The 115,343-nt window shown below is 59.4% G+C and carries 101 protein-coding genes, 4 tRNA genes and 1 riboswitch (2 of these 106 cut by a window edge); of the genes, 61 read left to right on the top strand and 44 right to left on the bottom strand.

The features are described from left to right. Positions 1-116, top strand: partial view of a DUF6124 family protein gene (locus AC3ITY_RS26095; protein WP_489305865.1) — the 3' end only. 133 nt of this gene lie to the left of the window's left edge; 116 of the gene's 249 nt are visible here — the last part of the coding sequence; its start codon lies off the left edge, out of view; its stop codon occupies positions 114-116. A 195-nt stretch (positions 117-311) separates the two neighbouring features. On the opposite strand, the gene AC3ITY_RS26090 is transcribed toward AC3ITY_RS26095, so the two are convergent. After that, on the bottom strand, positions 312-1,199 hold the full coding sequence (locus AC3ITY_RS26090; RefSeq protein ID WP_489305863.1) for a LysR family transcriptional regulator: 888 nt from the start codon (positions 1,197-1,199) through the stop codon (positions 312-314). 64 nt (positions 1,200-1,263) lie between these two features. On the opposite strand from AC3ITY_RS26090, the gene AC3ITY_RS26085 reads away from it, so the two are divergent. Next, complete coding sequence (locus AC3ITY_RS26085; protein ID WP_489305861.1) at positions 1,264-2,190, top strand: isocitrate lyase/PEP mutase family protein; 927 nt, start codon at positions 1,264-1,266, stop codon at positions 2,188-2,190. A gap of 77 nt (positions 2,191-2,267) precedes the next feature. Then, positions 2,268-3,563, top strand: a complete 1,296-nt coding sequence (locus AC3ITY_RS26080) for an SLC13 family permease (RefSeq protein WP_489305859.1) — start codon at positions 2,268-2,270, stop codon at positions 3,561-3,563. A 92-nt stretch (positions 3,564-3,655) separates the two neighbouring features. On the opposite strand, the gene gntR is transcribed toward AC3ITY_RS26080, so the two are convergent. Next, positions 3,656-4,687, bottom strand: coding sequence for an HTH-type transcriptional regulator GntR (gene gntR / locus AC3ITY_RS26075; RefSeq protein WP_223445746.1), 1,032 nt, complete (start codon positions 4,685-4,687; stop codon positions 3,656-3,658). Between the two features lie 215 nt (positions 4,688-4,902). Between gntR and AC3ITY_RS26070 the strand changes: the two genes are divergently transcribed. Further along, entirely contained in the window at positions 4,903-5,436 is a 534-nt protein-coding gene (locus AC3ITY_RS26070; protein WP_489305857.1) for a gluconokinase, read from the top strand. An 81-nt stretch (positions 5,437-5,517) separates the two neighbouring features. Beyond that, the gene (locus AC3ITY_RS26065) at positions 5,518-6,870 is read left to right on the top strand and encodes a GntP family permease (protein ID WP_489305855.1); all 1,353 of its coding nucleotides are present in this window, start codon (positions 5,518-5,520) and stop codon (positions 6,868-6,870) included. 232 nt (positions 6,871-7,102) lie between these two features. Here AC3ITY_RS26065 and alaC read toward each other — a convergent pair whose 3' ends face one another. Then, on the bottom strand, positions 7,103-8,320 hold the full coding sequence (gene alaC / locus AC3ITY_RS26060) for an alanine transaminase (RefSeq protein WP_489305853.1): 1,218 nt from the start codon (positions 8,318-8,320) through the stop codon (positions 7,103-7,105). 137 nt (positions 8,321-8,457) lie between these two features. On the opposite strand from alaC, the gene AC3ITY_RS26055 reads away from it, so the two are divergent. The 3 genes from AC3ITY_RS26055 to AC3ITY_RS26045 all read left to right on the top strand — a co-directional run bounded on the left by AC3ITY_RS26055 (position 8,458) and on the right by AC3ITY_RS26045 (position 10,260). Then, a complete protein-coding gene (locus AC3ITY_RS26055; RefSeq protein ID WP_046042279.1) occupies positions 8,458-9,120 on the top strand; it encodes a LysE family translocator in 663 nt (220 codons plus the stop codon). Positions 9,121-9,187: 67 nt separating this feature from the next. Next, positions 9,188-9,673 (top strand): GyrI-like domain-containing protein, encoded by a 486-nt coding sequence (locus tag AC3ITY_RS26050; protein WP_489305851.1) that lies wholly within the window; start codon positions 9,188-9,190, stop codon positions 9,671-9,673. A gap of 98 nt (positions 9,674-9,771) precedes the next feature. Further along, positions 9,772-10,260, top strand: coding sequence for a GNAT family N-acetyltransferase (locus tag AC3ITY_RS26045; RefSeq protein WP_489305849.1), 489 nt, complete (start codon positions 9,772-9,774; stop codon positions 10,258-10,260). Between the two features lie 145 nt (positions 10,261-10,405). Here the strand turns inward: AC3ITY_RS26045 and AC3ITY_RS26040 are convergent, their stop codons facing one another. Beyond that, entirely contained in the window at positions 10,406-10,891 is a 486-nt protein-coding gene (locus AC3ITY_RS26040; protein WP_489305847.1) for a GNAT family N-acetyltransferase, read from the bottom strand. Between the two features lie 142 nt (positions 10,892-11,033). Here AC3ITY_RS26040 and AC3ITY_RS26035 point away from each other — a divergent pair, with 142 nt between their 5' ends. From AC3ITY_RS26035 to AC3ITY_RS26025, 3 genes are all read left to right on the top strand, one after another. Then, positions 11,034-11,459 carry a YybH family protein gene (locus AC3ITY_RS26035; protein ID WP_223533692.1) on the top strand — a complete coding sequence of 142 codons (426 nt, stop codon included), beginning with the start codon at positions 11,034-11,036 and terminating at the stop codon, positions 11,457-11,459. Between the two features lie 78 nt (positions 11,460-11,537). Next, complete coding sequence (locus tag AC3ITY_RS26030) at positions 11,538-11,882, top strand: YciI family protein (protein ID WP_007985194.1); 345 nt, start codon at positions 11,538-11,540, stop codon at positions 11,880-11,882. Between the two features lies 1 nt (position 11,883). Continuing rightward, on the top strand, positions 11,884-13,119 hold the full coding sequence (locus AC3ITY_RS26025; RefSeq protein WP_489305844.1) for an RNA polymerase sigma factor: 1,236 nt from the start codon (positions 11,884-11,886) through the stop codon (positions 13,117-13,119). Between the two features lie 105 nt (positions 13,120-13,224). Here AC3ITY_RS26025 and AC3ITY_RS26020 read toward each other — a convergent pair whose 3' ends face one another. Next, on the bottom strand, positions 13,225-14,079 hold the full coding sequence (locus AC3ITY_RS26020) for a LysR family transcriptional regulator (RefSeq protein ID WP_489305842.1): 855 nt from the start codon (positions 14,077-14,079) through the stop codon (positions 13,225-13,227). A gap of 90 nt (positions 14,080-14,169) precedes the next feature. Here AC3ITY_RS26020 and AC3ITY_RS26015 point away from each other — a divergent pair, with 90 nt between their 5' ends. Continuing rightward, positions 14,170-14,604 (top strand): multidrug/biocide efflux PACE transporter, encoded by a 435-nt coding sequence (locus tag AC3ITY_RS26015; RefSeq protein WP_489305840.1) that lies wholly within the window; start codon positions 14,170-14,172, stop codon positions 14,602-14,604. A 139-nt stretch (positions 14,605-14,743) separates the two neighbouring features. Here the strand turns inward: AC3ITY_RS26015 and AC3ITY_RS26010 are convergent, their stop codons facing one another. From AC3ITY_RS26010 to AC3ITY_RS25995, 4 genes are all read right to left on the bottom strand, one after another. Next, a complete protein-coding gene (locus AC3ITY_RS26010; RefSeq protein ID WP_056725897.1) occupies positions 14,744-15,466 on the bottom strand; it encodes a TylF/MycF/NovP-related O-methyltransferase in 723 nt (240 codons plus the stop codon). After that, entirely contained in the window at positions 15,463-16,329 is an 867-nt protein-coding gene (locus AC3ITY_RS26005) for a hypothetical protein (protein ID WP_489305838.1), read from the bottom strand. The genes AC3ITY_RS26010 and AC3ITY_RS26005 overlap by 4 nt, the downstream gene beginning before the upstream one ends. 186 nt (positions 16,330-16,515) lie before the next feature. Beyond that, positions 16,516-18,123 carry an inorganic phosphate transporter gene (locus tag AC3ITY_RS26000; RefSeq protein WP_489305836.1) on the bottom strand — a complete coding sequence of 536 codons (1,608 nt, stop codon included), beginning with the start codon at positions 18,121-18,123 and terminating at the stop codon, positions 16,516-16,518. 200 nt (positions 18,124-18,323) lie between these two features. Next, complete coding sequence (locus AC3ITY_RS25995) at positions 18,324-19,346, bottom strand: transporter (RefSeq protein WP_223455764.1); 1,023 nt, start codon at positions 19,344-19,346, stop codon at positions 18,324-18,326. 273 nt (positions 19,347-19,619) lie between these two features. On the opposite strand from AC3ITY_RS25995, the gene AC3ITY_RS25990 reads away from it, so the two are divergent. Next, the gene (locus AC3ITY_RS25990; protein WP_489305834.1) at positions 19,620-21,245 is read left to right on the top strand and encodes a methyl-accepting chemotaxis protein; all 1,626 of its coding nucleotides are present in this window, start codon (positions 19,620-19,622) and stop codon (positions 21,243-21,245) included. Positions 21,246-21,305: 60 nt separating this feature from the next. Here AC3ITY_RS25990 and AC3ITY_RS25985 read toward each other — a convergent pair whose 3' ends face one another. After that, on the bottom strand, positions 21,306-21,611 hold the full coding sequence (locus tag AC3ITY_RS25985; protein ID WP_489305832.1) for a PepSY domain-containing protein: 306 nt from the start codon (positions 21,609-21,611) through the stop codon (positions 21,306-21,308). Positions 21,612-21,764: 153 nt separating this feature from the next. Next, complete coding sequence (locus AC3ITY_RS25980; protein WP_489305830.1) at positions 21,765-22,889, bottom strand: glycerophosphodiester phosphodiesterase; 1,125 nt, start codon at positions 22,887-22,889, stop codon at positions 21,765-21,767. 211 nt (positions 22,890-23,100) lie between these two features. On the opposite strand from AC3ITY_RS25980, the gene AC3ITY_RS25975 reads away from it, so the two are divergent. After that, positions 23,101-23,427: a DUF2025 family protein gene (locus AC3ITY_RS25975; RefSeq protein ID WP_489305828.1), complete on the top strand. Its 327-nt coding sequence runs from the start codon at positions 23,101-23,103 to the stop codon at positions 23,425-23,427. A gap of 142 nt (positions 23,428-23,569) precedes the next feature. On the opposite strand, the gene AC3ITY_RS25970 is transcribed toward AC3ITY_RS25975, so the two are convergent. Beyond that, on the bottom strand, positions 23,570-23,893 hold the full coding sequence (locus tag AC3ITY_RS25970; protein ID WP_489305826.1) for an antibiotic biosynthesis monooxygenase family protein: 324 nt from the start codon (positions 23,891-23,893) through the stop codon (positions 23,570-23,572). Then, entirely contained in the window at positions 23,890-24,597 is a 708-nt protein-coding gene (locus tag AC3ITY_RS25965) for a CTP synthase C-terminal region-related (seleno)protein (protein WP_489305824.1), read from the bottom strand. The genes AC3ITY_RS25970 and AC3ITY_RS25965 overlap by 4 nt, the downstream gene beginning before the upstream one ends. 15 nt (positions 24,598-24,612) lie before the next feature. Here AC3ITY_RS25965 and AC3ITY_RS25960 point away from each other — a divergent pair, with 15 nt between their 5' ends. Next, positions 24,613-25,554 carry a LysR family transcriptional regulator gene (locus AC3ITY_RS25960; protein WP_489305822.1) on the top strand — a complete coding sequence of 314 codons (942 nt, stop codon included), beginning with the start codon at positions 24,613-24,615 and terminating at the stop codon, positions 25,552-25,554. Between the two features lie 6 nt (positions 25,555-25,560). On the opposite strand, the gene AC3ITY_RS25955 is transcribed toward AC3ITY_RS25960, so the two are convergent. Further along, positions 25,561-26,094, bottom strand: coding sequence for a DUF1003 domain-containing protein (locus tag AC3ITY_RS25955; RefSeq protein WP_489305820.1), 534 nt, complete (start codon positions 26,092-26,094; stop codon positions 25,561-25,563). Between the two features lie 124 nt (positions 26,095-26,218). Next, positions 26,219-26,830: a TetR/AcrR family transcriptional regulator gene (locus tag AC3ITY_RS25950; protein ID WP_489305818.1), complete on the bottom strand. Its 612-nt coding sequence runs from the start codon at positions 26,828-26,830 to the stop codon at positions 26,219-26,221. A 215-nt stretch (positions 26,831-27,045) separates the two neighbouring features. Between AC3ITY_RS25950 and AC3ITY_RS25945 the strand changes: the two genes are divergently transcribed. Then, a complete protein-coding gene (locus AC3ITY_RS25945; protein WP_489305816.1) occupies positions 27,046-28,104 on the top strand; it encodes an MBL fold metallo-hydrolase in 1,059 nt (352 codons plus the stop codon). 61 nt (positions 28,105-28,165) lie between these two features. Here AC3ITY_RS25945 and AC3ITY_RS25940 read toward each other — a convergent pair whose 3' ends face one another. From AC3ITY_RS25940 to AC3ITY_RS25930, 3 genes are all read right to left on the bottom strand, one after another. Next, positions 28,166-28,417: an XRE family transcriptional regulator gene (locus tag AC3ITY_RS25940; protein ID WP_489305814.1), complete on the bottom strand. Its 252-nt coding sequence runs from the start codon at positions 28,415-28,417 to the stop codon at positions 28,166-28,168. A 10-nt stretch (positions 28,418-28,427) separates the two neighbouring features. Further along, entirely contained in the window at positions 28,428-28,745 is a 318-nt protein-coding gene (locus AC3ITY_RS25935) for a helix-turn-helix domain-containing protein (protein WP_046042301.1), read from the bottom strand. A 119-nt stretch (positions 28,746-28,864) separates the two neighbouring features. Further along, positions 28,865-29,830: a hypothetical protein gene (locus AC3ITY_RS25930; RefSeq protein WP_489305812.1), complete on the bottom strand. Its 966-nt coding sequence runs from the start codon at positions 29,828-29,830 to the stop codon at positions 28,865-28,867. Between the two features lie 118 nt (positions 29,831-29,948). On the opposite strand from AC3ITY_RS25930, the gene AC3ITY_RS25925 reads away from it, so the two are divergent. Together AC3ITY_RS25925 and AC3ITY_RS25920 are read left to right on the top strand one after the other, a co-directional pair. Beyond that, positions 29,949-31,715, top strand: a complete 1,767-nt coding sequence (locus tag AC3ITY_RS25925; RefSeq protein WP_489305810.1) for a SulP family inorganic anion transporter — start codon at positions 29,949-29,951, stop codon at positions 31,713-31,715. A 173-nt stretch (positions 31,716-31,888) separates the two neighbouring features. Next, positions 31,889-35,392, top strand: a complete 3,504-nt coding sequence (locus AC3ITY_RS25920; RefSeq protein ID WP_489305808.1) for an alkaline phosphatase family protein — start codon at positions 31,889-31,891, stop codon at positions 35,390-35,392. 307 nt (positions 35,393-35,699) lie between these two features. Here AC3ITY_RS25920 and AC3ITY_RS25915 read toward each other — a convergent pair whose 3' ends face one another. From AC3ITY_RS25915 to AC3ITY_RS25890, 6 genes are all read right to left on the bottom strand, one after another. After that, positions 35,700-36,413: an HNH endonuclease gene (locus AC3ITY_RS25915; protein WP_489305806.1), complete on the bottom strand. Its 714-nt coding sequence runs from the start codon at positions 36,411-36,413 to the stop codon at positions 35,700-35,702. Positions 36,414-36,529: 116 nt separating this feature from the next. Further along, positions 36,530-37,063 carry a BRO-N domain-containing protein gene (locus AC3ITY_RS25910; protein ID WP_489305804.1) on the bottom strand — a complete coding sequence of 178 codons (534 nt, stop codon included), beginning with the start codon at positions 37,061-37,063 and terminating at the stop codon, positions 36,530-36,532. 592 nt (positions 37,064-37,655) lie between these two features. Next, positions 37,656-38,681 carry an IS110 family RNA-guided transposase gene (locus AC3ITY_RS25905; RefSeq protein ID WP_477788767.1) on the bottom strand — a complete coding sequence of 342 codons (1,026 nt, stop codon included), beginning with the start codon at positions 38,679-38,681 and terminating at the stop codon, positions 37,656-37,658. A gap of 148 nt (positions 38,682-38,829) precedes the next feature. Continuing rightward, on the bottom strand, positions 38,830-40,077 hold the full coding sequence (locus AC3ITY_RS25900) for a ribonucleotide-diphosphate reductase subunit beta (protein WP_489305802.1): 1,248 nt from the start codon (positions 40,075-40,077) through the stop codon (positions 38,830-38,832). Between the two features lie 527 nt (positions 40,078-40,604). After that, positions 40,605-40,880: a hypothetical protein gene (locus AC3ITY_RS25895; protein ID WP_489305800.1), complete on the bottom strand. Its 276-nt coding sequence runs from the start codon at positions 40,878-40,880 to the stop codon at positions 40,605-40,607. A 190-nt stretch (positions 40,881-41,070) separates the two neighbouring features. Further along, positions 41,071-41,334, bottom strand: coding sequence for a DUF2790 domain-containing protein (locus tag AC3ITY_RS25890; RefSeq protein WP_223533448.1), 264 nt, complete (start codon positions 41,332-41,334; stop codon positions 41,071-41,073). Positions 41,335-41,815: 481 nt separating this feature from the next. Between AC3ITY_RS25890 and acs the strand changes: the two genes are divergently transcribed. The 6 genes from acs to argR all read left to right on the top strand — a co-directional run bounded on the left by acs (position 41,816) and on the right by argR (position 48,619). Next, positions 41,816-43,771, top strand: coding sequence for an acetate--CoA ligase (gene acs, locus AC3ITY_RS25885; RefSeq protein WP_046042313.1), 1,956 nt, complete (start codon positions 41,816-41,818; stop codon positions 43,769-43,771). Positions 43,772-44,471: 700 nt separating this feature from the next. After that, a complete protein-coding gene (locus AC3ITY_RS25880; RefSeq protein WP_489305797.1) occupies positions 44,472-45,248 on the top strand; it encodes an ABC transporter substrate-binding protein in 777 nt (258 codons plus the stop codon). A 90-nt stretch (positions 45,249-45,338) separates the two neighbouring features. Beyond that, on the top strand, positions 45,339-46,028 hold the full coding sequence (locus AC3ITY_RS25875; protein WP_015096506.1) for an ABC transporter permease: 690 nt from the start codon (positions 45,339-45,341) through the stop codon (positions 46,026-46,028). Next, the gene (locus tag AC3ITY_RS25870; protein ID WP_223446648.1) at positions 46,025-46,723 is read left to right on the top strand and encodes an ABC transporter permease; all 699 of its coding nucleotides are present in this window, start codon (positions 46,025-46,027) and stop codon (positions 46,721-46,723) included. The genes AC3ITY_RS25875 and AC3ITY_RS25870 overlap by 4 nt, the downstream gene beginning before the upstream one ends. Positions 46,724-46,760: 37 nt before the next feature. Further along, entirely contained in the window at positions 46,761-47,525 is a 765-nt protein-coding gene (locus AC3ITY_RS25865; protein WP_223455786.1) for an ABC transporter ATP-binding protein, read from the top strand. Between the two features lie 113 nt (positions 47,526-47,638). Then, positions 47,639-48,619, top strand: coding sequence for a transcriptional regulator ArgR (gene argR / locus AC3ITY_RS25860; RefSeq protein ID WP_046042318.1), 981 nt, complete (start codon positions 47,639-47,641; stop codon positions 48,617-48,619). Between the two features lie 17 nt (positions 48,620-48,636). Here argR and AC3ITY_RS25855 read toward each other — a convergent pair whose 3' ends face one another. Next, positions 48,637-53,667, bottom strand: a complete 5,031-nt coding sequence (locus AC3ITY_RS25855; protein WP_489305794.1) for a dermonecrotic toxin domain-containing protein — start codon at positions 53,665-53,667, stop codon at positions 48,637-48,639. A gap of 308 nt (positions 53,668-53,975) precedes the next feature. Here AC3ITY_RS25855 and AC3ITY_RS25850 point away from each other — a divergent pair, with 308 nt between their 5' ends. From AC3ITY_RS25850 to astE, 7 genes are all read left to right on the top strand, one after another. Further along, the gene (locus AC3ITY_RS25850; RefSeq protein ID WP_489305792.1) at positions 53,976-55,196 is read left to right on the top strand and encodes an aspartate aminotransferase family protein; all 1,221 of its coding nucleotides are present in this window, start codon (positions 53,976-53,978) and stop codon (positions 55,194-55,196) included. 196 nt (positions 55,197-55,392) lie between these two features. Beyond that, positions 55,393-56,412 carry an arginine/ornithine succinyltransferase subunit alpha gene (gene aruF, locus AC3ITY_RS25845; RefSeq protein ID WP_046042322.1) on the top strand — a complete coding sequence of 340 codons (1,020 nt, stop codon included), beginning with the start codon at positions 55,393-55,395 and terminating at the stop codon, positions 56,410-56,412. A 79-nt stretch (positions 56,413-56,491) separates the two neighbouring features. Continuing rightward, positions 56,492-57,517: an arginine N-succinyltransferase gene (gene astA, locus AC3ITY_RS25840; protein ID WP_223455788.1), complete on the top strand. Its 1,026-nt coding sequence runs from the start codon at positions 56,492-56,494 to the stop codon at positions 57,515-57,517. Next, positions 57,514-58,983, top strand: a complete 1,470-nt coding sequence (gene astD / locus AC3ITY_RS25835) for a succinylglutamate-semialdehyde dehydrogenase (RefSeq protein ID WP_489311001.1) — start codon at positions 57,514-57,516, stop codon at positions 58,981-58,983. Before astA ends, astD begins: the two co-directional genes overlap by 4 nt. Positions 58,984-59,146: 163 nt before the next feature. Beyond that, positions 59,147-60,493 (top strand): N-succinylarginine dihydrolase, encoded by a 1,347-nt coding sequence (gene astB / locus AC3ITY_RS25830; protein WP_489305789.1) that lies wholly within the window; start codon positions 59,147-59,149, stop codon positions 60,491-60,493. 61 nt (positions 60,494-60,554) lie between these two features. After that, a complete protein-coding gene (locus tag AC3ITY_RS25825; RefSeq protein WP_489305788.1) occupies positions 60,555-60,845 on the top strand; it encodes a topoisomerase II in 291 nt (96 codons plus the stop codon). A 12-nt stretch (positions 60,846-60,857) separates the two neighbouring features. Then, the gene (gene astE / locus AC3ITY_RS25820; protein WP_489305786.1) at positions 60,858-61,868 is read left to right on the top strand and encodes a succinylglutamate desuccinylase; all 1,011 of its coding nucleotides are present in this window, start codon (positions 60,858-60,860) and stop codon (positions 61,866-61,868) included. Between the two features lie 136 nt (positions 61,869-62,004). Here the strand turns inward: astE and AC3ITY_RS25815 are convergent, their stop codons facing one another. Continuing rightward, positions 62,005-62,514 carry a 6,7-dimethyl-8-ribityllumazine synthase gene (locus AC3ITY_RS25815; protein ID WP_489305784.1) on the bottom strand — a complete coding sequence of 170 codons (510 nt, stop codon included), beginning with the start codon at positions 62,512-62,514 and terminating at the stop codon, positions 62,005-62,007. A 103-nt stretch (positions 62,515-62,617) separates the two neighbouring features. Further along, positions 62,618-62,788, bottom strand: a riboswitch (FMN riboswitch). 197 nt (positions 62,789-62,985) lie between these two features. On the opposite strand from AC3ITY_RS25815, the gene ltaE reads away from it, so the two are divergent. From ltaE to AC3ITY_RS25780, 7 genes are all read left to right on the top strand, one after another. Continuing rightward, the gene (gene ltaE / locus AC3ITY_RS25810; RefSeq protein WP_489305783.1) at positions 62,986-63,990 is read left to right on the top strand and encodes a low-specificity L-threonine aldolase; all 1,005 of its coding nucleotides are present in this window, start codon (positions 62,986-62,988) and stop codon (positions 63,988-63,990) included. 146 nt (positions 63,991-64,136) lie between these two features. Next, positions 64,137-66,758 (top strand): alanine--tRNA ligase, encoded by a 2,622-nt coding sequence (gene alaS, locus AC3ITY_RS25805; RefSeq protein ID WP_489305781.1) that lies wholly within the window; start codon positions 64,137-64,139, stop codon positions 66,756-66,758. 91 nt (positions 66,759-66,849) lie between these two features. Continuing rightward, positions 66,850-68,091 carry an aspartate kinase gene (locus AC3ITY_RS25800; protein ID WP_007971040.1) on the top strand — a complete coding sequence of 414 codons (1,242 nt, stop codon included), beginning with the start codon at positions 66,850-66,852 and terminating at the stop codon, positions 68,089-68,091. 188 nt (positions 68,092-68,279) lie between these two features. Then, a complete protein-coding gene (gene csrA / locus AC3ITY_RS25795) occupies positions 68,280-68,468 on the top strand; it encodes a carbon storage regulator CsrA (RefSeq protein WP_002554426.1) in 189 nt (62 codons plus the stop codon). Between the two features lie 62 nt (positions 68,469-68,530). Further along, a tRNA-Ser gene (locus tag AC3ITY_RS25790) sits at positions 68,531-68,621 on the top strand. 107 nt (positions 68,622-68,728) lie between these two features. Next, positions 68,729-68,805 (top strand) — tRNA-Arg (locus AC3ITY_RS25785). Positions 68,806-68,877: 72 nt separating this feature from the next. Continuing rightward, positions 68,878-68,954: transfer RNA gene (locus AC3ITY_RS25780), tRNA-Arg, on the top strand. A gap of 19 nt (positions 68,955-68,973) precedes the next feature. Here AC3ITY_RS25780 and AC3ITY_RS25775 read toward each other — a convergent pair. Then, a complete protein-coding gene (locus AC3ITY_RS25775) occupies positions 68,974-69,492 on the bottom strand; it encodes a cell envelope protein SmpA (protein WP_489310999.1) in 519 nt (172 codons plus the stop codon). A 321-nt stretch (positions 69,493-69,813) separates the two neighbouring features. Here AC3ITY_RS25775 and mgtE point away from each other — a divergent pair, with 321 nt between their 5' ends. Further along, a complete protein-coding gene (gene mgtE, locus AC3ITY_RS25770) occupies positions 69,814-71,256 on the top strand; it encodes a magnesium transporter (RefSeq protein WP_103397747.1) in 1,443 nt (480 codons plus the stop codon). Between the two features lie 124 nt (positions 71,257-71,380). Here mgtE and AC3ITY_RS25765 read toward each other — a convergent pair whose 3' ends face one another. The 4 genes from AC3ITY_RS25765 to AC3ITY_RS25750 all read right to left on the bottom strand — a co-directional run bounded on the left by AC3ITY_RS25765 (position 71,381) and on the right by AC3ITY_RS25750 (position 74,127). Beyond that, positions 71,381-72,805: an IS1182 family transposase gene (locus tag AC3ITY_RS25765; protein WP_489305654.1), complete on the bottom strand. Its 1,425-nt coding sequence runs from the start codon at positions 72,803-72,805 to the stop codon at positions 71,381-71,383. 157 nt (positions 72,806-72,962) lie between these two features. Continuing rightward, positions 72,963-73,289, bottom strand: coding sequence for an Arc family DNA-binding protein (locus tag AC3ITY_RS25760; RefSeq protein WP_008066583.1), 327 nt, complete (start codon positions 73,287-73,289; stop codon positions 72,963-72,965). A gap of 413 nt (positions 73,290-73,702) precedes the next feature. After that, positions 73,703-73,882 (bottom strand): PA3371 family protein, encoded by a 180-nt coding sequence (locus AC3ITY_RS25755; protein ID WP_489305778.1) that lies wholly within the window; start codon positions 73,880-73,882, stop codon positions 73,703-73,705. A 23-nt stretch (positions 73,883-73,905) separates the two neighbouring features. Continuing rightward, entirely contained in the window at positions 73,906-74,127 is a 222-nt protein-coding gene (locus AC3ITY_RS25750) for a hypothetical protein (protein WP_489305777.1), read from the bottom strand. A 290-nt stretch (positions 74,128-74,417) separates the two neighbouring features. On the opposite strand from AC3ITY_RS25750, the gene AC3ITY_RS25745 reads away from it, so the two are divergent. Next, positions 74,418-74,494 (top strand) — tRNA-Arg (locus tag AC3ITY_RS25745). 268 nt (positions 74,495-74,762) lie between these two features. Next, entirely contained in the window at positions 74,763-81,203 is a 6,441-nt protein-coding gene (locus AC3ITY_RS25740; RefSeq protein WP_489305775.1) for a DUF5801 repeats-in-toxin domain-containing protein, read from the top strand. Between the two features lie 271 nt (positions 81,204-81,474). On the opposite strand, the gene AC3ITY_RS25735 is transcribed toward AC3ITY_RS25740, so the two are convergent. Continuing rightward, positions 81,475-82,191: a response regulator transcription factor gene (locus AC3ITY_RS25735; protein WP_489305773.1), complete on the bottom strand. Its 717-nt coding sequence runs from the start codon at positions 82,189-82,191 to the stop codon at positions 81,475-81,477. Next, complete coding sequence (locus AC3ITY_RS25730) at positions 82,188-82,361, bottom strand: hypothetical protein (RefSeq protein ID WP_489305771.1); 174 nt, start codon at positions 82,359-82,361, stop codon at positions 82,188-82,190. Before AC3ITY_RS25730 ends, AC3ITY_RS25735 begins: the two co-directional genes overlap by 4 nt. Before the next feature lie 613 nt (positions 82,362-82,974). Here AC3ITY_RS25730 and AC3ITY_RS25725 point away from each other — a divergent pair. The 4 genes from AC3ITY_RS25725 to AC3ITY_RS25710 all read left to right on the top strand — a co-directional run bounded on the left by AC3ITY_RS25725 (position 82,975) and on the right by AC3ITY_RS25710 (position 88,155). Next, a complete protein-coding gene (locus tag AC3ITY_RS25725) occupies positions 82,975-84,579 on the top strand; it encodes a response regulator (protein ID WP_489305769.1) in 1,605 nt (534 codons plus the stop codon). Then, entirely contained in the window at positions 84,576-85,268 is a 693-nt protein-coding gene (locus AC3ITY_RS25720) for a sensor histidine kinase (RefSeq protein WP_489305767.1), read from the top strand. Before AC3ITY_RS25725 ends, AC3ITY_RS25720 begins: the two co-directional genes overlap by 4 nt. A 201-nt stretch (positions 85,269-85,469) precedes the next feature. Continuing rightward, positions 85,470-86,714 (top strand): glutamine synthetase family protein, encoded by a 1,245-nt coding sequence (locus tag AC3ITY_RS25715; RefSeq protein ID WP_489310997.1) that lies wholly within the window; start codon positions 85,470-85,472, stop codon positions 86,712-86,714. Between the two features lie 70 nt (positions 86,715-86,784). After that, on the top strand, positions 86,785-88,155 hold the full coding sequence (locus AC3ITY_RS25710; protein WP_489305765.1) for an MFS transporter: 1,371 nt from the start codon (positions 86,785-86,787) through the stop codon (positions 88,153-88,155). Positions 88,156-88,218: 63 nt separating this feature from the next. Here the strand turns inward: AC3ITY_RS25710 and AC3ITY_RS25705 are convergent, their stop codons facing one another. The 4 genes from AC3ITY_RS25705 to flgA all read right to left on the bottom strand — a co-directional run bounded on the left by AC3ITY_RS25705 (position 88,219) and on the right by flgA (position 90,825). After that, entirely contained in the window at positions 88,219-88,965 is a 747-nt protein-coding gene (locus AC3ITY_RS25705) for a flagellar brake protein (RefSeq protein WP_489305763.1), read from the bottom strand. Between the two features lie 92 nt (positions 88,966-89,057). Continuing rightward, a complete protein-coding gene (locus AC3ITY_RS25700) occupies positions 89,058-89,525 on the bottom strand; it encodes a flagella synthesis protein FlgN (RefSeq protein ID WP_150726097.1) in 468 nt (155 codons plus the stop codon). A gap of 48 nt (positions 89,526-89,573) precedes the next feature. Beyond that, entirely contained in the window at positions 89,574-89,900 is a 327-nt protein-coding gene (gene flgM / locus AC3ITY_RS25695; protein WP_056728065.1) for a flagellar biosynthesis anti-sigma factor FlgM, read from the bottom strand. 166 nt (positions 89,901-90,066) lie between these two features. Next, positions 90,067-90,825: a flagellar basal body P-ring formation chaperone FlgA gene (gene flgA / locus AC3ITY_RS25690; RefSeq protein ID WP_489305760.1), complete on the bottom strand. Its 759-nt coding sequence runs from the start codon at positions 90,823-90,825 to the stop codon at positions 90,067-90,069. Between the two features lie 83 nt (positions 90,826-90,908). Here flgA and AC3ITY_RS25685 point away from each other — a divergent pair, with 83 nt between their 5' ends. The 6 genes from AC3ITY_RS25685 (at position 90,909) to flgE (ending at position 95,949) form a co-directional block, all read left to right on the top strand. Continuing rightward, entirely contained in the window at positions 90,909-91,841 is a 933-nt protein-coding gene (locus AC3ITY_RS25685; protein WP_008051531.1) for a chemotaxis protein CheV, read from the top strand. Positions 91,842-91,886: 45 nt separating this feature from the next. Further along, on the top strand, positions 91,887-92,714 hold the full coding sequence (gene cheR / locus AC3ITY_RS25680) for a protein-glutamate O-methyltransferase CheR (protein WP_151214022.1): 828 nt from the start codon (positions 91,887-91,889) through the stop codon (positions 92,712-92,714). A gap of 279 nt (positions 92,715-92,993) precedes the next feature. Beyond that, on the top strand, positions 92,994-93,401 hold the full coding sequence (gene flgB, locus AC3ITY_RS25675; protein WP_007988729.1) for a flagellar basal body rod protein FlgB: 408 nt from the start codon (positions 92,994-92,996) through the stop codon (positions 93,399-93,401). A gap of 3 nt (positions 93,402-93,404) precedes the next feature. Further along, on the top strand, positions 93,405-93,848 hold the full coding sequence (gene flgC / locus AC3ITY_RS25670) for a flagellar basal body rod protein FlgC (protein ID WP_123432836.1): 444 nt from the start codon (positions 93,405-93,407) through the stop codon (positions 93,846-93,848). Between the two features lie 15 nt (positions 93,849-93,863). Continuing rightward, entirely contained in the window at positions 93,864-94,586 is a 723-nt protein-coding gene (gene flgD, locus AC3ITY_RS25665) for a flagellar hook assembly protein FlgD (protein WP_489305757.1), read from the top strand. Between the two features lie 31 nt (positions 94,587-94,617). After that, positions 94,618-95,949 (top strand): flagellar hook protein FlgE, encoded by a 1,332-nt coding sequence (flgE, locus tag AC3ITY_RS25660; RefSeq protein ID WP_150726105.1) that lies wholly within the window; start codon positions 94,618-94,620, stop codon positions 95,947-95,949. Between the two features lie 250 nt (positions 95,950-96,199). Here the strand turns inward: flgE and AC3ITY_RS25655 are convergent, their stop codons facing one another. Next, positions 96,200-99,094 (bottom strand): ribonucleoside-diphosphate reductase subunit alpha, encoded by a 2,895-nt coding sequence (locus AC3ITY_RS25655; RefSeq protein WP_489305755.1) that lies wholly within the window; start codon positions 99,092-99,094, stop codon positions 96,200-96,202. Between the two features lie 739 nt (positions 99,095-99,833). Here AC3ITY_RS25655 and AC3ITY_RS25650 point away from each other — a divergent pair. Both AC3ITY_RS25650 and AC3ITY_RS25645 read left to right on the top strand, forming a co-directional pair. Beyond that, a complete protein-coding gene (locus tag AC3ITY_RS25650) occupies positions 99,834-100,556 on the top strand; it encodes a response regulator (protein ID WP_007980115.1) in 723 nt (240 codons plus the stop codon). Beyond that, entirely contained in the window at positions 100,553-102,163 is a 1,611-nt protein-coding gene (locus tag AC3ITY_RS25645) for an ATP-binding protein (RefSeq protein WP_489305753.1), read from the top strand. Before AC3ITY_RS25650 ends, AC3ITY_RS25645 begins: the two co-directional genes overlap by 4 nt. A 112-nt stretch (positions 102,164-102,275) precedes the next feature. On the opposite strand, the gene AC3ITY_RS25640 is transcribed toward AC3ITY_RS25645, so the two are convergent. Next, the gene (locus AC3ITY_RS25640; protein ID WP_489305751.1) at positions 102,276-103,001 is read right to left on the bottom strand and encodes a 4'-phosphopantetheinyl transferase family protein; all 726 of its coding nucleotides are present in this window, start codon (positions 102,999-103,001) and stop codon (positions 102,276-102,278) included. Positions 103,002-103,217: 216 nt separating this feature from the next. Beyond that, positions 103,218-104,009 carry a dienelactone hydrolase family protein gene (locus AC3ITY_RS25635; protein WP_489305749.1) on the bottom strand — a complete coding sequence of 264 codons (792 nt, stop codon included), beginning with the start codon at positions 104,007-104,009 and terminating at the stop codon, positions 103,218-103,220. A gap of 146 nt (positions 104,010-104,155) precedes the next feature. Here AC3ITY_RS25635 and AC3ITY_RS25630 point away from each other — a divergent pair, with 146 nt between their 5' ends. The 4 genes from AC3ITY_RS25630 (at position 104,156) to AC3ITY_RS25615 (ending at position 107,921) form a co-directional block, all read left to right on the top strand. Continuing rightward, positions 104,156-104,758 carry a porin family protein gene (locus AC3ITY_RS25630; RefSeq protein WP_223456094.1) on the top strand — a complete coding sequence of 201 codons (603 nt, stop codon included), beginning with the start codon at positions 104,156-104,158 and terminating at the stop codon, positions 104,756-104,758. A gap of 189 nt (positions 104,759-104,947) precedes the next feature. Further along, positions 104,948-105,625 (top strand): response regulator, encoded by a 678-nt coding sequence (locus tag AC3ITY_RS25625; RefSeq protein WP_489305747.1) that lies wholly within the window; start codon positions 104,948-104,950, stop codon positions 105,623-105,625. Then, a complete protein-coding gene (locus tag AC3ITY_RS25620) occupies positions 105,622-106,968 on the top strand; it encodes an ATP-binding protein (RefSeq protein WP_489305745.1) in 1,347 nt (448 codons plus the stop codon). The genes AC3ITY_RS25625 and AC3ITY_RS25620 overlap by 4 nt, the downstream gene beginning before the upstream one ends. A gap of 197 nt (positions 106,969-107,165) precedes the next feature. Continuing rightward, on the top strand, positions 107,166-107,921 hold the full coding sequence (locus AC3ITY_RS25615; protein ID WP_489305743.1) for a polysaccharide deacetylase family protein: 756 nt from the start codon (positions 107,166-107,168) through the stop codon (positions 107,919-107,921). 82 nt (positions 107,922-108,003) lie between these two features. On the opposite strand, the gene AC3ITY_RS25610 is transcribed toward AC3ITY_RS25615, so the two are convergent. Then, a complete protein-coding gene (locus tag AC3ITY_RS25610) occupies positions 108,004-109,002 on the bottom strand; it encodes an AraC family transcriptional regulator (RefSeq protein WP_223456098.1) in 999 nt (332 codons plus the stop codon). 338 nt (positions 109,003-109,340) lie between these two features. On the opposite strand from AC3ITY_RS25610, the gene AC3ITY_RS25605 reads away from it, so the two are divergent. Continuing rightward, a complete protein-coding gene (locus AC3ITY_RS25605; protein ID WP_489305741.1) occupies positions 109,341-110,675 on the top strand; it encodes a dicarboxylate/amino acid:cation symporter in 1,335 nt (444 codons plus the stop codon). A 144-nt stretch (positions 110,676-110,819) separates the two neighbouring features. Continuing rightward, entirely contained in the window at positions 110,820-112,001 is a 1,182-nt protein-coding gene (locus tag AC3ITY_RS25600) for a CaiB/BaiF CoA transferase family protein (protein WP_489305740.1), read from the top strand. 51 nt (positions 112,002-112,052) lie between these two features. On the opposite strand, the gene AC3ITY_RS25595 is transcribed toward AC3ITY_RS25600, so the two are convergent. Next, positions 112,053-112,547, bottom strand: coding sequence for a SprT family zinc-dependent metalloprotease (locus AC3ITY_RS25595; protein ID WP_046043022.1), 495 nt, complete (start codon positions 112,545-112,547; stop codon positions 112,053-112,055). Between the two features lie 157 nt (positions 112,548-112,704). Further along, positions 112,705-113,307 (bottom strand): Yip1 family protein, encoded by a 603-nt coding sequence (locus tag AC3ITY_RS25590; protein WP_489305738.1) that lies wholly within the window; start codon positions 113,305-113,307, stop codon positions 112,705-112,707. 281 nt (positions 113,308-113,588) lie between these two features. Here AC3ITY_RS25590 and ttcA point away from each other — a divergent pair, with 281 nt between their 5' ends. Together ttcA and AC3ITY_RS25580 are read left to right on the top strand one after the other, a co-directional pair. Then, on the top strand, positions 113,589-114,413 hold the full coding sequence (gene ttcA, locus AC3ITY_RS25585; protein WP_007988752.1) for a tRNA 2-thiocytidine(32) synthetase TtcA: 825 nt from the start codon (positions 113,589-113,591) through the stop codon (positions 114,411-114,413). A gap of 193 nt (positions 114,414-114,606) precedes the next feature. Further along, on the top strand, positions 114,607-115,281 hold the full coding sequence (locus AC3ITY_RS25580) for a DNA-3-methyladenine glycosylase I (RefSeq protein ID WP_489305736.1): 675 nt from the start codon (positions 114,607-114,609) through the stop codon (positions 115,279-115,281). Between the two features lie 44 nt (positions 115,282-115,325). On the opposite strand, the gene AC3ITY_RS25575 is transcribed toward AC3ITY_RS25580, so the two are convergent. Next, positions 115,326-115,343, bottom strand: the 3' end of a protein-coding gene (locus AC3ITY_RS25575; protein ID WP_056728024.1) for a DUF2069 domain-containing protein. The gene runs 408 nt beyond the window's last position; 18 of the gene's 426 nt are visible here — the last part of the coding sequence; its start codon lies off the right edge, out of view — the gene reads right to left on this strand; it ends in the stop codon at positions 115,326-115,328.

The following is a 115,343-nucleotide window of genomic DNA, read 5'->3' as shown; positions in this document are numbered from 1 at the left end:
TTGCTGCATTCCTGGAAGGTAGCCAGCGCAATACGGCATTGGCGATTGCACAGATCATCATGCTGGCTGAACTGGCGGTGAACCGGGTACTGGATAACCTCGATCCGCAGGAATAGTCGCGGAACCTGTGGCGAGGGGGCTTGTCGGAACGCCGCACCGCCCCGTTCGGCTGCGGAGCAGTCGTAATCCGGTTCATGGGGTTTAAGTGTATGGCCGCAGTGTCTGTTTTGGGGTCGCTTCGCAACCCAACGGGGCGGTGCGGCGTTCCGACAAGCCCCCTCGCCACAGTATGGTCTGTATCGGAGGATCAATTACGGAGTTTCGATTCTCGTCGAACTGATCAGGTCTTTGACTACGGTTGACTGATTCGCTTTTCGCGTAGCCAATCCAAGTATCGCCTTCGGCCAATCAAGCCGAAGTGCTCGGTAGTGCAAGTCAGCGCGTTGAATTCGCTGCATCGATGCGGGTACCACCGCAATACCCATCCCGGCAGATACCAGGTTTACAGCGGAAGATAGTTGGGGGGCCTGCTGACGGATGGTCGGATTGAACCCGGATTGCCGGCAAGCGGCCACGATATCCGCACTCAGCCCATAACCGGATTTGCGTGAATACAGGATGAAGTTCTCCTGCCGTAAATCAGCAAGCGACAGACGCTTGCGTGACGTTAATGGGTGGCCGTCAGGCAGGACAACAATAAGTGGTTCTTCGGATAAGGTGATGAAGTCAATGTCGCCGCCCATAGCAAACGGAGGCCTGACAAACGCGGCGTCAATTTCTCCACGGCCGAGCCTGGAAATAAGCGATTCGCTATCGTTCTCCTCAAGGTTTACCTCCACCTTGGGGTGTTGTCGCTGGTAACGGCTGATCAATCCGGTAACGGTATCGTTGAACGAAGCGGATTCGGTGAACCCCAGGTTCAACGAGCCGATCTCTCCTCGTGCGGCGCGCCGCGCATTTTTTTGGGCGTCCTCGGCACGTGCAAGAATATCTTGTGCCGATACCAGGAATACCCTGCCAGCATCACTGAGTATGACGCCGCGTCCTACCCGGTGAAAAAGCGGCGTACCAATTTCATCCTCCAAATCACGTATTTGCTGTCCAAGCGGGGGTTGGGCGATCCCAAGTTGTTCGGCGGCTCGTGTGAAGTTCTCCGCCTGGGCCGTAACGACGAAATAACGTAGATGCCTGAGTTCCAATTAGGACTCCAAAGATACCAATTGTGTATGTTCTAAATATTAGACATTTTGTTTGTGTGGCGCCATGCTTCTTCTGAACCAAGATACCGCCAGTGGTTTGGTCATAACGTTGACGGTCCGAGAATTAGGAGCATTTCATATGAAACCAACTCGACAATTGCGTGAAAAACTATCCTTGGGTTCTTCCGTGATAGCACCAGGCGCCTATGACGGTATATCCGCTCGGCTAGTTGCCATGGCGGGTTTCGACGCGGTCTATGCCAGCGGTGGTGCGATTGCGCGTGCTGCTGGATACCCGGACATCGGTCTACTGAGCTTCAGCGAAGTATTAGAACGGATCGAGAAAATTGTTGAAGCAAGTGGCTTGCCAGTGATTGCAGACGCCGATACGGGATTTGGGGGATCAGCCAATGTTCAGCGCACGGTTCGAGCTCTTGAGTGTGCCGGTGTCGCCGCCTTCCACCTTGAGGATCAATCGTTTCCCAAGCGCTGCGGCCATCTGGATGACAAAAAGTTAATAGACGTAAGCGAGATGTGCCGGAAAATTCGAATTGCACGCCATACCCTGATCGATCAGGACTGCATGATTATTGCCCGTACCGATGCAATTGCGTCAGAAGGTTTTGAGTCTGCGTTAAGCCGAGCCGAGCAGTATGTGAAGGCAGGTGCAGACATGATTTTCGTAGAAGCCCCGGAGACACTGGATCAAATTCGCACGATTGCCCGACGCATCCCTGGGCCAAAACTGATGAATATGTTCTACGGTGGCAAGACTCCCTTAATGCCCATTGAAGAGCTGTCCTCTCTTGGCTACCAGCTCGTCATCATTCCTTCGGATATGCAGCGTGCTGCAATACACGCGATGCAAATCGTTTTGGCTGAAATCAAACGCTCAGGGGATAGCAGCGTCATGGCAGCTCAATTGACGAGTTTCGAGGAGCGCGAAAAAATCGTTCAGACCAGCCGGTATCTTGCCTTGGACTTGTTATAAACCCAGCTATGAAGTCGGACCTCAGGAATTGAGAAAACTCAAGATGTAACCAAGTCCGCGGAACATAGGGAAGTGATATGGATATTCAACTCATAACAGTGGCCGGTTTGGTAACTGTGACAATCGCGCTATGGGCAACACGCAGACTTCCGGAGTACTTGACTGCACTTATGTTCTTCGCGTCTGCGATGATCCTCCATGTTGCTCCCGCTTCCTTGATCTTTTCTGGGTTTACCTCCGCCGCATTCTGGCTCGTTATCAGTGGCTATGTCATTGGAATCGCTATCCGCAAGACAGGATTGGCCGCTCGAAGTGCGAGGGTGCTCGCTACCCATCTTTCCAGATCATATCCACAAATGGTCTTTGGAATTGTCGGCCTCACTTACGCGCTCGCTTTTGTTATGCCTTCCAATATGGGGCGTATTGCTCTACTGATGCCGATTGTCCTGGCGCTTGCTGATCGAGTGGGTTTCAGGGAGAAAAGTCCAGGGCGTATTGGTCTTTCACTTGCTGTCGGCTTTGGAACCTTCCAGCTTTCGGCATCCATTCTGCCGGCGAATGTTCCAAATCTTGTCATGGCGGGGGCCATCGATACCACGTACGGGTTGCAGTTATCCTATCTGCCTTATCTGATATTGCATGCACCCGTACTTGGCATTCTGAAGGGACTTGCACTATGTGCATGTATTGTCTGGTTGTTTCCAGATAAAGCGGGAAAAAGCATAGAGGTGGAACCTGCTCGCCCATTGAGTCCTAAGGAAAAGAGGTTGGGTATCCTTCTTTTGATGACTCTGGGGCTCTGGCTTACCGACTCCTTACACGGTATTTCCCCTGCATGGGTCGGTCTCGTGGCAGCTTGCGTATGCCTCCTTCCACGAGTCGGCTTTGTATCCAGTGAAGAGTTTGGACAAGAGGTAAACCATCGGACGGCAGTCTATGTCGCAGCAATCCTCGGACTCGCCGCACTTGTAGGACAAAGCGGACTCGGAACATTAATTGGTAATGAAGTACTTACCCTTGCACCGTTGGATCCGGCTTCACCGTTCGGCAGCTACACCTCAATCGTAGGTCTTTCCACGCTGCTAAATTTTGTGGTTACAGCGAACGGAGTACCAGCTTTATTTACTCCCTTGGCACAGTCGTTAGCCACCGCATCCGGACTGCCGTTACTGAGTGTTCTGATGATTCAGGTCATCGGGTTTTCAACACCGCTTCTGCCTTACCAAGCCTCTCCGATTGTTCTCGCTATTGAAATGGGAAAAATCCCTTTCATGGCAGCGTTACGATTGAGTCTTGCGCTTGCATTCATTACGTATGTTGTATTGGTTCCCATCAATTACGGATGGTTCGTCTTTCTGGGTTGGTTGCCATGATCCTGAAGCCAAAACTGTGACCCGTTCTTATGGGAACTGATCCTGACACGGCAGACACGGCAAACTCCTGAACCGTGTCGCCGAACGTGTCTTTAAGTACTCTCCCGAACCTTCAACTCAAACCCCATGTCCTGCACCGGTTTGGCCACGGTATTGCCGGCCATCAGCGTCAGCATCTGTTCCGCCGCGCGGCGGCCGATGGCTTCGCGCGGGGTGTTGATGCTGCTCAGGCGCGGGACCATGTGTTCGGACATGGGCAAGTCGTTGAAGCCGAGGATCGCCACTTGCTCGGGGATCTTGATCCCATTGCGCATGGCTTCGAGCAAGGCGCCCTGGGCCAGGTCGTCGTTACCGAAGAAGATCGCATCGACATCCGGATGACTGGCCAGCAGTTGCAGGAACAGTTCGCCGCCGAGGCCGACGGAGGATGAGCGGGGCGTCAGCACTTCCAGGTCCGGGTCATACAAACCGGCCTTTTGCAGGGCTTTGCGGAAGCCTTCGCCGCGCAGCAAGGTGCGCTGGTCCAGTTGCGCGCCGATGTAGGCCAGGCGCTTGCGGCCGCGGGACAGCAAGTGTTCGGCCGCCGTTTCTCCGGCGGCCAGTTGCGAAAAGCCAACGCAATTGAGCCCGGCCGCGCTGTCCAGTTCCATCATGTACACGCAAGGAATGTTGCTGGCTTCGATCATCCGCCGCGAACTTTCGGTGCGGTCGAAACCGGTCAGCAACAAGCCGCGCGGCTGATAGGCCATGTAGTTGCGCAGCAGGTTTTCTTCTTCATCACGGGAGTAATGGAAGTTGCCGATCAGCACTTCGAAGCCCTTGGGGCGCAAAACCTGATGAATGGCTTCCAGGGTGTCGATGAACAAAAGGTTGGACAACGACGGCACCAACACCACCACCGATTGGCTCTGGGCCGAGGCCAGGGCGCGGGCGGCAGGGTTGACCACATAGTTGAGTTCCAGCGCCGCTTTCTGCACTTTTTCCACAAGTTCAGTGGCCACGGTGCTGACGCCACGCAAGGCGCGGGAGGCGGTGATCGGGCTGACGCCGGCCAGCCGGGCAACTTCGTTCAGGGTAGGGCGGCCAGTGGTGCGGGTATTTTTATCGTTTTTAGTTGGATTCATCGACGGCTTGCCAAACAAAATTCAAGGCACTAAGGTAGCGCTGTCTCGATGCAGCTGCAAATGCGTGAGCGAGGGTTCGCCTGATCCTCGCTTTTTGGCATTGAGACCTAACCTGCTGCAACCCACAAAATGACAAGAAAGGCGTCGGCAACTTCTGCTTTTGAACTAGTGTCATAACTGGCAAAGGTAGCGCTGTCTGCGCGCTGAGGTGTTACATGAATCATCCCATCACCGCCCTGGTCATCATGGGCGTTGCCGGTTGCGGCAAGACGTGCGTCAGCGAGGCCCTGTGCCATTTGAGCGGCGCCACGGCCATTGAAGGCGACTCTTTCCACCCTGCCGCCAATATCGAAAAGATGAGCGCGGGGATCCCCCTGAACGACGAAGACCGCGCCGGCTGGCTCGACAGCCTGTGCGATGAACTGCGCCGTGTCGACGCCATGGGCCAGCGCCCGGTGCTGACCTGTTCGGCGCTCAAACACATCTATCGCGAACGTCTGCGCAGTGCCTTGCCGGGCCTGGGCTTCGTGTTCCTTGAGTTGACCCCCGAAGTGGCCGCCGACCGTGTGTCCCATCGGCCAGGCCATTTCATGCCGTCGACCCTGATTAACAGCCAGTTCGCCACCCTCGAATCGCCCGTCGGCGAGCCGTTGACCCTGGCGCTGGATGCTTCGACCCATAGCGTCGAGCAACTGGCTGCACAGGCTCATGTCTGGTGGCAGGCGAACGGCCTGAAGCAGGCGGTATGACTGTGTTTGCAAAGACAGCGCTGTCCTCACGACTTCTGATCAACCCGCTTTAATAACAACAACAACCAGGAGACACCCCTAATGTTTGGCATGTCCCACGAGACGTTCCTGCTGCTCGATGCAGTGGTCACGGTGATCGGGCTTATTGTCCTGATCACCAAGTTCAAGTTGCACCCATTCCTCGCACTGATCATCGCCGCAGCCTTCCTCGGTCTGACGTCCGGCATGCCGATCGGCACCATCATCAAGGCGTTCCAGGACGGCTTCGGTGGCGTGCTTGGTTTTGTCGGCATCATCCTCGCGCTGGGCACCATGCTCGGCAAAATGATGGCCGAATCGGGCGGTGCGGATCAGATTGCGCAGACGTTGATCCGCGCCTTCGGCAAGGACAAGGTGCAGTGGGCGATGATGTTCGCCGCGTTCCTGGTCGGCATTCCGCTGTTCTTCGAAATCGGCTTCGTGTTGCTGATTCCGTTGGTGTTCATCGTGGCCCGCCGTACCGGTGTTTCGATCATCAAGATCGGTATCCCGCTGCTGGCCGGTCTGTCCGCGGTACACGGCCTGGTGCCGCCGCACCCGGGGCCGCTGCTGGCCATCGGTGTGTTCGGTGCCGACATCGGCAAGACCATTCTTTATGGTCTGATCGTTGCGCTGCCAACCGCCATCATCGCTGGCCCGATCTTCGGTACCTTCATCGCCAAGCACATTCCTGGTCATCCGAATCAGGAACTGGTGGATCAACTGGTGCGCGATGAGAATGCAGGCGATCTGCCTAGCTTCGGCATTACCCTGATCACTGTGCTGTCACCCGTGTTCCTGATGTTGCTCAAGACCTTTGCCGATGTGGTGCTGCCAGACGGCAACTTCTTCCGCACCTTCATGGACCTGATCGGTCACCCGATCTCGGCTCTCCTGCTGGCGTTGCTGCTGTCGCTATACACCTTCGGCTACAAGCAGGGCATCGGTTCGCAACAGATGCTCAAATGGCTGGATGCGAGCCTTGCGCCGACCGCCGCGATCATCCTGATCATCGGTGCCGGTGGTGGCTTCAAGCAGATGCTGGTAACCAGCGGTGTAGGTGATGTGATCGGTCACATGGCGGTGGCTGCACAGATCTCGCCGATCCTGCTGGCCTGGCTGGTGGCAGCGGTGATTCGTATCGCGACCGGTTCGGCGACCGTGGCGACCATTACCGGTGCCGGTATCGTAGTGCCGGTGGTGGGGATGATTCCGGGCGTGAACCGCGAGCTGCTGGTGCTGGCCACTGGTGCCGGTTCGTTGATCCTGTCCCACGTTAACGACGCCGGTTTCTGGCTGGTCAAGCAGTACTTCAACATGACCGTGGCCGAAACCTTCAAGACCTGGACTGCGATGGAAACCATCCTTTCGGTGGTGGGCCTGGGCTTTATCCTGTTGTTGTCGCTGTTCGTCTAAGCGAATCGACAGACACAAAAAAACCGCAGCGATGCGGTTTTTTTGTGGGTGAAGATTTGTGGCTACGCACTCTTTGTGGCGAGGGAGCTTGCTCCCGCTCGTCTGCGAAGCAGACGTAAATCCAGTCAATGCGTACTATCTGAAAATCTGCGGTGACTGGTTTTGGGGCCGCTTCGCGGCCCAACGGGAGCAAGCTCCCTCGCCACAGTAGTGGTTCCCCACAGGTTTCTGGTTAACCGTTGGTTTTTGGTGCCAGCCCATCCGCTCGAAACATCCCGCGAATCCCGCGCACGGCCTGACGAATCCGGTCCTGGTTTTCGATCAGGGCAAAGCGCACGTGATCATCGCCGTACTCGCCAAACCCGACGCCCGGCGAGACACACACCTTGGCCTCGGACAGCAGTTTCTTGGCGAATTCCAGTGAGCCCAGGTGCGCATAAGCCTCGGGAATCTTCGCCCAGACGTACATCGACGCTTTCGGGTTTTCCACCATCCAGCCCAGTTCGTGCAGGCCCTTGACCAGCACGTTGCGCCGCTGCCGATACTGCTCGGCGATGTCGCGCACGCATTGTTGATCGCCTTCCAGTGCGGCAATCGCCGCCACTTGCAGCGGGGTGAAGGTGCCGTAGTCGTGGTAGCTCTTGATCCGCGCCAGGGCGTTGACCAGTTCCGGGTTGCCGACCATGAAGCCAATGCGCCAGCCGGCCATGTTGTAGCTCTTGGACAGGGTGAAAAACTCCACCGCAATGTCCTTGGCCCCCGGCACTTGCATGATCGACGGGGCTTTCCAGCCGTCGTAGACGATGTCGGCGTACGCCAGGTCGTGCACCACCAGCACGTCGTACTGCTTGGCGAGGGCAATGACACGCTCGAAGAAATCCAGCTCCACGCACTGCGCGGTGGGGTTGGACGGGAAACCGAGGATCATCATCTTCGGCTTCGGGATCGAGCCGCGAATGGCCCGCTCCAGTTCAGCGAAGAAATCCACGCCCGGCACCAGCGGCACCGAGCGCACCTGGGCGCCTGCAATCACCGCGCCGTAGATGTGAATCGGGTAGCTCGGGTTCGGCACCAGCACGGTGTCGCCCTGATCCAGGGTCGCCAGCATCAGGTGCGCCAGGCCTTCCTTGGAGCCAATGGTGACGATGGCTTCGCTTTCCGGGTCGATGTCGACCGCGTAGCGATCCTTGTACCAGTTGGAAATCGCCCGGCGCAGGCGCGGAATACCCTTGGAGGTGGAGTAGCCGTGGGTGTCTTCGCGCTGGGCCACCGTGACGAGTTTTTCGACGATGTGCGGCGGTGTGGCGCCGTCGGGGTTGCCCATGCTCAAGTCGATGATGTCTTCGCCACGACGACGGGCGGCCATCTTCAGCTCGGCGGTGATGTTGAAAACGTAAGGGGGGAGTCGATCTATGCGCGCAAAGCGGCGCGGCGAACCTTGTTCGGCCATTGTTGCCTCGGATAACGTAAGCGCCCGGAACCGTCCGAGCGACGCAGGTCAGCGGTGACCTGTGGCGGAATGTAAGGGCAGCTGTGGCAGACTGTCCAGCCTCAATGTAAACAAATTTGTCCGAAGGATAGGGTTCGATGGAATTTACCAGCGGCTTCTTGCTGAGCCTCTCGCTGTGCCTGGACATCGGCGTGGCCAATATCGCGATGATCACCCTGGCCATGCAACGCGGCTATTTCCAGGGTTTTGCGCTGGGGCTCGGGACCTGTGTCGGCGACCTGATCTACGCGGTACTGGCGCTGGCCGGCATGACCGTGTTGCTGCAGTACGAAAGCGTGCGCTGGGTGTTGTGGATCGGTGGCTCGGCGCTGCTGGTGTACTTCGCGGCGAAGATGATCTATTCGGCGATTCACCACGAGGCGCTGCTGGCCGAGACAGCGGAGGTCGGGAACAACTCCCACCGCAAGGAGTTTTTCCGCGGGATTTTTCTCGCCATGTCTTCGCCCAGCGCGATCCTCTGGTTCGCCGCAGTGGGCGGCACCCTGATCGCCCGTTCCGGTGGTGGTGGCCCACTCAGTTCGGCACTGTTTCTCGGCGGTTTCCTCTGTGCCGGGCTGCTCTGGTCGGCAGGCTTGTGCTTCGCCGCGAGCCATGGCGGCAAGTTGCTGGGCGACAAATTGCTGCGTTATTCCTATATGGCATCGGCGGCGATCTTCTGCTATTTCGCGGTCTACGTGATCCTATCGGGTTACAACGAGTTCGTTGGCGCCGCTGCCGTCGAGCAATTGCACGCACTGTAATTGGGCGAATCGGGTTTGGCTTCTATACTCCCAGCCGAACCCATTTTTATGCGTCAGGAGTCGAGTCATGGATGAGTTAGCACGCGTCGAACTGACGCAACCACGCTTCGAACACGGGCACTTCCTGCTGATTGCAGGACTGGGCGGAACATTTACCCAACAAACCGTTCAAGGCATTCCCGAACTCTGGGAGAAGTTCAACCCGCATCTGGGCCAAATCCCGGGTCAAAAAGGCGAAGTCACTTACGGCGTCTGCTGCAATTTCGACGGCAAGGGCGGCTTCGATTACATCGCAGGGGTCGAGATCAGCAAACTCGACGATTTGCCGGAAACCTATCGCTGGGTTGAAGTGCAGCCGCAGTATTATGCGGTGTTCGAGCACAAGGGGGCGCTGGATACCTTGCCGCAGACCTTTCGCTACATCTTCGACACCTGGCTGCCACAGTCCGGACACCAGGCGCTTGACGCCCCGGAGTTCGAACGCTACAGCGAAGACTTCAACCCCAAGCTCAACACCGGCAAGCTGGAAATCTGGCTGCCGATCAAGGCGTGACACGTGTATCGAGAGGCGGATCAGCCGATTCGTCTCTCGATGTCCCACGGCGGCTGATTTATCATCCCCAGCCTTTCCCACGCTGATTCCGAGCTGCCATGAACACCGTCATCCGCAACGTCACCCCCGCCGATCTGGACCGCTGCTATGCCATCGAAACTGTTGCCTACGAAGGTGACGAAGCCGCGACCCGCGAGAAGATCGCCACCCGCATCGCCACCTGGCCCGAGGGGTTTATCGTCGCGCAAGTGGACGGGGTTGTAGCCGGATTCATCAATTCCGGTGCGGCGTTCCAGGTGGAAATGTCGGACGAGGCGTTCAAGGAACTGATCGGCCACGACCCGGCCGGACCGCACGTGGTGATCATGTCAGTGGTGGTGCATCCGGATTATCAGGGGCAAGGCCTGGCAAAGCGCCTGATGGGCGAGTTCATCGAGCGCATGCGTGTGATGGGCAAGGTCACCATCAACCTGATGTGCAAGGAACGGCATATTCCGTTGTATGCCGGTTTTGGCTTTGCCTACATCAAGCCTTCGGCGTCCGACCATGGCGGCATGGCGTGGCATGAGATGGTGCTCGAACTCTGATCCGACGTAGATCCCCTGTAGGAGCGAGCTTGCTCGCGAAGGTGTGTCAGCATAAGTGGTGTCGACTGACACTCCATCACGAGCAGGCTCGCTCCTACAGGGGGCGGTGTTGTGCCAGTAATGTCTGCAAAAAACTAACGCGCAGTCAAAACACCAACCCCATCCGCCGCTCATAACCGATCCGGCCCTTGTACGCCTCGCCACTGTCGACAAAGCCAAACCTGGCGTACAGGGCGATGGCGGCTTCGTTGTCGGCATCCACCGACAGCTCCAGCCCCCTGATTTCCGGCCAGGCCAGGCGCGCCGCTTCGGGCAGCGCTTGCAGGCAGGCCTTGCCGTAGCCCTTGCCCTGGGCGCGCAGATCGACCTGTAGCGCATGCAGCGTGGCGCTGTGTTCATCGGCCCAGGCCGGCAACACCGGCGGGCGCTTGAGCAGCAGGAACGCGACGGGCACATCCTCGGCCAGCAGGGCGAATCCCTTGACGCCGGGTCCGGGCTTGGACAACAACGTGTGCAAGGCGCCGTGGATGTCACCCGAGAACCTGATTTGCTCCGAATGTACTTCGATGGCCTCGACCTGTTGGCGCTGCAGCGCATTCAGGCTTTCATAAGGCACGAGTCGGGCTGTCACTGGAGTGTCCTGCTTCCAACTGAAAATGAACCTCGGATTCTAGCGAGTTTGGCTTTATGGTTTATTTTTATTTCGTCTGTCGATTTGCCGGATCGCTGGACGACTAAGGGTGTCTTCTTAGTAAAAACCACGGAGAACCACCATGAATGCACAAACCCAGATCCAGAACCTCATCGAAACCTATCGCCAGGCCGTGATGGCCAAGGACGTGGATAAGGTCATGACCCTGTACGCCGACGACATCGTCTCGTTCGACGCGGTCAAGGCCCTGCAATTCAAGGGCAAGGAGGCGTACCGCGCGCATTGGGAGGATTGCATGAAAATGTGCCCCGGCCCGCACATTTTCGAATTCCAGGACATCCGCATCGAGGCGTCCCAGGAGATCGCTTTCGCCCACTGGCTGGCCCATTGCGGTGGCACCAACGATAAGGGCGAGACCCAGTCCTGCTGGATGCGCGGCAGTGCGTGCTATCGCCAGGAAGACGGGTTGTGGCAGATCGTCCATGAGCACTGGTCGGCGCCGTTCGACATGATGAGCGGCACCGTCCTGTTCGATCTGAAACCCTGATCGATGTTATTTGTCGGGGCGCCGCACCAAATGGCCAATCCACGGCCATAGTTGATCCGTTCGAATCAGGAGACGTTCATGAAGTATTTATGCCTGGTGTACAGCGATGAGCGCCTGCTGCATTCGCTGCCGGAAAGCCCGAAGGACGAAGAGTGCATGGCCTATGCCGAGTCGATCCAGGGCAGCGGCCGGATGGTCGCCGCTGAAGCGCTGGAATCGGTGCAGACCGCCACCACGGTGCGCATGCGCAACGGCAAGATGTCGATCACCGATGGCCCGTTCGCCGAAACCAAGGAGCAGTTGGCCGGCTTCTACCTGATCGATGCCAGGGACCTCAACGAAGCCATCCAGGTCGCCGGGAACATTCCGGCGGCCCGGGTCGGCAGTGTCGAAGTGCGCCCCGTTCGGCAGTTGAATCCTTAAGATGCCGGGGCTGCCGGTTCAGGCGCAGGTCGAGCGGGTTTATCGCGAAGAGTCGCGGCGGATTCTTGCGACCCTGATTCGCTTGCTGGGGGATTTCGACCTCGCCGAAGAGGCCTTGCACGAGGCGTTTTTCATCGCGGTCGAACGCTGGCAGCGTGACGGCGTGCCGGACAATCCGCGGGCCTGGCTGGTGTCCACCGGGCGCTTCAAGGCCATCGATGCCTTGCGCCGGCGCGCGCGTTTTGCCGCGTCGCAGCCTTTGCTGATCGCGCAACTGGAGGAACTGGAGCAGGCCGACTGGAGTGATGAGGACGTGGAAGACGATCGCCTGCGGCTGATCTTCACTTGCTGCCACCCGGCCCTGGCGGCCGACGCACAAGTGCCGCTGACGCTGCGGGAAGTCTGCGACCTGACCACGGAAGAAATCGCCCGGGCCTTTCTCTCGGCCCCTGCCACCATCGCCCAGCGCATCGTGCGGGCCAAGGCGAAGATCCGCGATGCGAAAATCCCCTATCAAGTGCCGACATTCGCTGAGTTACCCGAGCGACTGGACAGCGTATTGCGGGTGATTTACCTGGTGTTCAACGAGGGGTACTCGGCGTCCATCGGGGCCGAACTGATCCGCGAGGATTTGACCCGCGAAGCGATCCGTCTCGGCCGGTTGCTGGTGGAGCTTTTGCCGGAACCGGAGGTGATGGGCTTGCTGGCGTTGATGCTGCTGCACGAGTCGCGCCGCCCGGCCAGGACCTCGGCGAGCGGCGAGCTGATTGTGCTGGACGAACAGGACCGTTCGCTGTGGGACGCCGGGTTGATCAGCGAAGGCAGCACGCTGATCGAACAGGCGCTGACCATGGGACGATTCGGACCCTATTGCCTGCAGGCGGCGATCGCGGCGGTGCACGCCGAAGCCCCGACGGCGGGGGAAACCGATTGGCCGCAGATTGTCGGTCTGTATGACGTCCTGCTGCGGGCGGTGCCGTCACCGGTGATCGAGTTGAATCGCGCGGCGGCGATTTCGCAACGGGATGGTCCGCTGGCGGGACTGACGTTGGTCGACGCCATTCTGGAGCGGGGAGAATTGCTCGACTACCACCTGGCGCATTCGGCGCGGGCGCAATTCTGTCAGCAACTGGGCCGCAAGCAAGAGGCGCGGGCGGCTTGGGAACGGGCGCTGGCGTTGACCCGGCAAGAGCCGGAGCGGCGGTTTATCGAAGAGCGGCTCAAGGCGTTGGAGTGATGCGGCAGTTCTGGCTTCATCGCGAGCAGGCTCGCTCCCACAGGGATTGATGGCGTACTCGAAACTGTGGGAGCGAGCCTGCTCGCGATAAGGGACGAAGGACCTTCACTCCAGCATCTTGCCCAGCAACCAGCTCCCCGCCGGCCCCGGCGGATTCAGCCGCGACCACAACGCATCCACCGACACCGTTTTCGGCCAGCCGCGCACCACCAGTTCCTGCAACGAACCGGGCCCGAACCGCTCGACCAGCCAGCGGGGCAACGGCGCCCAGCCGAATCCGCCCTGGGCCATTTCCAGCAGCATCAGATAACTCGGCGCCGACCAGACGCGGCCCTTCGCCCGACTTTCATAGGGATTGATGATGGTGGCCAGACGCAGCTCGCGGTGCTGTTGCAGTACGTCCCGGTCGACGTAGTCCAACGTCGCCAACGGGTGTGTCGGGGACACGAACAAGGCGATTTCCGTGCGTTCGTCCACCGTCGAGCTGACCAGGTCCGGCGGGTAGCTGTCCTGCATTTCGGCGAAGGCAATCTGTGCCCGGCCGCTTTGCACCAGCGACACCAGGTCATCGCATTCGGCGATCAGGCATTCGAGCTCCAGGTCCGGGTAACGCTGCTCGAAGGCACTCAGGGCGGTTTCGAAGCGGTCCGACTGATAGGTGTCGGAAAGCGCCACCGTCAGCTTCGCTTCCACCCCTTGAGACAGTTGGCTGGCGGTCATTTCCAGGCGACTGGTGGCGGCCAGGATGTCTTCGGCCCGTTGCAGCATGACGTGCCCGGCCGGGGTCAGCCCGGGCTTGCGGCTGCTGCGGTCGAACAGCGTCAGGTTCAGGTCGATTTCCAGGCTGGCCACCGCTGCGCTGATAGTCGACTGACTGCGGCCGAGCTTGCGCGCCGCGGCGGAAAACGAGCCTTGAGTCGCGGCTTCGACAAACGCCAGCAACACTTCGTGAGAGGCCATGAACTATCGCCTTGATCGATGGTTATTGGTTATGAAGTATCGGTGTGATGACAGATCATGGCAACCACAGTCACTCAAGGGAGTTCGGCCATGAGCGCCAACAAATCCATTACTGAACGTATTTTTCAAGCCATCGGCTTCGAACTGCTGGCCATCCTGATCTGTACCCCGTTGCTGGCCTGGATCATGAAGAAACCGATGCTGGAAATGGGCATGGTCACCGTCCTCATCGCCGCCCTGGCCCTGGCCTGGAACGTGGTCTTCAACGGTATGTTCGATCGGCTGCTCAAGCGCTTCGCCATCGCCCACAACGCCTGGGTTCGTGTGGTGCATGCACTGTTGTTCGAAGGCGGACTGGTCGCCCTCGGCGTACCGCTGATCGCCTGGTGGCTGAATGTCAGCCTGTGGCAGGCGTTCCTGCTGGATATCGGCGTGTTGCTGTTCTTCCTGCCGTACACCTACGTCTACCACTGGGTGTATGACGTGGTTCGGGAGCGGATGCTGGTGACTCGCGAGGTTTGCTGAGTCGTGTTTGAACCGGTCCTTGTAGGAGCGAGCCTGCTCGCGATGGCGGCATGACAGTCAATATCAATGTTGAATGTCAGACCGCTTTCGCGAGCAGGCTCGCTCCTACAGGTTTTGCGCCCGTTTCCAGGTCTTTGGATCAGACGTGGAAGTAACCCACGCACGAATCGAACGGCAGGCGCTTGAGTTCGATCTTGTTCAGGTCGAGCACTTCACGCAGGGCCTTGGTTTCGCCCGGGAAGTTGCGGTAGGCGACTTCGTCGAGCACCACGATCGCGCCTTTGGGCATGTACGGCAGGAAGGTTTCCAGCGCGACTTTGGTCGACTCGTACAGGTCGGTGTCGAGGATCAGCATGGCCACGACCAGGTCCGGACGGGTCTTGACCCACTCCGGTACGGTCTTGACGATATCGCCCTTGACCAGCTCGCAACGCGGAATGCGGTTGACCGGGCGCAACAGGTCGTTGGCGTCGATCATGTCCTGGATCAGCGACTGGTCGGTGTCGGCGAACATGGTCTCGTTGACGTCGGCCGGGTCTTCTTTCTTGTCGATGCTCTGGAAGCCTTCGAAGGTGTCGAAACCCACGATCGAGCGGTTGATCGCATACGGCTCGAGAATCATCGACAGGTGCATGTAGAGCATCAACGAGTTGCCCTTGTACACGCCGCACTCAATGATCGCGCCCGGCACTTCGGCGACCTTCTTGAACAGCTCCATGCGCGACAGCGCGGCGGTCACGCCAATGCGGTTGGCGAAGACGAACGGCGCGTCGGCCACGTATTCGGCATCGACCCGTTTCAGGACGTTGGTGCGGGTTTCGTTGTACTGGGCCTCGGCGGGCGTGATGCGACGCTTGGTCATTGTGGGATTCCTCGGAAATTCGAAAAGTCGTGGACGTGGAAGTAGTCTTTGAAACCGGCGCCGACATCCGGGCAGGCGCTGTCGACGTTGATCGCGCCGCGCTGCTGCTTGAGGTCGTCGAGGTGCATCAGGCGAAAATCCACGCTGAAGCGGGTTTGTTGCGTGTAATTGGGCACGGTGCCGTGCAGGTGCGAACCCGAGAACACCAGCATCTCGGCGGTGTTGCCGGCGATGCGCAGTTCAGAGGTGCTGTTGATCGCTTCGGTGGGCACCGGGTGCTGGCGCGCCTCTTCCTTGACGTTGTCCTTGGCGCGCTGGCGTTGCACGTCGATCCAGTCAGACAGGCTCCACTGCGCCGAGGTGTTTTTCACCGGGACGTCGAAGTAAGCCGGGTTGATCATCATGGTCTGCTCAGGCTGGATCGTGTAGACCGGCATCCAGGTATTGATCTGGCAGTCGACACCGCCGTACCAGGTATCGCGATGGGGCTTGTAGGCGTAGCTGACGCCAGCGTGCAGGTAGTCGTAGTTGGGCACGACGCGGATGCGCGGTACGTCAAAAATGAACGCCTCGGGAGCGGCACCGATTTCGTCGATGAAGCTGCGGATCAGCTCCTTGGCACGCAGGCTGTTGGTGAACTGGCCCTTGAGGCGAGTCACCAGCACCACGAACTCTTCCACCGGCATCAGCGTGTGCAGCGCCTGGTGGTTGGTCTCGCCATCGAAGGCGGCGGTGATGCTTTCCTGAGCAAAGGCACAGAGTTCCTTTGCTGCTTTCAGTTCGGTGTTGAGGAAGATGTCGCCAGCGTAGATCGCACTTCTGAAATCAGCGTGCTTGTGCAACTGATTGATGAATAAGTTCACGGTTCTCACCCAGGAATACTTTGGCTCTCATAAGAGTCGGCAACAGGCTGGCAAACTGAAGCGCCATCCTCGAACGAAACGATCAATACCTTGAGTTGGCGATGAAATGCGCGGCTTTGCGCCGGGCTGAAAGCAAACATCCCGCAGCGATTGCTCGCCGCGGGATGTGAGTACCGGCGGGAATGATCAGAACAGTTGGGTGAACAACCAGTACAGGCTACCCGACAGCAGGATCGCCGCCGGCAACGTCAGCACCCAGGCCATCAGCAAGTTGCGGATGGTCTTCATCTGCAAGCCGCCGCCGTTGGCGACCATGGTCCCGGCCACGCCGGAGGACAATACGTGAGTGGTCGACACCGGCAGGCCGAACATGTCGGCGGCACCGATGGTCAGCATCGCCACGGTTTCTGCCGAGGCGCCCTGGGCGTAGGTCAGGTGGGTCTTGCCGATTTTCTCGCCGACGGTCACCACGATGCGCTTCCAGCCGACCATGGTGCCCAGGCCCAGGGCGATGGCCACGGCGATCTTTACCCACAACGGAATGAACCGCGTGGAGTTGTCGATCTGCTGCTTGAACAGTTGCAGCTTGCCGTTGGTGTCGGCGTCGAAATTACCGACCTTGTTCTTGTCCATCAGGCGAATGGTTTCGCTGCTCAAGTACATGTCGTTACGCACGTTGCCCACGGCCTCGGCCGGGACTTTCGACAACGAGCCATAACCCTTGACCTGGGCACCGATGCTGCCGGTCAGCGCAGCCAGCGCCGGCACCAGTTGCGGGGTGGCTTCCTTGCTGCGCACGTATTCGGACAGCACCGCACGTGGGTCGGCGGGGGCCGGTTGCGGGGCCGCCTTGACCAGCGCTTGCTGGGTCACTTCGGCGACCGCCGCGAACTGCAACGCTTGATCGGCCGGCATGGTGCGGTTCAATGCGTAAGCCATTGGCAGCGTGCCCACCAGAATCAGCATGATCAGGCCCATGCCTTTCTGGCCGTCGTTCGAGCCGTGGGCAAACGACACGCCGGTGCAGGTCACGATCAATAGGCCGCGAATCCACCACGGCGGCGGGGTCTCGCCCTTTGGTTCTTTGTACAGCGCACGATTCTTGACGAATGCGCGCAGGGCCAGCAACAGCAGCGCGGCGCAGCCGAAGCCGACCAGTGGCGAGAGCAGCAGCGCATAACCGATCTTGGTGGCCTGGGCCCAGTCCACACCGCTGGTGCCGTCGCGGCCGTGCATCAGGGCGTTGGCCACGCCGACCCCGATGATCGAACCGATCAGGGTGTGCGAAGACGACGCCGGCAGCCCCAGCCACCAGGTGCCGAGGTTCCACAGGATCGCGGCGATCAGCAGGGCGAAGATCATCGCGAAGCCGGCGGACGAGCCGACTTGCAAGATCAGCTCCACCGGCAGCAGGGCGATAATGCCGAATGCCACCGCGCCGCTGGACAGCAGCACCCCGAGGAAGTTGAAGAAACCGGACCAGACCACGGCAACGTTCGGCGGCAGCGAGTTGGTGTAAATCACCGTGGCCACTGCGTTGGCGGTGTCATGGAAGCCGTTGACGAACTCAAAGCCCAGGGCAATCAACAGCGCCACGCCCAACAGCAGGAACGGCGTCCAGGTGGTCACCACCGTGCCGAGTTCGTTCATGTCGTGCATCAGGCTGTAAGCGGTAAACAACAAACCGATGGCCAGCACGGCAAAAAAAACCACGATGGTGAGCAGGCCGGGTTTTTTGTCGAGTTGCGGTTTGGCGCTACTGGCGGGGGTGGCGGTGAAGGAGGGCGTAGCCATCACTGACATTCCTGAGGAGGGAGGTGTACCAGTGATAATCGTTGCCAATTGTTACAGGGAGGCTGCTCTGGGTCAGTGTTTGGGGTTTTTGCAGGGCCGCTGATCTGAGTTTCCACACATTGCCTGATGCCATGCAAAACCCTGTGGAGAGGGGGCTTGCCCCCTCTCCACAGATGATCAGTGTCAGGTGAGGACGGGGCTCAATAATCCTGCTGCTTGCGAAACGCCCAGCGCCCGGCGATCACGGTAAAGGTCGCGACCAGAGCCACCAGGATCCAGAAACCCTCCGGATCGCCGGCCAGCGGAATGCCGCCGACGTTCATGCCGAAGAAACCGGCGATGATGTTGATCGGCAGCGCCAGCACCGTCACCACTGTCAGGGTGAACAGCGTGCGGTTGGTCTGTTCGTTGATGTTGGCGGCGATCTCTTCCTGCAACAGCTTGATCCGCTCACCCAGCGCCGTGAGGTCGTTGATGATCAGCGCAAACTCCTCGGTGGATTTGCGCAACTCCTTCACGTCTTCCTTTTGCAGCCATTGCGGCGGCCGGTTGAGCAGGCGCAGCAATGAGCCAGGCTCCAGCGCCAGCAGCCGTTGCAAGCGCACCAGCACTCGGCGGTTGGCGCCCAGTTCAGCGCGGTTGGTCGACAGCCGCGAAGAGAGCAATTCGTCTTCGATCTGATCCACGCTCTGGCTGGTCTTGCGCACGATCTGGGTCAGCACTTCACCCTGGTCGCGCAGCAAATGCACCAGTAATTCCAGAGGGGAGCGAAAGCATTCCCGGGCCTTCACCGACGAGCGCAATTTGTCCACCGAGTGCAGCGGTTGCAGGCGTGCGCTGATGATCAATTGGCTGCGGGCGCACACCCACAGCGTCGAGACATCCGACGAGACCATGTTGCTGAGGTTGAACACCACGTCGTTGACCACCGCCAGCAACGCGGAGTCGACATGTTCGATGCGCGTCGAGCGCGAGCCTTCGTGCAGCGCTTCGAAAAACTCCTCGGGCAACTCCAGATGACTTTTCATCCAGCGTTCACACGCGGCGTGGGCGAGGTTCAGGTGCAGCCAGAGAAACTGCTCGTCGCTTTCTGGTTGTTGCAGGTACTGCAAGGCCTCGGCGGAATTGATTTCCCGGCCGGCCTCACCGGGGCGAAAGCTGAAACCGTAAAGCAGGCCGAACAGATCCGTGTCGCGATGACTGTGATCGATGCTGTGGTTCATGAGGGCTCGCAAGGGGAGACGCCTGTCGCAGGTTTCGCAGGTTCACTTGAGCGGCATCATCGCAAGGCGGGATGACGTTTTTGTGACGGGAAAATAACGCAAACGATTGCTCTACCGGCGGTCGGGATGTTCTCAAGAAACGCTCTGGCTAGCCGATCACGCTTGGGTTGAGTTGCGCGCCGCAGGCCATCGGCCGGGACCGCAGACAGGGATGTCCGGACACCTTTCACGCCTTACCGGGGCGTGCCTCATTCCTGTCATGAGTACCATCCGATGCTTTTGCAAAAGTCCCTGAGAGCACAAATTCTCGCCCTGCTGAGCGGCAGCCTGCTGGCGATGCTGTTGATCGCCCTGGCGTGCTTTCACTTCCTGTCCAGCGGCGTGCAGAACTACGCCAACCTGATTGAAGGCCCGCTGCATACCTCGCAATTGATCGATGAAGCCAACCTGCAATTCAAGGTGCAGGTGCAGGAGTGGAAAAACGTCCTGTTACGCGGCAAGCAACCGGCGGACCTGAGCAAGTACTGGGGGCAGTTCGAGGAACGTCAGCGCGATGTGCAAAACATCCTCGGTGAGCTGGCCGCGCAGAAGGGTATCGAGCCGCAACTCAAGAGCCGCATCGAGCGCTTGCGTGACGAACATCGCCAGTTGGGCGCGGCCTATCAGAAGGGCCGGGATGCGTTCGTGGCCGCCGGTGGTGACCCGACGGCGGGCGACACGGCAGTCAAGGGCGTGGACCGCGCGGCCAGCGATCAGATGAGTGAACTGGTCAGCGAGCTACGCAAGCAGGGTGCCGAGCAATCGACCCTGATCAGCGCCGGCGCCGATCGCACGGTGATGCTGGGGATTATGGTGATGCTGGTTTCGGGGCTGCTGATCGGCTTGCTGAGCCTGTGGCTGGTCAACCGCAACCTGGTCGAGCCGATCCGCAAACTGATCGAATACGTGGCGCAACTCAGCCAGGGTCGTATTGCCGAGCGCGTGGCCAGCACCCGTCAGGACGAGTTGGGCAAACTGGCGATGGCCGCCAACACCCTGCGCGATTTCCTCGCTGAAACCTTCAGCCGTTTGCAGCGCAGCGCGTCGGACCTGGACAGCGCCAGCGGTGAGTTGAACTCGATCGCCACCGTGATGGCCGGCGGCACCAACGAGCAGTTCAACCGCACCGATCAGGTGGCCACGGCAATGAACGAAATGTCCGCTACCGCACAGGAAGTCGCCCGTCATGCCGCCGAAGCGGCGCGGGCCGCCGACGATGCCGACCAGTCCGCCCAGCAGGGCGAGAAAGTCATGCAGGGCACCATCCATACGATCACCCAGATGCGCGGTGAAATCGCCAATACCGCCACAGTCATCCGCCAACTGGAAACCGACAGCGGGCGCATCGGCAAGGTCCTGGAAGTGATTCGCGGCATCGCCGAACAGACCAACCTGCTGGCACTCAACGCGGCCATCGAAGCGGCCCGCGCCGGTGAGGCCGGGCGCGGTTTCGCGGTGGTGGCCGATGAAGTGCGCAGCCTGGCCCAGCGCACGGCGGCGTCGATCATAGAGATCAACCAGATCATCCAGACCGTGCAGACCGGTGCAATCGAAGCGGCCCAGGCGATTGAAAGCGGTCAGTCGCGCAGCGAACAAAGTGTGCAGCAAGTGACGGAGGCCGGCGCCATGCTCGAACGCATCACCCTGGCCGTGGAAGCCATCCGCGACATGAACCGCCAGATCGCCACTGCCGCCGAAGAACAGACCTCGGTGGCCGAAGACATCTCGCGCAACCTCACCGAGATCACCAGCATCGCCAGCACCAACCTGGACAACGTGCAGCGCACTGAAGCGGCCAGCAACAACCTGCACGGTTTGTCGGGGCAGTTGAACGAGGTGACGGCGCGCCTGAGCGCTTGAGTCCAGGATGCACAAAAGCCGCACGACTTCTCAATCGTGCGGCTTTTGTGCGTTTCGGGATCAGGTGTCCTGTTTGTTCTTCAGGACCTTGCCGTTGGAGGCATCGATGTCCACATCCCACTCGACGTTCTTGGCGTCACGCAGCTCGATCTCGTACTCGTAACCGTTGAAGTGGTTGTCCAGTTCGGTTTTGGTAATCGTTGCACCCGGGTGCAGGTCCAGCGCGATCTTGTTCAGGTCTTCCAGCGGCTTGATCTTGCCGTCCTTGACCAGTTGCGGGATCTCATCGACCCGCACATCGGCCTGGGCCAGGCCCGCGGTGAGGGTCAAGGTTGCAGCGGTCAACAAAGCAGTCAGGGTCTTCATGGGCTTCTTTCCTTGGGTGATCCGTTCAAGTGAGATCAGGTTAGCCTGTGTAACTTAATCCACCCTTAAAACCCTCGACATGTCCTGCATCAACTCCCTGTAGGAGCGAGCCTGCTCGCGATGCAGGCACCTCGGTGTCATGCCAGGCACGGCTCAATAGCCGTTGTTCTTCAACACTTGATCGACACTCGCCGCCGGGCGTTTATAAAACTTCAGCAACTCACTGGCGCGATTGGTGAAGATGCCGTCGACACCGGCGTCCATGACCTTCTGGTAGTCCACTGCATCGTCGATGGTGTAGACGTGCACCAGCAGTCCCTGATCGTGGGTGTACCGGTTCATCCACGGTTGCACCAGATCGGAGTAACTCTGGTCGCCACCCTGGGTCAGTGCTGCGGACGGGCCGGTGCCGATGGCGCCCTGGGCTTTGGCGTAGTCGACCCAGTGCTGGAATTCGGCGTTGTCCTTCGGTTGCTGTTTGGCGTAGTAAGCGGCTTTGTCCTTTTCGCCGGACTCGGCAAATGTCACCTTGGACTTGGGCTCGATACTGCCTTCACCGACCCACAACAGCAGGATCTTCGGCACCTTCGGCATCTCCTTTTGCAGCAGTTCGAGGCTGTTCTTCTCGAAGGTCTGCAGGACCACCTTGCCTTTGCCCTGGCCGACCGCCAGCTCGCTTTTTGCCAGTTTCGAAGCGGTCGGGCTCAGCCAGCCCCGGTCCTGAAGTTTTTCCTTGAGGTCGTGTTCGATGCCGGGAAACTGCTTGGGCTCCTTGGTCTCGATGTACAGGCCGGGCTTGTGCAGGCTGTTGCCCTCGGCGATGTCGATGATTTCATCGAGGGTCAGAATCTTCAGGCCCGCGAAGGCCGGACGTGCGCGATCCGGGTACGCGGCATTGAACCAGCTGCCCGCGTCCAGGGTTTTCAGTTCGGCCATGGTGAACGCATTGGCGGGGCTGTCCTTGCGCTCGGGGAATTTGCTGGCGACGTCGGTGGTGCGTTGCAGATTGTTGTCGTGCAGGGCAAACAGCACGCCATCCTTGCTGCGCTGCAGGTCCATTTCCAGATAGTCGGCGCCCAGGTCGCGGGCAGTCTTGTAGGCGGCGGCGGTGGATTCCGGCGCATCGAACGATGCGCCACGGTGGGCGATCACCGCTGGATGCGGTATGCCCAAACGGGTCGCCAGTGCCGAGGGGGCGGGTTCGCTGGCGGCCTGTGCGTGGCCGAGGCCGAGCAACAGGCTCAGTAACAAGGCGCTTTTAGTAAAGGTTGCTGGCATGGTCGAGATCCTTTCGCAATAAGTGAGCGGTTCCTTTTAACAACTCATCGTTGCAGGCGCTATCGCCAGACCGACACAAACCTGTCTAAAGCTGATTTTCGTCAGCACTTGTGTGCGCCCGTTTGCAGTACGCTGGGGCCCTGCAATTTCCCCGGCAGAGGGAAACGCAGGCCCTGCGTGCAAACCAACGATCACCATTGCGGGGTTTACCATGCGCATCACTTCCCAGCTCATCTGCCAGGCTGCCGACCAACTCAAAGGCTTCGTCGGCCTCAACCGCAAGACCGGGTACTACATCGTGCGCTTCAGCGAAGACTCGTTTGGCATGGACGTGGCGGACGACGGCATCATCCCGACCAGCGAATTCGTCTGGGCAGTTGGTCCCGAGCAGACCATGACGCTCAAGCGTGAGTTGATTCAGTTGCTGCTGGACCAGAACATCGATGACCGGATCAACATCACCGAGCCGTTGCGGGTGTACATGAACCGGCGGGAAGTGCCAGAGATTTCGGCGGTTCGCAGCCTGGTTCGGGGCTGAGTTTTTGCGGTGAATTGACAGGCCCCATCGCGAGCAAGCTCGCTCCCACAGGGTGTGTGGGTGTACGCAAGTCATGTACCCGACACAAAACACTGTGGGAGCGAGCTTGCTCGCGATGGCGGCCAGAAGAACTCTAAATCAGTTACTGATTGAACCCGTAGGCCCGCTCAACCCTGCACACCCGCGTATGACACCGCGCATACCAGGTCGAGCGCCCACGCTCGCGAATGGCCGCATGCTCAGGATGATGCTTCCACGCCAGAATCGCCGCTTCACTGGCCCAGTACGACACCGTAATCCCAAGCCCATCCTCGCCCCGCGCCGACTCCACACCAAGAAACCCTGGCTGTTCACGGGCCAGTTCCAGCATCCGTGCGGCCGCTTCGGCGTAACCCTGGTCACCCTCGGTGCGCATTGAGGTAAAAAACACCGCGTAATAAGGCGCAGCTGGCGTATCGGCGATCATGACGAGCGCCCCGCACAGGCTGCGACAAAGGCTCCAACCAACGGCGGCAAGACGCCCTTGAGCGCCGTCCGCTCGGGCTGGAACAAGGTCGCGACAAAGAACGGATGACCGATGAGTTCGACCGCCCGCAGCCCTTGTTCCGAATCGTGGCCGACCGCATGAAGTCCGCGCCTGAGCAGCTCCCCCTCGAATTGCGGGTTCACACCATAACGACAGCGATAGCCTTCACGTATCTCGGCGCTTTCGTACGCTTGGGCGAGCAACGAACCCTCAAGCAATTCAATCGTATCGACCGCTTCCACCAGCGCGCACGACAGCGGTGTCAGCAGCGCCCGCGCGGCATCGGGATTTGTCTCGCCGTGTTCAGCATCCGACCAGCCCAGCACGTTGCGCGCATATTCCAGTACCGCGTGTTGAAAACCGCCGCAGGTGCCGAGGAAAGGTCGCCTTTGTTCGCGGGCAAAGCGAATCGCCAGCAATGCACCGTCCAAGTTGCGATAGGGGCTGGCCGGCACACACCAGACCCCGTCGAATGTGTGCAACGGTGTCTCGGCGTGGATGTCATCGGTGGCCAGCCATTGCCATTGCACGTTCAGGCCACGGTGTTCAGCGGCCATTTCAAGGGCGACGGGAATGGCCTGGTGGGCGGTGACTTGCGGGTCGTAGTCGCCGATCAGGGCGATGCGAATCGGGCGGGTTTCCATGTGGGGCCTCTGCACTTGTTGATTGCTGGTGCCCACTATAGATTGGCGCTCACGCACTCAATATTGGCGTTTATCCAAGTGATCAATGCAGCCACGCACTATCGACTCGACTACCCGGACCTGGCCCTGATCCTCGCGCTGGTGCGCGGCGGCTCACTGGCCCGGGCCGCGCAACTGCTGAAGGTGGATGTCTCGACAGTGTTTCGAGCGGTGCGCCGGCTGGAGGCTGCGCTGGGTCAGCAACTGTTCGAAAAAAGCCGCGCCGGTTACCTGCCCACCACCCTTGCGCAGTCCCTGGCGGAACAGGCCGAGCGCGCCGAGCAGGCTCTGGAGGCGGCGCGCATTGGGGTGGAGCAGGGCGGTGAAGTGATCAGCGGCATCGTGCGCCTGACCTGTACCGATTCGGTCCTGCAAGGTTTGCTGTTGCCGGCGCTGGCGCAGTTCATGCCGAACTATCCGGCGCTGACCCTCGAACTCAGCACGTCCAATGACTTTGCCAACCTCAGCCGTCGCGATGCCGATATCGCCCTGCGCCTGACCCGCACGCCACCGGAGCATCTGGTAGGACGGCGGCTGGCGGATATTGCCTACCGCGTGTGCGCCAGCAAGCGATACCTGCAATCGGTCAATACCACTGACCTGGCCTCATTGACCTGGATCGCCCCGGATGACTTCCTGCCTGATCACCCGACCGTTACCTGGCGCCGCCAAGCCTTGCCGGGGGTAACGCCGGGCTATCGCTGCAACAGCATGCTTTCGGTGAACGAGTTGGTCAGGGCGGGGCTGGGTGTAGCGGCGTTACCGGACTTTTTGATCGGCGACGGATTACAGCCGCTGAGCGAACCGTTGCACGGATACGACACCGCGCTGTGGCTGCTGACCCGTCCCGACTGCCGCGCCTTGCGCTCGGTGGTCACCTTGTTCGATGAGTTGGGGCGGGCACTGAAACTGCCGTGAAACCGTTCAGGCCTTCGGCTCATCCTTGCGCACGAAGTGCTGATGCATTTCCGTGGTCAGGTTTTCGATGCGCTCGGTGAGGGCCTTGGTCATCTCCGTGAGGCGGGTGTTCTGCTCAAGCAACTCCAGCAGTTGCGCGGTGTTTTTCGCGGCTTGCGCCTGTCGCTCGCTGTTGGCGGTCGCCAGCGCTTCGCGGTGCTGCGCATCGGCATCGGATTGGGCTTTGTCCCGCGCGGCCTGACGAGTCTGGGCCAACAGAATCAATGGCGCGGCATAGGCCGATTGCAGGCTGAAAGCCAGATTGAGCAGGATGAACGGGTACAAATCGAAATGGGTGAAACCGGACAGGTTGAGGCACACCCAGGCCACCACGATCAGCGTTTGTGCGCCGAGAAAAGTCGGTGTGCCGAAGAACCGCGCAAAGGCTTCGGCGCGCAGGGCAAACTTGTCATTGCCAAAGGTCGGCGCCAGGTGGGCATGAGGGCGATGGAAACGCAGGTGATCGACGTGGGCGGCGGTTTCGTGGCTCGTGCTGGTCATGATGCTCTCTGTTTGGCGCTGGGACTGAGGCTCACTATAGCCTCAGTGCCAGTTTCATTCTGAAACACATGCGCCGTTCAAATCAGAGCCATCAATCCATCGACACCGCCGTCGACCTTGTCATTTATTGCACCTGATAGCAGGCCAGAAACATGTCCAGCGCGGAATCCGCCACCGTGTTTTGCTCCTTGGCTGACAAGCCGGGTTGCCCCATGGAAATCTGCGGCCAGAATGCAAAGGACTTGAGCAGGCCATGGATCTGTTGAGCGGCGAATTCGGGAGCCACGGCCTTCAATCGGCCATCCGCTTGAGCGGCACGAATCCACACTGTCAGCCCTTCTTCGCGTTCGCCCATTCGCGCCACCATATCCTGCGCCCGCTCCGGGGAATGAATCGTCGCCGCTATCGCCACCCGCGCCAGGTCGAGAAAATTGTCATCACCCATCATTTGCAGCTTGGCCTTCAGCAATACGCGCAATTGGTCGCGCAGCGGCAGGTCGGGACGGTAGGACGTTTCCTGTTCTGCCGTCACCCGGATCCATAACTGATTGAGGATCTCGGCGAACAACTCTTCCTTGCTGGGAAAGTGGTTGTACACCGTGCGCTTCGACACACCGGCAGTGGCAGCAATCTTGTCCATGCTGGTGATCTCGAAACCGTTGTCACGAAATTCGTTGATCGCGGCTTGAATGATCGCTTGGCGTTTTCGGTCGGTGAGGCGCTGTGGAGCTGTCATAAGTACGCTTCGGCAGGAAGAGAGGGGAAATTACACTCGGTAGTTTACTTGTCATCGACTTTGATGCAACCTAGAAACTACACTGTGCAGTGTAATGTTTTGTTAATCCTGCCCAGCAAAAATAGAAAGTCCGGCTGATGCGTGCGTGCCTTGGCCATTTATCGTCCCAAAGCGGAAAATCGCGCCATGCGCGGTTTTTCTGGAGTCATTCAGTCATGGCCAATTCAACCTCCCCGGCGGACAACGCCTCCACACCTGAAGCGTCCCGACAGGCTCAAGGGCAGTATCAAAACTTCACGCCGGTTCAACGTTTAAGCTTTGGCAAAACCATGGGCATCCTGTGGAACGCGCTGTTCCACAAACCGCAAAACACCCGCCCAAGCGCGCCCGTCCCGGTGCAAGCCCTGACTCAAGCCGCGCTGATCGCTGCACCGAACCACAGCGTCTATCGCCTGGGCCACTCCACAGTGTTGCTCAAGCTGCGCGACAAGTTCTGGATCACCGACCCGGTCTTCGCCGAGCGTGCCTCGCCCGTGCAATGGGCCGGCCCCAAGCGTTTCCACCAGCCACCGATCAGCCTGGAACAATTGCCACCGATTGAAGCGGTGATCCTGTCCCACGATCACTACGACCACCTGGATCATGCGGCCGTGCTCAAGCTCGCGGACAAGACCAAATACTTCCTTACCCCGCTGGGCGTAGGCGACACACTGATCAAGTGGGGCATCGACGCCAGCAAAGTCCGCCAACTGGATTGGTGGCAAGGCACGGAAGTCGATGGCATCCAGTTCATCGCCACCCCGTCGCAGCACTTTTCCGGCCGTGGCCTGTTCGACAGCAACAGCACCCTCTGGGCCTCGTGGGTGATGATCGACGGCGACACACGCCTCTTCTTCAGCGGCGACAGCGGCTACTTCGATGGCTTCAAACGCATCGGCGAACAGTACGGCCCATTCGACCTGACCCTGATGGAAACCGGTGCCTACAACGTCGACTGGCCGCACGTGCACATGCAACCCGAACAAACCCTGCAAGCCCACCTCGACCTCAAGGGCCGCTGGCTACTGCCGATCCACAACGGCACGTTCGACCTGTCGATGCACGCCTGGTACGAACCCTTCGACCGCATCCTGGCCCTGGCCTGGGAGCGCAACGTCTCGATCACCACACCGCAGATGGGGGAGGCGTTCAACTTGATGCATCCGCAGCGCGGTGGTGCGTGGTGGCTGGCGGTGGAAGGGGAGAGTGATCGGGTGGTGGTGCAGAACGCGTAGAGTTGTGATCCCGGCCGGTCTGCGGGCCGGCTTGGGAGCTCAACTAAATCAGTTAGCCACGCTAGTTCTTTAACTGCTCAAGGAACCCCGAGATCTTTGCCACGCTCAGGTCGCGAAACTTCCCTCGAAGTATTTCGTTTAGTTCTTCGATAGACATTCCGAGCTTCTGCGCGGCACCAGTCTTACTCAGCTGACCGCTTTCCAGCAGATGGCCAATCTTCATAACGCATTCAGATTTGGCCCGCATATCACCAGCATCGGGAATGCCCAGTGCCTGATATACGCAGTTATCGCCATCGTCGATTTCGTTCATCTGTTGACCCTCACTCCACCATCGCAAAATCCGCCCGACCAACCGGATTCGGCGTCGACCCCTTCACATTCATCCCTCGACCCGGCGCAAATCCCGGGAAGAACACCAACCCCTCCGATTCGAACCGATAGGCCAGTGCCAGGCGCGTGACATCCAGCACCTCCTGGCGCGCTTCGAAGCGTTGAATGGCATCCACCGAGACCCGGGATTCCCGCGACAGCTCTTGCACACTCCAGCCCAGCATCGCTCGGGCCTGGGCGCAGTGGGCCGGGGTGAATTGGAAGAGGGCGATACGTTCCAGGGTGATTTTCATCGCTTGAGAGGCCATGGTGTTCTCCGGGCTCGAGAGTGTTGGTCAAAATATACTGTGTTTTTGTACAGTTGTTTTGAGCCCGGATCAAATGCATTTTTTGATTTTTCTTTTCAGCCAGACGAATGGCACTGCACTTATTTGCCCGCCAACCCCGGCGCTTCCCGCACAATAAAGTGGTCCAGGTTTTCAATGTTGGCGCTGAACACCCCGAACGTCTGCTCGGGGTTTTTCTTGCTCGGCACCTGCTTCAGTTCGGGCGTTACGCCATAAAAGAAGCAATACAACTCCCGCCCGCTCTCGATGGCGTGCTTGATCTCCTCCAGGAACGCCTTGCGCTTGCGGTAGCTGTCGATGAGTTTTTTGCTGAGATAGACATTGACCGAGTAAGGCTTTTTCTCGAACCAGACCTTCTTCTCGAAGTCGATGCGAAAGCTCTGGGTGTAGTCCTTGATCTCCTTGACCTTGCCCCAGTAAATCAGCCCCTTGTTGTCCTGCAGGTATTCGATTTTCTTGAAAAACGACCCGTAAGGCGCGGTGTGCTCGCCAATCTTCAGCGGCACGCGCTTGAGCAAATCCTTGTCGTCGAAGTTTGAAACGAAGCACTCCACCGGATGGGCAAAGACGCTGGTCTTGTCCGGGGCCGATTCCCTGCTCGGCTGCTCGACGTTACTGGTCACCGAAGGCATTGGCGGCTCATCCCGCACCCCGTCCGCCACGACCTTCGGGCTGGGCGGCTTACGCACATATTCACGCCGAGTCAGTAACAATTCCGACGGAAAATTTTCCTCGCGGCTGTCATCCGTTTCCGCCTCATCCACACCTGACGCAGGCGTCTTCAAGCTGACATAAGGGCAGCCCTCGACATGCCGCGTACTCGGCAGGTTCTTGAAATGCGGCGTGCGCACGTAATTCACGTTCTTGGCGTTGAACGTGCCCAGCTCATTGGCCGCATCGAACGCCAAGCGACAGGCATCGTTGGGGCATTGGAAATGCTCCTTGGCGGAGTCGAAATCCATCGTCTCGTCGAAATTCAGATCCCGAACGTCGTAGATCGACAACTTGTCGTTGAGGCCGAGGCAGTAGGCGAGGTCGAATTTCATGTCGGGTTCCAAGTCCTTTAGATGAACAGCTTCCAGTGATGGCGCATTCGAAGCAATAGCTACACTGAGATCACTTCGATGTCGCCGAGTCTGCACAGTCCATCAAAGAGGGCGGTTCATGAGCCATTCAGATGCTTCGCCCCCGCTCCCGGAGCCGGGCCGGATAGCCCGCCGGGATGAACAGACCGGTTGGCGCCGCTGGCTACCGGGGCTGGGCATGCTGCGCGAATACCAACCGGCTTGGTTGCGTTACGACATCGTGGCCGGCCTGGTGCTGACCACGATGCTGGTGCCCGTCGGTATCGCCTATGCGGTGGCTTCGGGCGTGCCCGGCATTTATGGCCTCTACGCGACGATCGTTCCGCTGCTGTTCTATGCCTTGTTCGGCCCCAGCCGAATTCTGGTGATGGGGCCGGATTCCTCCCTGGTGGCCGTCATCCTTGCCGTCATCATTCCACTCTCCGGCGGCGACCCGCAGCGTGCCGTCGCCCTGGCGGGGATGATGGCGATCGTCTCGGGAGCGGTGTGTATCCTGGCCGGTATCGCGCGCCTGGGTTTTATCACCGAGCTGCTGTCCAAACCGATCCGCTACGGCTACATGAACGGCATCGCACTGACCGTATTGATCAGCCAGTTACCCAAACTGTTCGGTTTTTCGATTGAGTCCGAGGGCCCATTGAGAAACATATGGGCCATCGCCTCGGCGGTGATGGAGGGAAAGGTCAACTGGACCACATTCGTGGTGGGCGGGCTCACCCTGGCGGCGATCCTGCTACTCAAAAGATGGCCGCGACTGCCGGGCATCCTGATCGCCGTGGTAGGCGCGACAGTCGCCGTTGGTGTACTCGACCTTGCGACACGCGCCGGTGTGTCGGTCCTCGGTTCGCTCCCGCAAGGCTTGCCCGGTTTCGCCATCCCCTGGATCACCACCGCCGACATCGTCCCGGTGTTGATCGGTGGGTGCGCCGTCGCACTTGTCTCGTTCGCCGACACCAGCGTGCTCTCCCGCGTCTATGCGGCGCGGACCCGAACCTACGTCAACCCGAACCAGGAAATGGTGGGCCTCGGCATCGCCAACCTCGCAGCCGGTTTTTTCCAGGGCTTCCCGATCAGCAGCAGCTCGTCACGGACGCCCGTGGCCGAGGCCGCCGGCGCCAAAACCCAAATGACCGGTGTCGTCGGCGCACTGGCGGTTGCCTTGCTGCTGGTGGTGGCACCGGACCTACTGCAACATTTACCGTCCAGCGCCCTGGCGGCGGTCGTGATCGCCTCGGCCATTGGCCTGATCGAGATCACCGACCTGCGCCGGATCTATCGCATCCAGCGCTGGGAATGCTGGCTGTCGATTGTCTGTACCGTCGGCGTGACCGTGTTCGGCGCGATCGAGGGCATCGGCCTGGCCATCGTGATTGCCGTCATTGAGTTCCTCTGGGATGGCTGGCGCCCGTACTCCGCGGTATTGGGGCGCGCCGATGGGGTCAAGGGCTACCACGACATCAAACGCTACCCAGACGCGCGCCTGATACCCGGCCTGGTCCTGTTTCGCTGGGATGCGCCCTTGTTTTTCGCCAACGCCGAACTGTTCAGCGACCGAGTGTTGGACGCCGTGGCGGCATCGCCCACGCCCGTGCGCTGGCTGGTGGTCGCCGCAGAGCCGGTCACCAGCGTCGACGTGACCTCCGCCGACATGCTGGCCGAACTGGACGACACCCTGCACGCGGCGGGTATCGAGTTGTGCATTGCCGAGATGAAGGACCCGGTCAAGGACAAGCTCAAGCGGTTCGGGTTGTTTGCGCGTTTGGGGGAAACGGCGTTTTTTCCAACGATTGGGACGGCTGTGGATAGCTATGTTGCGATGTATTCGGTGGATTGGGTGAAAGGATAGGTGCTCCCGCCATTGGACAAGCCCCCATCGCCTGACTAGCGTTGTCTGGCAGATCGAATCGCCGCATGCCTCATGGGCAAGTGCCGGGCCAAGGGGACTGTCCAGCCGTCCAAGCCTTGATTGCGGTGAAACCCGAGAGGTCGAAATCGAGACTTCACAGCAAGGAGCGAACCATGCCGAACAACTGGCCCGCAGGGATTGAGCACGTTGTCGTGCTGATGATGGAAAACCGTTCGTTCGACCATTTGCTGGGGGATTACACAAGCATCAATGCCGCGTGTGACGGTATCAACCGCAAAGCGCCCAGCACCAACCCGCTGAAGCTGGCCAATGGCAATTCGACGGTGATCACCCAGGCCTCGGAGTTCCCGGAGAACTACAGCCTGTGGGCGCCGCCGCCCCCTCTGCCTCCGGCGCTGCCGGCGGGCAACAGTGAGGGTTTCGACCTTGGCCACGAGTTCGTCAACGTGGAGAAACAACTGGGTGTCTCCTTCAAGACCAGCCCGGCCAACCCCACGCTCAAGGGTTTTGCCCAGGACGCCTACGACAAGGCCCGCTCCGACCTGAAGGTGTACAAAACATGGTCGCAATCCATGGCCCAACGGGCGATGAACTACATCCCGTTCGGCGCCACACCAGCGAAGGATACGCTGCCGGCCATCCACGGATTGGCGCGTAACTTCACCGTGTGTGACCGCTGGTTTTCTTCGGTGCCAGGCCCGACCTGGCCGAACCGTTTTTTTTCCATGCTCGGCAGTTGCAATGGTCATCTGCTGATGCCATCCACCGGCACGGTACTGGCCGGCATCAAAAGCCTGATTGCACAGTTCGGCGGCGAGAGCATTTTTTCGCTGCTGCGCAACAATGGTCACGATGCGCGCATTTATTCCGACGGCGCCGTTCCGCTGGCGGCGCTGGTCAAGGGTGGTTTGCAGCACCTGAGCATCGAGGATTTCAAGTCGGACGTTGCCGGTAACAAGCTCCCCGAACTGTCCTGGATCGAGCCGAGCTATGGCCTGCTCAACGGTAAGCTCGGACCAAACGTGTCCCATCATCCACCTGAAGATTTGCGCTTTGGCGATCAATTTGTCGGTGAGGTGTTCAACGCCTTGTCGGCCAATACCTCAGTCTGGAGCAAAACCCTGTTCGTGCTGCTCTACGACGAACATGGCGGCTTCCATGACCACGTGGTGCCGCCGACTTGCGTGGCGACCGGTTCAACGGTCGATGTGCCCTGGAAGAACCCCTTCACCCGCCTCGGCGTGCGTGTACCGGCGATCCTGGCTTCGCCGTGGCTCAAGCCGGGCTTGATCCCCTGGACGGGCGATGTCCAGGCGCAGCACTACGATCACACCAGTTTGCTGGCGTTTCTTTGCGATCACTTCAAATTGCCGCGCAGTGCCCTCGGCCCACGGGTGGTCGCCGCGCAGCACTTCGGCAATGCACCCATCTGGCGTGCTGCACCGGGCGTAACGGTTGCGCCAAAGTTGGCGGCCACCGTGGTGCCAAGTCGCGCCGGGTTGCCATTGATCGAGTCCGAACTGGCGACCCAAAGCCGACAGGTGGTGGACAGCGCCACCGGTTACCTCGACGGCCTCGACCCAGAGCAGATCTGGAAGAGTAGCGCCCAATGGGTCAGCGGTTTTCTTGGCAGCCGCAGCCGAGCCTTGGCCGATCCCGGTCAGGCCGCACTTACGCCTGCCGCGCCCAGTGCGGATAGCCTGGAGGCGAAACTGCGACGCCTGCAGGATTTGATGGTCACCGCCCAAGGGCAAACGGTGCCTCCGGTTGCGGCGCCGGCCAGCAAAGCCCTGGTCGAGCCGGGATCGGAGGTCGCGCCAACACGGCTGCGCGTCCTGTGCCTGCCAGGTGTCGGGTTCAACCGGGCAGCAGGCGGGCAGGGCGGCATCGACGCGAACTGGCAGGAGCAATGGCGCACATTGATCCGCACCCAACTGGCACAGAACGGTCGCCCCATCGATGATCAGGACATCGACTTTCTGTGCTTCGATGAGCAACTCAAAGAGGGGCCGGACTTCGCCCAGATCACCCGAGGCCTGGCGATGCTGAGGGCCGACGCCAGGGGCAAGGCCGATGAGAACTTCGGCAGTTGGGGCCTGCCGGTCAACCAGATGTTGCGCACCACGGTGGGCGCCCTCGTGCAATGGATCGAAGACACCGAGTTGCGCACTGAGTTGACCCAACATCTGCTGGCGAAGATTGACGCATTCAATCCGCAGATCATCTTCGCCCAAGGCCTGGGCAGCCTGATCGGCTACGACGCCCTGCGCCGGTCGGTGGCGAAAAAAGGTTCGGCACTCAAGCGCATCGATGGCCGGGTGTTCGTCAGCTTCGGCTCACCGATCGCACTGCCGCTAGTGATGCGCGAAGTGTGGGGCGGGCGGGTCCTGCGCCTGAGCGAAAACGGCCGAGGCATCCGCCGCTGGTTCCACCTCTACAACCCCAACGATGGGTTGCTGACTCGGCCGATCACCTCGCCAGATTCCGCGCGCGTCGACCTGCAAACCGAGTTCACCTTGCCATTGCGCGATGACCTGCTCGACCTCAATCACGCCGCCCAGGCCTACTTGTCGTCACCCTCCAGCCAGACCGGCCTCTGGCCGCAATTGGCCCGCGACGTCGTGGCCGCCCGCGCCCTGGAAGTACCGGCGTTCCTGTCCCGCAGCGGCCAGCGCAAACGTCGCGCCCTGGTGGTCGGCATCAACGATTACCCCGACCCGAGCGCACGCCTCGACGGCTGTATCAACGACACCTACCTGATCAGCCGCATGCTCCAGGAAAGCGGCTACGACGCCGGCGACATCCGATTGCTGCACGACGCCCGAGCGACCCGGGCCAACTTCGTCGAGCGCCTCGAATGGCTGGTGGAAGGCGCCCGCGCCGGCGACGAGCGCGTGCTGTTCTACTCCGGCCACGGCACCCAACTGCCGGTCTACAGCAGCAGCGGCGAAGCCGACTGCATGGACGAAACCCTGGTGCTCCACGACTTCGACTGGGACGATGAAAGCACCCACTTCACCGACAAACTGTTCCGCCAGTTCTACAGCCACCTGCCCTTCGACCCGGACGGCCACGGCGCCAAACTCACCGTCATGTTCGACTGCTGCTACGCCGGCGGCATGACCCGCGGCAACGGCCGCGTGCGCGGCATCACCCCACCCAGCGACATCCGCCACCGCATGCTGCGCTGGGACCCCTACGCCGGCGACTGGGACCGCCGCGTCTACGCCGTCGACACCGACCGCCGCGACTTCAGCGAACAAGACAACAAAACCCGCGGCCTCACCCGCACCCGCAGCACCCAAGGCGCCGCCACGGGCCTTCGCCCCGAGAAAAAAGCCCAACTGCTGCGCCAAGGCAAACTCTACGGCCACCACGGCCCCTACATGCCCCTGATGCTCTACGCCGCGCGGGAGAACGAAAAGGCCAATGAGTATGAGGTGGGGTCGAACAGCTATGGCGCCTTCACTTATGCCCTGGTCGAACAACTGCGCAAACTGCATCAGGAGGATGCGACGTTGGGGTTTGATCAGTTGATTGAGAGGGTGGGGAGTGTGTTGAGTGCGAGGTCGTTGGGGCAGACGCCGGAGATAGTTGGGCCGAGTGGGGTTAGGGCGGCGGTTTGTCCGTGGCGGATTAGTGGGTTGGGGAGGTGAGGTTTTAGCTTTATTACAGGCAAAGAAAAGGGCCGCAGGAAAATCCTGCGGCCCTTTTGGTATCGAAACTCTGAAGCCTGTCTCAGATCCCCTGTGGGAGCGAGCCTGATCGCGATTCGCAAGACCAACGCAGCAACTAAGCCAACCACCAACCTTGTGGCGAGGGGGCTTGCCCCCGTTGGGCTGCGAAGCAGCCCCAAAATCCGTAACTCGCGGAGTATCAGACAAACCGAATTCTGCGAATTGACGACTGCTGCGCAGCCGTACGGGGGCAAGCCCCCTCGCCACAGGTTAATGTTCCGCTCGGTTATTCCGGTTTCAACCGTTTCACCTTTGTATAAAGCGAAGCGGTGAACTCCTCCCGATCACTCGAATGGTGACAACGCCGATGGCAATTCGGGCATAGCGCCACAGCATTGCTCGGACGATCCGAACCGTCCTGTGCCAAATGCTTAACGTGATGAACCTCAAGAAACGGAATGCCTGACTTTTCAAACGGAGCAGGCTTGCGACACCCTTCGCATCTACCTTTAGCCTGTTGGCGAACCCAAGCTCTTACTTCCGGATCGCGAACATACGACTTTCCGCTGGACTGAGTCTGCTCTGGTTTCTCAATCCCCTTCGGCTCGACTTTAATCGGTTGTCGCTCAAGCTTTGCAGCTCGCTGCTCCAGCGTCGCCTCGTCCGCTGTCGGGGCAAAGTCTTCGGGGGTTACAGGTCCTGGAGCATTGAGTGCTTCACGAATGCTCTTCGTAACATTAGCGCCGACATTCTTGGCAGGCTTGTATCCTTTGATAGGTGTTCGACCCAACTCGACCATAACCGTAGAAATGTTTTGCATCCGAAACTCAACCGAACCTTTGGTCCGACCAGCCAAAGCACCCTCGCGCAGGAGGCGATTTTCATGAGCCTTGTTGATCGCCTGACCGTTCTGCTCGCGAGACAGCATGCTGAGATAGGCATCGACCGCAGCCTGAATCTCTACCTCACTCCAATCGCCGTTGCTCTTTTCCGTATCCATACAATCGCCGAGGGTTAAATACCCTCGGACGATACTGAGTGGCCACTACGACTGTCTACGAAAATTCCTACATAAAAAAGAGATGGTTCTCGCAGGCGGTCCTACAAGCAGGGCACCTAACCCATCGAATGCTTCGACGACTGAAACACCCGCGCAACCTTACGCCACCAAGGTTTAACCACCGGCATCCGCCGTTGCGTGTGATCGAGCAAAAGGTAAGGCATGTCCCGCAGCCGAATCCAACCTTCATCCTGCCAGTGCAGCAGGCTCAGCGACATTTCCGGCCAATCCAACAAACTCAGCATCGGCCGATCCGAATTGTCCGGCTGCTCCGCATCACGTAAGGCCGGCACTACTTGATGAGTGATCCACTCTCGCAGCAACCGATTTCCTGGCGCGTAGTGATACACCAACAGCGCGTACACACCGGACTCGCTGAGCATCAACTGCTTTTCCGGTTGCCGGTAATACTCGATCCACAACGTGCGGTGTTGGTCTTTGTCTAGTTTGTTGACCATGCGCTCACTTAGATGGAAACCCATCAAGCGGCCGATATCGCGGGCGCAGAACCATGGTTGGTTTTCCAGGAGGAGGGCATGGAGAGGAAGATTGTGGCGGGTGAAGACTGTTACAGAAAAGAGATCAGACATGACCGATCTCCATGGTTCGGAGAGTGACGAGAAGGTTGTGTTCAGGCATATCCATTACCTCTACGTTTGGACTTTGGCGGGCCTGACCCCAACGTAGAGTGGACATAAGAAGCTCCAACGAGCAAAAGCCTCACACAGCCGTACGATAAATCACCAAGGGTGACTGCTCGTCTGTGCAATTGGCTAGCTTTCTACGTTGGGCGTTTCTTAGGCACCTGCAGTAGAGCTTAGGGCCGCTTGGAATGGCCCTCAATACAGAAGGTGCTGGAATACATGTAGGAGATTTAGCTACTACTGAGATTGCGAGTAAGAGTTTTCCTACTCCATAAAAAAATCTATGGTCGCCCCCATTTTTGCAATACTGATTAACGGGTGGTGTGGTTGGCTTGCTTAAATCTATCCGGCGTCTGTTTGGGGCATGCCCCAGCGCCACGATGAGAATCGCGCCTGACGATCCTAAAAAGCCCATCGGCTTCTTAAAGCCGATTTTTATGCCAGGATCTTCGCCAGGCCGGTAGGCCGTTCACGTCATCTGTTGTTCAGCTATCGCAAAACCTGAAGGGTGAATCGTGGTACTGCAACAACCGCAGGGTCAGGCGTTCAAGGCGTCTGCCCCTGCTTCATATTGCGTATGGTGAGTCGCGATCGCCCAGGCGATACGCGCCAGTTTGTTAGCGAGGGCACAGGCCACGACATTCGAATGTCGTCGACTGAGCAAGGCTCGTACCCAGTCAGCCAAGGCCCCTTTTTGGTGATCCAGCCTCTGCATATAGACCCTGGAACATTGCACCAACAGTTGTCGCAGGTGCTTGTCACCCCGCTTGCTGATCCCGAGCAAATTCGCCTTACCACCCGTACTGTACTGCCTGGGCACCAGTCCCACTGAGGCGGCAAAATCGCGACTGCGTCGGTACTGCTTAGCATCGCCCATCTCCACAGCCAGCAGGCTGGCGGTGATCGGGCCGACACACGGCATGCTCAGTAAACGACTACCTAGATCATCGTCGGCCAGTTGGCTCGCCAGCTCTTTGTCCAGCGCCTTGATTTGCTCATCCAGGTAGACGAAGTGATCGTGCAGACGTTGCAACAACACCGTCAAACGAACGGGAAACTCATGCCCAGCCAAAACAACTGCTAGACGCTTCATGATGGCCAAGCCTCTGGGCAAGCTGACGCCAAACTCCAGTAGAAAACCGTGCATCTGATTAGCCGTTTTTGTGCGGTCATGCACCAACGATTCGCGCATCCGATGCAGAACAGACAGGGTTTGCTGGGACTCGGTCTTAGGCGTCACAAAGCGCATAGATGGACGGGAAGCCGCTTCACAGATCGCTTCAGCATCGACGAAATCATTTTTGTTGCCCTTGACGAAGGGCTTAACGAACTGCGGGGAAATCAGCTTGGCCGTGTGTCCCATTGCCGCTAGCTGACGAGCAACAAAATGCGCCCCCGCACAGGCTTCCATCACCACGATACAACTCGGCACGTTGCCGAAAAGCTGCATCATCTGCGCCCGAGAGAGCTTCTTGCGAAACACCTCGCGGCCTGATTTATCCTGGCCGTGAAGGTGGAAATTATGTTTGCCGAGATCGATACCGATCAGTGCTGACTGGATCATGATGATGGCCTCCGAAAACAAAACACCCTGCGAAAGCGTAGCCCTCGCAGGGTGTGGGGGTGACCATCTCATTAGCCCCGATCAGATCGGGGCTTTTTTGGATTTCGATTCGTCGACTCAAGTCGTCAAATCGTGGCTAGCTTGGGAATCAATCCCAGCTAAGCGCGCCACCAGTCTGATACTCAATAACCCGAGTCTCAAAGAAATTCTTCTCTTTCTTCAAGTCCATGATCTCGCTCATCCAAGGGAACGGGTTAGTGGTCCCTGGGTACTCTTCCTTCAAACCGATCTGCGACAGACGACGGTTAGCGATGAACTTGAGGTAGTCCTCCATCATCGCCGCATTCATGCCCAGCACGCCGCGAGGCATGGTGTCACGAGCGTATTCAATCTCCAGCTGAGTACCCTGCAGAATCATCTGCGAGGCCTCTTCCTTCATCTCGGCATCCCACAAATGCGGGTTTTCGATTTTGATCTGGTTGATCACGTCGATGCCGAAGTTCAGGTGCATGGATTCGTCGCGCAGGATGTACTGGAACTGCTCGGCGACGCCGGTCATTTTGTTGCGGCGGCCCATGGAGAGGATCTGGGTGAAGCCGCAGTAGAAGAAGATGCCTTCCAGAACGCAGTAGTAGGCGATCAGGTTGCGCAGCAACTCTTTGTCGGTTTCGACGGTGCCGGTTTCGAACTTCGGATCGGAGATCGAGCGGGTGTATTTCAGGCCCCAGGTGGCTTTTTTCGCGACCGACGGGATCTCGTGGTACATGTTGAAGATTTCGCCTTCATCCATGGCCAGCGATTCGATGCAGTACTGGTAGGCGTGGGTGTGGATCGCCTCTTCGAACGCCTGGCGCAGGATGTACTGGCGGCATTCCGGGTTGGTGATCAGGCGGTACACGGCCAGGACCAGGTTGTTGGCAACCAGGGAGTCGGCGGTGGAGAAGAAGCCGAGGTTGCGCATCACGATGCGGCGCTCGTCGTCGGTCAGGCCTTCCGGGTCTTTCCAGAGGGCGATGTCGGCGGTCATGTTGACTTCTTGCGGCATCCAGTGGTTTGCGCAGCCGTCCAGGTACTTCTGCCAGGCCCAGTCGTACTTGAAGGGTACGAGTTGGTTGAGGTCGGCGCGGCAGTTGATCATGCGCTTTTCGTCAACGGCGACACGGGCGGAGGCGCCTTCGAGTTCGGCGAGGCCTTCGGCGACGTCGAGGGAATCCAGGGCTGCTTTGGCGCGGGCAACGGCGGCGGAGTCAGTGGCGGTCACGGCACGGGCTTCCAGGGCGGCGGCACCGCCGGCGCTGTCGAGACGGTCCATGTTGGCTTCGGTTGCGTGGCCAGCGTTGGCGCTCTTGACTGCTACTTCCGTGTCTTCTTTGTCGAATTCGTCCCAGCTCAGCATGACGTGTCGTCTCCTGCGTGAGGGCCAGTGTGCCCGTGTGAAAATGGATAGGTCGGTTTTTCACACGGACTTACTGGCCGCGTTGGATCTAAAGGAATCGTTTTTTGCAGCAGCTATACGCAGGCATCAAACAGAATTTTGTACGGGGTTCCGAGAGCCACTGATGGGCGCAGCAAGCTTTGATCGCTTGTGCGGGGCTTCAGACTGGCTTTTCATCCCTGTAAGGGAATATTGCAGGCCCGTTTAAGGCCGCATTATAGGGAAGTTTTGCGTGCTGTGGTGCGGCGAAATGGCTCACGGATTGGTTGACGGTGGCCGTTTTTCGGTCGGAGTGAGGGTTTACAGGGCTTTGAACGATGTTGGCGGGGGGAGATTTTTTTTCCTGATTTTTTGCCCCGGATTATTTTTGCTCAAGAAATAACCAAAAAAGGCTTTTTTTACTACATCTTGTGTTTCGGTGGGGTTTTCTCAGGCTCCAGACACAACTAAGCCCGACCGAAGTCGGGCTGTGAAGTCACGCTGGTTGATCAGCTCAGGCGAGCGGCACCGATGTGATCAGCGCCATCGGCGGCGAGGTGGGCGGCGCCGGTGTGATCAGAGCCGTCGGACGCGAGTTTGCCTGCGCCAATGTGGTCTGCGCCATCGGCGGCGAAGGACGCCGAGCCGGTGTGGTCGTAACCGTCGGAAGCGACAGTTGCTTCGCTGGTGTAAGCAGCCGAGCCGGTGCGGTCGTAACCATCGGCAGCGAAGGTGTTGGCAGCCAGGACGGAGAGGGTCAGGGCGAGGATCAGTTGGGTTTTCATGGTCGTTGCTCCAGTTTCGTAAGCGTTGGTTGTCTTGGGTTGCGGTTGATTCTACTTGGACTATTTCGATTAAAAAGCGCAAATAAATGCTTAAAATAATCGAATTAATCGATAATTAAGGTTCGGCGCTTTATCTGCCGAATCGCGGCGAGTGGGTCGAACCTTTTGGGGGGAGGGGTGAAGCAGGGGATCAGCCGTTGGAGCAACCGTTGCCCATCGCGCTGTAACGCAGGATATGCCGTTGACCGTTGGAATCTTCGTATTCCATTTTCATCGGCACAACTTCACACACGTTCGGGGCTTCGCTCATGGAGATCACTTTGGCGATGTCCAGATTCATCGAGTAAGTGTATTCCTCAATGGGTGGTTGTTGCTGGGCGACATCAGTCGGGACCTCGCCAGCCATGGCGGTCAGGCACACGCTGCTGAGGGCCAGAACCAATAAAGCTTTCATTTAATATTTACCTTTTAGAGGTCGAAAGGGGGCACGCAATCCTTTTGGGATTGCGTGTGGAACTTCAGTACCAGGGTGTTTGATTAACTGCCTTCGTGGGGGCTGCAACTGGGTTAATCAGATTGCCTTGTTGGCGTGGCTGATTTTAGGTGTGCGCGCCTCGTCCATATAGCCGTGGATTTGATAAACACTTTTGACAGATCCTGTAACAATCCCTGAATAGCCTCTTCTTTTGTAGGAGCGAGCTTGCTCTCGATGAGTCAGAGAGCGCCGCGGGGTGTCAGATTGGGCGCGTTATCGTTGACGACCATCGCGAGCGAGCTCGCTCCTACAGGTGTTGTGTGATGTTTGGCAGTGCGGGCGCGGGGGTATTCACGACATTTTGTAGGGGCTTGTTACTACCATCGTCGAATGGTTCTATAGGCCCGGCCCGGCTAAAACAGGGTCATACAAAAACAACTATTCCACCGAGGTAAGAAAGATGAGTGCGGCTTCCCTGTATCCCGTTCGTCCCGAGGTTCTGGCTAACACGCTGACCGACGAGGCGACCTACAAGGCCATGTACCAGCAGTCGGTCGTCAACCCCGACGGCTTCTGGCGCGAGCAAGCCAAGCGCCTCGACTGGATCAAGCCTTTCACCACGGTGAAGCAGACTTCCTTCGATGATCACCATGTCGACATCAAATGGTTCGCCGACGGCACCCTGAACGTTTCCTACAACTGCCTCGACCGTCATCTGGCCGAGCGCGGCGATCAGGTCGCGATCATCTGGGAGGGCGATGACCCTGCCGAAAGCCGCAACATCACTTACCGCGAACTGCACGAGCAAGTCTGCAAGTTCGCCAACGCCCTGCGTGGTCAGGACGTGCACCGCGGCGACGTGGTGACTATCTATATGCCGATGATCCCCGAAGCCGTGGTCGCCATGCTGGCCTGTACCCGGATCGGCGCGATTCACTCGGTGGTGTTCGGCGGGTTCTCGCCGGAAGCCTTGGCCGGTCGCATCATCGACTGCAAATCCAAAGTGGTGATCACCGCTGACGAAGGCATTCGTGCCGGCAAGAGGATCCCGCTCAAGGCCAACGTCGACGACGCGCTGACCAACCCGGAAACCAGCAGCATCCAGAAAGTCATCGTGTGCAAGCGCACCGGTGGCGACATCAAGTGGAACCAGCATCGTGACATCTGGTTCGAGGACCTGATGAAAGTGGCGGGCACCGTTTGCGCGCCGAAAGAGATGGGCGCCGAAGAAGCGCTGTTCATCCTTTATACCTCCGGCTCCACCGGCAAGCCGAAGGGCGTGCAGCACACCACCGGCGGTTATCTGCTGTACGCAGCCATGACCCACGAGCGCGTGTTCGACTACCGTCCGGGTGAAATCTACTGGTGCACCGCCGACGTCGGCTGGGTCACCGGCCACAGTTATATCGTCTACGGCCCGCTGGCCAACGGCGCGACCACGCTGCTGTTCGAAGGCGTGCCGAACTATCCGGACATCACCCGGGTGGCGAAGATCGTCGACAAGCACAAGGTCAACATCCTCTACACCGCACCGACCGCGATCCGCGCGATGATGGCTTCGGGCACCGCCGCCGTTGAGGGCGCCGATGGCAGCAGCCTGCGCCTGTTGGGTTCGGTGGGCGAGCCGATCAACCCGGAAGCCTGGGACTGGTACTACAAGAATGTCGGCAAGTCCCGTTGCCCGATCGTCGATACCTGGTGGCAGACCGAAACCGGCGGCAACATGATGAGCCCGCTACCGGGTGCCCACGCGCTCAAGCCAGGCTCTGCGGCGCGTCCGTTCTTCGGCGTGGTGCCGGCACTGGTGGACAACCTGGGCAACATCGTCGAAGGCGAGGCCGAGGGCAATCTGGTGATTCTCGATTCGTGGCCAGGCCAGGCGCGTACGCTGTTTGGCGACCATGACCGCTTCGTCGACACCTACTTCAAGACCTTCCGTGGCATGTACTTCACCGGTGACGGCGCCCGTCGCGATGCCGATGGTTACTACTGGATCACCGGTCGCGTGGACGACGTGCTCAACGTGTCCGGCCACCGCATGGGCACCGCCGAGATCGAAAGCGCGATGGTCGCGCACCCGAAAGTCGCCGAAGCCGCTGTGGTTGGTGTGCCGCACGACATCAAGGGGCAGGGTATCTATGTCTATGTCACCCTTAAAAATGGTGAAGAGCCGAACGAGCAGTTGCGCCTGGAACTGAAAAACTGGGTGCGCAAGGAGATCGGTCCGATTGCTTCGCCGGATGTGATCCAGTGGGCGCCGGGGCTGCCGAAGACTCGCTCGGGCAAGATCATGCGGCGGATTCTGCGCAAGATCGCTACGGCTGAGTACGATGGGTTGGGCGATATCTCCACCCTGGCTGATCCGAGTGTGGTGCAGCATTTGATTGATACGCACAAGACTATGAATGTCGCGTAAGCGGCGGTTGTGAGTCACTGAAAGCCCTGTCAGGTGTTGAGCCTGGCGGGGCTTTTTTGTGCCTGGGTTTTTGTGTTGCCTGGGCTGGCCTCATCGCGAGCAGGCTCGCTCCTACAGGGATTTGCGGTGTATAGGCGATCTGAACCACACCACAAAACCTGTGAGAGCGGGCTTGCTCGCGAAGGCGATCTGCCATGCGTCGAAGCAACATCTACCAATAATTATCGGGATACTCTGTCGGCCTTTTCCTACTGTTACCTGCGTTCTTTCAGGTTACTGAATGTGTAACCGCATCGCTTCAACACGGGGTATTGGGAAACGCCAAGCCCCACATCGGGGTGTAAAAAGCACCGCTGAAAAATAAGACCCCACGCTGCGCTTGCCGGATTAGAAGGGTTTGCCAATAATAGGCCCGCAATTTGCAACACAGATCGGTTCAACGTCTTTTGCTCTTGCATGATTTTGCGGGGCTGTCAACGCGCTAAAACGCCTTTCTCGGTGCTTCTGTAATTAGTTGTCGCATTGAAGAAATATCGGCTTCGGGCCTGTCGTTAGAATGCCGATCACTCGCTCGTCGTTGCTCGTGTTGAAATTTCGCACGCGCAATGTAGGACGCAGCACTGCTTTCCGGTTCCACTCACTCGCATATTGGGCTGTTGCTCACTCTGCCGTTTTTGCCCTTTACCGATGGAGTCCCAAGATGAAGAAACTCGTGCTGCTTGGCGCCCTGGCACTGTCCGTGCTGTCCATGCCAACCTTCGCCGATGAAAAACCTCTGAAAATCGGTATTGAGGCGGCTTACCCTCCGTTCGCGTCGAAAGCGCCGGACGGCAGCATCGTTGGTTTCGACTACGACATCGGCAACGCGCTGTGCGAAGAGATGAAGGTCAAGTGCGTGTGGGTCGAGCAAGAGTTCGACGGCCTGATCCCGGCACTGAAAGTGCGCAAGATCGACGCGATCCTGTCGTCCATGTCGATCACTGAAGATCGCAAGAAGTCTGTGGACTTCACCAACAAGTACTACAACACCCCGGCTCGCCTGGTCATGAAGGCCGGCACTCAGGTCAGCGAAGGCCTGACCGAGCTCAAGGGCAAGAACATCGGCGTGCAGCGTGGTTCGATCCACGAGCGTTTCGCCCGCGAAGTCCTGGCCCCGCTGGGTGCCGAGATCAAGCCTTACGGTTCGCAGAACGAAATTTACCTCGACGTGGCCGCCGGACGCCTCGACGGCACCGTGGCAGACGCTACGCTTTTGGATGATGGTTTCCTGAAAACCGACGCCGGTAAAGGTTTCGCGTTTGTCGGCCCTGCGTTCACCGACGTCAAATACTTCGGTGACGGCGTAGGTATTGCGGTTCGCAAGGGTGACAAGGCTGAGCTGGACAAGCTCAACGCAGCCATCGCGGCCATTCGCGAGAACGGCAAGTACAAGCAAATCCAGGACAAGTACTTCGCCTTCGATATCTACGGCAAGTAACACGTCTCTGCGACAAGTCCGAAATGGCGCAAGCAACAGGATCTCTGAGGTTTGCGCCATTTTTTCATCCTACTTTCGAGGACCTGAATCATGTTGAAAGGCTACGGGGCTGTCATCCTCGATGGCGCTTGGCTGACGCTTCAGCTCGCCTTGTCGTCCATGGCCATGGCCATCGTTCTGGGCCTGATCGGCGTGGCACTGCGTCTGTCGCCGGTGCGCTGGCTGGCCTGGCTGGGCGACCTGTATTCCACGGTGATCCGCGGTATTCCCGACCTGGTGCTGATCCTGCTGATTTTCTACGGCGGCCAGGACTTGCTCAACCGCGTCGCACCGCTGCTCGGCTTTGACGAGTACATCGACCTGAACCCATTGGCCGCCGGTATCGGCACCCTGGGTTTCATCTTCGGTGCGTACCTGTCGGAAACCTTCCGTGGCGCCTTCATGGCGATCCCCAAAGGTCAGGCCGAAGCCGGCATGGCTTACGGCATGAGCAGTTTTCAGGTGTTCTTCCGGGTGTTGGTGCCGCAGATGATTCGTCTGGCGATTCCGGGTTTCACCAACAACTGGCTGGTATTGACCAAGGCTACCGCGCTGATTTCGGTGGTGGGTCTGCAGGACATGATGTTCAAGGCCAAGCAGGCGGCCGATGCCACCCGCGAGCCTTTCACCTTCTTCCTCGCAGTGGCCGCGATGTACCTGGTGATCACCAGTGTGTCGTTGCTGGCATTGCGTCACCTTGAGAAGCGCTACTCGGTAGGCGTAAGGGCGGCTGATCTATGATCTTCGACTACAACGTCATTTGGGAGGCCTTGCCGCTGTACCTCGGCGGCCTGGTGACTACCCTCAAACTGCTCGCGCTGTCGCTGTTCTTCGGTTTGCTGTGCGCCTTGCCGCTGGGCTTGATGCGCGTCTCGAAGAACGCGGTCGTCAATATGTCGGCCTGGCTCTTCACCTACGTGATCCGCGGCACGCCGATGCTGGTGCAGCTGTTCTTGATCTACTACGGTCTGGCGCAGTTCGAAGCGGTGCGTGAAAGCTTCCTCTGGCCGTGGCTGTCCAGCGCAACGTTCTGTGCGTGCCTGGCGTTCGCGATCAACACCAGCGCCTACACCGCCGAAATCATCGCCGGCAGCCTGCGCGCCACGCCGAACGGTGAGATCGAAGCGGCCAAGGCCATGGGCATGTCGCGGGTCAAGATGTACAAGCGCATCCTGCTGCCGTCGGCCCTGCGCCGCGCGCTGCCGCAGTACAGCAACGAAGTGATCATGATGCTGCAGACCACCAGTCTGGCGTCCATCGTGACCCTGATCGACATCACCGGTGCCGCGCGCACGGTCAACGCCCAGTTCTACCTGCCGTTCGAGGCGTACATCACCGCCGGCGTGTTCTACCTGTGCCTGACCTTCATCCTGGTGAAGCTGTTCAAGATGGCCGAGCGCCGCTGGCTGGGCTACCTGGCCCCGCGCAAGCACTGAATACCACTGACTGACTGTTTTTGTGAGAACCGACAGCATGTACAAACTTGAAGTCCAAGACCTGCATAAACGCTATGGCAGTCACGAAGTGCTCAAGGGCGTGTCCCTGAAAGCGGCAGCCGGCGATGTGATCAGCATCATCGGTTCCAGTGGCTCCGGCAAAAGTACTTTCCTGCGCTGCATCAACCTGCTGGAGCAGCCGCACGCGGGCAAGATCCTGCTCAACAACGAAGAGCTGAAGCTGGTGGCGAACAAGGACGGCGCGCTCAAGGCTGCCGACCCGAAACAGCTGCAACGCATGCGTTCGCGCCTGTCGATGGTGTTCCAGCATTTCAACCTGTGGTCGCACATGACCGCGCTGGAAAACATCATGGAAGCGCCGGTGCATGTGCTGGGCATGTCCAAAGCCGAGGCTCGCGACAAGGCCGAGCACTACCTGAACAAGGTAGGCGTTGCTCATCGCAAGGATGCTTACCCTGGCCACATGTCCGGCGGCGAGCAGCAGCGCGTGGCGATTGCCCGTGCGCTGGCGATGGAGCCTGAGGTGATGCTGTTCGACGAACCGACCTCGGCACTCGACCCGGAGCTGGTTGGCGACGTGTTGAAAGTCATGCAGGCCCTGGCCCAGGAAGGCCGGACCATGGTCGTGGTGACCCACGAAATGGGCTTCGCCCGTGAAGTGTCGAACCAGTTGGTGTTCCTGCACCAAGGTGTGGTCGAAGAAAGCGGCAACCCGCGCGAAGTGCTGGTGAACCCGCAATCCGAGCGTCTGCAGCAATTCCTCTCGGGTAGCCTTAAGTAATCGCTCCCGTTACGCACCAAATTAGGCCATGCTGCGCAGCGCGCGCCAGATGGTCTAATTTGGTTGCAGCCGCTTCTGGCTTCTAACACTGTTTTCGCTTCGGATTGCCCACCATGACTGCCCATCGAATTGGTTTCCTGATTTGGCCCAGCACTAAAGCACTGACGCTTGCGCTGGCTGAGGAGGCCTTGCGTGTTGCCCAGCGTGTGCATCCGGACGTGGTTTACGAGTTGTCGTTCCTGCAGGCCGAACCGCCGGCCGAAAGCGCCTGGCAATTGCCGGGTGAAGCGTGGACCGGCAAGCTCGAGAACTTCCAGAAACTGTTCCTGCTCGCTGACGAACCGCCGACCGCACTGGCGCCGGCGCTCAGCAGTGCGCTCAAGCAACTGGTGCGTTCCGGTTGCGTGATCGGCGGTCTGTCGGCCGGGGTTTACCCGCTGGCGCAGCTGGGTTTGCTCGACGGTTATCGCGCGGCTGTGCATTGGCGCTGGCAGGACGATTTCGCTGAGCGTTTTCCGAAGGTCATCGCCACCAGTCACCTGTTCGATTGGGATCGCGATCGCCTGACGGCGTGCGGCGGCATGTCGGTGCTCGACTTGTTGCTGGCAGTGCTGGCCCGCGACCATGGTGCGGAACTGGCCGGTGCGGTCTCCGAAGAACTGGTGGTCGAGCGCATCCGCGAGGGCGGTGAACGCCAGCGCATTCCGTTGCAGAACCGCCTCGGTTCCAGCCATCCGAAGCTCACACAAGCCGTGCTGCTGATGGAAGCCAACATCGAAGAGCCGCTGACCACCGACGAAATCGCCCAGCATGTGTGCGTGTCCCGTCGGCAGCTGGAGCGGATCTTCAAGCAATACCTCAACCGCGTGCCGAGCCAGTACTACCTGGAACTGCGCCTGAACAAGGCCCGGCAGATGTTGATGCAAACCAGCAAGTCGATCATCCAGATCGGCTTGTCCTGTGGCTTCTCCTCGGGGCCGCATTTCTCCAGCGCCTATCGCAACTTCTTCGGTGCCACGCCGCGGGAAGATCGCAACCAGCGGCGGAGCAGCAGCCCGTTCGAATTGTCATCGGTGCCGCCGGAGCGCGGTTGATCCGCGCCTGATGGCGATCACTCGTCCGGATCAGTCTCACCGGAAGAAGACACTTCCATTTCTGCCTGTTCGATGACTTCCTGAACTCCGAAGTCGACACTGGTCAGCCTGAAGTACTCAAGCAGAATTTGCAGGCTTTCTTCAGAGAGCGGATTACCCCGCAGGCTGATGCTTTCGGCGACCTCCAGCGGCAGCTCGAGGATGTCGGCGGGTATCCGGCTGATCGCGTTGCCGCTCAGGTCTACGGTCTCCAGGCTCTTGAGCTGCAACAATCCAGCAGGTAATTCGGTGAGCCCGCAGTTGTCCAGTTGCAGGGTCGTCAGGTTTGCCATCTGGCTGATATCCGGAGCCAGCCCCAGCGGATTGTTTCTCAAGTCGATGAACTCCAGGCGGGCCATCTCGGCCAGGTTCAGGACCGACTGCGGGGTCAGGGTGATGTTGCAGTCGAGGAGGTTGAGCGACTTCAAATCGCTCATCCGGAAGATCGCCTCCGGGATATCGTCCAGCCTGAAGTCGTTGATAACCAGGGTCTTGAGTTTGGGGAAGCGCTCCAGGAACCCGGTGACACCTGTGGTCAGGCCGCTCTCGCTACTCAGGTAAACCATAGAAACATGGCTGAAATCTGCGCTTAGTGTCGGCAGGTGACCGGTAATCCGTGTGTCCAGACTCAGATCATAAGTAATCGCTTGCAGCGAATCGTTGAAATCATCCAGATCGGTTTCCCGGCGCCAGCAGCGCAGTACGGACTCTCTGAATGCGTCCCGCGTCGAATGTTCGATCTGCAGTTGCTGCGCAGTGAACGGTTGATTGCTGTGAGGGTGGACGGCAGGGATATCGACGGTCCAGGCGGACAGGTCGTTCTCCAGGGTGGCAAGTTCTGCCTCCAGGCGTGTCAGTTCGACTCGCCCCTCATCCAGGGTCCCGGGCAGTTTGTAGACGAATTTGCTGGCATCTTCCTGGTCCATCCAGGGGTACAGCGCCTGCGCGCGGTGGATATCTGCTTCTTCGGCGTAGATACCGAAGTCTTGACGGGTCTGCTGGAAGTGCTGTTTGAGGCGTTCACGGGTTGCGCTGGAAAACGGATTGTTGCTCAGGTCGAAACCCTCCTGGGTGCTTTGTTGCAATGTGAACAGTGCGCTGGGCAACTCTTTGATCTGGTTGTCATTGAGCAGGGCGATGCGCAGGCGCGGTCGAGTCAGTAAGTCAGTCGGTAGATCAGAGATGCCCGTCTGCGATAAATCGATGTAATTCAAATCGGGCATGCTGCCGACATCGGGTGCCAGGCCCAAGGGGTTGTTGAACAAGTCCAGAGTGGTCAAATGATGTAGGCCTGAGAGTTCGAGCTGGCTTTCGGGGCTGAGAGTGACCGCGCAATCGCTCAGAATGAGTTCTTCGAGTTGCAGCGATGTAACGGTATCGGGCAAGTGGCCAAGGTTGAAGTTGCGCAGTTTCAGGATGCGTAATCCGGTAAAGCTGCGCAGAAACTCATGCACGCCCCGCGTGGCGCTACTGCCTTCCAGGGTCAGCATTGTGACACCGCTGAAGTCGGTGCTCAGGGTCGGCAATTGGCCGATGATGGGTTGGAAGAAGTTGAAGTTGGCCGTTTCAAGGGGGGTATCGGCAACGGTCCATTGCTGTCGCCAGCAGTCCATCAGATCGAAGGTGAATTGTTGGCGGACCTGCTTTTGTGCAGCGAATTGTTCGGGAGTGATCCTGGTTTGTGTGTCTGGAATGAACAGCGGAATTTCATCGCGCCAGGACGACAGCGTTTCCAGGAGTTGCGCGTGTTGAGCCATGAGCCGACTTAGCTCTGCCCGCGGTCCGCTGGGATGCAGTTGCAGGCGTTCGACGAAGGCGTCGAGCTCTTCGGCGGATAGATGGGGAAACAGTGTCTGCGCCCGGGATTGCAAGGTGGGTGTGTTGCCTGGCATTCGACGATACCCGTCACTGCCACCGAGCAAGCGCATCACCTTTGGGTCGTAGGTGGGTTTGAGGTCGGGGTGTTGAACCAACAGCGCGCGCAATGCATCACGGTTCAAGACGTGTTGGCGAATCAGTTGCTTGAGCCGTTCACCTTCACCGATATGAAGATTCAGGGCGGTACGTTCGCTGTCCGGCATGGCCTGTAGCAGGCAAGTGTATAGCGAGCCCATACCGCTGAGTTCTTCGCCGTCTTGATCGAACGCCTGATACGAGCCTTCTTCTTTGAGTACCAGCACTTTACGAAGGGGGGCGACGACACTGCCAACGCTGTCGATCAGCGGACCTTCATGGGCGTACTGGCGGATTTCCAACCGTAGCTGTCCCGTCCAGCCCGGCAGTTTTTCCACGGTGTGCAAGGCCAGTCGGTCGGTGTCGAGGTTGTTCTCGGTCGATGGCAAATCAAGCCCCTCGTAGGCGCGAGTCACGCGCACTTGCAGTCTGGCCTCCCGGCTCAGCTCGGCCAGGCGAGGGGCAACGGTTGAGTTTTTCAGCTGTTGCAGTTCCAGGTCGCTTGCTGTGTCCACAATCGCTTGTGCAACGCTGCGTGGCAGTCCGGGCTCGGCATCCATGACCACTTGTATGGCTGCGCGAACGCCACGTTCGAGTCGGCGATAACGCTGATCGAACAGGCTTTGCCGTTTTTGTTTGGCAAGCCGCGCGAGTATCTGGCGCAACCGCTGAGTCCGGTTTTCCAGGCCAGGAGAGGGGTGGCCGAATTCTTCGCCCATCAGCGTTCTGGCTTCGCTGTCCGACAGGGTCAGGAGAAAGGTTTTCAGCAGGTCGCCGTCGGTGAGGCGCGCGGTATCGATTTGCACCACGGGCACATCGGGCGCCGGGCTTTGCCAAAGGGTTTGGGCGTTGTCGTCGATCAGTCGCAGGCCTTTGTCTGCCGGCCAGTAGCCGTTTTCATTGAGCAGTTCCAGCTGTGTCACGGGATCCGCCTTGAGGAAGTGTTCCGGCTGGTCACTGCCAATCTGATCGATAAAGGTTTGTATGTCTTGATCGATCCTGAAGCGTTTGAGTGTGTCGGCCAATAGCGGTGGCACCTGTCCGGCATTCACGTGCATCTTGCGCAGGACATCTTCGTGGCAGCCGCTGATGCTGAGGATGCGTTCGCGGGTGTTGGCTGGAAATCGCTGCATGTCCGGGCCGACACGGTGCAATACGGTGGCCTGGTCCCAACTCAACGGCTGGTCGAGTTCGGTTTGCCAGGCACCGCTGCCGTTGTGTCGCAGTTGTGGTTTGTAGACGTCAGGGCGGGTGGGGTGGTCGATGCGGTACTCGCCGGTTAGCGGGTCCTTGCTCACTGCGTAGTGCTTGTTTTCCAGGGGTAGCAGGTTTTTGCCCTGATGCGGGTGCAGGCCCAGTTCATTCGGTTTTGCATCTTTGGGTAACACCGCAGGGTGTTCATAGGTGGTCAGGTCGGGTTGCCAGTAGCGGGTGTCGCCGTTCGGGCGTTTTACCGTATTGAAGCGGTCGATGAATTCAACGATCTCCCGGGGCAATACTGAGCGAAATTCGCCGGCCGCGATCGCACCACCTGCGGCAAAGGTCCCTAGTTGCACCGCGGACTCCACCACCCCCATCAAGTGCCCGAAGGCTTCGCGACTCTGCCCCTCGGCCCAGTCGACTACGCTTTCGAAGGTTTCGTCGAGCAACTGGTAGGCCATGTAGCCCAGCATCAGTTCGCCGAGAAACGGCACGAATGGCAGTGCCACGAAGGCGGCGATGTTCAGGAGTGTCGAGGCGATTTCCGTGAAGGAATCCCACAGCGCCCAACGGGCTTTCTGGTCGACCGTTGCAGTGGACACCGCGATCACTCGCGCATCGTTGAGGATCTTGTTGAGCTTGCTCTGGTAGAGGTGAGTCCACAGTTCTCCTGTGACAGGTGTTGCCACGATCTGCAGATCCGCACGCGGGTTGGGTTGTTCCCGCCAGGTCGGACGAGAATCGCCTGGCTGAATCGGTTGCCAGGTGATCGGGGCAAGCAGCTGGTTCAACTGCGCGAAAAAGTAACCGCGATCCTCATGGTTGATGAAGCGACTGAAAAACTGTTGATACCCGGGGTCGCGCAGGCGCTGGCCCAGTTCCTCGGCGAATGCCGCAGACGAGGGGTATTCCTTGATCGGATGTTCGGGGTCGCCCGGTATATAAGCCACTACGCGAACCACTTCCCGGGCGCGCTCCAGGTCCGGGGCAAACAGCAGGATGCCGGTGAGGCGCGCGTTGAGGATCGTCAGGTCATGACAGCGCCATGGCTGCTTGTGCAGGCGCAGATGCGGCAGGTTGTCGAGCAGGCCGAGAATCAGGCTGTGGGTGCCGCTGCCCAGGAGGTTTTGCATCTGCGCCAGGTGCAATGCAGCGGTGATTGCGGATTTCTGGCTGTCGCGGATTTTCCCTTGCAGGAGCGCTGAGTCCACCGGGTTGCCGATACTCAGGTTGTCTTCCAGATAGGTTTTATAGCGCTGGCCAATGTCCAGCTCCCGGCACATGCCGGTAAATACCGTGACAGGCATTTTTTCCAGGATCAGCGGCAAGGTCAGGAATTGCCCGTTGGAAGACGGCGCGGTGATGTACGTCGAGGCAGGCTCGAAGGCATCGACGCGGGTCTCGGCACTTTCGAAGTTGTGCAGCGCGGCGTCCAGCAGCGATACCGTCCAGGTGCGCGCAGCGCCCGACTTCAACCGTAACCACGGCAGATGATCAGGCATGTAGAGGCGCAAAAACGTTTCGCGCACATTCACATCCAGGCCGAAGCGGCGCTTGAGTTCGGCCTTGAGCAGCGGTTCGGCGAAGTCCGCGGGGTTCTGCAGGTTGGCCAGTGCCTTGTCGACCTGGTTCTGGCTGGAGACCTGTCGGGCGATCAACCGGGCGAGTTCGGTGTGGTGATGTTTCGACGCGTCCCGTAGTCCGGCGGGCAGGGCGGGGGTGATGTTGCGCAGCGCCTCGCGTCGGTGGGGCGCCGCCTGGCGGAGCCAGGAGGGGATTACACTCTGCAGATGCTGGAAATGAGCATCCGGCCTGAAAGCGTCGGAAGCAACAGTGGCAGTAGGTTCGGTATTCATGGGGTGAGTAGCCTTGGCTTTAAAAGGCCCCTAGGAAAACCCGCGAACCTGGACGCTGTGCGGTACATATTTACCGCACTCGGACCATTGGCAAGAGTTACAACGCAGCAAGCCTGCCGCAAACGCCCGCCGCCAGTTAAACTGCGCCTTTGCGACCCTATATGTCGCATTGCCGTAAACCCGGGAAAATCCGGGGTTTGCGCTATAAGAAGTTGTCGCTTGGCGGCAAGGCCGGGCTGAAAACTGTCCTTACAATCCTCACCAAGCTCGCCAGTTTCAGGCGAGTGTTTTCTCTTCAGGAGACTCCGATGTCCGTTGAGCACGCTGCGGTACAACGCGCCGATTTCGATCAGGTAATGGTTCCCAACTATGCGCCTGCCGCATTCATTCCTGTGCGTGGCGCCGGTTCCCGCGTTTGGGACCAGTCCGGCCGCGAGCTGATCGACTTCGCCGGCGGGATTGCCGTAAACGTCCTGGGCCACGCGCATCCGGCGCTGGTTGGTGCCTTGACCGAGCAGGCGAACAAGCTGTGGCACGTATCCAACGTGTTCACCAATGAGCCGGCCCTGCGCCTGGCTCACAAGTTGGTCGACGCCACCTTTGCCGACCGAGCCTTCTTCTGCAACTCCGGCGCCGAAGCCAACGAGGCCGCCTTCAAGCTGGCCCGTCGTGTCGGTTTCGACCGTTTCGGCAGCGAAAAGTACGAGATCATCGCCGCGCTCAACAGCTTCCACGGCCGTACCCTGTTCACCGTGAACGTGGGTGGCCAGTCGAAGTACTCTGACGGCTTCGGTCCGAAAATCACCGGCATCACCCACGTGCCGTACAACGATCTGGCCGCGCTGAAAGCCGCCATTTCCGACAAGACTTGCGCCGTGGTGCTGGAACCGATCCAGGGCGAAAGCGGTGTGATCCCGGCTGAACTGGAATACCTGCAAGGTGCCCGCGAGCTCTGCACCGCGCACAACGCGCTGCTGATCTTCGACGAAGTGCAGACCGGCATGGGCCGTACCGGCCATCTGTTCGCCTACCAGCATTACGGCGTGATCCCGGACATCCTGACCAGCGCCAAGAGCCTGGGCGGTGGTTTCCCGATCGCGGCGATGCTGACCACCGAAGACCTGGCCAAGCACCTGGTCGTCGGCACCCACGGCACCACTTACGGCGGCAACCCGCTGGCATGCGCTGTCGCGGAAGCCGTGATCGACGTGATCAACACCCCTGAGGTGCTGGCCGGCGTCAACGCCAAGCACGACAAGTTCAAGGTCCGCCTTGAGCAGATCGGCGAGAAGTACGGCCTGTTCACCAAGGTTCGTGGCATGGGCCTGTTGATCGGTTGCGTCTTGAGCGATGCCTGGAAAGGCAAGGCCAAGGACATCTTCAACGCCGCTGAGCAAGAAGGCCTGATGGTCCTGCAAGCCGGCCCGGACGTGGTGCGTTTCGCCCCGAGCCTGGTAGTGGAAGACGCCGATATCGATGCCGGTCTGGACCGCTTCGAACGTGCCGCAGCAAAACTGACACAAGCCTGATAGACCCTTCGACGCCTGACCTTTCAGGCGTCGAACCCAATTTTGCTGCCGGTCCCGCTTTTCTGTAGGAGCGAGCCTGCTCGCGATGGTGTGTCAGTCGACAACTTTGTTGCTGATCCACCATCGCGAGCAGGCTCGCTCCTACAAGGGGCTGGCTTATTTTCCTCAAAGAGTTTTTCGAAAAAGGAGTGACACCATGCTGGTGATGCGCCCCGCGCAAATGGCTGATCTGGGCGAGGTACAGCGTCTGGCTGCGGACAGTCCGATTGGTGTCACTTCCTTGCCGGATGACGTTGAGCGCCTGAGCGACAAGATCGCGGCAAGCGAAGCCTCGTTCGCCGCTGAAGTGAGTTTCAACGGTGAGGAAAGCTATTTCTTCGTCCTCGAAGACTCTGCTACCGGCAAACTGGTCGGTTGCTCGGCCATCGTGGCGTCGGCCGGTTACTCCGAGCCGTTCTACAGCTTCCGCAACGAAACCTTCGTGCACGCTTCCCGCGAGCTGAAGATTCACAACAAGATCCACGTGCTCTCGCAGTGCCATGACCTGACCGGCAACAGCTTGCTGACCAGTTTCTACGTGCAGCGCGAGCTGGTGGGTTCGCCGTGGTCGGAGCTCAACTCCCGCGGCCGTTTGCTGTTCGTGGCCAGTCATCCGGAGCGTTTTGCCGATTCCGTGGTGACCGAGATCGTCGGTTACAGCGATGAAAACGGCGACTCGCCATTCTGGGATGCCATCGGTCGCAACTTCTTCGACCTCAACTACGCCGAAGCCGAGCGTCTGTGCGGGCTGAAAAGCCGTACGTTCCTCGCCGAACTGATGCCGCATTACCCGATCTACGTGCCACTGCTGCCGGACTCCGCTCAAGAAGCCATGGGCCAGGTGCATCCGCGGGCGCAGATCACCTTCGACATCTTGATGCGCGAAGGTTTCGAGACCGATCACTACATCGACATCTTCGACGGTGGCCCGACCCTGCATGCCCGTGTCTCGGGGATCCGTTCGATCGCCCAGAGCCGCGTGGTGCCGGTGAAGATCGGCGAGCCGGTCAAAGGCGTCGGTCGCCAGTATCTGGTTGCCAATGCCCAGTTGCAGGATTACCGCGCAGTGATGCTCGAGCTCGATTACGCGCCAGGCAAACCAGTGACCCTGGACCTGGAAGCGGCCGAAGCCCTGGGCGTCGGCGAGGGTGCCAGCGTGCGCCTGGTCGCGGTTTAACAGCGGCCTGGCCTGATTGCTTGTTTAGAAAGCAGCGAAGTTTCACGGGTGGCGCAAGCGGCCCGTTTGAGGAGATAGCATGATCGTTCGTCCCGTACGCAGCAGCGATTTACCCGCTCTGATCGAACTGGCCCGCAGCACCGGCACCGGCCTGACCACCTTGCCGGCCAACGAAGAGCGGCTGGCCCATCGGGTCGGCTGGGCCGAGAAGACCTTTCGCGGCGAAGCCGGGCGGGGCGATGCGGACTACCTGTTCGTGCTCGAAGATGACGACGCTCGCGTGGTGGGTATTTCCGCCATTGCCGGCGCCGTCGGCCTGCGTGAGCCCTGGTACAACTTCCGGGTCGGTCTGACGGTCAGCGCTTCGCAAGAGCTGAACATCTATCGTGAAATCCCGACGCTGTTCCTGGCCAACGACCTGACCGGCAACTCCGAGCTGTGCTCGCTGTTCCTGCACGCCGATTACCGCAGTGGCCTCAACGGCCGCATGCTGTCCAAGGCGCGGATGCTGTTCATCGCCGAGTTTCCGCAACTGTTCGGCAACAAGATCATTGCCGAAATGCGCGGGGTTTCCGACGAAGCCGGGCGCTCGCCGTTCTGGGAAAGCCTGGGCCGGCACTTCTTCAAGATGGAGTTCAGCCAGGCTGACTACCTGACCGGCGTGGGCAACAAGGCGTTCATCGCCGAGCTGATGCCGAAATTCCCGCTGTACACCTGCTTCCTGTCGCCGGATGCGCGCAACGTGATTGGTCAGGTTCACCCGGACACCGAGCCGGCGCTGGCCATGCTCAAGAGCGAAGGTTTCAGCTACCAGGGCTACGTCGACATTTTCGACGCAGGTCCTGCGATCGAGTGCGAAACCGGCAAGATCCGCGCCGTGCGTGACAGCCAGGCACTGGTGCTGGCCGTCGGCACGCCGGGTGATGATGCCACGCCATTCATCATTCACAACCGCAAGCGCGAGGACTGCCGGATCACTGCTGCGCCGGCACGTCTGGCCGCCGGCACCCTGGTGGTCGATCCGCAGACCGCCAAACGTCTTCAACTCAACGCTGGCGATCAAGTGCGCGCCGTGGCGTTGTCCGCAGCTCGGGAGTCGAAATAATGAAGTCGCTTTACATCGCAGGTGAATGGCTGGCAGGTCAGGGCGAAGCCTTCGAGTCGCTGAACCCGGTGACCCAGCAGGTGCTGTGGTCCGGCGTTGGCGCCACCGCCGCTCAGGTCGAGTCGGCTGTGCAAGCGGCGCGTCAGGCGTTCCCGGGCTGGGCACGGTGCACCCTGGAGGAGCGTATCTCGGTGCTCGAAGCCTTTGCCGCTGCGCTGAAGAATCACGCTGACGAACTGGCCCGCACCATCGGCGAAGAAACCGGCAAGCCCCTGTGGGAAGCCGCGACCGAAGTCACCAGCATGGTCAACAAGATTGCCATCTCGGTGCAGAGCTACCGCGAACGTACTGGCGAGAAGAGCGGCCCGCTGGGCGATGCCACCGCAGTGCTGCGCCACAAACCCCACGGTGTAGTCGCGGTGTTTGGTCCTTACAACTTCCCGGGTCACCTGCCGAACGGCCACATCGTGCCGGCACTGCTGGCCGGTAACAGCGTGCTGTTCAAGCCAAGCGAACTGACACCGAAAGTCGCCGAGCTGACGGTCAAGTGCTGGATCGAGGCTGGCCTGCCGGCCGGCGTATTGAACCTGCTGCAAGGCGCTCGCGAAACCGGCATCGCCCTGGCGGCGAACCCGGGCATCGACGGGCTGTTCTTCACCGGTTCCAGCCGTACCGGCAATCACCTGCACCAGCAATTCGCCGGTCGTCCGGACAAGATCCTGGCGCTGGAAATGGGTGGTAACAACCCGCTGGTGGTTGATCAGGTCGCTGACCTCGATGCCGCGGTGTACACCATCATTCAGTCGGCGTTCATCTCCGCCGGCCAGCGTTGCACCTGTGCCCGTCGCTTGCTGGTGCCGCAAGGTGCCTGGGGTGACACGTTGCTGGCGCGCCTGGTAGCGGTCAGCTCGACCATTGAGGTCGGTGCTTTCGATCAGCAACCAGCGCCGTTCATGGGCTCGGTGGTTTCCCTTGGCGCGGCAAAAGCGTTGATGGATGCTCAGGAGCACCTGCTGGCCAATGGCGCCGTGGCGCTGCTGGAAATGACTCAGCCTCAGGCTCAATCGGCCTTGCTGACCCCGGGCATCCTGGACGTGAGCGCCGTTGCCGATCGTCCTGACGAAGAACTGTTCGGCCCGTTGCTGCAAGTGATCCGCTACGCTGATTTTGAAGCAGCGATCGCTGAAGCCAACGACACCGCCTACGGTCTGGCCGCCGGTCTGCTGTCGGACTCCGAAGCGCGTTACCAGCAATTCTGGCTGGAAAGCCGTGCCGGTATCGTCAATTGGAACAAGCAGCTGACCGGCGCCGCGAGCAGCGCGCCGTTCGGCGGCGTCGGCGCCTCGGGTAACCACCGCGCCAGCGCCTACTACGCGGCGGATTACTGCGCGTACCCGGTGGCCTCGCTGGAAACGCCGAGCCTGGTTATGCCCTCGGCCCTTACGCCTGGCGTGAAAATGGCGTAACGCCCAATCGCGAGCAGGCTCGCTCCTACAGGTTCGATGGTGGACACACATTTTGTGTACGACACAAATCCTGTAGGAGCGAGCCTGCTCGCGATGGCCGCAACGCGGTCTCAAAGAATAGTTACTGAAGCCTATAACAACAGATTCTCGTGGAGCCTCGCTGATGAAATCCTATGAAGTCAATTTTGACGGTCTAGTGGGGCCGACCCATAACTACGGCGGCCTGTCCTATGGCAACGTCGCGTCCCAGAGCAACAGCCAGCAGTCTTCCAACCCCAAGGAAGCGGCGCTGCAAGGCCTGGCAAAGATGAAAGCGCTGATGGAAATGGGTTTCCAGCAAGGCGTACTGGCACCGCAAGAGCGCCCGGATGTGGCCGCACTGCGTCGCCTGGGCTTTGGCGGCACCGATGCTGAAGTGATCGAGCGCGCTGCCAAAGACGCGATGCCGCTGCTGGTGGCCAGTTGCTCTGCCTCGAGCATGTGGGTGGCCAACGCCGCTACCGTCAGCCCTAGCGCCGACACGGCTGATGGCCGCGTGCATTTCACCGCCGCCAACCTCAACTGCAAATACCACCGCAGCATCGAACACCCGACCACCAGCCGCGTGCTGGGGGCGATGTTCGCTGACCAGAAACACTTCGCCCATCACGCTGCCTTGCCGGCCGTGGCGCAGTTCGGTGACGAAGGCGCGGCCAACCACACGCGTTTCTGCCGTGAATACGGCGAAGCCGGTGTCGAGTTCTTCGTGTTCGGCCGCAGTGCGTTCGACACCCGCTACCCGGCACCACAGAAGTACCCGGCGCGCCAGACCCTCGAAGCGTCCCAGGCCGTTGCCCGTCTGCACGGCTTGAGCGATGACGGCGTGGTCTACGCCCAGCAGAACCCGTCGGTGATCGATCAGGGCGTGTTCCACAACGACGTGATTGCGGTCGGCAACGGCGAAGTGCTGTTCTATCACGAGGACGCGTTCCTCGAGACCGAGAAGATGCTCGCTGAACTGCAGAGCAAACTCGCCAAAGCCGGTGGGAAATTTCAGTCAGTCTGCGTACCGCGTTCCGCAGTAAGTGTGGAAGACGCGGTACGTTCCTACCTGTTCAATAGCCAGCTGCTGTCGCGTCCTGACGGCTCCATGCTGTTGATCGTGCCGGAAGAATGCCGTGGCAACGAGCGTGTCTGGCAGTATTTGCAGGGTTTGACCAGCTCCGGCGGCCTGATCCGCGAAGTGAAAGTCTTCGATCTCAAGCAGAGTATGCAGAACGGTGGTGGCCCAGCTTGCCTGCGGTTGCGCGTCGCACTCAACGAAACCGAACTGGCGGCCGTCAACCCAGGGGTTATCATGACGGCACCGTTGTACGGCACACTGACCGAATGGGTCGAGAAGCACTACCGCGACCGCATGACCGAAAACGATCTGGCGGACCCGCAATTGCTGCTTGAGTGCCGGACGGCACTGGATGAACTGACGCAAATCCTTAAACTGGGCGCGGTTTATCCATTCCAGATCAATTGATCGACGGCGCGCCGCCTTCTACGGCAGCGCGCTGCTTCATCTCAAACGAGAGCGTAAAGACATGAGCGATACCCTGCAGCTGATCCTTGAAGACACCGACGGCACGCAACTGGAGACGTCCTGCACCCGCGTCGCGGTCCTGTGGCAAGGCAAAGAGCTGTGGATCCAACAGGACGGCCGCGGCCAACTGTTGATCGGCGTGGACGTCGAAGAAGGCGACGCCGAATACGCAAACCTGCTGTTGCGCCCATTGGCGACTAATCTGGTAAGTCTGCAACTGGAGATGGAACCGGCTGAACTCGGCGACGACGAGGATCACGCTCACGGCCCGGATTGCAATCACGACCACTAAGGAAACCGCTCTATGCTCGCCCTCGGCAAACTGCTTGAACTGACCCTCGCCGGCCGCGAACCGGCGGAGAAGACTCAACTGACTGTCGAAGGCGTGCGCATGCGCTGGTTGAGCGAAGGTGCGCTGGAAGTCCGGCCACCTGAAGCCCGTGACAACGGCTTGGACCTGCTGCTGTCGGCGGGGATCCATGGCAACGAAACAGCGCCGATCGAGTTGCTCGATCGCCTGTTGCACGATATCGCCCGCGGCGACCTGAAGCCGCGCGCACGTATTCTGTTCCTGTTCGGTAACCCCGAAGCGATTCGCAAAGGCGAGCGTTTCGTCGAGCAGGACGTCAATCGGCTGTTCAATGGCCGTCACGAACAAAGCAGCGGTTGCGAAGCCCTGCGCGCCTGTGAGCTGGAGCGCCTGGCCGCCAGTTTCTTCAGCCTGCCGGATCGCCAGCGCCTGCACTACGACCTGCACACGGCGATTCGTGGCTCGAAAATAGAGCAGTTCGCCTTGTACCCGTGGAAAGAAGACCGCCAGCATTCGCGCCACGAACTGGCGCGCCTGCGCGCCGCCGGCATGGAAGCGGTGTTGCTGCAGAACAAGCCGTCCATCGTGTTCAGCGCCTACACCTACGACAAGCTGGGTGCCGAGGCCTTCACCCTGGAGTTGGGCAAGGCGCGGCCGTTCGGTCAGAACGACGGGGTCAACGTCTCGCTGCTGGAGAAGCGCCTCAAGCAGATCATCGAGGGTACCGAGCCGGAACTGACTGAAGAGGCACTGGACGGTTTACAGCTGTACAGCGTGGCACGGGAAATCATCAAACACAGCGACAGCTTCCGCCTGAACCTGCCGGCGGACATCGAGAACTTTTCGGAACTGGAAGTGGGTTACCTGCTGGCGGAAGACATCGCCAACACCCGCTGGATCATCGAAGAGGAGGGCGCCCGGATCATCTTCCCGAACCCCAAGGTGAAGAATGGTTTGCGTGCCGGCATCCTGGTTGTGCCGACCACCGACGAAAACCTGGCCTGACGGCGAATCCCTGTAGGAGCGAGCTTGCTCGCGAAGGTCGTCAACGATAACGCGGGGAAATTGATGCCCCGCAGCGATCTTGAGTTCTTCGCGAGCAATCGAGCGTCGACCGGCTGCTCCTACAGTGGGCGGGGCGTTAGACGGCCAGTGCGCGCGGCTCGGTGCGACGTAGCGCACGAATCTTGTGCAACGTATCCGCACACGTCTTCGCCGCTTCCTGGCCTTTATGCAGGAAATGCTCGAAGAAGAACTTCTGGTGTTCTTCACCTGCATGGAAGTGGTGCGGGGTCAGGGACACCGAGAACACCGGCACTTCGGTTTCCAGCTGAACCTGCATCAGGCCGCTGACCACCGACTGGGCGACGAACTCGTGACGGTAGATTCCGCCGTCCACCACCAGGGCTGCCGCGACGATGCCGGAGTAACGACCGGTCTTGGCCAGCAACTTGGCGTGCAGGGGCATTTCAAAGGCGCCGCCGACTTCGAAGAAATCGATGTCGGACTCCTGATAACCCTGGGCAATCATTTCGGCGACGAAGCCTTTACGGCTCTGATCGACAATATCCTTGTGCCAGCAGGCCTGGATGAACGCAACGCGCTCGCCCTGATGGTGTTTGCTTTTGCTGTCGATTGCGGTGGGTTGCATGTTCTGACTCCTGTTTGTGTGAAAAACAGGGCGTTATGAATCGAAGGGGATCTGAGGGTACGCACGCTTGCACGAATGCCGGCGGACGGCCCTTTGTTGTCAATCCCGTTCTCTCTTCATCCGGACTATGACCGTCGGCCCCGGGATCACACCGGGTCTGCTGACCTTGCTGCCAGGCACTGCCGAAGCCGTGCTGTCACCAAGCGCTCGCGGGCTATGCGCATTGTGCGCAATTACCGCCGGTGGGGAGTTGCACCCCGCCCTGAGAACGTTTTTGCCGCTTGAATGTTTGGCGGCGCAGCGTTTTTATCACATATTTCCGGTATGCGCATGACCCCTTTTGGATGATTGTCATCGACTTTTCCGTTGGTTTAATCGGCCTTTTCCTACGCGAGGGTTGATTAATCGTCGCCATGCCCGCAGTAATTCTTTCCTGAAAGGGATTTCCCCCTGCTTACCGAGGCCAGATTCATGAGCGTTATCGATCTTCGCAGCGACACCGTCACCCAACCTTGCGCCGGCATGCTCGACGCAATGACCAAGGCCGCCACCGGCGATGACGTGTATGGCGAAGATCCGACGGTCAATCACCTGGAAGCCGAACTGGCCAGGCGCCTGGGTTTTGCCGCGGCACTGTTCGTGCCGACCGGTACCATGAGCAACCTGCTGGGGTTGATGGCTCATTGCGAACGCGGTGACGAGTACATCGTCGGCCAGCAGGCCCACACTTATAAGTACGAAGGGGGTGGCGCGGCGGTGCTTGGCTCGATCCAGCCACAGCCGCTGGAAGTACAGGCCGATGGTTCGCTGGACCTGGCGCAGGTTGCGGCGGCGGTCAAGCCGGATGACTTCCATTTCGCCCGCACACGTTTGCTGGCGCTGGAAAACACCATGCAAGGCAAGGTCCTGCCGTTGGAGTATCTGGCGCGGGCGCGCAGTTTTACCCGCGAGCATGGCTTGCAGTTGCACCTGGACGGCGCACGTTTGTACAACGCGGCAGTGAAACTGGGTGTGGATGCCCGGGAAATTACCCAGTATTTCGATTCCGTCTCGGTGTGCCTGTCCAAAGGCCTGGGCGCACCGGTCGGTTCGGTGCTGTGCGGCTCGGCCGAGTTGATCGGCAAGGCCCGGCGCCTGCGCAAGATGGTCGGTGGCGGCATGCGTCAGGCCGGCATTCTGGCGGCGGCAGGCCTGTATGCATTGGATCACAACGTAGAGCGCCTGGCCGACGACCACGCGAACGCACAGTGGCTGGCCGAAGGCCTGCGCGGGGCTGGCTACGAGGTCGAGCCAGTGCAGACCAACATGGTTTATGTGCAGATGGGCGACCAGGCCGAGGCGATCAAGGCCTTTGCCGCCGAGCGCGGGATCAAGCTCAGTGCCGCCGCGCGTCTGCGCATGGTCACGCACATGGACGTCAGCCGTGCGCAAATCGAGCAAGTCGTCGCGACATTCGTCGGCTTTTCGCGCAAGTGATAGCGTTAGCGCTCCAATTGAGCGTTTCTATCGTATAAACACGCTGTACCCCGCGCGCAGGGCCGATATAATGCGGCCCTTTGCCGTCGCTTCGTCTGTTGACGTTTCGAACAGGCCTTTGGCCGCAGCCTCCGTGGAAGAACCTAATGAAAAGCGCAGAAATCCGTGAAGCCTTCCTTCGCTTCTTCGAAGAGCAAGGCCACACCCGTGTAGCCTCCAGCTCTTTGATTCCGGGCAACGACCCAACCCTGCTGTTCACTAACGCGGGGATGAACCAGTTCAAGGACTGCTTCCTGGGCCAGGAAAAGCGCGCGTACACCCGCGCCGTCAGCAGCCAGAAATGCGTGCGCGCCGGCGGCAAGCACAACGACCTGGAAAACGTCGGTTATACCGCTCGTCACCACACCTTTTTCGAAATGCTGGGTAACTTCAGCTTTGGTGATTACTTCAAGCGTGATGCCATCAGCTACGCCTGGAACTTCCTGACGTCCGACAAGTGGCTGAACCTGCCGAAGGAAAAGCTCTGGGTCACCGTCTACGCCAGCGATGACGAGGCGTACGACATCTGGACCAAGGAAATCGGGGTTCCGGCCGAGCGCATGGTGCGCATCGGCGACAACAAGGGCGCGCCGTACGCCTCCGACAACTTCTGGACCATGGGCGATACCGGCCCGTGCGGTCCTTGCACCGAGATTTTCTACGATCACGGCGCCGACATCTGGGGTGGCCCACCGGGCTCGCCGGAAGAAGACGGCGATCGTTACATCGAAATCTGGAACAACGTGTTCATGCAGTTCAACCGCACCGCCGATGGCGTGTTGCACCCGTTGCCAGCGCCGTCGGTCGACACCGGCATGGGCCTGGAGCGGATCAGTGCCGTGCTGCAGCACGTTCACTCGAACTATGAAATCGACCTGTTCCAGAGCCTGCTGAGCGCTTCGGCCAAGGCCATCGGCTGCACCAATGACGCCCAGGCTTCGCTGAAAGTCGTGGCTGACCACATCCGTTCCTGCGGCTTCCTGATCGCCGACGGCGTGCTGCCGTCCAACGAAGGCCGCGGCTACGTGCTGCGCCGGATCATCCGTCGCGCCTGCCGTCACGGTAACAAGCTGGGCGCCAAGGGCAGCTTCTTCTACCAGATCGTCGCGGCCCTGGTTGCCGAGATGGGCGAAGCCTTCCCGGAACTGAAGTCCCAGCAGGCGCACATCGAGCGCGTGCTGAAGGCCGAAGAAGAGCAATTCGCCAAGACCCTGGAGCAGGGCCTGAAGATCCTCGAGCAGGATCTGGCTGAACTCAAAGGCGACGTGGTGCCGGGCGACGTGGTGTTCAAACTCTACGACACCTATGGCTTCCCGATGGACCTGACCGGTGACATCGCTCGCGAGCGCAGCCTGACCATCGACGAAGAAGGTTTCGAGCGTGAAATGGAAGCCCAGCGCGTCCGTGCCCGTTCCGCCAGTTCCTTCGGCATGGACTACAACAGCCTGGTCAAGGTTGACGTGGCCACGGAGTTCACCGGCTACACCGATACCCGTGGTTTGGCAAAAATCGTTGCGCTGTATAAAGATGGCCAGTCGGTCGACGTATTGAGCGAAGGCGATGAGGGCGTGATCGTTCTCGACAAGACGCCGTTCTACGCCGAGTCCGGTGGCCAGGTCGGTGATTGCGGTTACCTGCAGGCGGGCAGCGCGCGTTTCGACGTGCGTGACACCACCAAGACCGGCGGTGCATTCCTGCACCACGGTATCCTGGATTCGGGTAGCCTGATCGTCGGTACGCCGGTCGAGACCCACGTTGATGCCGAGGTGCGTCACGCCACGTCGTTGAACCACTCCGCGACTCACTTGCTGCACGCTGCATTGCGCCAGGTGCTGGGCGATCACGTTCAGCAGAAAGGCTCGTTGGTCGACAGTCAGCGCCTGCGTTTTGACTTCAGTCACTTCGAAGCCATCAAGCCTGAACAACTGAAAGCGCTGGAAGACATCGTCAACGCCGAGATTCGCAAGAACTCCGAAGTTGAAACCGAAGAAACCGATATCGAAACCGCCAAGCAGAAAGGCGCCATGGCGCTGTTCGGCGAGAAATACGGTGACAACGTGCGTGTACTGAGCATGGGCGATTTCTCCGTCGAGCTGTGCGGCGGTATCCACGCCAACCGTACCGGCGACATCGGCCTGCTGAAAATCATCAGCGAAGGCGGTGTGGCATCGGGTGTGCGTCGTATCGAAGCCGTCACCGGTGCGCAAGCGCTGGCCTACTTGAACGCGGCGGAAGAACAACTCAAGGAAGCGGCCAGCCTGGTCAAGGGTAGCCGCGACAACCTGATCGACAAGCTGTCGGCTGTGCTGGAGCGCAACCGTCTGCTGGAGAAGCAACTCGAGCAGTTGCAAGCCAAGGCTGCCAGTGCCGCGGGCGACGATCTGTCGGCCCAGGCGCTGGACGTCAAGGACGTGAAAGTGCTGGCCGTGCGTCTGGACGGTCAGGATGGCAAGGCGCTGCTGGCGCTGGTCGATCAACTGAAAAACAAACTCGGCCGCGCAGTGATCCTGCTCGGCAGTGTCCATGAGGAAAAGGTCGTTCTGGTTGCAGGCGTAACCAAAGACCTGACTGGCCAACTCAAAGCCGGTGATTTGATGAAGCAAGCCGCTGCGGCAGTGGGCGGGAAGGGCGGTGGTCGTCCAGACATGGCGCAAGGCGGCGGTACCGACGCTGGCGCACTGGATGCGGCACTGGCCCTGACCGTTCCGTTTGTAGAGCAGGGTCTATAAGGCAGTACTTGCGGCCCGCAGTCTAGTGGTGGGCCGCAACGCTGTTTGAGTGATTATTTGGGCGCCCTTCATGGGCAGAGGCGGCTTTGAAATGGCTTTGATCGTACAGAAATTTGGAGGCACCTCGGTCGGCACTGTCGAGAGAATCGAGCAGGTCGCCGACAAGGTTAAGAAATTCCGCGATGCCGGCGATGACCTGGTGGTTGTGCTGTCTGCAATGAGCGGCGAGACCAACCGTCTGATCGATCTGGCCAAGCAAATCAGTGGCGACGGCCAACCGGTTCCGCGCGAGCTGGACGTGATCGTTTCCACCGGTGAGCAGGTGACGATTGCCCTGTTGGCCATGGCGCTGATCAAGCGCGGCGTGCCGGCGGTGTCGTACACCGGCAACCAGGTGCGGATTCTGACGGATAGCGCGCACAATAAAGCGCGTATCTTGCAGATTGATGACCAGAAGATTCGCGGTGACCTGAAGGCAGGTCGTGTGGTGGTTGTCGCCGGTTTCCAGGGCGTCGACGAGCACGGCAATATCACCACTCTCGGTCGTGGCGGTTCCGACACCACCGGCGTTGCGCTGGCGGCAGCCCTGAAGGCTGATGAATGCCAGATCTACACCGACGTCGACGGCGTCTACACCACCGACCCGCGTGTGGTGTCCGTGGCTCAGCGCCTGGACAAGATCACCTTCGAAGAGATGCTGGAAATGGCCAGCCTCGGTTCCAAGGTGCTGCAGATCCGCGCGGTCGAGTTCGCCGGCAAGTACAACGTTCCGCTGCGCGTACTGCACAGCTTCAAGGAGGGTCCGGGCACCCTCATTACTATTGATGAAGAGGAAACCATGGAACAGCCGATCATTTCCGGTATCGCTTTCAACCGCGATGAAGCCAAGCTGACCATCCGTGGCGTGCCAGACATCCCGGGCGTTGCCTTCAAGATTCTCGGCCCGATCAGTGCCGCGAACATCGAAGTCGACATGATCGTGCAGAACGTCGCGCACGATAACACCACCGACTTCACCTTCACCGTGCACCGCAACGACTACCAGGCGGCGCAAGCCGTGCTGGAAAAAACCGCTGGCGAGCTGGGTGCCCGTGAAGTCGTGGGCGACACCAAGATCGCCAAGGTGTCGATCGTCGGCGTTGGCATGCGTTCTCACGCAGGCGTGGCCAGCCGCATGTTCGAATCCCTGGCCAAGGAAAGCATCAACATCCAGATGATCTCGACGTCGGAAATCAAAGTCTCCGTAGTGATCGAAGAGAAGTACCTGGAACTGGCTGTGCGCGCTCTGCACACGGCTTTCGAACTGGACGCACCGGCCCGCCAGGGCGAGTGATGCGTTTGCCAAAAGGCGCGGTCTGACCGCGCCTTTTGTTTTTTTGAATGGCGTGACCCCCGAGGCTGTTCTTTTGCTCACGCTAGTCAATACTCAGGCATGTAGGGCTGCGACCGCTCCGGTTGTGGGTCGAGTGCCTTTTTTTTGCAGACTGTTGTCCCTGAAATGTAATGCGTGAGGAGAAAGGTATGCTGATTCTGACTCGTCGGTGCGCAGAAAGCCTGATTATCGGTGATGGCGAAATCACCGTGACCGTGCTCGGCGTCAAAGGAAATCAAGTGCGCATCGGTGTTAATGCCCCCAAAGAGGTAGCTGTTCACCGGGAGGAAATTTACCTGCGTATCAAGAAAGAGAAGGACGAAGAACCAAGCCATTAATTTTTATCGTTTTTTATGTTTGCAAACGGGGAAGAAGCTGGTTAATATACGCCCCGTGTTGCGGAGAGCTGGCCGAGTGGCCGAAGGCGCTCCCCTGCTAAGGGAGTACACCTCAAAAGGGTGTCGGGGGTTCGAATCCCCCGTTCTCCGCCATTATTTGCGTAGTACGTTGTAATCTGGCTTCTTCGGTAAGTTGTTGAAATTACTAGAAAAAGTGTTTGACATAGAGATTAGACGGCCTATAATGCGCGGCAACAAATGCACTCGTAGCTCAGCTGGATAGAGTACTCGGCTACGAACCGAGCGGTCACAGGTTCGAATCCTGTCGAGTGCACCATTTAAGAGTTAGTTGCAGTAATGCAAGTAACTTTGCTTCAGCCAGTTGTGGTCTGGTCTAAAAACACAAAATGCACTCGTAGCTCAGCTGGATAGAGTACTCGGCTACGAACCGAGCGGTCACAGGTTCGAATCCTGTCGAGTGCACCATACAACAGAAAGCCCGCATCTAATGCGGGCTTTTTGCCGTCCGGGATTTGGCTTTTCCTTTCGTGCATCCCCTCTCGTCGAACTCCACCTGTGCACTGCGACCTCGCAGGGTGTCGTAGCGGTAGCTCGTGGCTGAATTGCGAATACTGATCCTGTCCGGCTTGCCGAGGGCGCTTTCGACGTCTTGCTGGCTCATGCCGGCGACCACTCGCTGATTGATGATCGCCTCCCGGCGCTGCCTGGCACTGATCAGGTTTGCGCACTTGTCCTGCGCCTGGCCGACCACGGTCGGCTCTTTCCTTTGGATTTTCATTCCTGATGTTTCACGGGGTTCGGCTGGCGGCATAAGTGCCATCGTGCTGCCGGGTGTAAAGGCACGGACGTCCTGAAGTGAAACGCTTTCTCCCGCGGCACAACTCAGTGTGGTGAAGGTAATGCGCCCATTGGCCGCCTCGCAGCGCTGAACGGTGGTGGCGAGCGCCAGGGGCAGGGGGCTGAGCAGGCCGAGCAGTAGAAAGAATTGTGCAACTGATGGCATCAGGCGTCCTCCATGACGTTCCTTTTCAAGGGTAGCGGCTACAATTTTCGAAGGGTGGTGTGTTTTCTTTTCAGAATACGTCGTCGCATTTTTGTGGATCAGGACGATGCTCAAGTTTGTTGTGCAAGCGCTTGTTTCAGCCAAGATTTTTTAACGTTTAAAACCGTCAGGCGGTGTATCATTGCGCCCGTCAGCCCCGCCGGGGCTTGTGGAATACCTCCATGGACTTACCCAGTAGTTACTCAGTACCCCGTTTCACCAATCATGAATTGACTGATTGATCCTTCCGGCGTGCCCCGCTGCTGGGAGTGGAGTTCGCCTATGTCCGATGTTGAAGTAAAGAAAACGCAGGAAAGCTTGCAGGATCGCCTGGCTCAGGTGGTTGAGTTGCTGCAGCGCCAGCGAGTGGTAGAAGACCTGACTCACCGCCAGGAAGGCCCGCATCATGACCGGGTCGAGAACCTGGTCCACCGGCAGAACCTTGTCGAGTTGCAACGCAAACTCGATGACCTGCACTCCGCCGACGTCGCCTACATCCTTGAAGCCTTGCCGCTGGACGATCGTCTGACGCTCTGGCAACTGGTCAAGGCCGATCGCGACGGCGACATCCTTCTCGAAGTATCCGATTCGGTCCGTGAATCGCTGATCGCCGACATGGACGATCACGAGCTCCTGGCAGCCGCCAAGGACATGGATGCTGACGAACTCGCTGACCTGGCCTCCGAGCTGCCGCGAGACGTCGTCCATGAGCTCATGGAGACCCTCGACCAGCAACAACGCGAGCGTGTGCGTTCGGCACTGTCCTACGATGAGGAGCAGGTCGGTGCGCTGATGGACTTCGAGATGGTGACCATCCGCGAGGATGTCAGCCTTGAAGTGGTCTTGCGTTATCTGCGCCGTCTCAAGGAGTTGCCGGGCCATACCGACAAACTGTTCGTGGTCGATTACGACGGCGTCCTCAAGGGCGTGTTGCCGATCAAGCGTTTGCTGGTCAACGATCCGGACAAACAGGTTTCCGAGGTGATGGCCAGCGATCCGGTGAGTTTCCACCCGGACGAAGACGCCTACGATGCGGCCCAGGCGTTCGAGCGTTACGACTTGATCTCCGCGCCCGTGGTCGACAAGAACGGCAAGCTGATCGGCCGTCTGACCATCGATGAAATGGTCGACCTGATCCGTGAAGAGAGCGAAAGCGAAGTTCTCAACATGGCGGGTCTGCGTGAAGAGGAAGACATTTTTGCGTCGGTCTGGAAATCCCTGCGTAACCGTTGGGCCTGGCTGGCGATCAACCTGATCACCGCGTTCGTGGCTTCTCGGGTCATCGGTTTGTTTGAAGGTTCGATCGAGAAGCTCGTGGCGCTTGCGGCGTTGATGCCGATCGTGGCGGGGATCGGCGGTAACTCGGGTAACCAGACCATCACCATGATTGTTCGGGCTATGGCGCTGGACCAGGTGAGCACCGGCAATACCTCGCGCCTGATGCGCAAGGAATTGGCGGTAGCGCTGATCAACGGCGTGATCTGGGGCGGGGTGATCGGTGTGGTTGCCTACCTGCTCTATGGCAGTTGGTCATTGGGCGTGGTAATGACCGCCGCGATGACGCTCAACCTGTTGCTGGCGGCGTTGATGGGGGTTTTGATCCCGATGACCCTGGCGAAGATGGGGCGCGATCCGGCAATGGGGGCCAGTGTGATGATTACTGCCATGACCGACAGCGGCGGCTTTTTCATCTTCCTGGGGCTGGCGACAATCTTCCTGCTCTAAAGTCCGTTTCGCTAAAACCCGCCATCCCAGGCTGTGTGAAAACACGCTGATGACGGTTCCAACAAACGCCCCGACTTGTTCGGGGCGTTTGCTTTTGTGCTCACAGCAGACGAAAAAAGGCCTTTCAGCCCATCAACGCCATCATCTGGCGCACGCCTAACACGTTAATCGCTCTTTTCAGGTTGTAGGCGTTCACTGCCAAGGCCATTTCAGCTCTCGCGCCTTCAAGCTGTCGCAGCAAGAAGCGAGCATTACCAAATAACCACTGTTTAAGGTTGCCGAAGGGATGTTCGACGATGGATCTGCGGTTGACCATCATGTCGGGATGCGCCTGCATTCGCTGCTCCATTCGCTCGAATGCCTTTTCGTGCAGATGGCGTGAGAGGTATCGGCGCTGGGCTTCGGTGCATTGCGCTTTTAACGGGCAGCTTGCACAGTCGCTGAGCGCCGACTGGTAGATCCGGCCTTTGTTGCTGATCTGTTTAAAGATCAGCCATTTTCCGGCAGGGCATTGATATCGATCTTGCGACGCATCGTAGGCAAATGCTGTTCGATCGAAAAGTGCCTGTTCCTTGCCGCAGGAGTTGAGTGATCGCGCCACAGGCACATAAGCGGTGATGTTCTCATCCTCACATGCCTGGAACTGCTTGCCATTGGAGTAGCCCGCATCTGCAGTGACCGTCAGTTCATCTTGCGAAAGTTGTTCCTTGGCGGCCTTGGCCATCGGTTCAAGTTGCTTGCGATCATCGCTGTCCTGAGTCACTTCATGGTGCACGATCATGCAGTTCTCAGCGTCCACGGCTGTCTGTACGTTGTACCCGACCCGAGGCCCTTTGTGCGTTCGCAGCATTCGCGCATCGCTTTCGTGGGTATTGAATTGCTCAAGCTCCATCGATTTCATCAGCGCCTGGCACGTCAAGTTATTGGAATGCCTGACTTCAAGTTGCGTCAAAGTCGTTCTGATCGCACTACGGTTAATCTTTTCGCCGGCTTCGGTTTTATCTGCCTCGTCCAGCTCTGCCAAATATTGGGCGATGCGCTTCTCCAGCTTCTGCTCTTGATGTTGGAGCCGCTTCAAATTCGTATGACGCCGTGAAGAGGCGACCGCCTGAAACTTGCTGCCATCAATGGCCACCAACTCGCCGGTTATCAAACCCGCCGTGCGGCAAAACTGGACGAAGGCCCGGCACGTCGCGATGAAAGCGGGTTTGTTGTCTTTACGAAAGTCGGCGATGGTCTTGAAATCGGGCTTGAGTCGATTGATCAGCCACATCACTTCGATATTGCGCTGACACTCGGCTTCGAGGCGCCGTGATGAACGGATCCGCTGGAAATAACCGTAGAGGTAGAGTTTTAGCTGATCGGCTGGATCGTAAGAGGGCCGGCCGGTACTTTTAGGAAGTGCTTTATCAAAGCCCAGTCGCGCCAGATCCAGCTTGGCGACGTAAAGGTCGATAACGCGAACGAGGTGATCCTCGGGGATCAACTCTTCCAGCGAGACCGGAAATAGGCTGGTCTGACTGCGGGACTGTCCCTGGATGTAGGCCATAACGAAAAATGCTCCGTATCTTTCGATACGAAGCATTTTCTTTGAGTGCCGCGCAGATTGCTAGGTTTTCACACAGCCTGATCCGGCGGGTTTTTTGTGCCCGGATTTCAGGCAAAAAAAAGCCAGCGATCAGGCTGGCTTGAGCTTTCTGGCTGAATCAGGACGCGTCGGCGGTCATTTCAGCGTCATGGGCGATCAGTGAAACCAGGGCGTTCTGCTGTCGATGGGAGAGTTGGCGGAAGCGCTGCAGCAGTTCCCGTTCGTGCAAGGAAAGCTCCGGGCTGTCCAGGCGCATGCTCAGTTCTTCTCCCAGTGCGCCTTCTTGAATAAGACTTTGCTCAAGGCGCGCAATAATTTCGGAGTTCATGCTGCGATGATGATTGCGAGCCACCTCGGCAATGCGTTCACGCATTCCGTCTGGCAGACGTACGACGAACTTGTCAGCCGTACGGCTGGAATAAATTGCCTGTTTCAATGGGCGCATATATTTAACCGGTTAGTTCAGGGGAGCGGTTTTCGGGATTGGCCGCAGGATGTCTGATAGGACAAGCGCTCTGACCAAATGTTCAACCTGAATTGATAGAGGCGCGCATCATGCCTCAAACAAGCCAGATCCTTGGCGTCAATTCTGTGACAAATATTGAACTGTATAAAGGCTTTCTGCCAGCACCAATTATCAGAAATGCTGACTGGTTTGAAAAGTTCGACCGGGCCGTATCGCTTAGCGCTTTCTCCAACCCACGAAAGGCTTCTGACGGGCAGCAAAAGCGGACTCGATCCCTGTTCCTTGCCTTTTACAGAATAGTGGCAAATGGCCGATTTACTAGGGGAGGTCGTATAGAGGGGGTGAATTCAGGATGGATGGCAGGCCCTTGCGCCGGATCAGCCATGCCCGGATTAACGTAGGACCGGATCAAATTTGATCTTGCGTCCGGCAATCAGTGCGAGCACGAACAGGGCGCTGAATACACCACAGGCGATCAGGGGGAGGGTGACGACCATGTCCTGGGTCAATGACAGATGGAAAATGCCACTCAACAAGGCGAGGATGAGGAAACTCGCGGCTGATCTGGACATGCTGTGCTCCTGGTGGGGGTCATTCAAAATACCAAGCGTTCGGCAGACAGAGCCGGCACCAGGATGTTTTCCTGGCTGAAAAAGCCGTGCTGGCCGTTCATAACTGTCAGCTGCGGGGCTTTCTGCAGTTGAAGGTAATGTGGCATTCGCTGGGCAACCTGCGCAGCACCACTCTCGGGGGTAAACTGAAAACCCGGCAAAACCGTCAGAGCGATTGCACTCGAGAGTAAAAGGGCGCTGTTCATGGGGCGGGCCTCGGTTGTTCTGTGAGAACAGGAGAGGCAGCTCGCATACCAGAGTTTATCGGCAATTAAATTCTTTAAAAACAATGAATTAAGTTATTTTTGGTAAAGCGCCATATTGCATTTTGCAATGATGGTTTTTTGCGCTGATGCAATTTTCGCGGTAAACAAGTCCGCGCCCGGCCGAGGCGTCTGCCTACACTTAAAAAGCCTACGGACGACATGACAAAAGCCAGCCCGGCCGTTAACATGCACGCCGTCCATCGCACCGCGTTTCGTCGCGGTCAACGTGTGTCTCAGTAGCTCAATTGGATAGAGCATCCCCCTCCTAAGGGGAAGGTTGGCAGTTCGAACCTGCCCTGGGACACCATATTTTGCAGCTCCCCCGCCTGTTTCAACGCTTCATTTTCACGACTTGTAGATAAAGTTCGACAAATTCAGGTGCCTGGGATTTATCGAAGCCATCAACTCTACCTTCGTGACGTTCCATCTCCTCTCCCAAGTAGTCTGAATCTCCCATCCCGCCTGGGAGTATCGGTCGATGTGTAGCCTGCGGTGCTTGTTCATAGTTGGGACCTATAGATCAGAAAATGGTCCAAGGTCGACCCCCGATGACTGGACCCACTCAGGAGAAAGTCATGACTATGCGCAAAAAAACCTCATCGCCAACGAATGACCTGACCAATAACGCCGGTGACCATCCTTCACCCGTCAGCCACGACTGGTCTTTTACCTACATTCCGACCGTCACCACCAACCTTAAAGATTACGCCCCCGGCAGCACGGCCATCATCACGGCCAGCGGTTTCGCCGCCGGCAGCACAGTGACGCTCGAAGTGGACCACGCCATCGGTGCTGGCGCGGATGGCGTGTGGGGCACGTCCGACGATGTGCTCGATACAAACACCGGGGCGGGACATGAGCCCTGGTCCGTGACCGACGGCGGCGCCGGCGATCTCGACGGCCAAGTCAACGGCAGCGTCACCACCTCGTGGTACGTGAATCCCGACGACTCGGCAGGCGCAACGTTTCTACTGACAGCGGCCGCTGCGGGCGCCGATGGTGTGCTCGGCACCGCTGACGACGCCGTGGCGACAATGTCGTTTACGGACAGCGTTTTGGGCGTCGTGGCGACCGGCGAGGACGTTACGCTGGACGAAACGGCCGGGTTGCAGAACAGCACTGCCACTCCAACCCCTGCGGGGGACGCTGACGACAACGATATTCTGGTGGCGTCCCTGCCCTCGACCTTCTCTACCCGTTTGGCCGGACTTGGGGCAGGTACCGCCACGGGTGCGGCCTTGAGCGGCTATACCGGTGCCGTGGGCAACACCGGCAGCAATGCATTCACCATCACCGCTGACCCCGGAGCAAGCATTACCGATATCAGCTTCGTCGGCATCTCTGGCGCACCGCTCAATGGCGTGGACAGCGGGCTGTTTACCCTTGATGGCACCAGCATCCTTCTCTATACGGATACGAACAACAACATCGTCGTGGGCCGAGCCGGTAGCGCAACCGGCGCGATCGTGTTCGCTGCCTATATTGAAGAAACCGGATCGCCGGTCACGGGCGGCAAGATCTGGACCGTGGAGTACCAACCGCTCCGGCATACAGATACTGCGAACGCCGATGATTCGCTCAATCTGCTGAATAAGGTTTTCATCGGCGCCAGCCAGGACCTGGAATTCAGTCTGGCCAATGCGCCCTCCGGTCAGAACCTCTTCCTGATGTTCACGAAGGCGACCCCGAACGTTGTCAATGACGCTGGTGTGTTGCGGATCACGGATCCCACGATCATCGCCACCGGCAAGGACCCCGCTGACCAGTCAAGCGGCCTCAATATAACGACTGGCGACACGATCAATACCAGCCAGGCGGGGGGGCCGACCACCTTCGGCACCAACAATCAGATGATTGTGGAGCAAGAGGGCATCCGCTTTTCGTTCGTCACGGGTGCCAGGCAGAATGTGACCATTCCCAACCTGGACCAGAACGAAGCCGATGTTGAATCCAACGTCGACTTTACCGGCGTCTTCAATGCGAAGTCGGCCAGTTTCGACGTTGTGCAGTTGCAAAGCGGCAAGAGTGCCGTGGTAAGAGTCAGCGCATTCAGCACTGCTGCTGAACCTGGCGTGAATTTCATCAATGGGTATGCGAATGATGCGTCGGTGGCCATCACCAATGTTCGCGTCGTCAACATCAGTACCGGGCTGGTGATCGAGAATTCAAACGGCTCGGTGAATGATCCGGCCATCACCATCAGCTTTGCAGCAGGGGTTGCAACAATCACCGGCGTTAAGGCCGGCTACCAGATTGAATACACCACTACGTCGGACCATAACCGCGTACTCGTCGAGAACGGGGCGGCCGTCACTGCCAAGGGCAATGAACACGCCGATTTTGATATCGGTGGTTTCACGCTGGTCCAGGCCTCTATTTCGAAAGCCGAAATCGGCTCCAAGATCATCTTCGACGACGACGGGCCGAGCATCAGCACCACCGGCACGGAGCCGACGCTGACGGTGGACGAGACGGTACTGGCGACCAACGATACCCAGAGCTTTGCCGCCAACTTCAACTCGGCGTTTGGCGCTGATGGTGCGGGCACGCTGACCTATGCGCTGGGCGTGGTGGCGGGGGCCTCCGGGCTGACGGACACGGCCACGGGCGAGGCGGTGAACCTGTCGCTCAACGGCACCGTGGTCGAAGGCCGCACGGCTACGGGCAACCTGCTGGTGTTCACGGTCAGCGTGGCCGCCAATGGCAGCGTCACGCTCGACCAGAGCCGGGCCGTGGTGCATGCCAACACCGCCAATCCCGATGACTCGACGAGCCTGACCTCGGACAACCTGGTGACGCTGACCGCGACCAAGACCGACAGGGACGGCGACAGCGCCCTGGCGACTCTGAACATCGGGCAGAACCTGGTGTTCAAGGACGACGGACCGAGCATCAGCACCACCGGGGTGGAACCGACGCTGACGGTGGACGAAACGGTACTGGCGACCAATGACACCCAGAGCTTCGCCGCCAACTTCAACTCGGCGTTTGGTGCCGATGGTGCCGGCACTCTGACTTATGCGCTGGGCGTGGTGGCCGGCGCTTCCGGGCTGACGGACACGGCCTCGGGCGAGGCGGTGAACCTGTCGCTCAACGGCATCGTAGTGGAAGGCCGCACGGCCACAGGCAACCTGCTTGTGTTCACGGTCAGCGTCGCCGCCAACGGCAGCGTCACGCTCGACCAGAGCCGGGCCGTGGTGCATGCCAACACCGCCAATCCTGATGACTCGACGAGCCTGACCTCGGACAACCTGGTGACCCTGACCGCGAGCATTACCGACAAGGAGGGCGACAGCGCCCAGGCGACGCTGAACATCGGGCAGAACCTGGTGTTCAAGGACGACGGACCGAGCATCAGCACCACCGGCACGGAGCCGACGCTGACGGTGGACGAAACGGTACTGGCGACCAATGACACCCAGAGCTTCGCCGCCAACTTCAACTCGACGTTTGGCGCCGATGGTGCCGGCACGCTGACCTATGCGCTGGGCGTGGTGGCGGGGGCCTCCGGACTGACAGACACGGAGACGGGCCAGGCGGTGAACCTGTCGCTCAACGGTGCAGTGGTCGAAGGTCGCACGGCTACGGGCAACCTGCTGGTGTTCACGGTCAGCGTAGCGGCCAATGGCAGCGTCACGCTCGACCAGAGCCGGGCCGTGGTGCATGCCAACACCGCCAATCCGGATGATTCAACAAGCCTGACCTCGGACAACCTGGTGACGCTGACCGCGACCAAGACCGACGGGGACGGCGACAGCGCCCTGGCGACCCTCAACATCGGGCAGAACCTGGTGTTCAAGGACGACGGGCCGAGCATCAGCACCACCGGGGTGGAGCCGACACTGACGGTGGACGAGACGGTTCTGGCGACCAACGATACCCAGAGTTTCGCCGCCAACTTCAACTCGGCGTTTGGCGCCGATGGTGCCGGCACTCTGACCTATGCGCTGGGCGTGGTGGCCGGCGCTTCCGGGCTGACGGACACGGCCTCGGGCGAGGCGGTGAACCTGTCGCTCAACGGCACCGTGGTCGAAGGCCGCACGGCCACGGGCAACCTGCTGGTGTTCACGGTCAGCGTGGCCGCCAATGGCAGCGTCACGCTCGACCAGAGCCGGGCCGTGGTGCATGCCAACACCGCCAATCCCGATGACTCGACGAGTTTGACCTCGGACAACCTGGTGACACTGACGGCAACCAAGACCGACGGGGACGGCGACAGCGCCCTGGCGACCCTGAACATCGGGCAGAACCTGGTGTTCAAGGATGACGGCCCGAGCATCAGCACCACCGGGGTGGAACCGACACTGACGGTGGACGAGACGGTACTGGCGACCAACGATACCCAGAGTTTCGCCGCCAACTTCAACTCGGCGTTTGGTGCCGATGGTGCCGGCACGCTGACCTATGCGCTGGGCGTGGTGGCCGGCGCTTCCGGGCTGACGGACACGGCCTCGGGCGAGGCGGTGAACCTGTCGCTCAACGGCACCGTGGTCGAAGGCCGCACGGCCACAGGCAACCTGCTGGTGTTCACAGTCAGCGTGGCCGCCAATGGCAGCGTCACGCTCGACCAGAGCCGGGCCGTGGTGCATGCCAACACCGCCAATCCCGATGACTCGACGAGCCTGACCTCGGACAACCTGGTGACGCTGACGGCGACCAAGACCGACAGGGACGGCGACAGCGCCCTGGCGACGCTGAACATCGGGCAGAACCTGGCGTTCAAGGACGACGGGCCGAGCATCAGCACCACCGGGGTGGAACCGACGCTGACAGTGGACGAGACGGTACTGGCGACCAACAACACCCAGAGCTTTGCCGCCAACTTCAACTCGGCGTTTGGCGCTGATGGTGCGGGCACGCTGACCTATGCATTGGGCGTGGTGGCGGGTGCTTCCGGACTGACGGACACGGCCTCGGGCGAGGCGGTGAACCTGTCGCTCAACGGCACCGTGGTCGAAGGCCGTACGGCCCTCAGCAACCTGCTGGTGTTCACGGTCAGTGTCGCCTCCGATGGCAGCGTCACGCTCGACCAGAGCCGCGCGGTGGTGCATCCCAACGCAACTAACCCCGATGACTCGACGACGTTGACCTCGGACAACCTGGTGCTGCTGACCGCGACCATAACCGACAAGGAGGGCGACAGCGCCCAAGCGACCCTCAACATCGGGCAGAACCTGGTGTTCAAGGATGACGGGCCGAGCATCAGCACCACCGGCACGGAGCCGACATTGACGGTGGACGAAACGATACTGACGACCAATGACACCCAGAGCTTCGCCGCCAACTTCAACTCGGCGTTTGGCGCCGATGGCGCCGGCACGCTGACCTATGCACTGGGCGTGGTGGCAGGGGCTTCTGGATTGACGGATACGGCCTCGGGGCAGGCGGTGAACCTGTCGCTCAATGGCACCGTGGTCGAAGGTCGTACGGCCACGGGCAACCTGCTGGTGTTCACGGCTAGCGTGGCCGCCAATGGCAGCGTCACGCTGGACCAGATTCGCGCCGTGGTGCATTCCGACCCAACCAATCCCGATGATTCGAGGAGTTTGACCTCCGACAACCTGGTGACGCTGACGGCGATCAAGACCGACAGGGACGGCGACAGCGCCCAGGCGACGCTGAACATCGGGCAGAACCTGGTGTTCAGGGATGACGGCCCGGCACTCGCTTTTGGTAACCTGATCGGGACCGGTAGCGTCCTTGCGCAATCCGGGTTCTGGAATATGGCGACGGGAGCCGACGGGCTGGGTGCGGCCGGTCTGGATATCTCGTTGGTCAATAGCCAGTTCACCCTCGTCAGGCCAGATAACACGACCACGACCGGGACCGGCACGCTCCACGAGCTATCGCCATCACCGGATGTCAATGGCGCGTACCAATTTGCAGGAACGTTGACCGGTGATTTCGACAACAACGCTGCAACGGCGAATACCACTGTCGACTATACGTTGACCGCCTATGCCGATGGTCGCTATGCACTGGATCTGGTGCAAGGCTTCAGTTCGACGATCGTGCTCAGCAGTGCCGACGGCTCGCTCGCTGCCGGCGGCCCGGATTCGGTGCGCACATTGTTGATTCCTCAGACGAGTAACCCGGCTATTCCTTCGACATCCGAGGAGATTGTGTTCTTTGCCGCGAAGGCGGATGCGACGACTGATGACATCCTGACCGGCATCGGGCTCGGAGCACCCGACCCTACCGAAGCCACGCTACAGACCAACCCCTTGCCGTCGTACATCGACCCCGCATCCATGAACGTCAGCACGTCCGGCATCGGCGTCGGCAATAACGTTTTCCAGGGAGATAACCTGGCGGCAATCAGCGCCGCCGATGAAAGTTTCGTCATCAATCCAGAGAGCCTGCTGACGGGCATGAAGGTCTTCATCGACAACTCCGTGGCGGGCTACAACACGGCGACCGAGGACTTGTACTACAGGATCTACTACGCGGATGGCACGCATTCGAACCAAGTCGAGGTGAACACCCTGACGCCGGAGGCTGGCGGCCAGGTGTCCTTCCTCGTCCAGAAGGAGGGTACGGTACTGATCGACGCTGTTCAGCTGACGATGGGCCGGGGCGATATCAAGATCCCGGTGATCCAGTTCATTCAGCAGAGCGAGAGTCTGGCCAGCGATGTCCAGCTGGCGTTCAGCGCGACGCTGACGGACAAGGATGGGGACTCGGCGACGAGTACGTTTGCCGCCAACCTGTTCGCCAACGACCCCGCCAACGCATCCTTCGACTTCACGCTGGTTGGCACGGTCGCTAAGCAAGATGCCTTCAACATCGATTTGTCAGTCAATGAGAACCTGTACCAGGTCACTGGCTTCGATGTGGGCTCAGGCGTGCAAGACAAGCTGGTGCTCAACGGCGACCCGAACGCCGTTGTCCAATCGATCAACAACACCGGCGCAGACGGCGTCGTGACGGTTGCCGAGACTGGCGGACAAACAACGACCATCACCTTGGTCGGGGCCCATATCCAGAGTACCGACATCTTTTTTGGCAGCGCTTGAGGCTTTGCGCGCGTGAACGGATGCGAGGGTGGCCTAGGAAACCACCCTCGCATTCTTTTTGCGGTTCTAATACGGATCCGCATGATCGCATCTGCCGTGAACTATCGAGCAGCACAAGGCTTAAAGAGCGCGGCGGGTAGATACAGGTGGGATACCAGGAACGACATCAGCATTCCGGGCACCCTGTTCCGGGTCTTCGACAAGGACGGCGAAACGGTGACGGCCTACCCCCTGAAAGTGAGGGGCAGACCGTCTTGTATTGACTTGAAATTCAATCCAGTTCCACCCAGGTGGAGGGCGGAGCTTCGTTGTTGGTGAGCCCGTGTTTGAGCGCATACATCAGCAAGTCGATGCGGTTGATGAGATTAAGCTTTTGATAGATGTTGCTGAGGTGGTTGTGCACGGTGTGTTCGCTGATCCCCAGGCGCCCGGCGATGCTCACATATTTGGCGGACGGTTCGCCCACGATGGCGCAAATCAGTTCTCTCTCACGCAGGGTCAACCGCGCCTGTTTCGCCTGCTCCCGATTGCATTTCAAGGCTATATGCCCGCTCGCGGCATAGCCGGAAAGGCCGCCAGCCCAGGCCCTATCCATTGCGATGTCGCTATGGTGGACCTTGAGGATGGCCTGGATAATCGATTCCGTCGGGTCTTCCGCCAGCACGATGCCGCGAGCGCCAGCCTCTATCGCCTGGGCAGCGGGAACGGCTTCGTACAGGCCCTTGAGCAGCAGCACTTTCATTTCGGCGTTACGGGTGAGTCCCGCAACGACCTCCAGAGGATTCAGCGCATCGGGAAAGAAACTGAAAAAAATGACATTGGGCCGTAACTGATCGGCAAGATCCAGCGCATGGGTATAGGTGGTGGCCTGGCCTGTCACTTCCATCCGGGGTTTACTGGCATCAATCAAGTCGTGAAGGCCCTTAAGCACGAGGGGGCGACAATCGATCAACATCACGCCTATTGGCTTTTTTGGGTCAGTGATCATCTTCCTGACCCCCTTGAAATACCAGCGATGGCCTCCACCCAGGCATTGGCAACCAGAGGCCCTGGGGCCATTTCCATCAACAGCACCGGCAGGGAGGACGAACGTTTCCAAAAAGCAGACAAAGCCCGAGAGAGAAGATCAATACGAATAATTATCAATGGTTTGCGCATGATGATGTGCTCCCTCCCGCCTCTCAACTGATTCTAGGCCAGCCCGGAGCGCTACCGGCCTGCCCATCCGTCGGTCCTCGATGTAAGCCCGGTGCGAGTAAGCCTGACCGCGGTTCTCAAGGGGGAGGGTAACCCTCGAAAATCAAGGTATTAGGCTCGCCACAGTTGGCCAGCGACCAAAGTCTGATCCTGATCAAAATCGTCAATTAATCGACGAGTGGTGTTCACTTAGGAGTGCCAATATCGACTTAGTCAATTTATCGGCGAATTCTGCCTGGCCAGCCACCGGAATTTGCTGATGTTCATGTATTGCTGGTGTTCATGTATCAGCATTTTTTTGTGCGCGAGGTGTCGTTTTCAGTAAGGGCTTCACATATTCAGAATGAGCGTCGGGGAAGGTTCTCAAGGGAACGCTGTTGCTGGCCGATAACCCGGACAGTCAGGGACTTGTTCGTCTCTTCCGGTCGGCATGGGGGCTCATTGTCTATGCGAAGGTGTTTGATGGCCTAGTGCCACCCATTATCATCTGCGCGCCAAATCAAGGGCTGCGAAGCTGAGTCCGTCCGTGTATTTGCCTTTGGGTTCTTCTTCTTAAATTGCCTGGAAATCTTCGATGCTGTCGTATCACCAAAAGCGTTTTCTGATCGTCGATGATTTCTCGGACTTTCGCAGTTCGGTCAGGTCGATGCTGCGCGAACTGGGCGTCAAGGAAGTGGACACTGCCGATACCGGTGAGCAGGCGCTGAAAATGTGCTCGCAGAAGCAGTACGACTTCATCCTGCAGGACTTTCACTTGGGTGACGGCAAGAAGAATGGCCAGCAGGTGCTCGAAGACCTGATGGAAGAAAAGCTGATCAGCCATGAAGCGGTATTCGTCATGGTCACCGCCGAAACCAGCCAGGCCATGGTACTCAGCGCGCTGGAGCATGAACCCGATGCCTACCTGACCAAGCCATTCAACCGTTCCAGCCTGGCCCAGCGCCTGGAGCGCCTGGAGCAGCGCAAGACCCTGCTCAAGCCGATCCTGCAGGCCCTTGACCGCGGCAAGCCGATGGAAGTGCTCAACGCCTGCATCGCCCTGTGCAAGCAAGATATCCGTTACTCGCCGTTGTGCCTGCGCTATCGCGCCGATGCTCTGCGCGACCTGCATCAGAACGAAGCACTGGAGCGCCTCTATGACGGCATCATTGCCGACCGCCCGTTGCCATGGGCGTTTGCCGGGCTGGGCAAGTTGCTGTTCAAGCGCGGTCAGGTCGGGCAAGCCAAGGGCATTTATGAAAAAGCCCTGAAAGTCTTCCCGATGATGCCGTCGCTGTATGACGGCATGGCTGACGTGCTGGTCGCCGAAGGGGACACCAAGGGTGCGCAGCGCGTTCTGGAAGAGGCGATTCGCCTGTCGCCGCTGGCGGTGCGCCGGCAAGCGTTGCTCGGTAAGCTGGCGATGACCAACGAGGACTTCGACACGGCGGCCAAGGCCTATCGCCAGGCCGTGAGCCAGGGCGCGCAGTCGCGGTTCAAGGATGCCGAGAGCAACCTCGGCCTGGCCCACGCGTTGATCAGCAAGGGCAGCGAACGGGGCCTGGACACGCGGACCCGTCTGGAAATCAACACCACATTGAGCGCCGTGGCCAAGGAAAACCCTTCCGATCCAGGCCTGCAAATCCGCGCGCGCCTGATGAAGGCCACCAGCCTGTTGCTCAACGATGCCGAGACGGCGGACAAGCTCACCGAGCAAGCCTTGATGCGTCTGGATGGCATGGAGCAATTCATGAGCGCCGAAGCGGCGTTGCTGGTGGCCAAACAGCTGAAAATGCTCGGGCAGACCGAGGCCGGCACCGCGATGCTGAAAAACTGCGTGGAAATCTACGGCGACGATCCGGTGGTTATGAAGGACATCGCCAAGCAGACCGACGACCCGAGCATTCTCAACTCCGGCAACGCCGCTGCGGAACTCAACCGCCAGGGTGTGCGCGTGTACAAGACCGGCAACCTGGTGGAGGCCCGGCAGGTATTCCGCAAAGCCCTGGCGATGCAGCCGAAGAACATCAGTATCGCCCTGAACATGGCGCAGTCGTTGTTGCACGGCACCGATACCAGCGTTCCTTCGGCGGAGCTGGAAGAATGCCGGACCTGCCTGAAAATGGTCGGCCTGATGCCCGACTCCGACGCGCGCTATCCGCGTTACCAGAAGCTGAAAAGCAAGGCGTTTGGCCAATGAACGACAACCAACAGGCACTGGATTTCTCCACGGTGATCGCCTCTACCGTGCACGACATGAAGAACTCGCTGGCCATGCTGATGCAGGCCCACAGCCAGTGGCTGGCGCGATTGCCGGACCCGGCGCAGCAGACACCGGAGCAGGGCGTGATCGACTTCGAGTTCGCCCATCTCAACGGCATGCTGGTGCAGTTGTTGGGGCTGTACAAGCTCGGCGTCAACCAGATGCCGTTGCAGCCGGCCTACCATGAACTGGACGACTTCATCGAAGCGCAACTGGCTTGCCATCAGGAGGTGTTCGCCAGCCGCGGCATCATGGCCACCTATGAAGTGGACCCGCTGAGCCCGCTGGGTTTCTTCGATCGTGAGTTGATCGCGTCGGTATTGGCCAACTGCATCAACAACGCCATTCGCTTTGCACGGCATGCCGTTTTGATCAGCGTCAGCGACGAAGCCGGGCAACTGGTGTTGACCATCAATGACGATGGCGAAGGGTATCCGGCGCAGATGCTCGAGCGTCAGGCCGATTACGTGCAGGGCATCAATCAAAGCACCGGCAGCACCGGGCTGGGCCTGTACTTTGCCGGGCGAATTGCCGCGTTGCATCAACGCAACGGTGTGGGTGGGCGTACCGAAATCAGCAATGGTGGTCCGTTGGGCGGTGGAGTGTTCCGCCTTTACCTGCCCTGACGGGCAGCAAATTTTTCGACGCTGCTTGAAATTCCGAACACGCGGAGCCTATTTTGTACGGTCGCCGTTCGCGGCCCGCACAATAACAAGGATAGCGTCATGAGGACCGTTGGCCTGAGTTCACTCGCGCAGCGATTGACGGGCATTGATGAAGTTGAATGTGTCACGCCGGATTTGAATGGCGTTCCTCGGGGCAAAGTGATGACCTGTGAGGGTTTTCTCGACGGTCGACGTTTGCAGATGGCGCGGGGCGTGCTGCTGCAATGCATCATGGGCGGATACCCGCCAGCGCGTTTTTACGGCAGCGATGATGGCGACCTGGCGCTGATCCCGGACCCTGCGCAAATCCACCGTCTGCCCTGGAGCCATCCACCGCGGGCCTTCGCCATTTGCGACGCGAATGAACTGGGCACCACCACCAGCTCCAATCTGTCGACCCGTGGTCAGCTCAAGGCCGTGATTGCTCGTTACGCGGCCCGCGGCCTGGCGCCCGTGGTGGCGACCGAGCTTGAGTTCTTCGTTTTTGCGCCCAACACTGACCCGACTCAGTCGTTCCAGCCGCCGCTGGGGCTGGACGGTCGCCGCGAAGACGGTCAGTCGGCGTTCAGCGTCAGTTCCAATAACGGCTTGCGGCCGTTCTTCAATGAAGTCTACGAGTGCATGGCTGCGTTGGGGTTGCCTCGCGATACCTTCATGCACGAAATGGGCGTCAGCCAGTTCGAGATCAATCTGCTGCACGGTGATCCGCTGTTGCTGGCCGACCAGACGTTCCTGTTCAAGCACTTGCTCAAGGAAGTCGCCCTCAAGCACGGCCTGAGCGTGGTGTGCATGGCCAAGCCGTTGCCGCATACGCCGGGCAGTTCGATGCATATCCACCAGAGCGTCGTCGAAATCGATTCGGGGCGTAACGTGTTCAGTGATGAAGCGGGGCAGGAGACGCCGACCTTCCGCCACTTCATTGCCGGTCAGCAAGTTTGCATGGCCGACTTCACCGCGTTGTTTGCGCCGAACGTGAATTCCTATCAGCGCTTGTGCCACCCTTATGCCTCACCGAATAATGCCTGCTGGTCCCACGACAACCGGGCGGCCGGCCTGCGCATTCCGGCCAGTTTGCCGGTGGCCCGTCGGGTCGAGAACCGCTTGCCGGGGGCCGATGCCAACCCGTATCTGGCGATTGCCGCAAGCCTGGCGGCGGGCTTGCATGGCATCGAGAACGCACTGGAGCCGAGCGCGCCGATCCAGGGTGAGTTCGAAGTGCCGGACAATCTTTCGTTGCCGTGTACCTTGCATGCGGCACTGGAGCGTCTGAAACGTAGCCAGTTGGCCAAGGAACTGTTCGGCGCGGAATTCATCGAAGGCTACATCGCTTCGAAGACCCTGGAACTGACCAGTTTCCATGATGAAATTACTCCCTGGGAAAGGCGTGTTTTAGCAGCCCAGGCCTGACGTCTCGTCGACATCCGGCTATCGTTTAGCGATAGCCGATTCTCACTGCAAGGAGCCGCTCGGAACGCCGATGCGCCAAATCTGGAAATCCTTTCGAGCGCTGTATTTCGCCTCGCTGATGATGTTGATCGGCTCGGGCCTGTTGAGTACTTACCTGGCATTGCGCCTGGCTGCCGACCATGTCGACAGTCTGTGGGTCGGTGCGCTGATGGCCGCCAACTATTTCGGCCTGGTGCTGGGGGGCAAGATCGGTCACCGGTTGATTGCCCGGGTCGGGCATATCCGGGCCTATTCGGCGTGTGCCGGGATCGTCGGCGCGGCGGTGCTCGGCCATGGCCTGGTGGACTGGTTGCCGGCCTGGCTGTTTTTGCGGGTGATCGTCGGCCTCGGCATGATGTGCCAGTACATGGTGATCGAGAGCTGGCTCAATGAGCAGGCCGATGCCAATCAGCGCGGCATGGTCTTCAGCGGCTACATGATCGCTTCGTACCTGGGGTTGGTGCTGGGGCAGTTGATTCTGGTCATGCACCCAGGGCTGGGGCTTGAATTGCTGATGCTGGTCGCCCTGTGCTTCGCGCTTTGCCTGGTACCCGTGGCCCTGACCCGGCGCATTCACCCGGCACCTTTGCATCCGGCGCCGATGGAGCCACGGTTCTTTATCAAGCGAGTGCCACAGTCATTGAGTACGGTACTCGGGGCAGGCCTGATCGTCGGTTCGTTCTACGGTCTGGCACCGCTGTATGCCTCGCAGCAAGGGTTGTCCACGGAGCAGGTCGGTTTGTTCATGGGTAGCTGCATTTTTGCCGGGCTGCTGGTGCAGTGGCCGTTGGGCTGGTTGTCCGATCGCTACGACCGGGCCGTGTTGATCCGCAGTTTCGCCTTCAGCCTGGCACTGGCTGCACTGCCGCTGGCGATCATGCCGCAGGTGCCGTTGGAGATTCTGTTTATCGCCGGTTTTGTCTGTTCGCTGGTGCAGTTCTGCCTGTATCCATTGGCAGTGGCGTTCTCCAACGACCATGTCGAAGGCGATCGCCGGGTGTCCCTGACGGCAATGTTGCTGGTGACCTATGGCGTGGGTGCGAGTATCGGGCCGCTGGTGGCAGGCGTGCTGATGAAGCTGTTCGGCAGCCAGATGCTCTATGCGTTTTTCAGCTTCTTTGCGTTGGTGCTGGTGTGGCGAATTCGTCCGAAAGCGGTGACCAACCTGCATCAGGTCGACGACGCACCGCTGCATCACGTGGCCATGCCGGACAATATGACGAGTTCGCCACTGGTGGCCTGCCTCGACCCGCGTGTTGATGAGCAGGTGGTGCAGGATCAGATGTGCAACCCGGTGAATCCGGAGCCGCCAGCCGAACCTGAATCCGAATCAGAAACCGATCAACCGCCAGAAGACCCAGATTCGGGGCGCGAGCCAAGCTTTACCGAGGCCAGGCCTTAAAACCGGGGCACAAAAAAACGGGCAGTCACCGCAAGGGGCTGCCCGCTTTTTGTTGACGCTCTATCAGATGTCGTCTTTGTCGAAGCGACGTGCTTCGCGTTGCAGCTGATAGACGAAGCGTTCGACCTGACGTTGCACCAGCCCGCTCATGTTGTGGAAGCGAATGCCGGCGAAGGTGGTGGAGATCTTTTCTTCGAAGTGCAGATAACGCAACTCGACCGGAGCGGTCATCTTGCCAAAGGGCAGTTCGGCGCTGAAGCGGTCGTAAACCTGACCCAGTTGCAGGCTGCCTGTGATGTCGCCGTCAAAGCGCAGTTTGCAGCCGGTAGCGGAAATATCCAGCAGCTTGCCGCTGATGGGGGCCTTGAGCTTTTCGCCGTCGAGGTTGACGTTGACCAGTTGTGCCAGTTTCAGCGCGGCGCGGAACGCATTACGGCGCTGGTGGTACACCACTTCATCGGGCAGGGCGCCACGATAGCAGCGGCTGCCAGCGGATTCGTCGATGTTCAACCGGCCGTTGCTTTCCCAGGCAATGCGTACGCCTTCGTGGAAGCCTTCGACCTTGAACGGTTCGCCCGCCAGCAGGTAGCGCTCGCCATCTCGGGGAATCATTTCGTCCAGGGCAATCATGTTGCTGTCACGGTCCAGGTCCACCAGATAGCTCTGGAAGCGCTGGCTGCGCTCGTGGAACGTGATGATCAGCGGGTCATGGCTTTCGAGCAGCTGGCGCAGGTTGCTGGAGATTTCCAAGGGCGTGGAGAGCACCTTGGGTGGCTGCGGAGCATCATCCACGTTTAAGGCATTGGACACGGTTAATCAATCTCCAGACAAAATTTGACTACGGCAGTCTGGCAGTTTGCCAGTATGTTGCGCGTCTTGATAGAGCGGGGGCATTGACCGGCTCATGCCTGACTGAGCGGGCGCGGCTTGGCAAGCTTGGAGAACGTTCCGCTGGCATCGTAAAGCGCCGGGGTTTCACCGCCGGTGAGGATTTTCAGCTGGGTGGCTGTAGCGGCCTGCTGAGTGAGGATCGACTGGCCGTTGTTGGCGTTGATGGCCTGGCACTGGGCCAGGAGATCGGTCAGCACGTCACTTTGCGCCAACAACTGCTCGCCAATGCTCGACTGGCCGGCCAATTGCTCCAGACCGCCGCGGTTGGTTGGCAGGTTGAGGCTGGCGAGAATTTCACTGCGCTTGCGGCCATGCTGTTCGAGCAAAACGACCAATGCCTGTTTCTGCGCCAGGATGTTCTCGAGCAATGGCATGTCGCGGCCATGCAATGCGAGGGATTCGGTCTGCAGTAACTCCAGCAGGTGTTGCGCTGGGGCAAAGTCGTCGGTGATCAGTTGCAGTAGATGAGTGTCGTGCATGGCTGGCCTTGGGTTTTAAGCGTCCAAAAGCCTGGCGCCGGCGGTGGCCTAGCGCTGGGCTTCGAAGTTGAGCAGTTTGCTGGCTACACGGTTGCTGTCGACTTTATAGCTGCCATCGGCAATCGCTGCTTTCAACTCGGCCACGCGGGCGTTGTCGACGGCAGGCTGATCGCGCAGCTTGTCAGTGACCTTCTGCAACTGTTGAGCCTCATTGCTGAGATGTACCGATTCCCCGCTTTTGACGGTACCGGCCTGTTCGGCCGCGGACTCCAGCGGTGCGGATTTGCCGGCCTCGGCACTTTCCTTGCTGGCGCTGGTACGTGTACTGCCCGTAAGGGACGAGGAGCTGTTCAAACGGCTGAAATCGATGACCATGATAAAAACCTCTGGGAATTTGGACGCTTGCCATGGTTTCGGCCATTCCCTGGAAAACTTTAGGCCCATTTATCAATGAACCTTGCGCGCGCCAGCGCTTGCCGTGCCTGGAACACAGTCTAGGGAACAGCCGCGGCAAGCGCCACATTCTGATGAACAGCGCGCCTTACATGGACACTTCCACCTGCCCCGGCGCCATGACCTGCGCCTTGATGACTCGCTGGGAGTTGAGGTTTTTCACCCGGATCTGTTCGCTCAGGCTGCCGTTTGACAGTGCTTCGCCCGGCATGCGCACGCTGAGCGTACCGCTACGGGCGGTAATCACCACCTGATCACCCTTGCGGATGACTTCTGCCTGTTCGATATGCACCAGGGTAATCACCTGGTCGGCGACCATTGGTCGGGTCAGTCGCTGTCCGATCGCCTGATCGAGGGAGGTCAGGTAGCCCTGGCTGGTGAGGCTGATATCGCGCTCGCGCAGGACCACGTCCCCAAGCTCGACAATGGCTGCGCGGCGCAGTGGCCGGGCGCTGGTCACGACTTCGCGAAACAGGCGGACTTGAGCGGGCACGAACACTGTCCAGGGGGAAACGCCCTCGCAGCGAACCTTGACCGTAACCCGTCCCAGCGGCTTGGGACTCTCAAGCGTTGCTGTCAATTCCTTGTCGCACATGGGCATGTGCATGCGCGGATCGAGTTGGTTGACCTGGATCTCGTAGCGACCTTCCGTTTGGCTGGTAGCCAGATAGTCTTCTACGGTGAATTCAAGAAAGCCCTGAGTGACGCCGATAAGCATGTCAGGCAAGGTAACCGCGTCAGCAAGGGCAGGGCTGCCAGCGTTGAACAGGCAAACAGCCGCCAGCACACCGAGCAATTTTCGGCAGGGTGTGGTCAGGCGTCGGAAAAATGTCGGTTCTGTGTTCATAACGATTAAAAAAGCAAGCGTCGTGCCGTTTAGTGATGAAGGCGCGTCGCAACAACACTTGGCGTTGGTGTAGGAGTCTGGGCATGGCTGGTGTAATGGATTCGGTAAACCAGCGCACGCAACTGGTGGGGCAGAATCGCCTTGAGCTGTTGTTGTTCCGTCTCGACGGCCAGCAGCTGTACGGGATCAACGTGTTCAAGGTTCGGGAGGTGCTGCAATGCCCCAAACTGACGCTGATGCCCAAGTCCAGTCCTGTCGTGTGCGGCGTGGCGAACATCCGGGGGGCGACCATCCCGATCCTTGATCTGGCGATGGCGACCGGCTCCGGTGCGTTGAAGGACAAGCACAATCCATTCGTGATCATCACGGAGTACAACACCAAGACCCAGGGTTTCCTGGTCCGCTCGGTGGAGCGCATCGTCAACATGAACTGGGAGGAGATCCATCCGCCGCCCAAGGGCACCGGGCGCGATCACTACCTGACGGCGGTGACGCGGGTCGACAACCAGCTGGTCGAAATCATCGACGTGGAGAAGGTGCTGGCGGAAGTGGCACCGACGCCGGAAGCGATTTCCGTCGGTGTGGTGGATGTCGAAACCCAGCACAAGGCACTTTCGTTGCGTGTGCTGACGGTCGACGACTCATCGGTGGCACGCAAGCAGGTCACGCGTTGCCTGCAAACGGTCGGCGTCGAAGTGGTGGCGTTGAATGACGGTCGGCAAGCGCTGGACTACCTGCGCAAACTGGTCGACGAGGGCAAGAAGCCGGAAGAGGAGTTCCTGATGATGATCTCCGACATCGAGATGCCGGAGATGGACGGGTACACCCTGACGGCGGAAATCCGCAATGACCCGCGAATGCAAAAGCTTCATATCATCCTGCACACTTCGTTGTCGGGGGTATTCAATCAGGCGATGGTCAAGAAGGTCGGTGCCGATGACTTCCTGGCCAAGTTCCGTCCTGATGACCTGGCATCCCGGGTAGTCGACCGGATCAAAGCAGCAGATATCAGCTAGGGGGTCGCACCCCTGGCAGTCAACACGATTTAAGAGGCGGCATCATTGTCTACGGGTAATTTGGATTTCGAACAGTTCCGGGTATTCCTGGAAAAAGCCTGTGGCATTTTGCTCGGTGAAAACAAGCAGTACCTGGTCTCCAGCCGTCTCAACAAACTGATGGAACAGCAAGGCATCAAGTCTTTGGGGGAGTTGGTTCAGCGCATGCAGACCCAGCCGCGCAGCGGTTTGCGCGAGCAGGTGGTGGATGCCATGACCACCAACGAAACCCTGTGGTTTCGTGATACCTACCCGTTTGAAGTCTTGAAGAACAAGGTACTGCCCGAAGCGATCAAGGCCAGTCCCGGCCAGCGCCTGCGCATCTGGTCGGCAGCGTGCTCGTCGGGCCAGGAACCGTATTCGCTGTCGATGTCCATCGACGAGTTCGAGCGGGTCAACCTGGGCCAGTTGAGGATGGGCGTGCAGATTATTGCCACCGACCTGTCCGGTACCATGCTGAACAACTGCAAGACCGGCGAGTACGACAGCCTGGCCATTGGCCGCGGTCTGTCGCCCGAGCGCCTGCAGCGTTATTTCGACCCGAAAGGGCCGGGGCGCTGGGCGATCAAGGCGCCGATCAAGAGCCGTGTGGAATTCCGTTCCTTCAACCTGCTGGACAGCTACGCGAGCCTCGGCAAGTTCGACATCGTGTTCTGCCGCAACGTGTTGATCTACTTCTCCGCCGAGGTGAAGAAGGACATCCTGTTGCGTATCCACAGCACGCTGAAACCGGGTGGCTACCTGTTCCTCGGTGCTTCCGAAGCGTTGAACGGTTTGCCGGATCATTACCAGATGGTCCAGTGCAGCCCGGGGATCATTTACCAGGCGAAGTGATTTTGTTGGTGTTGTCAAAAAGCGGGAGTCCTCTGGGGCTCCCGTTTTTTTGTCTGCTGAATTTCCGCCAGCACTGCATTCCCCTGTGGGGGCGGTGGTGTTCTGAAAAGGGGGAGGAGGCGGCAGAAAAGCGGCATCCGGCGGAAAACCATTGCCGCTTTTCTGGCATTGCCGCGTTGCCATGGCCGGCAAAGCCCCGGTTTCCGGGGTTTTTTGAATTGGCATGGGGCTTGCTAAGTTGATCCTACGAAAAATCAGGTCACCCGAAGGTTTCCCGACATGAGCATCAGCTTCGATAAAGCGCTCGGTATCCACGAACAAGCCCTGGGCTTCCGCGCCCAGCGTGCCGAAGTCCTGGCCAACAACATCGCCAACGCCGATACCCCGAACTACAAGGCTCGGGACCTGGACTTCTCGAAAGTGCTCGCCGAGCAGAACGAGAAAACCAAAAACGGCACCTTCGCCTTGAACATGACCAACAGCCGTCACATCGAAGCTGAAGGCCTGGGCAATGGCGACGAGTCGTTGCTGTATCGCACCCCGATGCAACCGTCGATCGACCAGAACACCGTGGACGCCCAGCTGGAACAGTCGAACTACGCGGAAAACGCGATTGGCTTCCAGGCCAGCTTCACCCTGCTCAACAGTAAATTCAAAGGGCTGGTGTCAGCCCTGCGTGGAGAGTAAGCCATGTCTCTGTCCAGTGTTTTCAACATTGCCGGTAGCGGCATGAGTGCGCAGACCACGCGCTTGAACACCGTCGCTTCGAACATCGCCAACGCCGAGACGGTCTCGTCGAGCATCGACCAGACCTACCGTGCGCGTCACCCGGTATTCGCCACCATGTTCCAGGGCGGGCAGAACGGCGGCAGCGATTCGCTGTTCCAGAGCCAGGACGCCGCCGGTCAGGGCGTTCAGGTGCTGGGTGTGGTCGAAGACCAGAGCAATCTTGAAGCGCGCTACGAGCCGAACCATCCGGCGGCCGATGCCAAGGGTTACGTCTACTACCCGAACGTCAACGTGGTGGAGGAAATGGCCGACATGATTTCCGCGAGCCGTTCGTTCCAGACCAACGCCGAAATGATGAACACCGCCAAAACCATGATGCAGAAGGTCCTGACCCTTGGTCAGTGATAAGGGGCGACTCAGATGAGTGTTACCGATTCCACCAGTGGTTTGAGCCTCAACGACATCCTGGCCAACTCTTCGATCAAGACCAGCACCACGACTGACGGCCTCGCGTCCGCAACCGGCAGCGCCACGGGCAACCAGGCGCTGGGCAAGGATGCGTTCCTGCAATTGCTGGTGACCCAGCTGAAAAACCAGAACCCGCTGGAGCCCCAGGACAACGGCGCGTTCGTGGCCCAGTTGGCGCAGTTCAGCAGCCTGGAAGGCATCACCACGCTCAACAGCACTGTGAGCGGCCTGGCGAGCAACTACAACTCGTCCCAGGCCTTGCAGGCGTCGTCGCTGGTGGGGCGTTCGGTCATCGCGCCGGGCGACAAGGCCGTGGTCGATACCACCAAGAGCCTCAGCGGCACGGTGGTCGTTCCGTCTTCGGTGGCGTCCGCCACCCTGAAGATCACCGACGCCGACGGCAAGACCGTGCGCACCATCGACCTCGGTTCGCAGAAGGCCGGCAACGCCAGTTTCATCTGGGACGGCAAGAACGATGCGGGTGAGACGGTACCTGCGGGCACCTACACCTTCGGCGCCACGAGCACGATCGATGGCCAGTCCGTCGCGTTGATCACCAACCTGCCCGCCACCGTCAACAGCGTGACGATCAGCCAGACCGGCGGTGAGTTGATGCTCAATCTGGCCGGGCTGGGCAGCGTTGCCCTGTCCAAAGTACAAACCATTGGTATGTAGAGCCGACTAACACGGCACAAAGGAGTGGATGATGTCTTTCAATATCGGCCTTAGCGGTCTCTATGCAGCCAATAAACAACTGGACGTGACCGGCAACAACATCGCCAACGTCGCGACCACCGGTTTCAAATCGTCCCGCGCAGAATTCGAAGACGTGTACTCGGCGACCCGCCTGGGCACCGGCAGCAAGACCGTCGGCAACGGCGTGCGCCTGGCCAACGTTTCCCAGCAGTTCGGCCAGGGTGACGTGAGCAACACCGGCAACGTGCTCGACATGGGTATCCAGGGCAACGGTTTTTTTGTCCTGAGCAACAACGGTTCGCTGACCTACACCCGTGCCGGTACGTTCAAGACCGACAAGGAAGGCTATGTCACCAACAGCGACGGTACGGCCCGCCTGCAAGGTTACGGTGTGGATGCCAACGGCAAGATCGTCAATGGCGTGCTGACCGACCTGCGGATCGACACCTCCAACCTGGCACCGAAATCCACCAGCACCGTGTCGTCGACGATCAACCTGAACTCCACCTCGGCGGTGATCGACCAGACAGTAGCGGCGAACAAGTTCGACCCGTCCAAGACCGAGACCTTTACCAAGTCGTTCAGTACCCCGATCTTCGATACTCAGGGTAACCAGCACACCATGGATCAATACATGGTCAAGACTGGAGCGAACACGTGGGACACCTACACGCTGATCGATGGCCGTAATCCGGATGGCAGTGATCCTACCGTTACCGCGCCGGTTGCTTCGACCATGTCGTTCGATTCCACCGGTAAACTGACTTCGGTCAGCACACCCGTGACGCCGCCAACCACGCCACCGACTTCAGTAATCAGCAGTGACCTGAAAATTACCAACTGGACACCGGGCAGTGTCACCAATGGCGTCTGGACAGCCAACGGTGCCGCAGCCGATCCAGCAGGTTTGACCATCGCCATGGCCAACACCACCCAGTTCAACGCCGACACCGCGCGTTCGATTCCGGCGCAGAACGGTTACGCCACGGGCCAGATCACCAACCTGACCATCGACGGTAGCGGTGTGCTGCTGGCCAACTTCAGCAACAACCAGACCAAGCCCATCGGCCAGATTTCCCTTGCCAGCTTCACCAACGAGCAAGGCCTGCAGCCGGTAGGCGGCACCAGCTGGAAAGAAACCTACGCGTCGGGCATCCCGGGCTACGATGCGCCGGAGACCGGCACCCTGGGTTCGATCGTTTCCAACTCCCTGGAAGAGTCCAACGTCAACCTGACTAACGAGCTGGTCGACCTGATCAAGGCGCAGAGCAATTACCAGGCGAACGCCAAGACCATCTCCACCCAGAGCACCATCATGCAGACCATCATTCAGATGACTTGATGCTGGATAGTGCTGCACAAAAAGCCCCTCGAGAGAGGGGCTTTTTTGTGCTCGCCGAAACCTGTAGGTGTAGGAGCGAGCTTGCTCGCGATGGTCGTCAACGATAACGCGTGTTGTCTGGAAATACGCGGCGCCCTCAAGACTATCGCGAGCAAGCTCGCTCCTACAGACAGGCAAAAGAAAACCCCCGACCCGCCAGAGGCTGATCGGGGGTTTCGAGTAAGCGCCTTGCAGCGCTTACCGGCTCAGCTTATTGGCAAGCTTCGCAATCCGGCTCGTCGATGGCGCAAGCCTTCGGCACTGGAGCAGGACCGGCAGGCGCTGCCAGGACCGAGTCGTCACCGTGGTTGCCGCCGCTGGAAACAGCGTTCAGCTTGCCGGTGTTGATGGTCGACTTCTCGGTGCTGGTCGCAGCCAGGGCACGGAGGTAGTAAGTGGTTTTCAGGCCACGGTACCAGGCCATGCGGTAGGTCACGTCCAGCTTCTTGCCCGAAGCGCCGGCGATGTACAGGTTCAGCGACTGAGCCTGGTCGATCCACTTCTGACGACGGCTTGCCGCGTCGACGATCCACTTGGTGTCGACTTCGAACGCGGTCGCGTAGAGCTCTTTGAGTTCTTGCGGGATGCGCTCGATCTGCTGCACAGAACCGTCGTAGTACTTCAGATCGTTGATCATGACCGAGTCCCACAGGCCGCGAGCCTTCAGGTCGCGAACCAGGTACGGGTTGATCACGGTGAACTCGCCCGACAGGTTCGATTTCACATACAGGTTCTGGTAGGTCGGTTCGATCGACTGCGAGACGCCGGTGATGTTGGCGATGGTCGCGGTCGGTGCGATGGCCATGATGTTCGAGTTACGGATGCCTTTCTGTACACGGGCGCGAACCGGTGCCCAGTCCAGGGATTCGTTCAGGTCGACATCGATGTACTTCTGGCCACGGGACTCGATCAGGATCTGTTGCGAATCCAGCGGCAGGATGCCTTTGGACCACAGCGAACCCTGGAAGGTCTCGTAGGCGCCGCGCTCGTCGGCCAGGTCGCAGGAAGCCTGGATCGCGTAGTAGCTGACCGCTTCCATCGACTTGTCGGCGAACTCGACGGCAGCGTCGGAACCGTAAGGGATGTGCTGCAGGTACAGCGAGTCCTGGAAGCCCATGATGCCCAGGCCGACCGGACGGTGCTTGAAGTTGGAGTTCTTCGCTTGCGGCACCGAGTAGTAGTTGATGTCGATCACGTTATCGAGCATGCGCACGGCGGTGTTCACGGTGCGTTGCAGCTTGGCGGTGTCCAGCTTGCCGTCGACGATGTGGTTCGGCAGGTTGATCGAGCCCAGGTTGCAAACGGCGATCTCGTCCTTGTTGGTGTTCAAGGTGATCTCGGTGCACAGGTTCGAGCTGTGGACCACGCCCACGTGCTGCTGCGGGCTGCGCAGGTTGCACGGGTCCTTGAAGGTCAGCCATGGGTGGCCGGTTTCGAACAGCATGGACAGCATTTTGCGCCACAGGTCTTTGGCCTGGATGGTCTTGAACAGCTTGACCTTGCCTGGGTACTCGGTCAGGGCTTCGTAGTACTCGTAACGCTCTTCGAAGGCCTTGCCGGTCAGGTCGTGCAGGTCCGGTACTTCGGACGGCGAGAACAGGGTCCACTTGCCGTCGTCGAAGACGCGCTTCATGAACAGGTCAGGGATCCAGTTGGCAGTGTTCATGTCGTGGGTACGACGACGGTCATCACCGGTGTTCTTACGGAGTTCGATGAACTCTTCGATGTCCATGTGCCAGGTTTCCAGGTAGGCACACACAGCGCCTTTGCGCTTGCCACCCTGGTTAACCGCTACGGCGGTGTCGTTGACGACTTTCAGGAACGGCACGACGCCCTGGGACTTGCCGTTGGTGCCCTTGATGTACGAACCCAGCGCACGCACCGGGGTCCAGTCGTTGCCCAGGCCGCCAGCGAATTTCGACAGCATGGCGTTGTCGTGGATCGCGTGGTAGATGCCCGACAGGTCATCCGGAACGGTGGTCAGGTAGCAGCTCGACAGCTGTGGACGCAGGGTACCGGCGTTGAACAGGGTCGGGGTCGAAGCCATGTAGTCGAAGGACGACAGCAGGTTGTAGAACTCGATCGCGCGGTCTTCTTTTTGCTTCTCTTCGATCGCCAGGCCCATGGCCACACGCATGAAGAAGATCTGCGGCAGTTCGAAACGCACGCCATCCTTGTGGATGAAGTAACGGTCGTACAGGGTCTGCAGGCCCAGGTAGGTGAATTGCTGGTCGCGCTCGTGGTTGATCGCCTTGCCCAGTTTTTCCAGGTCGAAGGTGGCCAGCACAGGGTTCAGCAGTTCGAACTCGATACCTTTGGCGATGTAGGCCGGCAGTGCCTTGGCGTACAGGTCGGCCATTTCGTGGTGAGTGGCGCTCTCGGCCACACCGAGGAAGCCCAGGCCTTCGCCGCGCAGGGTGTCCATCAGCAGGCGCGCGGTCACGAACGAGTAGTTCGGCTCGCGTTCAACCAGGGTACGGGCGGTCATCACCAGGGCGGTGTTGACGTCGTTCAGGGCCACGCCGTCGTACAGGTTCTTCAGGGTTTCGCGCTGGATCAGGTCGCCGTCGACTTCTTCCAGGCCTTCGCACGCTTCGGTGACGATGGTGTTCAGGCGGCCCATGTCCAGCGGCGCCAGGCTGCCGTCGGCACGGGTGATGCGGATCGACGGATGAGCGTTGACCGCTTCCTCGGCCGGTGCGTGGGCAGCGCGTTCTTTCGAACGACCGTCACGGTAGATCACGTAGTCGCGAGCCACTTTCTGCTCGCCGGCACGCATCAGGGCCAGTTCGACCTGGTCCTGGATTTCTTCGATGTGGATGGTGCCGCCTGATGGCATGCGACGCTTGAAGGTCGCGGTGACCTGTTCGGTCAGGCGGGCAACGGTATCGTGGATTCGCGACGAGGCAGCAGCGGTGCCGCCTTCAACTGCGAGGAACGCTTTGGTGATGGCGACGGTGATTTTGTCATCGGTGTAGGGAACGACAGTGCCGTTACGCTTGATCACGCGCAGTTGGCCAGGCGCGGTGGCGGACAGATCCGAATTCGAATCAGTGGCCTGCGGCAAGGTGCCCTGCGGGTTCTCGCGAGTTGTGTCGGTTTGCATGGGGGAGTGTCTCCACATTCTCTATGTTTGTTTGGGCACCATCACGGTGCCCACCGTTCCGTCCTGAAGCACTACAACCGGCGAGCGCCGGGCATAACAACTTCGGGACAGTAGGAAGGGGGCTATAGGGCGCCGCTTCCATGCCGAAGTCTTTGGTCTCACGCCTTGGGCCTGAAACCTTGGTCCTTTGCAGGTGACAGTTGGGACTGCAACACCCGTACCGTTTTCACCACTCGGGGCCGAAATACAGTAGCCATCCGCATGCGCGGTTTGGTCTTTCGAAAATACGTATGGTTCAACCGGACAGAGGCAATAAAAGCGCTTGAAATTGGTGTCTGGTTTGTGTTTGGTTTTTTTGCGCAAAACCCTACATCTAGGGTTTTTTTAGCGCCGGGCTACAAGATAATGCGTTTTGGGGGGCGATTGCAACGTACTGCCTGTGGATAAACCTGTGCGTAAATTGTGTGTGAAAGAGGGAACCGGCGTGTAGGCCGCGACCTTGCTGGACCGGACCTTTTTTCAGCGATTTTCAACGATCGAAAACGGCCGGGCGGATTTTTAAGGGCGCGAACCCTATCACAAAAATCCCTGTAGTCCGAACGCATTTACCCGCTTGTGTTCTCGACGGGCGGCGTTTATACAATCGGCCCAGCGTGTATACATTTTTATCCCCCCGAATCATTACAAAAAGACGGGCGGATCCTTCCTTATGAGTGTTTTTGGCAAGCAGAGGTCACCCGTGGAGCAAGAAGCCTGGCAGGTATTGATTGTGGAGGACGACCAGCGACTGGCCGAACTGACCCGCGATTACCTGGAAGCCAATGGCCTGCGTGTATCGATCGAAGGGGATGGTGCGCTCGCGGCGAATCGCATCATCAAGGAACAACCGGACCTGGTGATCCTCGACCTGATGCTCCCCGGTGAAGATGGCCTGAGCATTTGCCGCAAGGTCCGCGCCCGTTATGACGGCCCGATCCTGATGCTCACCGCCCGCACCGATGACACTGACCAGATTCTCGGCCTGGACCTGGGGGCTGACGACTACGTCTGCAAGCCGGTACGCCCGCGCCTGCTGCTGGCGCGTATCCAGGCACTGCTGCGTCGTAGCGAAACGCCCGAGGTCGCCCCGGAAAAACAGCGACGTCTACAGTTTGGCCCGCTGATCGTCGACAACGCCTTGCGCGAAGCCTGGTTGCAGGGCAACGGCATCGAGCTGACCAGCGCCGAATTCGACCTGCTCTGGCTATTGGTGGCCAATGCCGGGCGTATCCTCTCCCGGGAGGAGATCTTCACCGCGCTGCGGGGCATCGGCTATGACGGTCAGGATCGCTCCATCGATGTGCGCATCTCGCGCATCCGCCCGAAGATCGGCGATGACCCGGAGCATCCACGGCTGATCAAGACCGTGCGCAGCAAGGGCTATCTGTTCGTTCCCGAGGCTTGCGTAGACCAGACCCTGTGAACTCGATCTTCCTGCGTATCTATGGCGGCATGTGCGCCGCGCTGATTCTGGTGGCGGTACTCGGTGTGCTGGCGTTGCACCTGCTCAATGAGGTGCGCAGCGAGCAATACCGCGAGCGCCTGGCCCACGGCACGTTCTCGCTGATGGCTGACAACCTGCAACCGATGAACCAGACCGAGCGCCACCGGGCCTTGCTGGTGTGGGAGCGGCTGCTGGGTATTCCGCTGGCGCTGAAAACTTTTGTCGAGACTGACCTCGACCTGACCCAGCGCACCCGTGTATTGCGCGGTCAGGCATTGGTGGAACAGACCGGGCCGCACGCGGCGAAGGTGTACAAGCTGGTCAGCGACAAGGAGCAGTTGATGCTCACCGGGGAAGTGCAGCAGATCAGCGAGCAACTGGCCCGGGCGACCATCTACCTGTTGACCGATGAACTGGTGCGCACCCCGGTAGCCGACCAGCCCTTGCGCCTGGCGCAATTGAAGGAAAGCAAGGGCTTCGGCTTCGACCTGCGCCTGGTCACGGTTGACGAGGCGGACATGGACGAAGACCAGAGCCGCCGGGTATCCGAGGGCGACACCGTGATGGCGCTGGGCAAGGGGGGCGATTCGATCCGGGTATTTGCCGGCATGGTGGGCACGCCGTGGGTCCTGGAAATCGGCCCGCTGTATCAGATGAATCCTTATCCGCCGGAATGGCTGGTGCTGATCGCCGCGCTGGGCCTGACGCTGATCGGTTTGATCGTCTATCTGCTGGTGCGTCAGCTCGAGCGACGCTTGCGTGGCCTCGAAGCCGCCGCCACGCGCATTGCCAAGGGCAGCCTGGAAACCCGCGTGCCGGCGCGCGGCGCGGACTCGGTGGGGCGGCTGGCCTCGGCGTTCAACGGTATGGCTGAACACTTGCAGCAGTTGCTGGCGATCCAGCGCGAATTGGTGCGCGCGGTGTCTCACGAATTGCGCACGCCGGTGGCACGCCTGCGCTTTGGCCTGGAGATGATCGGTTCGGCCACCACGCCGCAAGCCCTGGAAAAATACTGCCAAGGCATGGACCACGACATCGAGGACCTCGACCGGCTGGTGGACGAGATGCTGACCTACGCGCGGTTGGAGCAGGGCTCGCCGGCGCTGAACTTTCAGCGGATCGATCTGGATGCCTTGGTCGATCAGGTGATTGAAGAGCTGGCGCCGTTGCGTGCCGATGTCACGGTGCAACGGGGCTTGTGTCTGTCGGCTGCCGATAACGACGACGCCTGGGTCGAGGCCGAGCCGCGCTACCTGCACCGGGCGATCCAGAACCTGGTGAGCAATGCCATGCGCCATGCGCAATCACGTGTGACCATCAGCTATCAGGTGGGGCAGCAGCGATGCCGGGTGGATATCGAGGATGACGGGCCGGGGGTGCCGGAGTCAGCGTGGGAGAAGATCTTTACGCCGTTCCTGCGTCTCGACGACAGCCGTACCCGCGCGTCTGGAGGCCATGGGTTAGGCCTGTCCATTGTGCGACGCATCATCCATTGGCATGACGGGCGGGCGTTGATCGGCAAGAGCAAGAGCCTGGGCGGGGCGTGCTTCAGCCTGAGCTGGCCGCGCAATCAGGAGAAGCGTTGAGCTCTCGTGTTGTCTGATATGGCCCCATCGCGAGCAGGGATTTGTGGGGTGGCATAGATCCAGTGTGGGAGCGAGCCTGCTCGCGATGGCGGCCTGACAGGCGCCAAAGACTTCAGGCCTTGATGCTGACCAGACTCAACAACTGCCCATCCTTGACCCCAAACTGCGCATCCAGCTCGGTACCATTGCGCCATTCGCTGGACAAATCAGTAAGCAATCGCAACCGCACCTCACCCGACTCACTCCATTCCAGCACTTCGGCATGTTCGAAATAAAAGCGTTGCTGAACGATCGGATAGAGCGCCTTGAACAGGCTTTCCTTGACCGAGAAAGTCAGGGTGACCAGCAACGCCCGTTGATCGTGATCACTGGCCGCCATGCGCTGTAGCTCCAGCGGATTGAGGATTTCCCCGGCCAGGCGTTCGGCCCGTTCGGCATTGAGCAGGTTTTCCAGGTCCATGCCCAGGCCGCGCCAATGGCTTTTGTTCGCCACGATCGCCGCGGCCCGGCCAGTGCTGTGGGTGATTGAGCCTGCGATATGAGCAGGCCAGACCGGTGCCCGATCTTCACCGATGGCCGGAATGAAGCTCAAGCCTTCCAGTCGCTGTAGCGCGGCCCGGGCACACACCCGCCCGGCGAGAAACTCCGCCTGCCGTTTGGCGACAGAGCGCTGAATGCTCGCCGGCGCTTCGACAGCGCTGCGCTGAAAGTCATCGCTGGCCAGTCGGGCGCTATCGAAGTGAGTACTCAGCAGGACCGTATCGGGCAGCACAAACGGCAGCGGCCAATGGTCATTGAGGGGCGTGCAGCAGACGGGCAGGGCGGGGGTTGAATTCATATAAGGCATTTTGCCGGGTTGGCTTGGGACTGGGTAGTGGCAGATGGCTTTTGTGGCGAGGGAGCTTGCTCCCGCTGGGCTGCGAAGCGGCCCCAAAGCCTGAAAAAGAATTTCATCTGACATTACGTGTTTGCCGTTTTTTGCGACTGCTGCGCAGTCGGACGGGAGCAAGCTCCCTCGCCACAGGGAGCTGTGCTTTTCCTCAATAGTTGAGTTTCAGCTGAAGATCTTCTTGAAAAACGCCTGCATGTCCGCCCAGGATTTTTCATCCGCGGCCTTGTTGTAGCCAATGTCCGGTCCGCCATGGTCGCCATGGCCCAGTCGATCGGCATCCGGGTTGGTGAAGCCGTGCCTGGCGCCGTCGAGGCTGACGAATTTGTAGTCGGCGCCGGCCTTGTCCATCTCACTCTTGAAAGCCGTGATGTTTTCCGGGGTGACGATGCTGTCCAGCGCCCCGTGTTCCACAAGGATCTTCGCCTTGACGCTGCCTGGCGTCGCCGGCGTATTGGTCGCCAGTGCTCCGTGGAAACTCACCACACCTGCCAATGGCACACCCTGTCTTGCGGCATTGAGCACCACGGCGCCGCCAAAGCAGTAGCCGATGGCGGCGATTTTATGCGGGTCGGTCTGTGGTTGTTTTTTCAGCAGGTCGAGCCCGGCCTGAAACCTCGCGCTCGACACGGCACTGTCTTTCGCCACGGCTTGCATGAAGGCCATGGCGTCCTTGGGGTGCTCGGTATTTTTGCCATCGCCATACATGTCAATGGCCAGGGCGCTGTAGCCCAGGCTGGCGAGATCCCGGGCGCGACGCTTGGCGTAGTCGTTCAGGCCCCAGAACTCATGCACCACCAGGACCCCGGGACGCGGGCCTTTGATGGCATCGTCATAAGCGTAATAGCCGATCATTTTCGTGCCATCGGCACTTTGGTAGGGGATTTCCCGGGTCTGGATGGCGGCCTGGCTGAGCCCGCTCAAGGCCAGCAGGAGGACGGCGAGGAACATGCGCATGGTCGGAACTCCTGTTGAAGCGTGTCGAATTATTCGGGACGGGCCGGTTCAGCCCTGGTTCAGAGTGTGTTCAGGGGGAGTTCAGGGCGCGGTGCGTAACCTTGCCTCGTACCCAAAAAACAAACGGCACATGAGGAAACTCCCCAATGACTGGATTCAAAAAACTGCTTCTGGCATTCGCGGTTCTGGGCGCAAGCACCGCGGCTTTCGCGTCCGACGACAACTTCGCCAGCCTTACTCTTGGACAGACCAGCGACAAGGTCAAAAAATCCCACGCCTTGAACGATAACCTCAATCACCCGAACGCCGATGGCGTGATCGGCAAGGACACCACCTGGGGTGTTCGTCTGGGCCAGCAAAACACCAAGGGCCGCTACTACGCCACTTACGACAATGTGTCGGGCTCGCACAACGGCATTAAACTGCGTCAGGAAAACCTCCTGGGCAGCTACGATCTGTTTTACCCGGTGGGCGGCAGCACCAGGCTGTTTGGTGGCGCCACGGCCGGCCTGACCAAAATGACTCAGGAGTCGCCAGGCTTCAGCCGCGACAGCGATATCGGCTACGCCATCGGTGGCCAGGTGGGGGTGCTGCAACAGGTTTCGCAGAACACCTCGGTTGAACTGGGTTACCGTTACCTGCGCAGCAACGCCAGCACCGAGATGAGTGAGCGCGGCGGCAGCAAGCAGGGGTCACTGGACCTGACCAGCAGCGCCCAGACTTACCTGTCCGCCAACTACGCTTTTTGACAAGGGCATGCGCCAACGCGAAGCCTGTAGGAGCGAGCTTGCTCGCGAAAGCGGTGTGTCAGGCAACATCAATGTTGACTGTGCCGCCGTCTTCGCGAGCAAGCTCGCTCCTACAGTGACCGTTGCCATGTTAGCTATTGAGGTGCGACGTTGTGCCTCTGGAGATGTTGATTTGCCCGGGAGAGCGTTATGAAACTGCTGGTCGTCGAAGATGAAGCACTGCTGCGTCATCACCTGCAAACCCGCCTGACGGAGAGCGGCCACGTGGTCGAGTCCGTGGCCAACGCCGAGGAGGCGCTGTACCAGGCCGCACAGTTCAACTTTGACCTGGCGGTGATCGACCTCGGTCTGCCGGGCATGAGCGGGCTCGACCTGATCCGCCAGTTGCGCTCAAGTGGCAAAACCTTCCCGATCCTGATCCTCACCGCGCGCGGCAACTGGCAGGACAAGGTCGAAGGCCTGGCCGCCGGCGCCGACGATTACGTGGTCAAGCCATTCCAGTTCGAAGAGCTGGAGGCCCGCCTGAATGCCTTGCTGCGCCGCTCCAGTGGTTTCACCCAGTCGACCATCGTTGCCGGTCCCTTGCTGCTGGACCTGAACCGCAAGCAGGCATCCCTCGACGAACAGCCGCTGGCACTGACCGCGTATGAGTACCGCATTCTCGAATACCTGATGCGTCACCATCAGCAAGTGGTACCCAAGGATCGCTTGATGGAACAGCTCTACCCGGATGACGACGAGCGTGATCCGAATGTGATCGAGGTGCTGGTCGGCCGTCTGCGCCGCAAACTGGAGGGGCCGGGCGGGTTCAAGCCGATCGACACCGTGCGCGGCCTGGGCTACCTGTTCAATGAGCGTTGCACTTGATCCGTTCGCTGCGCATTCGCTTGATGCTCGCCGCCACGCTGTTGGCGGTGTTGTTCATGCTGGCGTTGCTGCCGGCGATGCAGGGTGCCTTCAGCCTGGCGCTGCAGGACTCCATCGAGCAGCGTCTGGCATCCGACGTGACCACGCTGATCTCTGCCGCCCGGGTGGAGAACAACAGCCTGCAGATGCCGGCGCAACTGCCCGACGAACGCTTCAACCTCACCGATAGCCGATTGCTCGGCTACATCTATGACCGTGAAGGGCATCTGGTCTGGCGTTCGAAGGCGACCCAGGAAGAACGTATCAATTACAAGCCGCGCTACGACGGACGTGGCAACGAGTTTGCGCGGATCCGCGAAGCCAATGGCCAGGAGTTCTTCGTCTACGACGTCGAGGTCAAGTTGCTCGGCGGCAAAAGTGCAGCCTTCAGCATCGTGGCGCTGCAACCGGTTCGCGAGTACGAGCTGACCCTCGAAGGTCTGCGGGAAAATCTCTATCTGGGTTTTGGCGCGGCACTGCTGGTGCTGCTGGCGTTGCTATGGATCGGTCTGACCTGGGGCTTGCAGGCATTGCGGCGCTTGAGCCAGGAACTGGACCAGATCGAAGGTGGCACCCGCGAAAGCCTCAGTGAGGAACATCCCCGGGAATTGCTGCGCCTGACCGGTTCCCTCAACCGATTGCTGCACAGTGAGCGTGAGCAGCGCAGTCGCTACCGTGATTCCCTCGACGACCTGGCCCATAGTCTGAAAACGCCACTGGCGGTGTTGCAAGGCGTTAGTGAGGACATGGCCCTGCGTCCGGAGGATCGCGATCAGGCCTGGGTGCTGCAAACCCAGATCGAACGCATGAGCCAACAGATCAGCTACCAACTGCAGCGCGCCAGCCTGCGCAAAAGCGGATTGGTACGTCATCAGGTGCACTTGCGGCCGGTGCTGAAAAGCCTGTGCGACACGCTGGACAAGGTCTATCGCGACAAGCACGTGCACGTCGCGTTCGATTTGCCCGACCCGTGCTACGTACCGATCGAGCAGGGCGCTCTGTTGGAGATGATGGGCAACTTGCTGGAAAACGCCTATCGCCTGTGCCTGGGCGAAATACGCATCAGTGTGCGTGAAACCCTCAGCGGCACCGAGTTGTGTGTCGAGGACGACGGCCCCGGCGTACCACAGGATCAGCGCTCACGGATTCTCGAGCGCGGAGAGCGCCTGGACCGCCAGCATCCGGGGCAGGGCATTGGCCTGGCGGTGGTCAAGGACATCATCGAGAGCTACAGCGCCAAGCTGACCTTGGGCGATTCACCGATGGGCGGGGCGGCGTTCCGGATTCATTTTCCGGCGGTTTGAACGGGTCCCTGAAATTGTTTTTTCCCGCCGCTATAGGCATCAAGCGTTAAACGACCGGCAACAATGTTTTGTTGGCGTTCAGCCGTTTGGTGGCAGGTAATAAGCCTCGCCTTAAAGACGACATGCACACGCAGATCCTGTGTCGGTGCATGAGTGGATATGGGGTGAAGCGTTACAAGCCACCAAAGGAGATAAAAATGGAAAGGAAGAAAGTTTGGCTGACGTTTGACGATGGTCCTCGGCAAGCCCAGACCGAAACCGTGCTCGAAACACTGGAGCTGTTTGATATCAAGGCAACGTTTTTTATTGTTGGCAATCTGGTTGCCAGGCATGGCGAGCGTATCAAGCGCATCCTGGGCGAAGGGCACCGGATCGGCAATCACACTTACGATCATCTGAGACTGGTCGGCCAGGACAAGGACACCATCATCGACCAAATCAAAATGACGGAGCAGGCACTGGCTCCCTACCAGCAGCCGGACCTGATCATGAGGCCGCCTTATGGCGCTCACGATGCGCTGGTCGATCGCACTGTCGCCGAGTTGGGGTACCGGCAGGTTCTCTGGAGCGTGGATACCCTGGACTGGAACAGCAACTACCAACCGGGGGGCTGGGTATCCCATGGTGTTGAGCAAATAAGGAACAGAAAGAACTCCATTGTGCTGATGCATGACATACACGCGACCACGGCCAATAATCTTGGCCGGTTCATCGGACAAATAAAACTGCTGGGCGATGTGGATTTCGAATCACCGGCCACACTGGCGATTCCGCCGGTCAGCCAGTTGAACATGTATGTGGTTGTCAGGGGCGATACATTGTCCAAAATTGCCAGAGAGTTTTATGGTGATGCTGCCAAGTACCCACTGATCTTTAATGCGAACAGGTCGGTGCTGGATCATCCAGATAAAATTTACCCTGGCTTGTCACTGATCATCCCGCCTTTAGAGTAAGCGTTCGCAAAATCTGGACGGGGTATTTCCGGGTGTGTTCGCAAGGATGCCAGTGATCACTGCGCAACGCGGGTGCTGAAACTCAGCTCTCCTGCGCCCGATAAGCCCCCGGCGTCAGCCCCGTCCACTTCTTGAACGCCCGGTGAAACGCCGACGGCTCGGAAAACCCCAGTTGCTCGGCGATCTGTTGTAATGACAGGTCAGCGCGGCTCAGGTGATAAATCGCGATGTCCCGGCGCAATTGGTCCTTCAATTCCTGAAAGCTCGAGCCCTCTTCCCGCAAATGCCGGCGCAAGGTCTGCGGGCTGATGTGCAGGTGGGCGGCCACGGCTTCCAGGTCGGGCCAGCGTGAACTGTCACGACTGAGCAAGCGCCGCAGGCGGCTGCTCAAACTGTCGCCATCATCCGGGCGCGAGAGCAGGTCGGCGGGGGAGCGCTCGAGGAAATGCTTGAGGGTGCGTTCATCCTGCAACAGCGGCATGGCCAGGTAGCGGCTGTGAAACAGCAGACTGCTCTGGGGGCTGGAAAACTCGAGCGGACAGGAAAACAGCAGGTCGTACTCGGCGCCGTGTTCGGGCCGCGGGTAGCTGAACGTGGCCTGTTCCAGGCGAATGCGCTGGCCGATCAGCCAGCTACCGAAACGGTGCCAGATCACCAGCAGGCTTTCGCTGAGGAAATGATCGGGGTCCCAAAGCTGCGAGTCGTCCAGGCTCAGGCGAACCCATTCATCTTCGCGGCTCAGGGTCAAACGCGGAGCCCCGGAGAATAGGCTATAAAACAATAAGCCGCGATTGAGTGCCTTATCCAGGTTGCGGCAGTGAATCACGGCATGGCACATCATCGCGAAGCTGCCCGGCCTGCTTGGGGCTTGCCCGAACCCCAGGTACTCGTCATCCAGTGCCAGCCATAACGCCTGGATCAGTTGGGTGAATTGCTCCGGAGCGATGCGTGCCCGGGGCTCGTCCAGCAACTCGGGGCTGATTCCCAGTTGCTGTAGCAGGCCCGAATACTCGTAGCCGTGCCGACGCGCACCACCGAGGGCGGCGCGGGCGAAATGACTGGCGATGGTGCGTTCGCGCATGGCAGTAGATCCGACCGTTGATCGACGGATGGTAGCTGCGCACTGCGGGCATGAACAGGGCGGATATCCGCCAAATAGCAGGACGACTTCTAGTGTAAGGGCGGAAATCCGCCACATGCTTGTAACCGTTCGATGACAGGGAATTCGCTGCAACCCCGGATATCAAAAGGCTTGCAGGGATTTTGCGGAAGGTGGCACGGGCCTTGCGATACAACGAGCAGATGCCTGCCGTTGCGCAGCTCGAAAAAACAAATCCCTCCAGTGCAGGAGGGTTCGCAATTGCGGTGTTGCGGGCAACAGATGGATGTTGTCACCGGGCACCCTTGAGGAACTTTGCAATGACGACTCGTCAGCCACTGTACAAATCCCTGTATTTCCAGGTGATCGTTGCAATTGTCATCGGTATTTTGCTCGGTCACTTCTATCCGCAGCTCGGTGTGGCGGTAAAGCCGCTGGGTGACGGGTTCATCAAACTGATCAAAATGATCATCGCCCCGATCATCTTCTGCACCGTCGTCAGCGGTATCGCCGGCATGCAGGACATGAAAGCGGTCGGCAAGACTGGCGGTTACGCACTCCTTTACTTTGAAATCGTTTCGACCATCGCTTTGCTGGTGGGTCTGGTCGTGGTCAACGTCGTGCAGCCAGGCGCTGGCATGCACATCGACGTAAGCACCCTGGATGCCTCCAAAGTCGCTACCTACGTAGCGGCTGGCGCAGATCAAAGTGTCATCGGCTTCCTCCTCAACGTGATCCCGGCCACCATCGTTGGCGCATTCGCCACGGGCGACATCCTGCAAGTGCTGATGTTCTCGGTGATCTTCGGTTTCGCCCTGCATCGCCTGGGTGCCTACGGCAAGCCGCTGCTGGACTTCATCGATCGCTTCGCCCATGTGATGTTCAACATCATCAACATGATCATGAAGCTCGCGCCGATCGGTGCCTTCGGTGCCATGGCCTTCACCATCGGTGCCTACGGTGTTGGCTCGCTGGTGCAACTGGGTCAACTGATGGCCTGCTTCTACATCACTTGCCTACTGTTCATCCTGGTCGTGCTGGGCTCCATCGCCCGCCTGCACGGCTTCAGCGTGCTAAAGATGATCCGCTACATCCGTGAAGAACTGCTGATCGTGCTGGGTACTTCTTCTTCGGAATCGGTGCTGCCACGCATGCTGGTCAAGATGGAGCGTCTGGGCGCGCAGAAATCTGTCGTGGGTCTGGTGATCCCGACCGGCTACTCGTTCAACCTCGACGGTACCGCCATCTACCTGACCATGGCCGCGGTGTTCATTGCCCAGGCAACCGACACCCACATGGACATTACCCACCAAATCACCCTGCTGGTGGTGTTGCTGCTGTCCTCCAAAGGCGCTGCCGGCGTGACCGGTTCGGGCTTCATCGTTTTGGCTGCCACCCTGTCCGCTGTAGGCCACCTGCCGGTTGCCGGCCTGGCGCTGATCCTCGGTATCGACCGCTTCATGTCCGAAGCCCGTGCCCTGACCAACCTGGTCGGTAACGCCGTAGCCACCATCGTTGTGGCCAAGTGGGTCAAGGAACTGGACACCGACGTGCTGCAAGCCGAGCTGGCCTCGGGCGGTCGCGGCATTGCCGACGAGCCTAAAGACGATGTTTTGGGCCACGTCGAAGAGGTAGCCCCGGCTAACGCCAAGTAAGCCTTGTCCTGATGAAAAACCCGCTTCGGCGGGTTTTTTCATGCCCGGCGTTTGAGCGCAACGGTCACTGTACATGGCGCATAAGGTGATTGCCGCAATGCCAGTGGCTGCCTAGTCTGGGTGCATCGTTAAGGGAGAACGCTCATGCTCGGTCCACTGGCATCACTCAAGGTTCTGGATTTCTCGACACTGCTGCCGGGGCCGTTCGCCTCGTTGCTGCTGGCGGACATGGGCGCCGAAGTGCTGCGCATCGAATCACCGACCCGCATGGACCTGCTGCGGGTGTTGCCGCCCCACGATCAAGGTGTGTCAGCCAGCCATGCCTACCTCAATCGCAACAAGCGCAGCCTCGCCCTGGACCTCAAGCAGTCTGAGGCGCTGGAGGTGATCAGGTCGTTGCTGCGGGACTACGACATAGTGCTCGAGCAGTTCCGCCCGGGTGTCATGGAGCGTCTGGGCCTGGGTTACGAAGCCCTGAAGGCGATCAATCCCAAATTGATTTATGTGTCGATCAGCGGCTACGGCCAGACGGGCCCCTACAAGGACCGCGCCGGCCATGACATCAACTACCTGGCCCTGTCCGGGCTGGCGAGTTACACCGGCCGAACCGACAGTGGGCCGCTACCATTGGGCATGCAGGTGGCGGATGTCGCCGGTGGCTCGCTGCACGGGGTGATTGGCTTGCTGGCGGCGGTCATTGCCCGGCAGCAAACCGGTCAGGGCCAGCACCTGGATGTCAGCATGACCGACTGCGCGTTCAGCCTGAATGCGATGGCGGGTGCCGGGTATCTGGCCTGTGGCGTCGAGCCGGGTCCGGAAAACCAGCTGCTCAACGGCGGCAGCTTCTATGACTATTACCGCTCACGGGATGGGCGCTGGCTGTCGGTAGGCAGCCTGGAACCGGCGTTCATGAAGCAGTTGTGCACGGCGTTGGGGCTGGAAGAACTGGCCGGCCTCGGCCTCTCACCGCAACCGGCGCATCAGAAACAGCTTAAAGACGCGCTGAAGGTCGAATTCGAAAAGCATGACTTTGCCGAGTTGCGCGTGCTGTTCGCCGAACTGGATGCGTGTGTCGAGCCGGTGTTGAGCCTGGGAGAAGCGCTGCGTCATCCGCAGTTGCAGGCGCGGGAGTTGGTCACCGAAGTGCCCCGTGGCGATGGCTCGACCCAGGCGCAGATGGCGTGCCCGCTGAAGTTTTCGCAAGGTTTGCCTGAGCCTCGGCATATTGGCGTGGCGCTGGGGCAGCATACGGATCAGGTGTTGGGGGAGTTAGGGTTCAGTGCGCAGAGGATTGAGGAATTGCGGCGGGCCAAGGTGATTCTCTAGTGCCTGTCAGGCCGCCATCGCGAGCAGGCGTCACAAACACCGAAAATCCAACTACTCGACCCGCATCTCCCCACTGAACACCAAGGTATTGCGACACCGCCGGCACAAATACCGCCGACCCTGCCGAACCAGGCTGTGGCGCTGCGCCGAGAACGGGAAGTCGCTGTCGGCGCACGGGCACTTGTAGATATAGCGGGTCACGCTGCGGCGTTTGACGTCATAGGTGTGGCAGCGGTTGGGCGGCAGTTCGTACACGCCGCGCATGATCAATTGCCACTCCTCGCCATGGGGCTGGATGCGGTCGCCGAACAGCTGGTGGGCGATCAGGTGCGCGACTTCATGGGCCACGGTCTGCTTGAGGAAATCTTCAGTGTTTTCCCGGTACAGCTGCGGGTTGAAGCGCAGCAGGTTCTCGTGCAAATGCGCGACACCGGCTTTTTGCCCGCGCAGCTTGAGGCTCACCACGGGGCGCTTGAAAGGTCGTTTGAAAAAGGATTCGGCTAGTTGGAAACAGTCTTCGACGCGGGTATTGAGTTGCTCGGGCATGCTTGATGGATCTCCAGAGCGCTCGAGTATGCCGCAACCCTCGGACCTTGCGAATCGCCAAGTTGCCGAATGGTCGTGTGCGTTCTCGTTGCTGAAGAATGAAAAGGCCGCCTTGCGGCGGCCTTTGTCGGCAGTTCTGATTATCAGTGATGCGCGGCTAACTGGTGTAGACCGGGCCCACGCCGAGTCCCCAGACAATTACAGTGAACGCCATGATGGCGACCAGCACCACCAGGCCTACGGCGAGCACCGAACTTGAAAACAGGAAGCCCTCGTCAGATGGAATGTTCATGAATGTCGGCAAGCCCACATACAGCAAATACACCGTGTAGCAGATGGCGGCGGTGCCGATGATCATCCCCAGCCACAAGTGCGGATACAAGGCGGCGAGGCCGCCGATGAACAGCGGTGTAGCGGTGTAGGTTGCAAACGCAATGCAGCGGGCGAGGCTTGGGTTGGCGTCATAGGTGCGGGCCATCCAGTGAATGAATGCGCCCATTACCGCAACACCACCGAGCATCGCCAGGTACGACATGATCGTCATCCATATCGCGCTTTCTACGGTCAGCATCACGGGAGCCCGATTGCCGATGACCCAGCCGACCTGTGTGGTACCAATAAAGGCAGACACGGCGGGGATCGCCGCCAGGATCAGCGTATGGGTCAGGTACATGTGGCTGATGCTTTCCTCCTGGTCGCCACGGATTTCTTTCCATTCTTGGTCAGGGTGGGTGAAGAGCCCCACTACGTGATGGATCATGCCAGTCACTCCTCTTGTTTTACCGTCGCCCCCCAGTGGAGCGCCTACGGGCCAATGCGGCCAAGTAAGTCATAGGTCTGAAATCGTATGTGACCTTATGTCGCAGTATAGGGAGGAGTTTCCCCAGAGGGAGTAGGGGGTTTAGAGCAAATCGCGCTGTAAACCCGGTTGTTAATCGCCGCCGGGTCTGTAGGTGAACTGGAGATGTTGCCCCCTCGCCACAAGTGCAAAGAATTTGCGTAAAATGCCGGCCTTTCGTCACACCTCACGGATTTCGCGTCATGGGCACTCTTACGGTCAACCAGAATAAACTGCAAAAGCGCCTTCGCCGACAGGCCGGTGAGGCGGTTGCCGATTTCAACATGATTGAAGACGGCGACAAGGTCATGGTCTGCCTGTCCGGTGGCAAGGACAGTTACACCATGCTCGATGTGCTGATGCACTTGCAGAAGGTCGCGCCGATCAAGTTCGAGATCGTGGCCGTGAACATGGACCAGAAACAGCCGGGCTTCCCGGAGCACGTATTGCCGGCCTACCTGAAAGAACTGGGTATCGAGTACCACATCGTCGAAAAAGACACTTACTCGGTGGTCAAGGAACTGATTCCGGAAGGCAAGACCACGTGTTCGCTGTGCTCGCGCCTGCGTCGCGGCACGCTCTACACCTTCGCCGACGAAATCGGCGCGACCAAGATGGCCCTCGGTCACCACCGCGACGACATCGTCGAGACGTTCTTCCTGAACATGTTCTTCAACGGTTCGCTCAAGGCCATGCCACCGAAGCTGCGCGCCGACGATGGGCGTAACGTGGTGATCCGCCCGCTGGCCTACTGCAACGAAAAAGACATCCAGGCCTACTCGGACCTCAAGCAATTCCCGATCATCCCGTGCAACCTCTGCGGTTCCCAGGAGAACCTGCAGCGTCAGGTGGTCAAGGAAATGCTGCTGGACTGGGAGCGCAAAACCCCGGGTCGTACCGAGAGCATTTTCCGCAGCCTGCAGAACGTGATCCCGTCGCAACTGGCGGACCGCAACCTGTTCGACTTCACTAGCCTCAAGATCGACGAAAGCGCGGCTTCGCGCTTCGTCAATGTGGTCAACCTCTAGTCAAAAACTGTAGGAGTGAGCCTGTGGCGAGGGGGCTTGCCCCCGTTTGAGTGCGTAGCACTCACAAAATCTTTGGCTCATCAGAGATTTGGGGCCGCTTCGCAGCCCAACGGGGCGGTGCGGCGTTCCGACAAGCCCACTCGCCACAGGCCGCTCCCACATTTGGTTTTTGTTTCATTCCTCAGGAGAGGGCATGCGCGATTACAAGTGGCTGAACGAATACTGCTTGAACCGCTTCGGTTCGGCGGCTGAACTGGAAGCCCATCTGCCCGTTCCCAAGACCCCGGCGCAACTGCGCAAGATCAGCGACGATCGCTACCTCTCGATGATGGCACTGCGTGTATTTCGCGCCGGGCTCAAGCACAGCCTGGTAGATGCCAAGTGGCCGGCTTTCGAAGAAGTGTTTTTCAAGTTCGACCCGGAAAAAGTCGTGCTGATGAGCGCCGAGCATCTGGAACGGCTGATGCAGGACACGCGGATCATCCGTCACCTGGGCAAGCTCAAGAGCGTGCCGCGCAATGCGCAGTTCATACTGGACGTGGCCCATGAAAAGGGCAGCTTCGGTGCGCTGATCGCCGATTGGCCGGTGACCGATATCGTCGGGCTCTGGACCTTCCTGAAAAAACGCGGACATCAGTTGGGCGGGCTGTCAGCCCCGCGCTTCTTGCGGATGATCGGCAAGGACACCTTTGTACCGAGCTATGACGTGGTGGCGGCGCTGAATGCGCAGGACATCATCGACAAGGTGCCGAGCAGTCTGCGCGACCTGGCTTTGATGCAGGACGTGTTCAACCAGTGGCATGAAGAAAGTGGTGGGCGGCCGATGAGCCAGATTTCGATGATGCTGGCTTACACCGTCAATCATTGAGACCGAGTCGCGCCCATCGCGGGCAAGCCCGCGATGGCTGTCTATCAGGCGACGGAGGGTTC

It is taken from the genome of Pseudomonas sp. GL_091, assembly GCF_057837725.1.
This window is presented reverse-complemented; position numbering and strand designations above follow the sequence as displayed.

Bases quoted from the DNA above. Each gene is read 5' to 3' on its own strand.
- AC3ITY_RS26085 (WP_489305861.1), top strand. From the start codon at position 1,264: ATGCTTCTTCTGAACCAAGATACCGCCAGTGGTTTGGTCATAACGTTG.
- AC3ITY_RS26080 (WP_489305859.1), top strand. From the start codon at position 2,268: ATGGATATTCAACTCATAACAGTGGCCGGTTTGGTAACTGTGACAATC.
- gntR (WP_223445746.1), bottom strand. From the start codon at position 4,687: ATGAATCCAACTAAAAACGATAAAAATACCCGCACCACTGGCCGCCCT.
- AC3ITY_RS26070 (WP_489305857.1), top strand. From the start codon at position 4,903: ATGAATCATCCCATCACCGCCCTGGTCATCATGGGCGTTGCCGGTTGC.
- AC3ITY_RS26065 (WP_489305855.1), top strand. From the start codon at position 5,518: ATGTTTGGCATGTCCCACGAGACGTTCCTGCTGCTCGATGCAGTGGTC.
- alaC (WP_489305853.1), bottom strand. From the start codon at position 8,320: ATGGCCGAACAAGGTTCGCCGCGCCGCTTTGCGCGCATAGATCGACTC.
- AC3ITY_RS26055 (WP_046042279.1), top strand. From the start codon at position 8,458: ATGGAATTTACCAGCGGCTTCTTGCTGAGCCTCTCGCTGTGCCTGGAC.
- AC3ITY_RS26050 (WP_489305851.1), top strand. From the start codon at position 9,188: ATGGATGAGTTAGCACGCGTCGAACTGACGCAACCACGCTTCGAACAC.
- AC3ITY_RS26045 (WP_489305849.1), top strand. From the start codon at position 9,772: ATGAACACCGTCATCCGCAACGTCACCCCCGCCGATCTGGACCGCTGC.
- AC3ITY_RS26035 (WP_223533692.1), top strand. From the start codon at position 11,034: ATGAATGCACAAACCCAGATCCAGAACCTCATCGAAACCTATCGCCAG.
- AC3ITY_RS26030 (WP_007985194.1), top strand. From the start codon at position 11,538: ATGAAGTATTTATGCCTGGTGTACAGCGATGAGCGCCTGCTGCATTCG.
- AC3ITY_RS26025 (WP_489305844.1), top strand. From the start codon at position 11,884: ATGCCGGGGCTGCCGGTTCAGGCGCAGGTCGAGCGGGTTTATCGCGAA.
- AC3ITY_RS26020 (WP_489305842.1), bottom strand. From the start codon at position 14,079: ATGGCCTCTCACGAAGTGTTGCTGGCGTTTGTCGAAGCCGCGACTCAA.
- AC3ITY_RS26015 (WP_489305840.1), top strand. From the start codon at position 14,170: ATGAGCGCCAACAAATCCATTACTGAACGTATTTTTCAAGCCATCGGC.
- AC3ITY_RS26010 (WP_056725897.1), bottom strand. From the start codon at position 15,466: ATGACCAAGCGTCGCATCACGCCCGCCGAGGCCCAGTACAACGAAACC.
- AC3ITY_RS26000 (WP_489305836.1), bottom strand. From the start codon at position 18,123: ATGGCTACGCCCTCCTTCACCGCCACCCCCGCCAGTAGCGCCAAACCG.
- AC3ITY_RS25995 (WP_223455764.1), bottom strand. From the start codon at position 19,346: ATGAACCACAGCATCGATCACAGTCATCGCGACACGGATCTGTTCGGC.
- AC3ITY_RS25990 (WP_489305834.1), top strand. From the start codon at position 19,620: ATGCTTTTGCAAAAGTCCCTGAGAGCACAAATTCTCGCCCTGCTGAGC.
- AC3ITY_RS25985 (WP_489305832.1), bottom strand. From the start codon at position 21,611: ATGAAGACCCTGACTGCTTTGTTGACCGCTGCAACCTTGACCCTCACC.
- AC3ITY_RS25980 (WP_489305830.1), bottom strand. From the start codon at position 22,889: ATGCCAGCAACCTTTACTAAAAGCGCCTTGTTACTGAGCCTGTTGCTC.
- AC3ITY_RS25975 (WP_489305828.1), top strand. From the start codon at position 23,101: ATGCGCATCACTTCCCAGCTCATCTGCCAGGCTGCCGACCAACTCAAA.
- AC3ITY_RS25970 (WP_489305826.1), bottom strand. From the start codon at position 23,893: ATGATCGCCGATACGCCAGCTGCGCCTTATTACGCGGTGTTTTTTACC.
- AC3ITY_RS25965 (WP_489305824.1), bottom strand. From the start codon at position 24,597: ATGGAAACCCGCCCGATTCGCATCGCCCTGATCGGCGACTACGACCCG.
- AC3ITY_RS25955 (WP_489305820.1), bottom strand. From the start codon at position 26,094: ATGACCAGCACGAGCCACGAAACCGCCGCCCACGTCGATCACCTGCGT.
- AC3ITY_RS25950 (WP_489305818.1), bottom strand. From the start codon at position 26,830: ATGACAGCTCCACAGCGCCTCACCGACCGAAAACGCCAAGCGATCATT.
- AC3ITY_RS25945 (WP_489305816.1), top strand. From the start codon at position 27,046: ATGGCCAATTCAACCTCCCCGGCGGACAACGCCTCCACACCTGAAGCG.
- AC3ITY_RS25940 (WP_489305814.1), bottom strand. From the start codon at position 28,417: ATGAACGAAATCGACGATGGCGATAACTGCGTATATCAGGCACTGGGC.
- AC3ITY_RS25935 (WP_046042301.1), bottom strand. From the start codon at position 28,745: ATGGCCTCTCAAGCGATGAAAATCACCCTGGAACGTATCGCCCTCTTC.
- AC3ITY_RS25930 (WP_489305812.1), bottom strand. From the start codon at position 29,830: ATGAAATTCGACCTCGCCTACTGCCTCGGCCTCAACGACAAGTTGTCG.
- AC3ITY_RS25925 (WP_489305810.1), top strand. From the start codon at position 29,949: ATGAGCCATTCAGATGCTTCGCCCCCGCTCCCGGAGCCGGGCCGGATA.
- AC3ITY_RS25920 (WP_489305808.1), top strand. From the start codon at position 31,889: ATGCCGAACAACTGGCCCGCAGGGATTGAGCACGTTGTCGTGCTGATG.
- AC3ITY_RS25915 (WP_489305806.1), bottom strand. From the start codon at position 36,413: ATGGATACGGAAAAGAGCAACGGCGATTGGAGTGAGGTAGAGATTCAG.
- AC3ITY_RS25910 (WP_489305804.1), bottom strand. From the start codon at position 37,063: ATGTCTGATCTCTTTTCTGTAACAGTCTTCACCCGCCACAATCTTCCT.
- AC3ITY_RS25905 (WP_477788767.1), bottom strand. From the start codon at position 38,681: ATGATCCAGTCAGCACTGATCGGTATCGATCTCGGCAAACATAATTTC.
- AC3ITY_RS25900 (WP_489305802.1), bottom strand. From the start codon at position 40,077: ATGCTGAGCTGGGACGAATTCGACAAAGAAGACACGGAAGTAGCAGTC.
- AC3ITY_RS25895 (WP_489305800.1), bottom strand. From the start codon at position 40,880: ATGAAAACCCAACTGATCCTCGCCCTGACCCTCTCCGTCCTGGCTGCC.
- AC3ITY_RS25890 (WP_223533448.1), bottom strand. From the start codon at position 41,334: ATGAAAGCTTTATTGGTTCTGGCCCTCAGCAGCGTGTGCCTGACCGCC.
- acs (WP_046042313.1), top strand. From the start codon at position 41,816: ATGAGTGCGGCTTCCCTGTATCCCGTTCGTCCCGAGGTTCTGGCTAAC.
- AC3ITY_RS25880 (WP_489305797.1), top strand. From the start codon at position 44,472: ATGAAGAAACTCGTGCTGCTTGGCGCCCTGGCACTGTCCGTGCTGTCC.
- AC3ITY_RS25875 (WP_015096506.1), top strand. From the start codon at position 45,339: ATGTTGAAAGGCTACGGGGCTGTCATCCTCGATGGCGCTTGGCTGACG.
- AC3ITY_RS25870 (WP_223446648.1), top strand. From the start codon at position 46,025: ATGATCTTCGACTACAACGTCATTTGGGAGGCCTTGCCGCTGTACCTC.
- AC3ITY_RS25865 (WP_223455786.1), top strand. From the start codon at position 46,761: ATGTACAAACTTGAAGTCCAAGACCTGCATAAACGCTATGGCAGTCAC.
- argR (WP_046042318.1), top strand. From the start codon at position 47,639: ATGACTGCCCATCGAATTGGTTTCCTGATTTGGCCCAGCACTAAAGCA.
- AC3ITY_RS25855 (WP_489305794.1), bottom strand. From the start codon at position 53,667: ATGAATACCGAACCTACTGCCACTGTTGCTTCCGACGCTTTCAGGCCG.
- AC3ITY_RS25850 (WP_489305792.1), top strand. From the start codon at position 53,976: ATGTCCGTTGAGCACGCTGCGGTACAACGCGCCGATTTCGATCAGGTA.
- aruF (WP_046042322.1), top strand. From the start codon at position 55,393: ATGCTGGTGATGCGCCCCGCGCAAATGGCTGATCTGGGCGAGGTACAG.
- astA (WP_223455788.1), top strand. From the start codon at position 56,492: ATGATCGTTCGTCCCGTACGCAGCAGCGATTTACCCGCTCTGATCGAA.
- astB (WP_489305789.1), top strand. From the start codon at position 59,147: ATGAAATCCTATGAAGTCAATTTTGACGGTCTAGTGGGGCCGACCCAT.
- AC3ITY_RS25825 (WP_489305788.1), top strand. From the start codon at position 60,555: ATGAGCGATACCCTGCAGCTGATCCTTGAAGACACCGACGGCACGCAA.
- astE (WP_489305786.1), top strand. From the start codon at position 60,858: ATGCTCGCCCTCGGCAAACTGCTTGAACTGACCCTCGCCGGCCGCGAA.
- AC3ITY_RS25815 (WP_489305784.1), bottom strand. From the start codon at position 62,514: ATGCAACCCACCGCAATCGACAGCAAAAGCAAACACCATCAGGGCGAG.
- ltaE (WP_489305783.1), top strand. From the start codon at position 62,986: ATGAGCGTTATCGATCTTCGCAGCGACACCGTCACCCAACCTTGCGCC.
- alaS (WP_489305781.1), top strand. From the start codon at position 64,137: ATGAAAAGCGCAGAAATCCGTGAAGCCTTCCTTCGCTTCTTCGAAGAG.
- AC3ITY_RS25800 (WP_007971040.1), top strand. From the start codon at position 66,850: ATGGCTTTGATCGTACAGAAATTTGGAGGCACCTCGGTCGGCACTGTC.
- csrA (WP_002554426.1), top strand. From the start codon at position 68,280: ATGCTGATTCTGACTCGTCGGTGCGCAGAAAGCCTGATTATCGGTGAT.
- AC3ITY_RS25775 (WP_489310999.1), bottom strand. From the start codon at position 69,492: ATGCCATCAGTTGCACAATTCTTTCTACTGCTCGGCCTGCTCAGCCCC.
- mgtE (WP_103397747.1), top strand. From the start codon at position 69,814: ATGTCCGATGTTGAAGTAAAGAAAACGCAGGAAAGCTTGCAGGATCGC.
- AC3ITY_RS25765 (WP_489305654.1), bottom strand. From the start codon at position 72,805: ATGGCCTACATCCAGGGACAGTCCCGCAGTCAGACCAGCCTATTTCCG.
- AC3ITY_RS25760 (WP_008066583.1), bottom strand. From the start codon at position 73,289: ATGCGCCCATTGAAACAGGCAATTTATTCCAGCCGTACGGCTGACAAG.
- AC3ITY_RS25755 (WP_489305778.1), bottom strand. From the start codon at position 73,882: ATGTCCAGATCAGCCGCGAGTTTCCTCATCCTCGCCTTGTTGAGTGGC.
- AC3ITY_RS25750 (WP_489305777.1), bottom strand. From the start codon at position 74,127: ATGAACAGCGCCCTTTTACTCTCGAGTGCAATCGCTCTGACGGTTTTG.
- AC3ITY_RS25740 (WP_489305775.1), top strand. From the start codon at position 74,763: ATGACTATGCGCAAAAAAACCTCATCGCCAACGAATGACCTGACCAAT.
- AC3ITY_RS25735 (WP_489305773.1), bottom strand. From the start codon at position 82,191: ATGATCACTGACCCAAAAAAGCCAATAGGCGTGATGTTGATCGATTGT.
- AC3ITY_RS25730 (WP_489305771.1), bottom strand. From the start codon at position 82,361: ATGCGCAAACCATTGATAATTATTCGTATTGATCTTCTCTCTCGGGCT.
- AC3ITY_RS25725 (WP_489305769.1), top strand. From the start codon at position 82,975: ATGCTGTCGTATCACCAAAAGCGTTTTCTGATCGTCGATGATTTCTCG.
- AC3ITY_RS25720 (WP_489305767.1), top strand. From the start codon at position 84,576: ATGAACGACAACCAACAGGCACTGGATTTCTCCACGGTGATCGCCTCT.
- AC3ITY_RS25715 (WP_489310997.1), top strand. From the start codon at position 85,470: ATGACCTGTGAGGGTTTTCTCGACGGTCGACGTTTGCAGATGGCGCGG.
- AC3ITY_RS25710 (WP_489305765.1), top strand. From the start codon at position 86,785: ATGCGCCAAATCTGGAAATCCTTTCGAGCGCTGTATTTCGCCTCGCTG.
- AC3ITY_RS25700 (WP_150726097.1), bottom strand. From the start codon at position 89,525: ATGCACGACACTCATCTACTGCAACTGATCACCGACGACTTTGCCCCA.
- flgM (WP_056728065.1), bottom strand. From the start codon at position 89,900: ATGGTCATCGATTTCAGCCGTTTGAACAGCTCCTCGTCCCTTACGGGC.
- flgA (WP_489305760.1), bottom strand. From the start codon at position 90,825: ATGAACACAGAACCGACATTTTTCCGACGCCTGACCACACCCTGCCGA.
- AC3ITY_RS25685 (WP_008051531.1), top strand. From the start codon at position 90,909: ATGGCTGGTGTAATGGATTCGGTAAACCAGCGCACGCAACTGGTGGGG.
- flgB (WP_007988729.1), top strand. From the start codon at position 92,994: ATGAGCATCAGCTTCGATAAAGCGCTCGGTATCCACGAACAAGCCCTG.
- flgC (WP_123432836.1), top strand. From the start codon at position 93,405: ATGTCTCTGTCCAGTGTTTTCAACATTGCCGGTAGCGGCATGAGTGCG.
- flgD (WP_489305757.1), top strand. From the start codon at position 93,864: ATGAGTGTTACCGATTCCACCAGTGGTTTGAGCCTCAACGACATCCTG.
- flgE (WP_150726105.1), top strand. From the start codon at position 94,618: ATGTCTTTCAATATCGGCCTTAGCGGTCTCTATGCAGCCAATAAACAA.
- AC3ITY_RS25655 (WP_489305755.1), bottom strand. From the start codon at position 99,094: ATGCAAACCGACACAACTCGCGAGAACCCGCAGGGCACCTTGCCGCAG.
- AC3ITY_RS25640 (WP_489305751.1), bottom strand. From the start codon at position 103,001: ATGAATTCAACCCCCGCCCTGCCCGTCTGCTGCACGCCCCTCAATGAC.
- AC3ITY_RS25635 (WP_489305749.1), bottom strand. From the start codon at position 104,009: ATGCGCATGTTCCTCGCCGTCCTCCTGCTGGCCTTGAGCGGGCTCAGC.
- AC3ITY_RS25630 (WP_223456094.1), top strand. From the start codon at position 104,156: ATGACTGGATTCAAAAAACTGCTTCTGGCATTCGCGGTTCTGGGCGCA.
- AC3ITY_RS25625 (WP_489305747.1), top strand. From the start codon at position 104,948: ATGAAACTGCTGGTCGTCGAAGATGAAGCACTGCTGCGTCATCACCTG.
- AC3ITY_RS25615 (WP_489305743.1), top strand. From the start codon at position 107,166: ATGGAAAGGAAGAAAGTTTGGCTGACGTTTGACGATGGTCCTCGGCAA.
- AC3ITY_RS25610 (WP_223456098.1), bottom strand. From the start codon at position 109,002: ATGCGCGAACGCACCATCGCCAGTCATTTCGCCCGCGCCGCCCTCGGT.
- AC3ITY_RS25605 (WP_489305741.1), top strand. From the start codon at position 109,341: ATGACGACTCGTCAGCCACTGTACAAATCCCTGTATTTCCAGGTGATC.
- AC3ITY_RS25600 (WP_489305740.1), top strand. From the start codon at position 110,820: ATGCTCGGTCCACTGGCATCACTCAAGGTTCTGGATTTCTCGACACTG.
- AC3ITY_RS25595 (WP_046043022.1), bottom strand. From the start codon at position 112,547: ATGCCCGAGCAACTCAATACCCGCGTCGAAGACTGTTTCCAACTAGCC.
- AC3ITY_RS25590 (WP_489305738.1), bottom strand. From the start codon at position 113,307: ATGATCCATCACGTAGTGGGGCTCTTCACCCACCCTGACCAAGAATGG.
- ttcA (WP_007988752.1), top strand. From the start codon at position 113,589: ATGGGCACTCTTACGGTCAACCAGAATAAACTGCAAAAGCGCCTTCGC.
- AC3ITY_RS25580 (WP_489305736.1), top strand. From the start codon at position 114,607: ATGCGCGATTACAAGTGGCTGAACGAATACTGCTTGAACCGCTTCGGT.